Source organism: Streptomyces sp. NPDC090088, assembly GCF_044747345.1.
In the GTDB taxonomy this organism is placed as follows: Bacteria; Actinomycetota; Actinomycetes; order Streptomycetales; family Streptomycetaceae; genus Streptomyces.
Genome location: NZ_JBIVDZ010000002.1, coordinates 728,359 through 841,929 on the forward strand (window position 1 = coordinate 728,359; position 113,571 = coordinate 841,929).

General features: G+C 71.1%; 101 protein-coding genes (2 of these 101 cut by a window edge). 70 read left to right on the plus strand and 31 right to left on the minus strand.

Annotated elements, in window-relative coordinates:
- From ACIPSJ_RS12035 to ACIPSJ_RS12050, 4 genes are all read left to right on the plus strand, one after another.
- On the plus strand, window positions 1–363 hold the final stretch of the coding sequence (locus tag ACIPSJ_RS12035) for an IclR family transcriptional regulator (RefSeq protein WP_359226419.1). It extends 399 nt beyond the left edge of the window; the window shows 363 of its 762 coding nt (coding positions 400–762); the start codon falls outside the window, past its left edge; it ends in the stop codon at window positions 361–363.
- 12 nt (window positions 364–375) lie between these two features.
- Window positions 376–786, plus strand: a complete 411-nt coding sequence (locus ACIPSJ_RS12040; RefSeq protein WP_401345336.1) for a RidA family protein — start codon at window positions 376–378, stop codon at window positions 784–786.
- 104 nt (window positions 787–890) lie between these two features.
- Complete coding sequence (locus ACIPSJ_RS12045; RefSeq protein WP_401345338.1) at window positions 891–2,369, plus strand: GntP family permease; 1,479 nt, start codon at window positions 891–893, stop codon at window positions 2,367–2,369.
- Window positions 2,370–2,447: 78 nt separating this feature from the next.
- Entirely contained in the window at window positions 2,448–3,002 is a 555-nt protein-coding gene (locus tag ACIPSJ_RS12050) for a hypothetical protein (RefSeq protein WP_355716932.1), read from the plus strand.
- Between the two features lie 9 nt (window positions 3,003–3,011).
- Here ACIPSJ_RS12050 and ACIPSJ_RS12055 read toward each other — a convergent pair whose 3' ends face one another.
- On the minus strand, window positions 3,012–4,367 hold the full coding sequence (locus ACIPSJ_RS12055) for a M14 family metallopeptidase (protein WP_359226411.1): 1,356 nt from the start codon (window positions 4,365–4,367) through the stop codon (window positions 3,012–3,014).
- Between the two features lie 350 nt (window positions 4,368–4,717).
- Here ACIPSJ_RS12055 and ACIPSJ_RS12060 point away from each other — a divergent pair, with 350 nt between their 5' ends.
- The 3 genes from ACIPSJ_RS12060 (at window position 4,718) to ACIPSJ_RS12070 (ending at window position 8,643) form a co-directional block, all read left to right on the plus strand.
- Window positions 4,718–7,120 (plus strand): ATP-binding protein, encoded by a 2,403-nt coding sequence (locus tag ACIPSJ_RS12060; protein ID WP_401345341.1) that lies wholly within the window; start codon window positions 4,718–4,720, stop codon window positions 7,118–7,120.
- A gap of 15 nt (window positions 7,121–7,135) precedes the next feature.
- On the plus strand, window positions 7,136–8,056 hold the full coding sequence (locus ACIPSJ_RS12065; RefSeq protein ID WP_401345343.1) for an anti-sigma factor RsbA family regulatory protein: 921 nt from the start codon (window positions 7,136–7,138) through the stop codon (window positions 8,054–8,056).
- A gap of 104 nt (window positions 8,057–8,160) precedes the next feature.
- A complete protein-coding gene (locus ACIPSJ_RS12070; RefSeq protein ID WP_359226405.1) occupies window positions 8,161–8,643 on the plus strand; it encodes an ATP-binding protein in 483 nt (160 codons plus the stop codon).
- Window positions 8,644–8,713: 70 nt separating this feature from the next.
- Here ACIPSJ_RS12070 and ACIPSJ_RS12075 read toward each other — a convergent pair whose 3' ends face one another.
- Window positions 8,714–10,438 carry a glycosyl hydrolase family 18 protein gene (locus tag ACIPSJ_RS12075; RefSeq protein WP_359226403.1) on the minus strand — a complete coding sequence of 575 codons (1,725 nt, stop codon included), beginning with the start codon at window positions 10,436–10,438 and terminating at the stop codon, window positions 8,714–8,716.
- Window positions 10,439–10,712: 274 nt separating this feature from the next.
- Between ACIPSJ_RS12075 and ACIPSJ_RS12080 the strand changes: the two genes are divergently transcribed.
- The 14 genes from ACIPSJ_RS12080 to ACIPSJ_RS12145 all read left to right on the plus strand — a co-directional run bounded on the left by ACIPSJ_RS12080 (window position 10,713) and on the right by ACIPSJ_RS12145 (window position 21,940).
- Window positions 10,713–11,573, plus strand: coding sequence for a hypothetical protein (locus ACIPSJ_RS12080; RefSeq protein WP_359226401.1), 861 nt, complete (start codon window positions 10,713–10,715; stop codon window positions 11,571–11,573).
- A gap of 76 nt (window positions 11,574–11,649) precedes the next feature.
- A complete protein-coding gene (gene cpaB, locus ACIPSJ_RS12085) occupies window positions 11,650–12,351 on the plus strand; it encodes a Flp pilus assembly protein CpaB (protein ID WP_401345346.1) in 702 nt (233 codons plus the stop codon).
- A gap of 12 nt (window positions 12,352–12,363) precedes the next feature.
- Window positions 12,364–13,623 (plus strand): P-loop NTPase, encoded by a 1,260-nt coding sequence (locus ACIPSJ_RS12090; protein ID WP_355729607.1) that lies wholly within the window; start codon window positions 12,364–12,366, stop codon window positions 13,621–13,623.
- 257 nt (window positions 13,624–13,880) lie between these two features.
- A complete protein-coding gene (locus ACIPSJ_RS12095) occupies window positions 13,881–14,210 on the plus strand; it encodes a pilus assembly protein (protein WP_355726165.1) in 330 nt (109 codons plus the stop codon).
- Between the two features lies 1 nt (window position 14,211).
- Window positions 14,212–14,559, plus strand: coding sequence for a TadE/TadG family type IV pilus assembly protein (locus ACIPSJ_RS12100; RefSeq protein WP_401345349.1), 348 nt, complete (start codon window positions 14,212–14,214; stop codon window positions 14,557–14,559).
- A 31-nt stretch (window positions 14,560–14,590) separates the two neighbouring features.
- Window positions 14,591–15,928, plus strand: coding sequence for a CpaF family protein (locus ACIPSJ_RS12105; RefSeq protein ID WP_359226392.1), 1,338 nt, complete (start codon window positions 14,591–14,593; stop codon window positions 15,926–15,928).
- 7 nt (window positions 15,929–15,935) lie between these two features.
- Window positions 15,936–16,880 carry a type II secretion system F family protein gene (locus tag ACIPSJ_RS12110; RefSeq protein ID WP_401345351.1) on the plus strand — a complete coding sequence of 315 codons (945 nt, stop codon included), beginning with the start codon at window positions 15,936–15,938 and terminating at the stop codon, window positions 16,878–16,880.
- Window positions 16,881–16,928: 48 nt separating this feature from the next.
- Window positions 16,929–17,816: a DUF5936 domain-containing protein gene (locus ACIPSJ_RS12115; RefSeq protein ID WP_359226388.1), complete on the plus strand. Its 888-nt coding sequence runs from the start codon at window positions 16,929–16,931 to the stop codon at window positions 17,814–17,816.
- A 14-nt stretch (window positions 17,817–17,830) separates the two neighbouring features.
- The gene (locus ACIPSJ_RS12120; protein ID WP_401345354.1) at window positions 17,831–19,054 is read left to right on the plus strand and encodes a sensor histidine kinase; all 1,224 of its coding nucleotides are present in this window, start codon (window positions 17,831–17,833) and stop codon (window positions 19,052–19,054) included.
- Entirely contained in the window at window positions 19,051–19,812 is a 762-nt protein-coding gene (locus ACIPSJ_RS12125; protein ID WP_401345355.1) for a response regulator, read from the plus strand. The genes ACIPSJ_RS12120 and ACIPSJ_RS12125 overlap by 4 nt, the downstream gene beginning before the upstream one ends.
- 107 nt (window positions 19,813–19,919) lie before the next feature.
- Entirely contained in the window at window positions 19,920–20,105 is a 186-nt protein-coding gene (locus ACIPSJ_RS12130) for a hypothetical protein (protein ID WP_401345357.1), read from the plus strand.
- The gene (locus ACIPSJ_RS12135; protein WP_401345359.1) at window positions 20,105–20,686 is read left to right on the plus strand and encodes a pilus assembly protein TadG-related protein; all 582 of its coding nucleotides are present in this window, start codon (window positions 20,105–20,107) and stop codon (window positions 20,684–20,686) included. The genes ACIPSJ_RS12130 and ACIPSJ_RS12135 overlap by 1 nt, the downstream gene beginning before the upstream one ends.
- 35 nt (window positions 20,687–20,721) lie before the next feature.
- Entirely contained in the window at window positions 20,722–21,303 is a 582-nt protein-coding gene (locus ACIPSJ_RS12140) for a hypothetical protein (RefSeq protein WP_401345361.1), read from the plus strand.
- Between the two features lie 7 nt (window positions 21,304–21,310).
- Window positions 21,311–21,940 carry an OmpA family protein gene (locus ACIPSJ_RS12145; protein ID WP_359226378.1) on the plus strand — a complete coding sequence of 210 codons (630 nt, stop codon included), beginning with the start codon at window positions 21,311–21,313 and terminating at the stop codon, window positions 21,938–21,940.
- A gap of 13 nt (window positions 21,941–21,953) precedes the next feature.
- Here ACIPSJ_RS12145 and ACIPSJ_RS12150 read toward each other — a convergent pair whose 3' ends face one another.
- A complete protein-coding gene (locus tag ACIPSJ_RS12150) occupies window positions 21,954–22,319 on the minus strand; it encodes a DUF192 domain-containing protein (RefSeq protein WP_359226376.1) in 366 nt (121 codons plus the stop codon).
- A gap of 106 nt (window positions 22,320–22,425) precedes the next feature.
- On the opposite strand from ACIPSJ_RS12150, the gene ACIPSJ_RS12155 reads away from it, so the two are divergent.
- Together ACIPSJ_RS12155 and ACIPSJ_RS12160 are read left to right on the plus strand one after the other, a co-directional pair.
- The gene (locus ACIPSJ_RS12155) at window positions 22,426–23,304 is read left to right on the plus strand and encodes an LLM class flavin-dependent oxidoreductase (RefSeq protein WP_401345363.1); all 879 of its coding nucleotides are present in this window, start codon (window positions 22,426–22,428) and stop codon (window positions 23,302–23,304) included.
- Between the two features lie 166 nt (window positions 23,305–23,470).
- Window positions 23,471–23,926, plus strand: coding sequence for a GNAT family N-acetyltransferase (locus ACIPSJ_RS12160; RefSeq protein WP_401346231.1), 456 nt, complete (start codon window positions 23,471–23,473; stop codon window positions 23,924–23,926).
- A 15-nt stretch (window positions 23,927–23,941) separates the two neighbouring features.
- On the opposite strand, the gene ACIPSJ_RS12165 is transcribed toward ACIPSJ_RS12160, so the two are convergent.
- Complete coding sequence (locus tag ACIPSJ_RS12165) at window positions 23,942–24,451, minus strand: DinB family protein (RefSeq protein ID WP_401345365.1); 510 nt, start codon at window positions 24,449–24,451, stop codon at window positions 23,942–23,944.
- A 52-nt stretch (window positions 24,452–24,503) separates the two neighbouring features.
- Here ACIPSJ_RS12165 and ACIPSJ_RS12170 point away from each other — a divergent pair, with 52 nt between their 5' ends.
- The 8 genes from ACIPSJ_RS12170 (at window position 24,504) to ACIPSJ_RS12205 (ending at window position 33,237) form a co-directional block, all read left to right on the plus strand.
- Complete coding sequence (locus ACIPSJ_RS12170; protein ID WP_359226372.1) at window positions 24,504–25,298, plus strand: methyltransferase domain-containing protein; 795 nt, start codon at window positions 24,504–24,506, stop codon at window positions 25,296–25,298.
- Window positions 25,299–26,194: 896 nt separating this feature from the next.
- Window positions 26,195–26,968 carry an isoprenyl transferase gene (locus tag ACIPSJ_RS12175; protein WP_359226370.1) on the plus strand — a complete coding sequence of 258 codons (774 nt, stop codon included), beginning with the start codon at window positions 26,195–26,197 and terminating at the stop codon, window positions 26,966–26,968.
- Window positions 26,969–27,377: 409 nt separating this feature from the next.
- Window positions 27,378–28,703, plus strand: a complete 1,326-nt coding sequence (locus ACIPSJ_RS12180) for a PhoH family protein (protein ID WP_359226368.1) — start codon at window positions 27,378–27,380, stop codon at window positions 28,701–28,703.
- Between the two features lie 417 nt (window positions 28,704–29,120).
- Complete coding sequence (locus tag ACIPSJ_RS12185; RefSeq protein WP_365686947.1) at window positions 29,121–29,816, plus strand: transglycosylase SLT domain-containing protein; 696 nt, start codon at window positions 29,121–29,123, stop codon at window positions 29,814–29,816.
- Window positions 29,817–29,953: 137 nt separating this feature from the next.
- Window positions 29,954–31,294: an AI-2E family transporter gene (locus ACIPSJ_RS12190; RefSeq protein ID WP_401345368.1), complete on the plus strand. Its 1,341-nt coding sequence runs from the start codon at window positions 29,954–29,956 to the stop codon at window positions 31,292–31,294.
- 138 nt (window positions 31,295–31,432) lie between these two features.
- On the plus strand, window positions 31,433–32,338 hold the full coding sequence (locus ACIPSJ_RS12195; protein WP_401345370.1) for a MarR family transcriptional regulator: 906 nt from the start codon (window positions 31,433–31,435) through the stop codon (window positions 32,336–32,338).
- Window positions 32,339–32,417: 79 nt separating this feature from the next.
- Window positions 32,418–32,804, plus strand: a complete 387-nt coding sequence (locus tag ACIPSJ_RS12200) for a roadblock/LC7 domain-containing protein (RefSeq protein WP_355726110.1) — start codon at window positions 32,418–32,420, stop codon at window positions 32,802–32,804.
- A 4-nt stretch (window positions 32,805–32,808) separates the two neighbouring features.
- The gene (locus ACIPSJ_RS12205) at window positions 32,809–33,237 is read left to right on the plus strand and encodes a hypothetical protein (protein ID WP_355726107.1); all 429 of its coding nucleotides are present in this window, start codon (window positions 32,809–32,811) and stop codon (window positions 33,235–33,237) included.
- Window positions 33,238–33,306: 69 nt separating this feature from the next.
- Here the strand turns inward: ACIPSJ_RS12205 and ACIPSJ_RS12210 are convergent, their stop codons facing one another.
- From ACIPSJ_RS12210 to ACIPSJ_RS12220, 3 genes are read right to left on the minus strand one after another with little or no spacing between them, the layout of a single operon-like run.
- Window positions 33,307–35,652, minus strand: coding sequence for an FtsX-like permease family protein (locus tag ACIPSJ_RS12210; protein WP_401345373.1), 2,346 nt, complete (start codon window positions 35,650–35,652; stop codon window positions 33,307–33,309).
- Entirely contained in the window at window positions 35,649–36,338 is a 690-nt protein-coding gene (locus ACIPSJ_RS12215; protein ID WP_359227289.1) for an ABC transporter ATP-binding protein, read from the minus strand. Before ACIPSJ_RS12215 ends, ACIPSJ_RS12210 begins: the two co-directional genes overlap by 4 nt.
- The gene (locus ACIPSJ_RS12220) at window positions 36,335–36,859 is read right to left on the minus strand and encodes a PadR family transcriptional regulator (protein ID WP_359227291.1); all 525 of its coding nucleotides are present in this window, start codon (window positions 36,857–36,859) and stop codon (window positions 36,335–36,337) included. Before ACIPSJ_RS12220 ends, ACIPSJ_RS12215 begins: the two co-directional genes overlap by 4 nt.
- Before the next feature lie 191 nt (window positions 36,860–37,050).
- Here ACIPSJ_RS12220 and ACIPSJ_RS12225 point away from each other — a divergent pair, with 191 nt between their 5' ends.
- The 3 genes from ACIPSJ_RS12225 (at window position 37,051) to ACIPSJ_RS12235 (ending at window position 41,536) form a co-directional block, all read left to right on the plus strand.
- Window positions 37,051–37,989, plus strand: a complete 939-nt coding sequence (locus tag ACIPSJ_RS12225) for an NAD(P)-dependent oxidoreductase (RefSeq protein ID WP_359227293.1) — start codon at window positions 37,051–37,053, stop codon at window positions 37,987–37,989.
- Window positions 37,986–38,897, plus strand: a complete 912-nt coding sequence (locus ACIPSJ_RS12230) for an RNA polymerase sigma-70 factor (protein ID WP_359227295.1) — start codon at window positions 37,986–37,988, stop codon at window positions 38,895–38,897. Before ACIPSJ_RS12225 ends, ACIPSJ_RS12230 begins: the two co-directional genes overlap by 4 nt.
- Window positions 38,898–39,100: 203 nt before the next feature.
- Entirely contained in the window at window positions 39,101–41,536 is a 2,436-nt protein-coding gene (locus ACIPSJ_RS12235) for a transglycosylase domain-containing protein (RefSeq protein WP_401345376.1), read from the plus strand.
- Between the two features lie 117 nt (window positions 41,537–41,653).
- On the opposite strand, the gene ACIPSJ_RS12240 is transcribed toward ACIPSJ_RS12235, so the two are convergent.
- The 3 genes from ACIPSJ_RS12240 to ACIPSJ_RS12250 all read right to left on the minus strand — a co-directional run bounded on the left by ACIPSJ_RS12240 (window position 41,654) and on the right by ACIPSJ_RS12250 (window position 46,235).
- Window positions 41,654–43,747, minus strand: a complete 2,094-nt coding sequence (locus ACIPSJ_RS12240) for a SpoIIE family protein phosphatase (protein WP_359222902.1) — start codon at window positions 43,745–43,747, stop codon at window positions 41,654–41,656.
- 304 nt (window positions 43,748–44,051) lie between these two features.
- Window positions 44,052–44,765 carry a DUF402 domain-containing protein gene (locus ACIPSJ_RS12245; RefSeq protein WP_355726084.1) on the minus strand — a complete coding sequence of 238 codons (714 nt, stop codon included), beginning with the start codon at window positions 44,763–44,765 and terminating at the stop codon, window positions 44,052–44,054.
- An 84-nt stretch (window positions 44,766–44,849) separates the two neighbouring features.
- Window positions 44,850–46,235, minus strand: a complete 1,386-nt coding sequence (locus tag ACIPSJ_RS12250) for a class II fumarate hydratase (protein WP_359222899.1) — start codon at window positions 46,233–46,235, stop codon at window positions 44,850–44,852.
- A 186-nt stretch (window positions 46,236–46,421) separates the two neighbouring features.
- Between ACIPSJ_RS12250 and ACIPSJ_RS12255 the strand changes: the two genes are divergently transcribed.
- Complete coding sequence (locus tag ACIPSJ_RS12255; RefSeq protein ID WP_359222897.1) at window positions 46,422–46,790, plus strand: hypothetical protein; 369 nt, start codon at window positions 46,422–46,424, stop codon at window positions 46,788–46,790.
- A 249-nt stretch (window positions 46,791–47,039) separates the two neighbouring features.
- Here ACIPSJ_RS12255 and ACIPSJ_RS12260 read toward each other — a convergent pair whose 3' ends face one another.
- Complete coding sequence (locus ACIPSJ_RS12260) at window positions 47,040–48,707, minus strand: fumarate hydratase (protein ID WP_393794966.1); 1,668 nt, start codon at window positions 48,705–48,707, stop codon at window positions 47,040–47,042.
- A 191-nt stretch (window positions 48,708–48,898) separates the two neighbouring features.
- Between ACIPSJ_RS12260 and ACIPSJ_RS12265 the strand changes: the two genes are divergently transcribed.
- Together ACIPSJ_RS12265 and ACIPSJ_RS12270 are read left to right on the plus strand one after the other, a co-directional pair.
- Window positions 48,899–49,600, plus strand: a complete 702-nt coding sequence (locus ACIPSJ_RS12265; RefSeq protein WP_401345380.1) for a DUF1707 domain-containing protein — start codon at window positions 48,899–48,901, stop codon at window positions 49,598–49,600.
- A 152-nt stretch (window positions 49,601–49,752) separates the two neighbouring features.
- Window positions 49,753–50,136: a WhiB family transcriptional regulator gene (locus ACIPSJ_RS12270; RefSeq protein ID WP_359222892.1), complete on the plus strand. Its 384-nt coding sequence runs from the start codon at window positions 49,753–49,755 to the stop codon at window positions 50,134–50,136.
- 236 nt (window positions 50,137–50,372) lie between these two features.
- Here ACIPSJ_RS12270 and glpX read toward each other — a convergent pair whose 3' ends face one another.
- Window positions 50,373–51,410: a class II fructose-bisphosphatase gene (gene glpX / locus ACIPSJ_RS12275; RefSeq protein ID WP_355718223.1), complete on the minus strand. Its 1,038-nt coding sequence runs from the start codon at window positions 51,408–51,410 to the stop codon at window positions 50,373–50,375.
- 126 nt (window positions 51,411–51,536) lie between these two features.
- Here glpX and ACIPSJ_RS12280 point away from each other — a divergent pair, with 126 nt between their 5' ends.
- Complete coding sequence (locus ACIPSJ_RS12280; RefSeq protein ID WP_359222891.1) at window positions 51,537–52,061, plus strand: DUF4245 domain-containing protein; 525 nt, start codon at window positions 51,537–51,539, stop codon at window positions 52,059–52,061.
- A gap of 98 nt (window positions 52,062–52,159) precedes the next feature.
- Here the strand turns inward: ACIPSJ_RS12280 and ACIPSJ_RS12285 are convergent, their stop codons facing one another.
- The 3 genes from ACIPSJ_RS12285 to xseA form a co-directional block, all read right to left on the minus strand.
- Complete coding sequence (locus tag ACIPSJ_RS12285) at window positions 52,160–52,750, minus strand: malonic semialdehyde reductase (protein WP_359222889.1); 591 nt, start codon at window positions 52,748–52,750, stop codon at window positions 52,160–52,162.
- 141 nt (window positions 52,751–52,891) lie between these two features.
- Window positions 52,892–53,134 carry an exodeoxyribonuclease VII small subunit gene (locus ACIPSJ_RS12290; RefSeq protein WP_401345383.1) on the minus strand — a complete coding sequence of 81 codons (243 nt, stop codon included), beginning with the start codon at window positions 53,132–53,134 and terminating at the stop codon, window positions 52,892–52,894.
- 31 nt (window positions 53,135–53,165) lie between these two features.
- Window positions 53,166–54,374: an exodeoxyribonuclease VII large subunit gene (gene xseA, locus ACIPSJ_RS12295; RefSeq protein ID WP_401345385.1), complete on the minus strand. Its 1,209-nt coding sequence runs from the start codon at window positions 54,372–54,374 to the stop codon at window positions 53,166–53,168.
- A gap of 204 nt (window positions 54,375–54,578) precedes the next feature.
- Here xseA and ACIPSJ_RS12300 point away from each other — a divergent pair, with 204 nt between their 5' ends.
- Both ACIPSJ_RS12300 and ppgK read left to right on the plus strand, forming a co-directional pair.
- A complete protein-coding gene (locus ACIPSJ_RS12300) occupies window positions 54,579–55,592 on the plus strand; it encodes a 4-hydroxy-3-methylbut-2-enyl diphosphate reductase (RefSeq protein ID WP_355718209.1) in 1,014 nt (337 codons plus the stop codon).
- A gap of 99 nt (window positions 55,593–55,691) precedes the next feature.
- Window positions 55,692–56,441, plus strand: coding sequence for a polyphosphate--glucose phosphotransferase (ppgK, locus tag ACIPSJ_RS12305; RefSeq protein ID WP_359222883.1), 750 nt, complete (start codon window positions 55,692–55,694; stop codon window positions 56,439–56,441).
- Between the two features lie 31 nt (window positions 56,442–56,472).
- On the opposite strand, the gene ACIPSJ_RS12310 is transcribed toward ppgK, so the two are convergent.
- Window positions 56,473–57,012: a DUF6542 domain-containing protein gene (locus ACIPSJ_RS12310; protein WP_401345387.1), complete on the minus strand. Its 540-nt coding sequence runs from the start codon at window positions 57,010–57,012 to the stop codon at window positions 56,473–56,475.
- A gap of 198 nt (window positions 57,013–57,210) precedes the next feature.
- Here ACIPSJ_RS12310 and ychF point away from each other — a divergent pair, with 198 nt between their 5' ends.
- Window positions 57,211–58,299: a redox-regulated ATPase YchF gene (ychF, locus tag ACIPSJ_RS12315; protein WP_355718200.1), complete on the plus strand. Its 1,089-nt coding sequence runs from the start codon at window positions 57,211–57,213 to the stop codon at window positions 58,297–58,299.
- Window positions 58,300–58,393: 94 nt separating this feature from the next.
- Here the strand turns inward: ychF and ACIPSJ_RS12320 are convergent, their stop codons facing one another.
- On the minus strand, window positions 58,394–60,055 hold the full coding sequence (locus ACIPSJ_RS12320) for a hypothetical protein (RefSeq protein WP_401345390.1): 1,662 nt from the start codon (window positions 60,053–60,055) through the stop codon (window positions 58,394–58,396).
- A gap of 190 nt (window positions 60,056–60,245) precedes the next feature.
- Between ACIPSJ_RS12320 and ACIPSJ_RS12325 the strand changes: the two genes are divergently transcribed.
- Window positions 60,246–62,453: a DEAD/DEAH box helicase gene (locus tag ACIPSJ_RS12325; RefSeq protein ID WP_401345392.1), complete on the plus strand. Its 2,208-nt coding sequence runs from the start codon at window positions 60,246–60,248 to the stop codon at window positions 62,451–62,453.
- Window positions 62,454–62,505: 52 nt separating this feature from the next.
- Here ACIPSJ_RS12325 and ACIPSJ_RS12330 read toward each other — a convergent pair whose 3' ends face one another.
- Window positions 62,506–63,507, minus strand: a complete 1,002-nt coding sequence (locus ACIPSJ_RS12330) for a LacI family DNA-binding transcriptional regulator (protein WP_359222873.1) — start codon at window positions 63,505–63,507, stop codon at window positions 62,506–62,508.
- A gap of 249 nt (window positions 63,508–63,756) precedes the next feature.
- On the opposite strand from ACIPSJ_RS12330, the gene ACIPSJ_RS12335 reads away from it, so the two are divergent.
- The 8 genes from ACIPSJ_RS12335 to ACIPSJ_RS12370 all read left to right on the plus strand — a co-directional run bounded on the left by ACIPSJ_RS12335 (window position 63,757) and on the right by ACIPSJ_RS12370 (window position 76,014).
- Complete coding sequence (locus tag ACIPSJ_RS12335) at window positions 63,757–65,091, plus strand: ABC transporter substrate-binding protein (protein WP_401345394.1); 1,335 nt, start codon at window positions 63,757–63,759, stop codon at window positions 65,089–65,091.
- A 7-nt stretch (window positions 65,092–65,098) separates the two neighbouring features.
- On the plus strand, window positions 65,099–66,055 hold the full coding sequence (locus ACIPSJ_RS12340) for a sugar ABC transporter permease (RefSeq protein ID WP_359222869.1): 957 nt from the start codon (window positions 65,099–65,101) through the stop codon (window positions 66,053–66,055).
- Between the two features lie 47 nt (window positions 66,056–66,102).
- Window positions 66,103–66,909 carry a carbohydrate ABC transporter permease gene (locus ACIPSJ_RS12345; protein ID WP_401346233.1) on the plus strand — a complete coding sequence of 269 codons (807 nt, stop codon included), beginning with the start codon at window positions 66,103–66,105 and terminating at the stop codon, window positions 66,907–66,909.
- 33 nt (window positions 66,910–66,942) lie between these two features.
- On the plus strand, window positions 66,943–69,666 hold the full coding sequence (locus ACIPSJ_RS12350) for an alpha-mannosidase (protein ID WP_401345397.1): 2,724 nt from the start codon (window positions 66,943–66,945) through the stop codon (window positions 69,664–69,666).
- A 146-nt stretch (window positions 69,667–69,812) separates the two neighbouring features.
- A complete protein-coding gene (locus ACIPSJ_RS12355) occupies window positions 69,813–72,791 on the plus strand; it encodes a glycoside hydrolase family 2 TIM barrel-domain containing protein (protein ID WP_401345399.1) in 2,979 nt (992 codons plus the stop codon).
- Between the two features lie 74 nt (window positions 72,792–72,865).
- Window positions 72,866–73,573 carry a response regulator transcription factor gene (locus ACIPSJ_RS12360; protein ID WP_401345401.1) on the plus strand — a complete coding sequence of 236 codons (708 nt, stop codon included), beginning with the start codon at window positions 72,866–72,868 and terminating at the stop codon, window positions 73,571–73,573.
- 5 nt (window positions 73,574–73,578) lie between these two features.
- A complete protein-coding gene (locus ACIPSJ_RS12365) occupies window positions 73,579–75,117 on the plus strand; it encodes a sensor histidine kinase (protein WP_401345403.1) in 1,539 nt (512 codons plus the stop codon).
- Between the two features lie 45 nt (window positions 75,118–75,162).
- On the plus strand, window positions 75,163–76,014 hold the full coding sequence (locus ACIPSJ_RS12370; protein ID WP_401345404.1) for an oxidoreductase: 852 nt from the start codon (window positions 75,163–75,165) through the stop codon (window positions 76,012–76,014).
- 113 nt (window positions 76,015–76,127) lie between these two features.
- Here ACIPSJ_RS12370 and ACIPSJ_RS12375 read toward each other — a convergent pair whose 3' ends face one another.
- Window positions 76,128–78,008, minus strand: coding sequence for a tetratricopeptide repeat protein (locus ACIPSJ_RS12375; protein ID WP_401345405.1), 1,881 nt, complete (start codon window positions 78,006–78,008; stop codon window positions 76,128–76,130).
- 655 nt (window positions 78,009–78,663) lie between these two features.
- Here ACIPSJ_RS12375 and ACIPSJ_RS12380 point away from each other — a divergent pair.
- Window positions 78,664–78,936, plus strand: a complete 273-nt coding sequence (locus ACIPSJ_RS12380; protein ID WP_401345407.1) for a hypothetical protein — start codon at window positions 78,664–78,666, stop codon at window positions 78,934–78,936.
- A 25-nt stretch (window positions 78,937–78,961) separates the two neighbouring features.
- Here ACIPSJ_RS12380 and ACIPSJ_RS12385 read toward each other — a convergent pair whose 3' ends face one another.
- A complete protein-coding gene (locus ACIPSJ_RS12385) occupies window positions 78,962–80,134 on the minus strand; it encodes a serpin family protein (RefSeq protein WP_359222852.1) in 1,173 nt (390 codons plus the stop codon).
- A 198-nt stretch (window positions 80,135–80,332) separates the two neighbouring features.
- Between ACIPSJ_RS12385 and ACIPSJ_RS12390 the strand changes: the two genes are divergently transcribed.
- From ACIPSJ_RS12390 to ACIPSJ_RS12415, 6 genes are all read left to right on the plus strand, one after another.
- Complete coding sequence (locus ACIPSJ_RS12390) at window positions 80,333–81,571, plus strand: DUF4190 domain-containing protein (protein WP_401345410.1); 1,239 nt, start codon at window positions 80,333–80,335, stop codon at window positions 81,569–81,571.
- Between the two features lie 147 nt (window positions 81,572–81,718).
- On the plus strand, window positions 81,719–82,471 hold the full coding sequence (locus ACIPSJ_RS12395) for a GntR family transcriptional regulator (RefSeq protein WP_359222848.1): 753 nt from the start codon (window positions 81,719–81,721) through the stop codon (window positions 82,469–82,471).
- A gap of 302 nt (window positions 82,472–82,773) precedes the next feature.
- Window positions 82,774–82,977, plus strand: coding sequence for an SPOR domain-containing protein (locus ACIPSJ_RS12400; protein ID WP_359222846.1), 204 nt, complete (start codon window positions 82,774–82,776; stop codon window positions 82,975–82,977).
- Between the two features lie 21 nt (window positions 82,978–82,998).
- Complete coding sequence (locus ACIPSJ_RS12405) at window positions 82,999–83,403, plus strand: (deoxy)nucleoside triphosphate pyrophosphohydrolase (RefSeq protein WP_401345411.1); 405 nt, start codon at window positions 82,999–83,001, stop codon at window positions 83,401–83,403.
- A 192-nt stretch (window positions 83,404–83,595) separates the two neighbouring features.
- On the plus strand, window positions 83,596–84,039 hold the full coding sequence (locus ACIPSJ_RS12410) for an ATP-binding protein (protein WP_355723211.1): 444 nt from the start codon (window positions 83,596–83,598) through the stop codon (window positions 84,037–84,039).
- Window positions 84,040–84,298: 259 nt separating this feature from the next.
- Entirely contained in the window at window positions 84,299–86,887 is a 2,589-nt protein-coding gene (locus ACIPSJ_RS12415) for a SpoIIE family protein phosphatase (protein WP_359222842.1), read from the plus strand.
- Window positions 86,888–87,070: 183 nt separating this feature from the next.
- On the opposite strand, the gene ACIPSJ_RS12420 is transcribed toward ACIPSJ_RS12415, so the two are convergent.
- Window positions 87,071–88,555: a hypothetical protein gene (locus tag ACIPSJ_RS12420; RefSeq protein ID WP_401345413.1), complete on the minus strand. Its 1,485-nt coding sequence runs from the start codon at window positions 88,553–88,555 to the stop codon at window positions 87,071–87,073.
- An 82-nt stretch (window positions 88,556–88,637) separates the two neighbouring features.
- Between ACIPSJ_RS12420 and ACIPSJ_RS12425 the strand changes: the two genes are divergently transcribed.
- Complete coding sequence (locus tag ACIPSJ_RS12425) at window positions 88,638–89,855, plus strand: hypothetical protein (protein WP_401345414.1); 1,218 nt, start codon at window positions 88,638–88,640, stop codon at window positions 89,853–89,855.
- Window positions 89,852–90,841 carry a phosphotransferase gene (locus ACIPSJ_RS12430; protein WP_359222836.1) on the plus strand — a complete coding sequence of 330 codons (990 nt, stop codon included), beginning with the start codon at window positions 89,852–89,854 and terminating at the stop codon, window positions 90,839–90,841. Before ACIPSJ_RS12425 ends, ACIPSJ_RS12430 begins: the two co-directional genes overlap by 4 nt.
- Here the strand turns inward: ACIPSJ_RS12430 and ACIPSJ_RS12435 are convergent.
- From ACIPSJ_RS12435 to ACIPSJ_RS12450, 4 genes are read right to left on the minus strand one after another with little or no spacing between them, the layout of a single operon-like run.
- The gene (locus ACIPSJ_RS12435) at window positions 90,816–91,592 is read right to left on the minus strand and encodes a succinate dehydrogenase/fumarate reductase iron-sulfur subunit (RefSeq protein WP_401345417.1); all 777 of its coding nucleotides are present in this window, start codon (window positions 91,590–91,592) and stop codon (window positions 90,816–90,818) included. The genes ACIPSJ_RS12430 and ACIPSJ_RS12435 overlap by 26 nt on opposite strands.
- On the minus strand, window positions 91,589–93,520 hold the full coding sequence (locus tag ACIPSJ_RS12440; RefSeq protein WP_401345419.1) for a fumarate reductase/succinate dehydrogenase flavoprotein subunit: 1,932 nt from the start codon (window positions 93,518–93,520) through the stop codon (window positions 91,589–91,591). Before ACIPSJ_RS12440 ends, ACIPSJ_RS12435 begins: the two co-directional genes overlap by 4 nt.
- 15 nt (window positions 93,521–93,535) lie before the next feature.
- Window positions 93,536–94,357: a hypothetical protein gene (locus ACIPSJ_RS12445; RefSeq protein ID WP_359222830.1), complete on the minus strand. Its 822-nt coding sequence runs from the start codon at window positions 94,355–94,357 to the stop codon at window positions 93,536–93,538.
- Window positions 94,358–94,405: 48 nt separating this feature from the next.
- Window positions 94,406–94,696: a hypothetical protein gene (locus ACIPSJ_RS12450; protein WP_355724664.1), complete on the minus strand. Its 291-nt coding sequence runs from the start codon at window positions 94,694–94,696 to the stop codon at window positions 94,406–94,408.
- Window positions 94,697–95,024: 328 nt separating this feature from the next.
- Here ACIPSJ_RS12450 and ACIPSJ_RS12455 point away from each other — a divergent pair, with 328 nt between their 5' ends.
- The 8 genes from ACIPSJ_RS12455 to ACIPSJ_RS12490 all read left to right on the plus strand — a co-directional run bounded on the left by ACIPSJ_RS12455 (window position 95,025) and on the right by ACIPSJ_RS12490 (window position 106,710).
- On the plus strand, window positions 95,025–97,256 hold the full coding sequence (locus tag ACIPSJ_RS12455) for an ABC transporter family substrate-binding protein (RefSeq protein WP_401345421.1): 2,232 nt from the start codon (window positions 95,025–95,027) through the stop codon (window positions 97,254–97,256).
- A 241-nt stretch (window positions 97,257–97,497) separates the two neighbouring features.
- Window positions 97,498–99,405 (plus strand): translational GTPase TypA, encoded by a 1,908-nt coding sequence (typA, locus tag ACIPSJ_RS12460; protein WP_401345422.1) that lies wholly within the window; start codon window positions 97,498–97,500, stop codon window positions 99,403–99,405.
- 663 nt (window positions 99,406–100,068) lie between these two features.
- Entirely contained in the window at window positions 100,069–101,103 is a 1,035-nt protein-coding gene (locus tag ACIPSJ_RS12465) for an ABC transporter permease (RefSeq protein ID WP_398945587.1), read from the plus strand.
- Between the two features lie 87 nt (window positions 101,104–101,190).
- Window positions 101,191–102,993, plus strand: a complete 1,803-nt coding sequence (locus ACIPSJ_RS12470) for an ABC transporter substrate-binding protein (RefSeq protein ID WP_359222822.1) — start codon at window positions 101,191–101,193, stop codon at window positions 102,991–102,993.
- 102 nt (window positions 102,994–103,095) lie between these two features.
- Window positions 103,096–104,076 carry an ABC transporter permease gene (locus ACIPSJ_RS12475; protein ID WP_359222820.1) on the plus strand — a complete coding sequence of 327 codons (981 nt, stop codon included), beginning with the start codon at window positions 103,096–103,098 and terminating at the stop codon, window positions 104,074–104,076.
- A 22-nt stretch (window positions 104,077–104,098) separates the two neighbouring features.
- On the plus strand, window positions 104,099–105,160 hold the full coding sequence (locus ACIPSJ_RS12480; protein ID WP_359222818.1) for an ABC transporter ATP-binding protein: 1,062 nt from the start codon (window positions 104,099–104,101) through the stop codon (window positions 105,158–105,160).
- Between the two features lie 13 nt (window positions 105,161–105,173).
- Window positions 105,174–106,280 carry an ABC transporter ATP-binding protein gene (locus tag ACIPSJ_RS12485; protein ID WP_401345424.1) on the plus strand — a complete coding sequence of 369 codons (1,107 nt, stop codon included), beginning with the start codon at window positions 105,174–105,176 and terminating at the stop codon, window positions 106,278–106,280.
- 100 nt (window positions 106,281–106,380) lie between these two features.
- Window positions 106,381–106,710, plus strand: a complete 330-nt coding sequence (locus ACIPSJ_RS12490) for a hypothetical protein (protein WP_401345426.1) — start codon at window positions 106,381–106,383, stop codon at window positions 106,708–106,710.
- On the opposite strand, the gene ACIPSJ_RS12495 is transcribed toward ACIPSJ_RS12490, so the two are convergent.
- The 3 genes from ACIPSJ_RS12495 to ACIPSJ_RS12505 all read right to left on the minus strand — a co-directional run bounded on the left by ACIPSJ_RS12495 (window position 106,688) and on the right by ACIPSJ_RS12505 (window position 108,547).
- A complete protein-coding gene (locus ACIPSJ_RS12495; RefSeq protein WP_401345428.1) occupies window positions 106,688–107,428 on the minus strand; it encodes a class I SAM-dependent methyltransferase in 741 nt (246 codons plus the stop codon). The two genes, ACIPSJ_RS12490 and ACIPSJ_RS12495, sit on opposite strands and share 23 nt — an antisense overlap.
- Before the next feature lie 64 nt (window positions 107,429–107,492).
- A complete protein-coding gene (locus tag ACIPSJ_RS12500) occupies window positions 107,493–107,693 on the minus strand; it encodes a DUF397 domain-containing protein (RefSeq protein ID WP_401345429.1) in 201 nt (66 codons plus the stop codon).
- A gap of 2 nt (window positions 107,694–107,695) precedes the next feature.
- Window positions 107,696–108,547: a helix-turn-helix transcriptional regulator gene (locus tag ACIPSJ_RS12505; protein WP_359222808.1), complete on the minus strand. Its 852-nt coding sequence runs from the start codon at window positions 108,545–108,547 to the stop codon at window positions 107,696–107,698.
- Window positions 108,548–108,738: 191 nt separating this feature from the next.
- Here ACIPSJ_RS12505 and ACIPSJ_RS12510 point away from each other — a divergent pair, with 191 nt between their 5' ends.
- From ACIPSJ_RS12510 to ACIPSJ_RS12520, 3 genes are all read left to right on the plus strand, one after another.
- A complete protein-coding gene (locus tag ACIPSJ_RS12510) occupies window positions 108,739–109,146 on the plus strand; it encodes an ATP-binding protein (RefSeq protein ID WP_401345432.1) in 408 nt (135 codons plus the stop codon).
- Window positions 109,146–110,066, plus strand: coding sequence for a hypothetical protein (locus tag ACIPSJ_RS12515; protein ID WP_401345433.1), 921 nt, complete (start codon window positions 109,146–109,148; stop codon window positions 110,064–110,066). Before ACIPSJ_RS12510 ends, ACIPSJ_RS12515 begins: the two co-directional genes overlap by 1 nt.
- A 91-nt stretch (window positions 110,067–110,157) precedes the next feature.
- Window positions 110,158–110,415 (plus strand): hypothetical protein, encoded by a 258-nt coding sequence (locus ACIPSJ_RS12520; RefSeq protein ID WP_401345435.1) that lies wholly within the window; start codon window positions 110,158–110,160, stop codon window positions 110,413–110,415.
- Between the two features lie 118 nt (window positions 110,416–110,533).
- Here ACIPSJ_RS12520 and ACIPSJ_RS12525 read toward each other — a convergent pair whose 3' ends face one another.
- The 3 genes from ACIPSJ_RS12525 to ACIPSJ_RS12535 all read right to left on the minus strand — a co-directional run.
- Window positions 110,534–111,577 (minus strand): dipeptide ABC transporter ATP-binding protein, encoded by a 1,044-nt coding sequence (locus ACIPSJ_RS12525; protein ID WP_355724696.1) that lies wholly within the window; start codon window positions 111,575–111,577, stop codon window positions 110,534–110,536.
- Window positions 111,578–111,603: 26 nt separating this feature from the next.
- The gene (locus ACIPSJ_RS12530; RefSeq protein WP_401345437.1) at window positions 111,604–112,641 is read right to left on the minus strand and encodes an ABC transporter ATP-binding protein; all 1,038 of its coding nucleotides are present in this window, start codon (window positions 112,639–112,641) and stop codon (window positions 111,604–111,606) included.
- Window positions 112,642–112,702: 61 nt separating this feature from the next.
- Window positions 112,703–113,571: the 3' portion of an ABC transporter permease gene (locus ACIPSJ_RS12535; protein ID WP_401345439.1), read on the minus strand. The gene runs 112 nt beyond the window's last position; the window shows 869 of its 981 coding nt (coding positions 113–981); its start codon lies beyond the right edge, outside the window — the gene reads right to left on this strand; the stop codon is at window positions 112,703–112,705.

The window sequence follows — 113,571 nt, forward strand, 5'->3', positions numbered from 1 at the left end:
GTCGCCAAGCTGCTCCTCGCCGACCTGCCCGAGCCCGAGCGCCGGGCGCTCACCGACCAGCTCGACTACCCCATGTACACGGCCCGTTCGACCCCCAACGCGGAGGCCTTCCGCAAGGAACTGGCCCGGGTGCGCGAACAGGGCTGGGCCACCGACCTCGGCGGCCACGAGGAGTCCATCAACTGCGTGGCCGCACCGATCCGCGGGGCCGACGGGCGTGTCGTCGCCGCGATGTCGGTCTCCGCGCCCAACGTCGTCGTCACCGCCGACGAACTCCTCACCCTGCTCCCGCAGGTGCGCCGTACGGCGGACGCGATCAGCGGTGAGTACTCCGGCAGAACCCCGATCAAGGAAGCCCCCTAAGGAAGCCCCCTGATGACCGAGAAGATCGCGCTCACCCCCAAGACCCACACCACCCCGCCCGCGAAGTTCTCGCACGGAGTGCGGAAGGGCAACATCCTCCAGGTCGCCGGCCAGGTCGGTTTCCTGCCGGCCGAGGAGGGCAAGCCGCCGACCCCGGCCGGACCGACGCTGCGCGCGCAGACCCTCCAGACCCTCGCCAACGTCAAGGCGATCCTGGAGGAGGGCGGCGCCTCCTGGGACGACGTGATGATGATCCGCGTCTATCTGACGGACGTGGACCACTTCGCGGAGATGAACGGCATCTACAACACCTACTTCGAGGAGCAGGGCCTCACCGCCCCGCCCGCCGCCCGCACGACCGTCTACGTCGGTCTGCCCGCCGGCCTCCTCATCGAGATCGACGCCCTCGCCGTACTCGGCTGACGTCCCCGCACCATCCCCCGCACGACGGCACGGCACCCCGCACGGTGCCGTGCCGCGCTCCGCCCTGCCCGAAAGCACCATGTACTTACGCAGAGGACCCCCACATGTCCCTACCGCTCGCCGCCCCCACCACCCCCGCGACCCCACCCCACACCGGGGGCCTGCTCCTCCTCGTCGACGGCACCGCCGGTCTCCTCACCGTCGCCGCCCTCGGCATCGCGCTGCTCCTCTTCCTGATCATCAAGGCCCGGCTGCAGCCCTTCGTGGCCCTGCTCGCCGTCTCCATAGCCGTCGGCCTGCTGGCCGGACTCTCGGTCACCGAACTCTTCGGCACCGTCCAGCGCTCGGACGCGGTCTCCACCGTCGAGTCCGGCATGGGCGGCATCCTCGGCCATGTCGCGATCATCATCGGCCTCGGCACCATGCTCGGCGCGATCCTCGAAGTCAGCGGCGGCGCCGAGGTGCTGGCGACCCGGCTCCTGAACCTCTTCGGCGAGAAGCGCGCCCCGCTCGCCATGGGCCTCACGGGCCTCATCTTCGGCATCCCGGTCTTCTTCGACGTCGGCATCTTCGTGCTGGCCCCCCTCGTCTACGCGGCGGCCAAGCGCGGCGGCAAGTCGATCCTGCTCTACTGCCTGCCGCTCCTCGCCGGCCTCTCCATGACCCACGCCTTCCTGCCGCCGCACCCCGGCCCGGTGGCCGCCGCCGCGCTGCTGCACGTCCAGCTCGGCTGGGTCATCCTCATGGGTGTCGTCTGCGGCATCCCGGCGGTGCTGGCCGCCTGGGCGTACTCGGCGTGGATCGGCAGGCGGATCTTCGTCGCCGTACCGCAGGACATGGTCGAGGCGGCGGAGGAGGCCAGGCAGGCGGTGGTGGCCGAGCAGCGGGCGGCCGGGGTGGAGCCCCGGGAGCAGCCGGTCCCGCTCGGCACGGTCCTCGCCATCATCGGCACCCCGCTCGTCCTCATCCTCGCCGCGACCTTCTCCTCCATCGCCCTGGACCCCTCCACCGGCCGCTCGGTGATCGAGTTCTTCGGCACCCCGATGGTCGCCCTCACCCTCGCCCTGGTGCTCGCCTACTACCTGCTCGGCATCCGGCGCGGCTGGTCCCGCAAGTCCCTGGAGACGGTGTCCACCGCCTCCCTCAAGCCGGTCGGCAACATCCTGCTGGTGGTCGGCGCGGGCGGCATCTTCGGTGCCGTGCTGAAGGCCAGCGGGGTCGCCCAGGCCCTGTCCGACACCTTCAACGGCGTCGGCCTCCCGGTGATCGTCCTGTCGTACCTGATCTCGGTGGTCCTGCGGGTCGCCCAGGGCTCGGCGACCGTGGCGATCGTGACGACGGCCGGCATCGTCGCCCCGCTCCTCACCGAGGGCGACCACTCCCAGGCCTTCGTGGCCCTCGTCATCATGGCCATCTCGGCGGGGTCGATCTTCGCCTCGCACGTCAACGACGGCGGCTTCTGGATGGTCGCCAAGTACTTCGGCATCAGCGAGCGCGACACCCTCCGGACCTGGACCGTCCTGGAGACGGTCCTGTCGGTCGCGGGCTTCGCGGTGGCGGCCGTGCTCAGCGTCTTCGTGTAGGCGCGTTCGTGTAGGCGTCTCATAACGAAGTTGGGGCTGGCTGTGTCCGGCACAGGTTCTTCGACCATACTGCCCGCTGTGGAGCAGCGCATAGGAGCCAACAGCAAGCCCCTGGAAGGCGCCGGATTCGACCCGGCCTTCATCCCCGGGCTCACCTCGCCCGCGTCCGCCGAGCCGGAGGACGCGGCACCGGAGGACGCGGCGCCCGAGGCCGCCGAGGCGAAGGCCGCCGAGGCGGAGGAGGCCGGGGCGAAGGCCGTCGAGCCGGAGGCCGGGGACGCGGCGGACGACGACGAGGAGGAGCCCTCGGAAGGGCCCGCCTTCGAGGCCGCCGACCGCCGGGCGCGGATAGTGGCGGACGCCACCGGTGTGCGCCTCGCCCTCGACGAGGAGAAGTGCGAGTTCCGCTGGGAGGAGATCGGGGCGGTCGAGACCGAGGCCCCGCGCTTCGGCAAGCGGTTCACGATCACCGTCCACACCCCGGACCGCCGCTGGTACCCGATCGAGATCGAGGCGACGTCCCGGTCCCGCTTCAAGGAGTGGGAAGAGCAGCTGGACGCGGTCCTGGACGCGTACTTCGACGACGGTGCCGACGCGTCCAAGGACGACGACACCGACACCGACGCCGAGTAGAGGTACCGGTCAGCCGCAGTACTGGGCTTCCTTCCCGATCGTCCGGTACACACAGTCCGCGTTCTCCAGCAGCTGGAACACCGCGTCCCGGTTCCGGGAGGTCTCCCGCTCGATCACCTCGTCGGGCGGGTAGAACCCACCCCCGGAACTGGACGTCGGATACATCTCGAAGGTGTAGTCGAAGATCTTCTGACTGCCCCACAGATAGTCGTCGATCGACCCGTCCGTGATGTACAGATCGCTCGACTGCTCCGGCGTGTAGCCGTTGCTCGCCGCCATCTTCTGCCCCAGCGCCTTGAACGCGGCGGCGTCGTCCGCGGTCATCCCGGTCGCCGTGTCCGCCGTCGTGTACCCGTACGGCCACAGCACCAGTTCGCTGTACGTGTGGAAGTCGATCCCGGCCTTGATCTGCTGCTTCCCGCCGACGACCCGGCTGCGCACGAAGTCGGCGACCACCTTCACCTCGGGCGCCGACTCGGCGGACGCGCCCCGGTAGGTCTCGGACGACGTCGAGCCCGACGACCCGCCGCAGCAGCCCCACCTGTAGTTCCAGTTCCGGTTCAGGTCCGTACCGACGTACGACGAACCGGAGTTGGGCTGCCGGTTCTTGCGCCAGGACCGGTAGGAGCCGGTGGCGATGTCGTACTCGCCGCCGTCCGGGTTGAGGTCCGGCACGATCCAGATCTCGCGGCTGTTCACGATGTTCGTGACCCGGGAGTCGGAGCCGTAGCCGGCGCCCAGCTCCCGCAGCAGGTACAGCGCCATCTCCACCGTGAGGTGCTCGCGGGCGTGCTGGTGGAAGGTGAGCAGGACCTCGGGCTCGTTCTCGTCCGTCGCCACGTTGTCGCTGACCTTGATGGCGACGATGTCCCGGCCCTGGTACGACTTGCCGATCACCTGCTTGCTCATGATGCCCGGGTAGGCGGCGAGCCGCTGGTCGATCTCGGCGTTCGTCTCGGCGTAGTTGTGGTACTTCGAGTCGGCCGTCGGGAAGTCGAACAGCCGCAGCGCGTCGGCGGCGGACGACCGGTCCGGGGCCGCGCCCAGCGGGGTGACGTCGTAGCCGAGCCGCTTGAGGGCCTTGATCTGCGCGGCGCGGCCGGAGACGACCACCGTCTCCTCGTCGGCCTCGTCCACGGTGACCCCGGTCTGCTGGATGGCCGCGCGGGTCACCGGGGTGGTGTGCTGGTGGATCTCGTACTGCCGGACGTCGTCGGGCGAGGGCGCCGCCGGCCGCGCGCTGTCGGCGGTGGCGTGGGTCGCCGTGGCCGACAGCGGGGCAGCGAGGGCGAGGGCCAGCAGGGCGCCGAGCGCGGCGGTCCGTCTGCCGCCGCGGGTACCGGAGCCACGGATGCGAAGTCGCATGAAGTCTCCTAGAGGGGGAGGTGGGGGTGGTTCAGTGCGACGCTTGTGTGTCGTGCGGGTCTGCTCTGTCCTCTGTCGATCTGTGAACTTGCTGTGCGGGTGCCGCTCATCGTCTGGGAATGGCATGGACAGGTCAAGACGGTAAAATCAGCCGCTCCCGGCGGCAGCGTAAATCAGCCCCCCGGCACAGCCGTGCAGCCCGGCCGTGCGATCGGCCGCGCAGTGTACGCCGGACCCCGTCCGCGCAAGCAGCCCTCGCCGAAGTACACCCACCCGCGTGACGCCGGTGTGCGTTCCCCCGGTCCGCCGGGGGACGGTGGACGGACGGCCAAGAGGAGGGCTGGCTGATCATGGGCGGATCAGCGCCGCGCGGGGGCTGCCATCTGCCGGTCGAGACGACCAGCTTCGTCGACCGGCGCGCCGAACAGAACGCGGGCCGCGAGCTGTTGGCCAAGGCCCGCCTCGTCACGCTCACCGGACCCGGCGGCGTCGGCAAGACCCGGCTCGCCGCGCACATCGCCGGCCGGGTCGAACGCGCCTTCCCCGACGGCGTCCGCTACGTCGCCCTCGCCGGTCTGCACGACCCCGAACTGGTCCCGCTGGCCGCCGCCGACGCCCTCGGACTGCACGACCACTCCGACCGGCCCCCGCTGGACACACTGGTGGAGCGGCTCCGCGAGCGCCGGCTGCTGCTCGTCCTCGACAACTGCGAGCACCTCCTCGCCGCCTGCGCCGGCCTCGCCGTGGCCCTGCTGCGCGGCACCACCGGCGTCCGGGTCCTCGCCACCAGCCGGCACCGCCTGGGCCTCACCGAGGAACACCTCATGGAGGTACGGCCGCTGCCGGTCCCCGACCCGGACGGCGACCTGTCCGCCGCCGAGGCGCACCCGGCCCTCGCCCTCTTCGCCGACCGCGCCGCCGCCGTACTCCCCGGCTTCCGGCTCACCCCCGCCAACCGGGCCGCCGTGGCCCGCCTCTGCCGCCGCCTCGACGGACTCCCGCTCGCGATCGAACTGGCCGCCGTACGGATGCGCGTCCTCGGCCTCGACCAGCTCCTCGCCCGCCTCGACGACCGCTACCGCCTCCTCACCGCCGGCAGCCCGGCGGCCCTGCCCCGCCACCAGACGCTCCGCGCCGCCGTCGACTGGAGCCACGACCTCTGCACCGGCCAGGAACAGTCCGCCTGGGCCCACCTGTCCATCCTCCCCGGCACCTTCGACCTGGAGACGGCCGAGGCCGTCTGCGGGACGCCGCCCGCCGAAACGGGAGCCGACACCGGCGCCGGAGCCAGAACCACAGCGGCCGCCCCCACCTCCCTCACCACCGCGACCGCCCCCACCCCCCTCGACATCCTCGAAGTCGTCGCCGGACTCGTCGACAAGTCCGTGCTCGTTCGTGAGGAGGACGTGTCCGGCGCCGGGGTTCGTTACCGGCTGCTCGACACCCTGCGGCACTACGGTCTGGACCGGCTCCGGGAGCGGCCCGGTGCGGAGGCTGCCGTGCGGCTCAGGCATCTGGGGCGGGTCCAGGCGCACGCGTCCGCGTGCGAGGCGGCGTGGTTCGGGCCGGGGCAGCGGGAGATCGTGGCGCGGCTGCGGGCGGACCAGGACAATCTGCGGGCCGCACTCGACTTCTGTCTCGGGGCCGGCGGCGAGGCCCGCGCCGGGCTGCGGCTCGCGGGCACCCTCTGGTTCTACTGGCACGCGTGCGGCACCCCCCGCGAGGGCCGGTACTGGCTCGACCGCGCCCTGGACGCCAGCCCCGGGCCGACCCCCGAACGGGCCCGCGCCCTGTGGGTCTCCGCCCTGCTGGCCGGCAGTCCCGAGGACCTCACCCGGGGCCTGCGCCGGGCCCGCGAGGCCCGTGCGCTCGCCGAGCGGCTCGGCGACCCGGCGGAGGCCGCCCACGCCGACTACGTGATCGGCGTCGTCCAGCTCTTCGCCGACGACCTGCCCGCCGCCCGCGCCCACTACGAGACCACCGTCGCCCGCGGCCCCGTCCCCGGCCAGCACCTCAGCCTGCGCGGCCTGGACCTGGTCGAACTGGCCTGCGCCCACGCCTTTCTGGGCCGGGCCGACCGGGCCACCGCCGTCTGCGAGGAGGCCCTGCGGCTCTGCCAGGCGCACGGCGAGGACTGGGTCCGCTCCTATGTGCTGCGCATCCTCGCCCTCGCGCACGCCGTCCGCGCCGACTGGCGCGGCGCGGAGCCGCACGCCCGCGAGGCGCTGCGCCGCAAACGCGAGGTCCACGACGTCATCGGCATCGGGCTCACCCTCGACCTGCTCGCCCGGATCGCCGACGGCCTCGGCGCCGCCGAGCGCACCGCCGTCCTGCTCGGCGGCGCCGACCGGGTCTGGTCCGACATCGACCGCGACCGCTGGGGCTCCACCGCCCTCAACTCGGCCCGCCGCGACTGCGAGAGCCACGCCCGCGCGGCGCTGGGGACGGCGGCGTACGAGCGGGCGTACGGCCGGGGCGGGGCGCTCGGCCTCGCCGGGATCACCGGCTTCGCCCTCGGCGAGCAGCCGCGAATACCCGGCGGGCGGCCGGAGGCGCGGACAGCGCCCGTCCGGCTCACCCGACGGGAGACCGAGGTCGCCGAGCTCGTCGCCGAGGGGCTGGGCAACCAGCAGATCGCCGACCGCCTGGTCATCGCCCGCCGCACCGCCGAGGGCCATGTGGAACGCGTCCTCGGCAAGCTCGGCTTCAGCAACCGCAGCCAGATCGCCGCCTGGGTGACCGCCCGGCGCTGACGCACAGGAGACCCGATGAGTAGCAGTACGAGCGTGCATCCCGCCGCGGCCCAGGGGCAGTTCGACCACCGGATGGCCGTCTTCGGCTCGGACGACGCGTTCGTCGCCGCCGCCCTGCCGTTCCTCGCCGAGGGGCTCGCCGCCGCCGGCGAGCCGCCGCCCGTCGCCATCGCCGCCCCCGCCCGGCTGGCCGCCCTGCGGGACACGCTCGGCGGCGACGCCAAGGAGGTCGGCTTCATCGACCACACCGACTGGTACACCGGTACGGCCGCCAACGCGGTGGCCCAGGGCGCCGGTTACCTGGCCGCGCACGCCGGGCCCGGCGGCCGTATCCACCTCCTCATGGAGCCCGACTGGGCGGGCCGCGCGGGGCGTTCGGCGCGGGAGAGCGCCGAGTGGATCCGCTACGAGTCCCTCGCCAACCTGCTCTTCGCGCCCTTCGCCACCACGGCGCTGTGCGCCTACGACACCCGGACGGCGGGCCCGGCCGTCGTCGACGCGGCCCGCCGCACCCACCCGGGTACGGGGGTGTACGAACAGCCGCCCGTGCTGGTGCGCGAGCTGGACGCCGTACCGCTGGCGCCGGTCCCGCGGGCGGCCGAGCGGCTGCCGGCCCCGGAGGCGGTGGACGCCTGGTCGGCCGGGCTCGGACTGCCCGCGGCGGACGCCGCGTTGTTCGCCCGGGCGGTGGTGGAGGCGGCGGCCGCGCACGGGCCGGTGATCGAGATCCTCGCCTGGGGCGAGGCCCCGGCCTGCCTGGTCGAGCTGCGGCTGTGCCGGGCCGTGGACGATCCGCTCGCCGGGTTCGTGCCGCCGCCGGGCGGTGCACCGGAGCCGGGCCAGGGGCTGTGGTTCACGCGCCAGGTGTGCGCGTACGTCGATGTCCGGGACGGGGCGCCGGGGGACGGGGCGAAGATCCGCGTCCAGTACGCGTGAGCGAGATGTCGTACGCGCGTACCCCCGTATCGGCGCATACGCGGGTACCGGATCAGGTATTCCTCCCCGTGCGCGGGGAGGCGGGTACCGGCAGGCTGGAGGGCATGCTGCAGCCCTCCGGGAGCCGGCTGCCGGACGCCGGCCCCCCGTACGCCGAGTATCCGCAGCCCCCGACCAGGGCGGGCCATCTCAGCGTCGACTACGACCCCCGGCCCACGGCGGCGAGCGAGGCCCGGGTGGCGGTGCGGCGGCAGCTGGAGGAGTGGGGGCTGGCGGACCAGGGCGAGGTGGCCTACGTGGCGGAGCTCCTGGTCGGCGAACTGGCCGCGAACGCGCTGTGCCATGCGGCGAGCCGGTTCCGGCTCACCCTGTGGGCCTCGCACGGCGTGCTGCGCTGCGAGGTCGCCGACGAGGACCACCGCCCGCCGAGGCTGCTGGACGCGGGCCTCTCGGAGGGCGGCAGAGGGATGTACCTGGTGGATGCGCTTGCCCGGCGCTGGGGCTGCCACCAGGACGGGCCGGGCAAGACCGTGTGGTTCGAGCTCGGTACCTGCGGGTGCGACGGATGCGGTCGGCGACAGCCGTAGCACCCACAGCCCGGGTCCCGGCGGCCTGCCCAGCCACCGGGACCCACCCACGTGTGACGGCGCTACGGCGTCACGGCAGGGCGTGGACGTGGGCGCCCACCGAGGACGACCACGCGTTCCCGGCCGCCGCGTCCCAGTTCGTCGACCAGGTCATCGCGCCCCGCAGGTCGGGGTAGGCCGTCGACGGCTTGAACGAGCCGCAGTTGGTGAGCTTGGTCAGGCAGTCCAGGGCGTTGTTCACCACGGTCGGGGAGACATAGCCGCTGCCCGCCGCGCTGGTCGAGGCCGGTAGGCCGAGGCCCACCTGGGACGGGGCCAGGCCGCCCTGCAACTGGATGCAGGCCAGCGCGGTGAGGAAGTCCACCGAGCCCTGGCTGTACACCTTGCCGTCGCAGCCCAGCATCGAACCGCTGTTGTAGTACTGCATGTTGACGACCGTGAGGATGTCCTTGATGTTCAGGGCCGTCTGGAAGTACCCGTTGGACGTCGACTGCATGTCGATCGTCTGCGGCGCCATCGTGATGATCAGCGACGAGCCCGCCTTCGACGACAGCGAGCGCAGCGCCTGGCTCATGTAGGTGGCGTTGATGCCGTTCTCCAGGTCGATGTCGACGCCGTCGAAGCCGTACGTCTGCATCAGCGAATACACGGAGTTGGCGAAGTTCGTCGCGGACGCCGAGTCGCTCACCGAGATCGTGCCGTTCTGGCCGCCGATCGAGATGATGACCTTCTTGCCGGCCGCCTGCTTGGCCTTGATGTCGGCCTTGAACTGGTCGACCGTGTAGCCGCCCAGCCCGGCGGAGTCGAGGGTGAAGCTCACCGCGCCCGGGGTGCCGGTCGCGTCCGCGAAGGCGACGGCGATGATGTCGTACGAGGACGGCACGTCCGAGATCTTCTGCACGGTGGCGCCGTTGTTGAAGTTCTGCCAGTAGCCCGTCACCGCGTGCTTGGGCACGGAGCCGCCGCCACCGGTGCCGGTCGCGGTGGTCGTCGCCGTCACCGCCGTCGACTTCGCCGACTCGCCCGCCGAGTTGGTCGCGGTGACCTGGAAGGAGTACGACGTCGAGGCCGCGAGCCCGGTGACCGTGGCCGAGGCGCCGGTGACCGCCGAGACCTTGGTGCCGTTCTGGTAGACGTTGTAGCCGGTCGCGCCGGACACCGCGCCCCAGGAGAGCGAGGCGGAGGAGGACGTCGTACCGGAGACCGCGAGGCCGGCGGGGGTGGCCGGGACGGTCGGGGCCGGGTCGGTGCCGCCTCCGCCGTCGGGGCCGAAGACCGAGAAGTCGTCGGCGTAGTAGGCGGGCTGGCCGTACCAGCCGTGCGACCAGACCGTGACCGAGGTGGTCGAGGCGCCGGTGGTGAAGGTCGTCGACAGCTGGGTCCAGGCCGTGTTCGGGGTCCAGGTCGACACGTCCGTGGTGCCGGTGCCGGTGACGCCCAGGTAGGTGTAGGAGCCCTGCACCCACGCGCTGAGCGTGTAGGTGGAGTTGGCCTTCACCGCCACCGTCTGGCCGCACTGGGCGTAGTCCTGCCCGGCCGGGGTCGCCTTCAGCGCGGCGGCGCCGGAGTGGACGGGGGAGGAGACCGTCGTACCGCTGCCGTTGGAGCAGGTCCAGTTGGCGAGGGCCGACTCGAAGCCGGCGTTCTTCACGTTGTTGACGTCGGCGGCGGAGGCCGGGGCGGCGGCCAGGCCCGCCATCGCGAGGGCCGTGGCGAGGGCGGCCACGGCCGACCAGGTGCGGATGGCTCGCCGTCCGGCATACCGGGACGCGAGTCGGGGGATGAGTCTGGGCATGACAATCAAGGTGGTCCAGACCAATCGGGCTGTCAATAGGTCCAGACCAAATTCAAAGGGAGGGGCGGGGTGACGAACTGGCCTCGGTCATATGCTCAACCTGTACCGATTTGGCGCCACTTGTGTGGTCACGGATCCCAGACAGCTACACAAACGCTGTTCTCCGGTCACAGAGGCGTGGTTACAGTGCTGAGGTAGTCACGCAATGAAGTCGTCCCGGCTCATTGGGGTAACACCGGTGGGCCGCCGGGGTGTGAAGAGCGGGGAGCTGCCGGTGCCAACTGCCATTGCCGTGACCAGCGCCGACATGGCGCTGCCGGCGCAGGACGAGCGGACCGTGCCCGCGGTCGTCCTCCGCGACCTCGACCGGCGCCCCCTCGACCAGACCCTCGCCGAGTTCACCGCCCTCGTCGAACAGCACGGACATGTGATCGTGGTCTGCTCGGCCGCCGTGCCCGAGCCCGTGACCCGGCGCCTGTACACGCTCCGCTCCCTGCTGGAGAGCGACCGCATCGCCCTGTTCCGCCCCGACCTGCCGCCGCTCGGCATCGCCGTCCTGGCCCGGCAGTTGCGGCAGCTGGCCTCCTGCGACCTCAGCCCCGGCGTGCTCGCGTCGGCCGGCCGGCTGCTCACCCACTACATCCACGCCGGCGCGGTCCTCGGCTCGGTCGCCAAACTGGACCGCGTCCCGGTCACCCTCAAGGCGCACGCCAAGTCCTGGATGCCCGGCACCCAGTTCGGCGTGATCGCCCACCCCGAGCCGCAACTGGTCCGGATCGGCCCCGAGGCCGTGCTGAACGGCCCCGAGTTCAGCACCTGGATGCTGGTCGCCAAGGGACAGCTGCAGTCGGACTGGGTCGCCGGGCTCGCCAAGGCCTGGGGCGCGTACGGACTGCGCGAGACCCCGCTGCCCGCCGAGTCCGCCGACTGGTGGGGCACCGGCCGGATGATCGAGTTCACCAGCTACCTCGCCGACCTGTCGGTTCTCTACCAACTGGTCACCTCGGTCCGGCAGACCAGCTGCCACTGGTGCGGCATCGACGTCATCGGCGACCGCTGCGTCTTCTGCTCCGCCACCCCGCCCGACTACGACCCGCCGGGGCCCCGCGCACTGGAACAGCGCACGCCCGCCTGACCCCCCGGGTCACCCCGCACCACCCTCCGCTCGGCTCCCTCACTGCCCCCACTTCCCCGATGAGGTCGCACGGTCCATGAACTCCCGTCAGCGCCGCGGCGTGATACTCCTGATCCTGTCGGTGATCTGCGCGCTCGCCGCGTTCGCCGGTGTGCTCTCGGTCATCGACAACGCGAAGTCCGAGGTCGGTCCCAAGGTCACCGCGTACGAACTCCGCTCCGACGTCACGCCGTACACCACGCTGAGCCCGAGCCAGTTCAAGAGGATCGCGCTGCCCAAGCGGTGGCTGTCCGCCAACGCGGTCACCAGCCTCAGCCAGATTCACGACAAGATCGCGGTCACCACCCTGAAGAAGGGCTCGCTGCTCCAGACCGACATGATCGTCGACCAGCCCGAGCTGAAGCCGGGCGAGCAGGAGGTCGCGATCATGATCGACGCGGCCACCGGGGTGGCCGGCAAGATCTACCCGGGCTCGCGGGTGAACGTCTACGCCACCTTCGAGGGCAAGCAGCAGAGCGACCCCGACCAGTCGAAGATCATCGTGACCGACGCCCGGGTCCTGGACGTCGGCAAACTCACCTCGCTGGAACCGGACAACAAGAACCAGCAGCCCACCGACGCCGTCCCCATCACCTTCGCGCTGTCCACGCTCGACGCCCAGCGCCTCACCTACGCGGAGTCCTTCGCCCAGCGGGTCCGGCTCGCCCTGGTCGCCCCCGGCACCACGACCACCGTGCCGGACAAGGACCGTACGTACGAACTCGCGACGGACAAGTGAGAGGCGCCCCGCATGCCCATCAGGATCCTCCCCGCCGTCGGTGACGCGGACGCCGTCCGCACCCTGGTCTCCCTGCTCAGCCAGCTCCCGGACACCGAACCGCTGGCCCCCGTCGTCGACTCCACCCAGCTCGTCGACACCCTGGCCCGGGCCGCCGCCGAGTCCGTCGACGAACTCCCCGAGGTCGTCGTCGTCCACGAACGCATCGGCCCGGTCCCGGCCCTGGAACTGATCCGCGAGGTCGCCCTGCGCTTCCCCGCCGTCGGCGTCGTCCTCGTCACCACCGACACCAGCCCCGGCCTGTTCGCCGCCGCGATGGACTCCGGCGCCCGCGGGCTGGTGGGCCTGCCGCTGAGCTACGAGGAACTCGCCGGCCGCGTCCAGGCCGTCGCCCAGTGGTCCACGGGCGTACGACGCCATCTCGGCCACGGCGCCGACGTGTTCGCCGGCGTCGGCGGCACGGTCGTGACGGTGAGCGGCGCGAAGGGCGGGGTCGGCGCCTCCCTCGTCGCCATCCAGATCGCCCTCGCCGCGCAGGCCTCCGGCCACCCCACCGCCCTCGTCGACCTCGACCTCCAGACCGGCGACGTCGCCTCCTACCTGGACGTCCAGTTCCGCCGCTCGGTCGCCGACCTCGCCGCCGTGGGCGACATCTCCCCACGTGTCATGGCCGAGGCCGTCTTCCGCCACGACTCCGGGCTCGCCCTGCTCCTCGCGCCCGCCGAGGGCGAACGCGGCGAGGAGGTCACCGACCGCGCCGCCCGCCAGATCCTCAGCGCCCTGCGCTCCCGCTACGAGATGGTCGTCGTCGACTGCGGCGCCCAGCTCGGCGGCGCGGGCGCGGCGGCCGTCGAGACCGCCGACATGGCACTCCTCGTGACCACACCGGACGTCGTCGCCGTCCGCGCCGCCAAGCGCACGGTCCGGATGTGGGACCGGCTGCAGATCCGCAAGGCCGAGGAGACGACCGTCGTCGTCAACCGGCACACGAGGAACACGGAGATCCAGCCCGCCCTGATCCAGCGCATCACCGGCACCGCCCTGGCGGCCACCGCCGTCCCCGCCAACTTCAAAGAACTCCAGGGCGCGGTGGACGCGGGCCGGATGCACGAACTGGACGCACGGAGCACGGTCAAGCAGGCGTTGTGGGCGCTGGCGGGGGAGCTGGGGCTCGTACGCACGGGAGAGACCGCACCACCACGCCGGGCCACGCGGGCGCGTGCCGCCGAGCGGGGCGCGGTGGGATTCAGACGGCGGAAGGAACTTCCGTGAGGGGTAGTGGGTCGGGGTCGGGGTCGGTGGGTCGTCGGTCGTCTGCGGCCCGGTGGGGGTTGCTCGCGCAGTTCCCCGCGCCCCTAAAAGCAGGGCGCCAGGGTGAGCGCCCCTTCAGGGGCGCGGGGCTGTATCGGATGTGCGGCTGCCGCCGCGCGGGCGCGACAAGCCCCCACACACCCGCACCCGACCGACGACCCACCGCCCCCACCCGGCCCGCCCGCGACCGCGGCCAGGTCTCCATCGAACTCCTCGGCATGACCCCGATCATCATCCTCACCCTCGTCCTCTGCTGGCAGGCCGTCCTCACGGGATACGCCTTCACCCTCGCGGGGAACGCCGCCGACGAAGGCGTACGCGCCGGCACGGCCGTCCCCCGGGCGGAGCGGTACGCGGCCTGTCAGCGCGCCGCGCTGGAGGACCTGTCCAGCGCCTGGCGGGAGGGAGCCACGGTGGACCGGTGCGGCGGCACCGGCACGGTGACCGCGGACGTCTCCCTGCGCGTCCCGGTCCTCTTCCCCGGCACGATCGACTTCCCGGTCACGGTCCACGGCCACGCCGGCACCGTGGAGGAGGTGAAGCGCTGACATGCCCCGCCTTCTTCGGCGCCCCCGCGACCGCGGCCAAGTCGCCATCGAGTACCTCGGCTTCATCCCCGCCCTCCTCCTCGTCGCCCTGGCCGGCATCCAGCTCGGCGCCGTCGCCTACGCCGCCGAGCAGGCCGGCACGGCGGCCCGGGCGGGCGCCCGCGCCGCCTCGCTGCAGGAGGACGTCGGCGCCGCCTGCGCGAGCGCCGTCAGCGGCGGGATCGACGTCAGCTGCGCCTCCTCCGGCGGCGGCGACTCGGTCACCGTGACCGCCACGGTCCACATCCCCAAGATCGTCTGGGAGCTCGGCAACGCCACCAAGTCCGCCACGATGCCCGTCGACCACTGAACGTCGAGCACTGAACGAGGAGCACGGCACCATGAGCCTGCGGGCACGCATCAACTCCCCCGAGGAGAACGGCAGCCGGGGCGAGGACGGCCACCTGGTCTCCTCGTACCGGGCCAAGCTCCTGGAGGAGATCGACCTCGCGGAGATGAGCGCGCTGGCCGCCGCCGAGCGCCGGGCCCGGCTCGAACGCGTCCTCGGCCACATCATCAGCCGTGAGGGCCCGGTCCTGTCGACCGCCGAACGCTCCCAGCTGATCCGCCGGGTCGTCGACGAGGCGCTGGGACTCGGCATCCTGGAGCCGCTCCTCGAAGACGCCTCGATCACGGAGATCATGGTGAACGGCCCCGACGCGATCTTCGTCGAACGCGGCGGCCGGGTCGAGCAGTTGCCGCTCCGCTTCGTCTCGGCCGACCAGCTGATGCAGACCATCGAGCGGATCGTCTCCACGGTCAACCGCCGCGTGGACGAGTCCAACCCGATGGTCGACGCCCGCCTCCCCTCCGGCGAACGCGTCAACGTCATCATCCCGCCGCTCTCGCTCACCGGCCCGATCCTCACCATCCGCCGCTTCCCGCGCTCCTTCACCCTCCAGGAGCTGATCGGCTTCGGCTCGCTCGACGAGCACATGGTGTTCCTGCTGGCGGGCCTGGTGCAGGCGAAGTTCAACATCATCGTCTCGGGCGCCACCGGCACCGGGAAGACGACCCTGCTGAACGCCCTGTCCGGCCTGATCCCGGCCCACGAGCGCATCATCACCATCGAGGACTCCGCCGAACTCCAGCTCCAGCAGTCCCACGTGGTCCGCCTGGAGTCCCGCCCGTCGAACGTCGAGGGCAAGGGCCAGGTCACCATCCGCGACCTGGTCCGCAACTCGCTGCGGATGCGGCCCGACCGGATCGTGGTCGGCGAGGTCCGCGGCGGCGAGTCCCTGGACATGCTGCAGGCCATGTCGACGGGCCACGACGGCTCCCTCGCCACCGTCCACGCCAACAGCGCGGAGGACGCGCTCACCCGGCTCCAGACCCTGGCCTCCATGTCGGACGTGGAGGTCCCCTTCGTCGCCCTGCACGACCAGATCAACAGCGCGGTCGAGGTCATCGTCCAGCTCACCCGGTTCGCCGACGGCGCCCGCCGGATCACCGAGATCGCGATGCTGGACAGCCACGGCAGCGAGCCGTACCGGCTGGCGACGGTCGCCCGCTTCGACGCCCGGCCGATGACCCACGACGGCCATGTCCACGGCGCCTTCCAGTACTTCCCGCTCCCGCGCCGCACCGCCGACCGCCTCTACATGGCGAGCCAGCCGATCCCGCAGGCGTTCGGCGTGGCCCAGCACTTCGACCAGCTCACCACCCGAGAAGCCCGGTAGGCGGCCCATGTCCCTCCACGACCTCGTCTCCCTCACCACCGGCATCACCCTGCTGGCGGGCCTGCTGGCCGTGGTGGGCATGCACACCTACGCCTCCGGCCGGGCCCAGCGCGCCGCCCTGGTGGACCGGCTCTCCTACACGGGCGAGTCCCCGTTCACCGGCCGCCGGCGCCGCTTCCGCAACCTGGACCGCCGGCTGCGCGGCACCGGGATCGGCCGCCGCCTCGAACTCCGGCTCGCGGCCACGGGTTTGGACGTCACCCCGGGCGAGTTCTTCGTCTACATGCTGGCCGCGGTGGTCGCCCTCTGGCTGATCGGCCAGGCCGCGCTCGCCCCCTTCTTCGGCCCCATCGCCGGCCTCGTCGGGGTCTTCGCCGCCGTCCAGTTCCTCAACTGGCAGCGGCAGAAACGCATCGAGCGGTTCATCGGCCAGCTCCCCGAACTGGCCCGCATCCTCGCCAACGCCACCCACGCCGGCCTCGCCCTGCGCACCGCGATCGGCATGGCGGCGGAGGAGCTGGAGGCTCCGGCCGGCGAGGAACTGGCCAAGGTCGCCGACCAGTTGGCGATCGGCCACTCCATGGACGACGCGCTGGGCGAGCTGGCCGACCGGCTCCCGTCCCGCGAGCTGGTCGTCCTGGTCACGACCCTGGTCCTCTCCAACCGGGCCGGCGGTCAGGTGGTCAGCGCGCTGCGCAACCTCACCGAGACCCTGGAGGAGCGCAAGGAGACCCGCCGCGAGATCCGTACCCAGCTCTCCCAGGTGACGATGACGTCGTACGCCGTCCCGGCCCTGGGCATCGGCGCCCTGTTCCTGATGAACGGCGTCAAGGACGGCACCCTGGACCGGATGACGGGCACCACGCTCGGTCAGGGGGCCGTGCTGATCGCCTTCGGGCTGTATGCGGTCGGGTTCGTTCTCATCCGCCGTCTGAGCCGGATCGACGTGTAGGTGGAATGTGATATGGCACTGGACGGTATGTGATGGGTGATATGTGACATGGCACTGATCCTGGCCCTCCTCATGGCCCTCGGCGTCTGGGGCGCCTTCGCCGGCGTCCGCATGTACCGCGCGGACGCGAAGCTCCCCGCCGACCTGGCGATCGCCCTGGAGGTCGGCGCCACCCGCACCGGCGCCGCCAACTCCCTCATCGACCGCATGGGCATGCGCTACGCCCCCGCCGTCCTGCGCCTGATGGGCCCGCGCCTGGTGACCCGGTACCGTCGCAAGATCGACCTGGCGGGCAACCCCGGCGGCCTGACCATCGACCGCTACGCGGCCCGCCGCGCGGTCTACGGCGCGCTCGGCACCGTGGGCTGCCTGGTCTTCCTCCTCCGCGGCCAGTACCTGATGGCCCTGATCCTGCTGCTCTTCGGGGCGTTCTGGACGGAGGTCGGCATCTGGTCGGCGATCCGGATCCGCAGGGACGTCATCGAACGCACCCTGCCGGACTTCCTGGACGTCCTCGCCGTGGTGGTCGGCGCGGGCCTCGGCTTCCGCCAGGCCCTGGACCGGGTGGCCACCCACTACGAGGGCCCCTGGGCCGACGAACTCCGCATCACGCTCCGCCAGATGGACCTGGGCATGAGCCGCCGCCAGGCCTTCGCGGAGCTGCGGAGGCGGAACGACTCGGAACAGGTCGCGATGTTCGTGACGGCGTTGCAGCAGGGCGAGGAACTGGGCGCGCCGATCGTCGACACCCTCGTCGCCCTCGCCAAGGACATGCGCCGCACGGACGCCCAGAACGCGCGCCGCAAGGCGGCCCGGGCGGTCCCCAGGGCCACGCTGATGATCACCACGTTCATGGTCCCGGCGACGATGCTGCTGCTGGCCGCGGGCCTGCTGCTGGGCTCGGGGGTCGACTTCGGGTCGATCACGGGGAAGTAGGCGGGGCGACGGCCATGGCGACCAGGCAGGACGGCGGCGGGAAAGTCGGGACGCGGGTCGAGCTGCGGGCCCTGCAGGCCATGTGCCGCCAGGTCTTCGGCTTCCGCCTGGCGATGATCGCCGTGGCGACCCCCGCGGCCCTCCTCAACGCCACCCCCGGCCTGGGCGCCCGCCTGGTCGGCTCGGCGGTGGTCGTCACCTTCATGATCTCCTACGTCCTCTTCCGCGACTGGCAGCGCTTCGGCCCCCTCCTGCTCCGCCACCCCGCCCTCCTGGCCGCCGACACCCTCTTCGGCTCGTTCCTCCTGATCTCGGCGGGCCCCGACACCACCCTCGCGTACGTCAGCGTCTGCACCCCGCTGCTCGCCGGCCTCCTCTACAGCTGGCGCGGAGCGGCGGTCTTCGCCTCGCTCCAGTCCCTGATCCTGCTCCTCGTCCAGGGGGCCCTGAAGCAGCACGCGAGCGTGGCCGAGTCCCTCCTCCTGCCCGGCCTCTGTGTGATCACGGGGGCGATGGGCTCGACCCTGCGCACGCTGATGCTCCGCTTCGGCACCGCCACCGAGGCCCTGGCCGAGACCCGCTCCCGGCTCGCCGCGACGGAGGCGGTCAGCGCCGAACGCGCCCGCCTGGCCCGCGAGATGCACGACTCCCTGACCAAGACGCTCTACGGCGTCGCGCTGGTCGCCGACGGCCTCGCGGAGTCGGCGTCCGCGTCCCAGGACCGCCTGGACCCGGCCCTCATCCGCCGGCAGGCGGAACTGGTGGCGGACGCGGCGCGCAAGGCGGCGGCGGAGTCCCGCGACCTCCTGACGGACCTGCGCGACGGAACCGACGACGCACCCCCGGACGTACTCGCCGAACTGCGCACCCTGACCGGCGACTTCACCGCCCGCACGACCCTCCCCGCCACCTACGACGGCCCCGCCGCCCCCGTCCCCCTGCCCTCCGCCACCACCCGCCAGCTGCTCAGCGTGGCGGCGGAGGCGCTGGAGAACGCGCACCGGCACGCGCGGGCGACGAGGGTCGACGTACGGGCCGAGGCCACCCCCACCCACCTGGTGGTCACGATCCACGACGACGGCCGGGGGCTTCCCCCGGACACCACCCTCGAAGGCCTGCGCCGCACCGGCCACTTCGGCCTGCTCGGCATGACGGAACGCGCGGCATCGGTGGGGGCCCGCATCCGGCTCACCACCGACAAGGGCACGGAGGTCCGAGTGGAGGTGCCCCTGACATGACGGAGCCCAGGTACCACCCCTTCGACGGAGACGGCGAGCCCCCGCCCCCACCACCCCTGCGGGTCCTGGTGGCCGACGACAACCCGGTGATCCGCGCGGGCCTGACGGCGGTCCTCTCCGCCTCTGACGACCTCACGGTGGTGGCGGAGGCCGACGACGGCCGCGCCGCCTACGAGGCCGCCCTGCGCCACCGCCCCGACGTCATCCTCCTCGACGTCCGCATGCCGGGCGTCGACGGCATGGCGGCCCTGCCCCATCTGGTGCGCCTGGCCCCGGTCATGATGCTCACCTACAGCCACGAGACGGAGATCGTGCAGGAGGCCGTCCGGCTGGGCGCCGGGGGCTACCTGGTCCACGGCGAGTTCACCACCCAGCAACTGGCGCAGGCGGTACGGGACGTGGGCGGGGGGCGCCCGCACTTCACGCCGACGGCGACGAACGCGTTGCTGGCGCATATCAGAGACAACGCAACTGCACACGCGAAACCCGAAATCCGTTTCCTGTCCGCGCAAATCTCTTCACAAAACCTTTCGCAACTGCAATCCTCTGTGGGAGGGTCAGCACAGTCCCGGTTTCAACTGAGCGGCAGAGAGGCGGAGATCATGGACCTCATCGCGTCCGGCATGAACAACCAGCAGATCGCCGCCGTCTGCTTCATCAGCGAGAAGACGGTCAAGAACCACATCAACCGCATCTTCGCCAAGCTCCACACCACCACCCGCGCCCAGGCGACGGCCAAGTGGCTGGGGGTGGCCTGAGATGAGCCGGATGAACTGGGTCCGGATTTGGGTCCTGGGACCCTCCGCCATTGGGTATGTTCCGCCCTACGTTGCGAGGATCGGAACCGAACCCGGAGGGGAGCACCATGAGCGACCTGATGCTGAGGATGCTTGTCGCGATGCAGCGCCGCGCCGACGACCGGGGGCAGACCGCGGTCGAGTACCTGGGGATCATCGCGGTGGTGGTGGCCATTGTGCTGGCGGTTACGGGGACGAGCATCGGGAATGCGGTCCTGACGGCCATCCTGGCGCAAATCGGCAAAATCGTGTGATGCGTCACCGCCGTTACGGCGACTCAGGGCAGGCCTTCCCCATCTACATCACGGTTGTGGGGGGCCTGCTCTTTCTCGCGTTCGCCTACCTCGCGGTCGGCCAGGCCGCGGTGAACCGGAACGGTGCCCAGACGGCCGCCGACGCGGCGGCGCTCGCCGCGGCCATGAACACCCGTGACGAGCTTGCGGACCAGTGGGTGAAGGACGTACTCGACCCGACCAAGTGGCAGGACATCTTCGACGGCAACGTGGACGTCGCGGACTCCTGTTGGCGGGCTGCTCAACTGGCGGCCCGCAACGACGCGACGGCTCAGTGCACGCCGGAACCGCCCCTGAGCTACAAGGTCGATGCCCAGACGAACAAGACCGTCGGCGACTCCGTCGTGCCGGGCACCGAGAACATGAAGTCGACGGCACACGCCACGGCCGTGATCGAGACGCTCTGCTCGTTCACGCCCACCGGCGATGACAGCGTCCTGCCCGAACTCATCTGCAGGGACCGGACCTGGACCCTGGACCCGGACGATCTCACGGACCTCCCGGGCCCCGAGGACCTCTTCGACGTCCACCTGGCCGACTGACAAGCGAATCGACGAGTGAAGAAGGAAGCGGAGCGATGAGCATTCGGTTCACTGCGACGGCTCGCAGGGGGATGGTCGCCCTGGCCGTCGCCGTCGGCCTGGCTCTCGGCGTGGCCGGATGCGGCGGCGGAGGTGACAGCGGGGGCGACAAGAAGCCCAGCGCATCGGCCTCACAGAGCGACGGATCACAGCCGACCGCACAGGAGGGGCAGTCCCAACCACCCCTTGCCGAGCTCTCGGGTCCCTCCGGACTCGTCATTCAGGTCACCTCCGCCATCCGGGATTCGGGCGGCTTCCTCACGGTCAACGCGAACCTGAAGAACGACGGCTCGCAAATGGTCATCGTCCCTGTGGCACTCCGGGGCGACGAGACGGAGATCGTCAGACACGACACGTCGTTCGGCGGCGCCACGCTCGTGGACTCCAAGGGCAAGAAGCGGTACTACGTGCTGCGGGACACGGACGGCCGCCCGCTCACCACGACCGGTCTCACCCAGATCCAGGCCGGCCAGACCATCCCCGTCTTCATGCAGTTCCCGGCGCCCCCCACCAGCACCACCGAAGTCACCCTCCAACTCCCCACCTTCTCCAGCGGCACGATCAAGATCTCCGGGTGAGGGCGAAGTGACCACACCACGCCTGCCCCTGACGCTGAGCGCGGCCACGATCCTCGTGGTCACGCAGCTCTACGGCGCGACGGCCGCGAACGCCGACGGCGGCGACCCGAGCGTCCCGCCGGGCACCGAGCCCTCCGCCACCGCCCCCGTGAAGATCGACCCCACCGACCCCGACCTCAAGCTCCCCGAGGGCGCCACCCTCGCCGAGCCCAAGGTGCTGGACATCAAGTCGGTCGTGGAGGACCAGAGCGGTGACGAGCGGCGGGAGGACACCAACGCGGACGTGACCTTCGCCCTCCAGGCCGAGGTGCTGTTCAGCAAGGACAGCGCGAAGCTGAGCGCGGCGGCGACGGCGCGGATCGACGCGATCGCGGACGAGATCAGGAAGCAGAACGCGACCCAGGTCCGGGTCTTCGGCTTCACGGACAACCTGGGCTCCTCGGCCCACGGAGACGTCCTCTCCCGCCAGCGCGCCAACGCCGTACAGGGCGTCCTCGACCAGGACCTGAACGACCCGAACATCACCTTCGACGTCCGCGGCTACGGCGAGCAGTACCCGATCGCCGACAACTCCACGGAGGAGGGACGGAAGAAGAACCGGAGGGTCGAGGTCACGTTCCCCCGGACGGGGAGCTGAGCGCGCCGCCCGGCTATGCCGTCTCCTCCACCGTCACCCGCGTCCCCGCCCGGACACCCCACCCGGCCATCGCCCCGGCCTCCGCCTCCAGTACGTGACGGGACCGCAGCCGGGGCAGTCCGAGACGCCCCGGCGGCATGGTGCGTACGGCGATGACGGTCAGGCGGCGGTCGAGGTAGGCGACATCGATCGCCATCCGCATCCGGAAGGTGTGGATCCCGTTGGCGGGGGAGAGCAGGATCGCCCCGTCAAGGGAATCCCGCCCCAACAGCCCCTTCGTACGGGCCCGGTAGGACGTGGCGATCTCCAGCGGAACAACGGTCGCGCCCTCGTCCCCGTGCACGACCAGCCGTCCCCGCCCGTCTCTCCACCGTGCCATCGCGGCGTCACCTCCGCGGCGACGGTATCTCCGGCGGGCCCGGCTCCGGGCCGCCGGGGGCGCAATTCGGTTGTGACGGGCCCGGGCCCCGGGTAGGACCTTGGGCATGACTTCACTCGGTGCTGTGTTCCGTCCCCAACTGCCCCCCGAGCGGCTGCGTGATGTGGTCCGGCTCGCCGACGAGGTGGGGCTGGAGGAGCTGTGGCTGTGGGAGGACTGCTTCCGGGAGGGCGGGATCTCCACGGCCGCCGCTGCGCTCGCCTGGAGCGAGCGGGTGCGTGTCGGGGTCGGGCTGCTGCCCGTGCCGTTGCGGAACGTGGCCATCACCGCCATGGAGGCGGCGGCGCTGCACCGGATGTTCCCGGGGCGTGCCGTCCTCGGCGTCGGGCACGGTGTGCAGGACTGGATGGGCCAGGTCGGCGCCCGCGCCGAGTCCCCGCTGACCCTGCTGCGTGAGCATCTCGACGCGTTGCGCGCGCTGCTGCGCGGGGAGCGGCTCACCGTCGCCGGGCGGTACGTCCGGCTCGACGACGTCGCCCTCGACTGGCCGCCGGCCGGTCCGGTCCCGGTGTTCGCGGGCGGTGAGGGCCCCCGCACCCTGCGTCTCACCGGTGAGGCCGCCGACGGCACCATCATGACGGCGGCCACCTCGCCCGACGGAGTCCGCCGGGCGCGCGGGCTCATCGAGGAGGGCCGGGCGGCGGCGGGGCGGGACGCGGGCGAGCCGCACCAGGTGGTCGTCTATCTCCTCACCGCCACCGGCCCGGACGCCGCCGCCCGGCTCCGGGCCGAACTCGTCGCCGAGGGGCTGGAGTCCGTCCCCGACCTCGGGGTCGCCGGAGACGCGGACGCCGTCGCCAAGGCCGTGCAGCGGCTCGCGGAGGCGGGCGCCGACAGCGTCGTCCTCCAGCCGACGGCGGACGAGCCCGACCCCGAGGGCTTCGTACGGTTCACCGCGGAGGAGGTCCGGCCGCTCGTGGCATGAGGCCGGAGGCGTTGTCAGTGGCGGCTGCCACACTCGCCGCATGACGACCGACAAGAGGACCGACAAGACGACCGACAAGAGGACCGACAAGAGGACCGACAAGACGACCGGCAAGAAGACCGACGAGGCAACCGACAGGACGTACAGCGACGTCCGGCTGCGGCCCGTGCTGGACGACGATCTCGAACTCTTCCTCGCCTACGAGCACGACGCGGAGGCCGTCCGGCGGTCGAGGTTCACGCCCCGGCCGCGGGAGGCCTTCCTCAAACACTGGCGGGAGCGGGTGCTCGGGGACCCGACCGGCCGGGTGCGGACCGTCCTCGTGGACGGGGAGGTCGCGGGGAACATCGTCGCCTGGTGGGACGGGGAGCGCCGGTTCACCGGGTACTGGCTGGGACGGGCCTACTGGGGGAGCGGCGTCGGCAGCCGCGCCTTCACCCTCTTCCTCCAGGAGGAGACCGTACGGCCCCTGTACGCCGACCCCTCCGCGGAGAACACGGCCTCCGTACGGCTGCTGGAGAAGAACGGCTTCGTCCCGTACGGCGACCCGGAGCACTCCGTGGACGAGGAGGGGTTCGTCCTGCTCGTGCTGGGCGGTGGCGGCTCCCCGGACGCCTCCTGACGCTCCTCGACCTCGTCAGGCCGTGTCCGTGACCCGGGGGTGGTCGCCCGTCGCCCCGTCGATCAGCTCCCGCACGATGTCCATGTGCCCCGCGTGCCGGGCCGTCTCCTCGGCCATGTGGACCAGGACCCAGCGGAGGGAGACGGTGATGTCGCGCCAGGACGGCCGGCCGAGGGTCTCCAGCGGGCGTCCGGCGATCACGCGGTCGGCGGCGGTGCGGGCCCGGCCGTAGAAGTCGACGATCTGCCGGGTGGTCTCCCCGGGGCCGACCGTCAGGTCCTCGGTGTAGGGGTCGAACCACAGTGGCTCGGCCTCCTCCCCGAAGGCCTCCACGAACCAGCCGTACTCCACCGAGGCCAGGTGCTTCACCAGCCCGAGCAGGTTGGTGCCGGACGGGGTCATCGGGCGGCGCAGCTGTTCGTCGTCGAGGCCCTGAAGTTTCCACAGCACCGCGTCCCGGTGCCGGTTGAGGCTCGCGTGCAGGGTTTCCTTCTCACCGGCGGTGTACATCTCATGGGTCGTCATGGCGGGGGAAATTATCAGCGGCCACTGACAGCCGGCTGGGAGCATGCCGACCATGACAGAGCAGCAGCGCTCCTTCGAGGACCTCGTCGCCGAGGGCACCGCCGTGCCGACCGCGGGCTGGGACTTCTCCTGGTTCGAGGGCCGGGCCACCGAGGCGCGTCCCTCCTGGGGCTATGCCCGGGCGGCCGGTGAGCGGCTCGGCCGGGCCACCGCCGCGCTGGACATCGAGACCGGCGGCGGCGAGGTGTTCGACTTCGCCCTCGCTGCGGCGGCCCCGCACCGGCCGGCGCTGCTCGCCGCCACCGAGGCCTGGCCGCCGAACGTGGCCAAGGCGAGCGCCCTGCTGAGCCCCCGCGGTGTCGTGGTCGTCGCCTCGTCCGAGGGTGCCCCGCTGCCCTTCGCCGACGAGACCTTCGACCTGGTCCTCAGCCGGCACCCGGTGCGGGCCGACTGGACCGGGATCGCGCGTGTGCTGCGCCCCGGCGGCACCTACTTCGCCCAGCACGTCGGGCCCGCCAGCGCCTTCGAGCTCGTCGAGTTCTTCCTCGGCCCGCAGCCGGAGGACGTCCGCGCCGGCCGCGACCCCGGCCGCGAGCGCGCGGAGGCGGAGGCGGCCGGACTGGAGATCGTCGGCCTGCGGGCCGAGCGGCTGCGGATGGAGTTCCACGACATCGCCGCCGTCGTCCACTTCCTGCGCAAGGTGGTGTGGATGGTGCCCGGTTTCACGGCCGAGGCGTACGAGCCCGAACTCCGCGCCCTGCACCGGCGGATCGAGAAGGAGGGCCCCTTCGTCGCGTACAGCGCCCGGCACCTCTTCGAGGCCCGCAGACCGGCGCTCCGGGCCTGATGCACCGGCCTTGGAATGCCAGGCGGCGAAGAATGGCCAAGAACCGCCGTTCGGCTCCCCGGACGTGCCCCTCGCCCCCAGCCACCCCAAACGATCAACACCGGTCATGTCGTGATGCTCTGGTCCAATAGGGTCAACCCGTGCCGTAGCTCATGGATCTACGCATAAGTGAACGCGAGACCCGTCCGTTCATGTCCCATTTCCACGGCGTTCCCACATCGTTACCGCCATCGCTTCGCATGAACCCGCTGGTTCACGTAAGTTCAGACCAAGGTAATTCGCGTGAGCAAAGCTGCGCGGTCGGCACCGCGCGGTGGAGGGGGCTGCGCGGTGCCGTGTTCCCTCGCGGGCCCGCGTCAAGCCATCGTTCGCAGCCGGGGTAGCCCGTCGGAGGGACGGACGGACAACCCGCCGAGGCATCCCCAAGACGGCCCAAACCCTCTTGATCTCCCCGTATGCGGCCACTTTTCCTGGGATTCCGTTGCGAATCGGCCATGCGAGGCCCCTGAATCCAGCGCTTCTGGCCCATCGGGGCGTCGCCGGGCGACTCCGGAGAGTAGTTGTGGCACGCCGATGCACGCAGCATCACTTACAAAGGGTTATGGTGGAAACCCCCCCTCGGGCCGGTCCGTCTCCCCCCCACGGACCGGCCCGTTTTTTTCTGCCCCGCTACTTTTCAAGCGCCCGTCAGGACGGCGCCCCGTCAGGGGCGCGGGGCTGTGACGATGTGCGGCTGGCGCCGCGTGGGCGCGACCAGCCACCCCCCACCCGCGGCCGCGCGACAACCGCACCGACCTCCCCCCTGGGCGCCCTCCCCACCGAACCCCCCTCAACTCCCAGCGGGGTAGGCTTCGGCGGGCGGACCCCCGCATCCGAATCACGAGGGGCGGACTCAAGTGACCCTGCGCGACAAGCTGCGCGGCCTGCTCGTCAGGCTCTACGCACGCCGGGTGGAAGGCCACCTGGACCACGCTCAGGTGCCCAAGCACATCGGCGTCATCATGGACGGCAACCGCCGCTGGGCGAAGGCCGCCGGCTCCAGCACGGTCCACGGCCACCGCGTCGGCGCCGACAAGATCGAGGAGTTCCTCGGCTGGTGCTCGGAGACGGACGTCGAGGTCGTCACCCTCTGGCTGCTGTCCACGGACAACTTCGACCGCGCCAAGGAAGAACTGGTCCCCCTCCTCGGCATCATCGAGGACGTCGTCCGCACCCTCGCCGCCGACGGCCGCTGGCGCGTCCACCACGTCGGCACCCGCGACCTGCTGCCCTCCCCGATGCAGACGGCGCTCAAGGAGGCCGAGGAGGCCACCGCCCACGTCGACGGAATACTGGTCAACGTCGCCATCGGCTACGGCGGCCGCCAGGAGATCGCCGACGCCGTCCGCTCGATGATCCTCGACGCCCACGACAAGGGTGTCGCGATGGAGGACCTCGCCGACTCCGTCACCGTCGACGCGATCGGCCGTCACCTCTACACCGGCGCCCAGCCCGACCCGGACCTGGTGATCCGCACCAGCGGCGAGCAGCGGCTGTCCGGATTCATGCTCTGGCAGACCGCCCACGCCGAGTACTACTTCTGCGAGGTCTTCTGGCCCGCGTTCCGCAAGGTCGACTTCCTGCGCGCCCTGCGTGACTACGCGGCCCGGCACCGCCGCTACGGCGGGTGACGTCGTCGTGACGGCGGACGTCAACACGGCACAAGCCACCCGCCACCGCCGCCACGCTGGATAACCCCGTCATTACGGTGGATGACCCCACCACGCCCATGAGGCGTAAATCACCCGTTTCGGGGCGCGAGTAACGTGGAGTTCACCTGCGCGTCGTTGCAGTCCGTGGCATGGCGGCGCATGTTCGAGGGCATAAGCCAAGCAGGTCGATGTCCGAACCACGGGCATCGGATCTCAGTGGGCGGCTCGGGGCCGTCCACCCGGGAGGCCCTTTGCACCAGCCCGACCGTGCGGTCACGGCACGGAAGAAGCAGCGGGGGGCCGGTTTTCGGCCCGTGCAGGGCGGCCGTCAACCGGTCCAGCTCCTCTTCGTCGCTCCCCGACCTCATCCGAGGGGGTACGTCCTTCCGTGGTGACCAGCACAACGCGCCGCAAGTCCGACCGGCGCACCTATGTTCTCGACACCAGCGTCCTGCTGGCCGACCCGAACGCCATGGCCCGCTTCGACGAGCACGAGGTCGTGCTCCCGATCGTCGTGGTCACGGAACTGGAGGCCAAGCGGCACCATCCCGAACTCGGCTACTTCGCCCGGCAGGCCCTGCGCCTGCTCGACGACTACCGGGTCCGGCACGGCCGCCTCGATGCCCCCATTCCCATCGGCGAGCTGGGCGGCAGCATCCGTGTCGAGCTCAATCACTCGGACCCCAGCGTGCTGCCGAGCGGCTACCGCCTGGGGGACAACGACTCCCGCATCCTCGCGGTCGCCCGCAATCTGCAGGCCGAGGGGTATGACGTCACGGTCGTCTCGAAGGACCTGCCGCTCAGGATCAAGGCCTCGTCCGTCGGCCTCCTCGCCGAGGAGTACCGCGCCGAACTCGCCATCACGGACACCTCCGGCTGGACCGGAATGTCCGAACTGACCCTGTCCGGCGAGCAGGTGGACATCCTCTTCGAGGAAGGCCATGTGTACGCGCCGGAGGCCGCGGATCTCCCCGTGCACACCGGTCTGACCATCCAGTCGGAGCGCGGCAAGGCGCTCGGCAGGGTGACGGCCGAGGGCAACATCCGTGTGGTGCGCGGCGATCGCGAGGCGTTCGGCATCAAGGGGCGCAGCGCCGAGCAGCGGATCGCGCTCGACCTGCTCCTCGACCCGGACGTCGGCATCGTCTCGATGGGCGGCCGGGCCGGCACCGGCAAGTCGGCGCTCGCGCTGTGCGCGGGTCTGGAGGCGGTCCTGGAGCGCCGCCAGCACCAGAAGGTGATGGTCTTCCGCCCGCTGTACGCGGTCGGCGGCCAGGAACTCGGCTATCTGCCGGGCTCCGAGGCGGAGAAGATGAGCCCCTGGGCGCAGGCGGTCTTCGACACGCTCTCCGCGGTCACCAGCCGCGAGGTGATCGAGGAGGTCACCGCCCGCGGGATGCTGGAGGTGCTGCCGCTCACCCACATCCGCGGCCGCTCCCTCCACGACGCCTTCGTGATCGTCGACGAGGCCCAGTCGCTGGAACGGAACGTCCTGCTGACCGTTCTGTCCCGGATCGGCGCGAATTCACGGGTGGTTCTGACCCACGACGTGGCGCAGCGGGACAACCTGCGGGTGGGGCGGTACGACGGTGTGGTAGCCGTCGTCGAGAAGCTGAAGGGGCATCCGCTCTTCGCGCATGTCACCCTGACCCGGTCCGAGAGGTCCCAGATCGCCGCGCTTGTGACCGAAATGCTGGAGGACGGACACATCTGATCCCTGTGTCCAACTTGGGTTGATTACCCGTCGGTTGGCGCCGTCCGGCAAAGGCCTTGAGCCTAGTCGGGCGGCGCCTTCGCGCGTGCTGCTTTCCTGAAATCCCCTGGGGGAAACGGGATGTGAGCTTTCACACGCAACTCAGAATTGCCACCCGGCGTCGGGTTACGGCAGAGTCTCACTCCTGTCAGGCCCCGCATACGACACACCTGTACCCCCAGCGGTACGGAAACACAGCAGCATCACAGCTAATTCCATAGCGACGTCGTATGCCGCCCGAGCACCACGCGGCGCTTCCCCCGGGAAGCTGCCCACCGGGCCCGTGTCTCCCGTGACCCAGTAGTGAGGAGGCCAGCGCCAGGGGCAAGATTGCGTCCGCCAGGGTCACCGAAGCGGGCGATGCTGGAAGGAAACCGTGTGAGCCGGATTTCGGTCCGGGGATTCGCAGTGGCCTCGGCCACCGCGGTCACCGCTGTCGGAAGCGTCGTCGGTGTTGCCTCGGGCAGCGTGGCGCAGCCGAACAACGACGCAGAGGCGACAGCAGCCGACACCACGCTCCTCGCGGACCTCCCCGCGGGTCAGCAGGCGACGGTCCAGACCGCGTCCCTGACGCAGCAGGCCGACGCCGTGGCCATCCAGGCCGACGCGACCGCCAAGAAGGACGCCGAGCAGTCCGCCCGTGTGGCGGCCGCCAAGAGCGCCGAGGCCAAGAAGGCCGCGGCCGAGAAGGCGGCCAAGGAAGCCAAGGAGCGCGCCGAGGCGAAGGAGGCGGCCAGCCGCTCCTCCGTGTCCGCGTCCAGCTTCCCGGTCCAGAGCTCCTACACCGTGGCGCAGATCCAGGCGATGGCGCAGCAGATGGTGGCCAGCGGCCAGTTCCAGTGCTTCAGCAACATCGTGGACCACGAGTCCAGCTGGAACTACCGGGCGGTCAACGCCTCCTCCGGCGCCTACGGCCTCTTCCAGGCCCTGCCCGGCTCCAAGATGTCGTCCGTCGGCTCCGACTGGCAGACGAACCCGGCCACGCAGATCAAGTGGGGCCTGAACTACATGAACTCCCGCTACGGCAGCCCGTGCGAGGCCTGGACCTTCTGGCAGGCGAACCACTGGTACTAGAGCCCACTCGGCTTCTCAACCTTTGACAGCCCCTCCCCGTCCTAGGGGGAGGGGCTGTCGCCCTGTACGGTCGGACCGAACGACTCCAGGGGGGAGTGGTGAGGAGTACCCGGGGACGCGGGGGAAGAGGGCGGATCATGTCGCGAGTGCCTCAGTGGCTCGGCCGGCTCGGTGCCGGACTGACCGAGATGGGCGAGCGATTGGACGAACGCCAGGCCGAGGTGGAGCGCGAGCAGACCGAGCCCGAGCCGCCCGCTCCGGCGGTGCCCGCGCCGGCGCCCGCACCGGAGACTCCCGCCCCCGCTCCCACCCCCGCCCCTGCCGCCGTCGCCGCGCCCGTCCGGAAGCCCGTACCGCGTCCCGACCCCGTGACGGCCATCCCCTGGGGGGTGCGGGTCGCCGCCGAGGCCGGCTGGCGGCTGCTGGTCCTGGCCGGCACCGTCTGGATCCTGATGCGGGTCATCAGCGCCGTCCAACTCGTCGTCTTCGCCTTCGTCATCGCGCTGCTGATCACCGCCCTGCTGCAGCCCACGGTCGCCTGGCTCAGCCGCTCCGGGATGCCCCGCGGCCCGGCCACCGCGCTCACCGCCATCTCCGGGTTCGTGGTGATCGGCCTGCTGGGCTGGTTCGTGACCTGGCAGGTCATGGAGAACATCGACACGCTCTCCGACCAGGTCCAGAACGGCATCGACGACCTGCGCGACTGGCTGCTCAAGGGGCCTTTCCACGTCACCGACAAGCAGATCAACCAGATCGCCAAGAACCTCCGCGAGGCGATCGGCGCCAACACCGACGAGATCACCTCGTTCGGCCTGGAGGGCGTCCAGGTGGTCGTGGAGGCCCTGACCGGCATCCTGCTGGTCTTCTTCTCCACGCTCTTCCTGCTGTACGACGGCGCGCGCATCTGGCAGTGGTTCCTGAAGCTGGTGCCGAGCGCGGCCCGGGAGGGCGTGGCCGGCGCCGGTCCGCGCGCCTGGCGCACGCTGACGTCCTACGTGCGGGGCACGGTGCTCGTCGCCCTCATCGACGCCATCTGCATCGGCCTCGGCATCTATTTCCTGGACGTGCCCATGGCCGTCCCGCTGGCCGTCTTCATCTTCCTGTTCTCGTTCATCCCGCTGGTCGGCGCGGTGGCCTCCGGCGCCCTCGCGGTGGTCGTCGCGCTCGTCACCCAGGGCGTGTTCACCGCCGTCATGACCCTGGTCGTGGTCCTCGCGGTGCAGCAGATCGAGGGCCACATCCTCCAGCCGTTCATCCTCGGCCGCGCGGTCCGCGTCCACCCCCTCGCCGTGGTCCTCACGGTCGCGGCCGGCGGCATGGTCGCGGGCATCGGCGGCGCGGTGGTGGCCGTACCGCTGGTTGCGGTGATGAACACGGTGGTCAGCTATCTGCACCAGTACTCGCGCGAGCGGTACGTGGACGAGGCCGTGGAGCCGGAGAACCTGGAGCCGGAGGACGCCCCCAGTTCGATCAAATGAGTGTCGAACAAAGTGATTTGAGCGGCCGAACATTCCAACTTCCGTCAGCTCGGGACAGCTGGGAAATCCCCGGCTGAAATATGCCATCGAACTGATACACATACCTCCTCGGTGCGAAAGCGCGAAAAGAGGGGGGCGATGTCGGAGGTTCGGGACCCCCTCGGCAGGGCCGGTTACGGCCGGCTCGCGCACGCCCTGATCGCGTGCGGGCGCGAGGGGTTCAGCGGCGAACTGCGGGTGCCGGGCAGCCCGGGCGGCGCCTTCCATCTGCGCGGCGGGCTGGTGGTCGCGGCCGACAGCCCCGGCTCTCCCGGCCCCGAGGCGCTGCTGCTGCGCTCCGACCGCATCGACGGCGAGCAGTGGGCCGAGCTGGTGCGGGCGTCCGGCGGGGCGCGCTGGCCGGTGGCCGGCCTGATCGCACGCGGCTACGCGGGAGCGGCCCAGCTCAGGGTGGTGTGCGTGATGGCGCTGCAGGACGCGGCCTTCGCCATCGTGGCCGGCCGGGTGGACGGCTGCGAGGCGGTCCTCGACACCGAGCCGTACGCCCCCGTCGCCGTCGGCGAGGCCCCCGCCCGGCTGTTGCAGGAGGCGAACCGCAAGCTGGCCGCACTGGCCGCGCTGCCCCACCCGGTGCGCCCCGACCGGGAACGCCCACGGCCCGCCGGCATCGCGGCCGACCGTCCCCGCACCCCGTTGCAGGAGGAGCTGCTGAGCCACGCCGACGGCCGCCGCACCGCCCGTGACCTGGCCTTCCGTACCGGACGCGGGGTCTACACCGTCACCGTGGAGGTCGCCCGGATGCTCGGCGAGGGGCTGCTGGAATGTGCCGCGCCGACCGCCCCCGTCCGGATGCCGGTGACGGCCCCCGTCGTACGGCACCGGGAACCGCCGCCTCCGCCGCCGCCCCCGGAGCCGATCCCGGTCCCCGCCGAACTGCCCCGCCGTGAGCCGGGCGCCAGCGGCATCACCGAAGTCCTCGGCCCGCAGAAGAGCGGGGCGAGCTGGAAAGGGTTCTTCCGGCTGCGGCACGGAACGGCCAAATGAAAACGGAACGGCGGAATGAAAAAGGACGCGTCGACCGCCGCAGCGGTCGAATTCAGTCAGGAACGAGGGAGTTGAGCACATGAATCATGAAGCCCTGGCGCAGGAAATGCGCGGGCTGCGCGAACGGGTCACCGGAATCACCGACACGGCCCTGGCGGCCGCCGACGGAATGCTGATAGCCGCCGACACCGCCGATTCCATCGACCCGGAGGGCCTCGCCGCCCTCGCGGCCGCCGGCCTCGGCCTCGCGCGCCGCACCGCCGAGGCCACCGCGCGCGGTGTGCTGCGGCAGACGGTGACCTACGGCAGCCACGGCTGCGTGGCGTTCTACGCGGTGGGCGACACCGCCCTGATGGTCGTGCTCGGCGACGAGGGGATGGACCTGGAGCGCCTGCACCGGGCGACCCATCCGGCCCTCGACCGCATCGGCTCGATCCTCACCGCGAAGGCAGCAGAGGGAGTGTGAAGGGATGGCGACGAAGCGTATGGCCACGGGGTTCTCCGACCAGGTGATGAGCCTGGTCAAGTCACTGCGGAACGAGGCGCCGGAGTGCGTCGCGTCCGGGGTGGTCGACATGTCCACCGGGATGCTGCTCTCGTACGAGACGATCGACAACCATCCGCCCGAGGTCCTGGACCTGCTGGCGGGCGCCACCCTGGACCTCTTCCAGGGGCGCACGGTCGTGATGATCGAGGACGTCTTCAAGGAGCGCCGCGGCATCAGCGCCGACAACCACTTCTTCCAGGAGATCCTGGTCAACAGCGACAACCTCACCCACCTGTTCATCCGCATGAACGAACAGCAGGACGTGGTGGCCGTGATCGTCTGCCGCAAGTCCGTGAACGTCGGCATGCTGCTCGCCCAGGCCCGGAGGGTGGTGCGGGAGCACAGCCTGTGACCGCACGGCACGTGGGCCCCTCCCGGCGGGGGAGGGGCCCACGTGCCCTGCGGTGGGGACCGGCCGGTGCTACTCGGTGCGCAGGCCGTCCGGGCGCATCAGGCGCAGCAGCGCCGGCAGGCTGAGCAGGGTCACGGCGAGCACGATCGCCGCGCCGATGCCGGTCATCGCCAGCACGCTCGCCCAGTCCACCCGCAGCGGCACCGCCGTCATCTTCATCAGCACCCCGCCGAGCGTGAGCCCGACCGCCGTCGCGAGCAGCAGGCCCAGCGCGATCGGGATCGCCGCCTGCCACAGCACGGACAGCGTGAGGGTACGGCGCCGGGTGCCGAAGGCGATCAGCGCCGACAGCAGCCGCTTGCGCTCCCGCAACTGCTCCAGCTGGGAGACCAGCAGGCTCGCCCCGATGAGGGCCAGGACGGCGGCGGCGCCGACGAACAGGCCGGTGCGGATGGCGCCGTACTTCTCGTCCTGGGTGGTCGCCGTCCACGTCCAGGCGTAGGCGAGCGGGGCGATGCCCATGGCGACGGTGCGCACCTGCTCCTCCGCGTCCGGCACGGCCGGATCCAGTCGCAGGTACACGCTGCCGCGCAGGTTCGGCAGTGCCTTCGCGGGCAGTGCGGACGGGGTGACCAGGATCCCGCTGAGGCCGGTGTTCAGCGAGTCCTTGCGGGTGGCGACCTTCGGGAGCTTCGCCGGCACGGTCCAGGCGGCCTCGGCGCCGGGGGTGTCGTCGGTGTAGGACGGGTCGACCACCCCCGCGCGGCCCGGGGTGAGCAGCTTGCGCGCCGCCGGTTCGCCGGACCAGTCGGCGGACAGGAAGGCGTCCCCCTCGCGGCAGGAGGGCAGGGTCGCCACCTCGCGCAGAGCCGCGCAGTCACCGACGACGACCTGGATGGTGTTGTCCGGGTCGAGGCGCTTGTCGCCGTACTCGGTCTGGGACAGCGCCGCCACCGACTTCACCCCCTTGGCCCGCTCGAGTCGGGCCCCCGCGGCGGCCACCTGGACGCCGACCGGCAGGTCCACCTGCATCTGGGCGCGGTTCGGGTCCTGCCCGGTGTCCTTGGTGTAGTCGGACTGGACGCCGGCGAACAGCATCTGGAGGGCGATCGCGCCGGCCACCGCGACCGCGACACCGTTGACCATCCGGGCGGCCGTACCGCTGCTCAACTGGAGCCTGCGCACGGCCAGCTGCCAGGAGACGGCGCCGTCGCCGAGCCGGGCCACGGTGCGCTCCACCACCCAGGGCAGCAGCGCGGTGATGCCGACCAGCAGGGCCAGGACACCACCGATGACCAGGTACTGGTTGAAGTCCCCGTTGTCGCCGCCCTGTCCGATCATCGGGACGAGCATCGCGAGGCCGCCGACCGGCAGCAGCAGCCGCCACCACAGCCGGCGCCGGGTGGGCCGTGCCGTGCGGACCACGCCGAGCGGTTCGATGACGACCCGGCGCAGCGCGAACAGGGTGACCAGGACCGCGGCCGTGGGCACCGCGAGGGCGACCAGGACGGCCAGGACGGGCGTCGGGTTGAGGTAGTCCGGGTAGACGCTGACGTCGAACAGCTCGATCGTGGCCGCCGCCTGACTGCCCACCAGGAAGAACCCGGTGCCGAGCACCAGGCCGAGCACGGAGCCCGCCAGTGCCTCCCCGGCGGCGATCCGGCGGACCATCCGGCCGTCGCAGCCCACCAGCCGCAGTGCCGCGAGCCGCTGGTCGCGCCGCTCACCGCCGAACCGTACGGCGGTGGCGATGAAGATGCCGACCGGGGCCAGCAGCACCACGAAGACCAGCAGCACGAGCAGCAGCAGAATCGGGTCGAGCCCTTCGGACGACTGGCCGGGGGCGTCGTTCCCGAACTGCTTGATGCGGCCCACCTCAGGGTTGTGCCCGATCTGCCGGTCCAGCCCCTTCGCGCCCATGTAGTAGGCGAGTTCGGTCGGTCCGATCAGCCCCCGCTCCCCGATCGTACCGACCACCTTCGCGGGCAGCCGTTCGCGCAGCAGCCCGTTGCCGGGCGCCTTCAACAGCTTGTCCAGGGCGGGGGAGACGTACATCTCGCCGACCGCCGGGACCCGGTCGATGCCCACCGGCACCGGCGCGTGCGGCCCGTCCGGGGCGACCAGCCGGGCCCGGATGTCCGCGCCGTACCACGAGGTGTTCACATGGGCGACGACGATCGTGTCGTCCGCCGCCGGGATCTTCGCCGGGGTGATCGAGAAGTCCCGCCGCACGTCGTCCTTCGCGTGCCGGGCGTCCAGGATGTCGGGCACCGCCGCGGTCAGCAGCAGCAGCGCCACCCCGAGGCCCACTCCGACCGCGGTCAGCACCGCCCGGATCCAGCCCTCGCGCCCGCCCGTGAAGGCGAACCGCGCCCCCATGGCCAGGTCCCCGGCCCAGCGCCGCCCCCCGCTCATACGGTCCGCTCCATGTCCCGGGACTTCCCGTCCCGTACGACGATCTCGCGGTCGGAGTAGGCGGCCACCCGTGCCTCGTGCGTGACGAGCACGACGGCCGCGTTGGTGGAGCGGGCGGCGTCGGTCAGCAGCTCCATCACGCGCTCGCCGTTGAGGGAGTCCAGCGCGCCGGTCGGCTCGTCCGCGAACAGCACCCGCGGCGAGGTCACCAACGACCGTGCCACCGCGACGCGTTGCCCCTGGCCGCCGGAGACCTCGCCGGGCCGCTTCTTCGCGAGGTCGTCGACCTCCAGCCGCTGCATCCAGCCCAGCGCGGTCTTCTCGGCCTCCTTGCGGGAGGTGCCGTTCAGCCGCAGCGGCAGCGCCACGTTCTCCACGCAGGTCAGTTCCGGCACCAGCTGCCCGAACTGGAAGACGAACCCGAACTCGGAGCGTCTGAGCGCGCTGCGCTCGGCGTCGTTCATGGTCGCCATCTCCCGCCCGCCGTACATGATCGACCCGGCGTCGGGCGGCACGATCCCGGCGAGGCAGTGCAGCAGGGTCGACTTCCCGGACCCGGACGGGCCCATCACGGCGACGACCTCGCCGGGATGTATGGAGAACCCGGCGCCGTCCAGGGCGACGGTGGGGCCGTAGGCCTTGCGCAGGCCCTCGGCGGCGAGCAGCGAACCGGCGGGGGCGTTCACCTGGCCACCTCCGCGCGGAGCTTGTCGAGCCGGGCCGCGGTCAGCTCCAGCCACCGCAGGTCCGCCTCCAGGTGGAACAGCGCGTGGTCGCAGACGAGCTGGTCCGCGAGATCGCCGTGGCGCTTGCGGTCGGTGAGGATCCGCATGCTGCGCAGGTGCTCGGAGCGCTGGCTGTCGAGGATGTCGCCGGCGTTCCGATGGGTCAGCAGCGCGAGCACGACCTTGGTGTACAGGGTCGACTGGAGGTACTCCTCCGGCTTCTCCGGAGTCGCCAGCCACTTCTCGACGTCGGTGACGCCGGCGTCGGTGATGGCGTACCGCTTGCGCTCGGGCCCGCCGCCCGCCTCGATGCCGTCGACTTCCACGAGCCCGTTCTTCAGCAGCCGGGACATCGTCGAGTAGACCTGGCCGTAGTGGAGCGGCCGGTCGTGACCGAACTTCTCGTCGAAGGCCCGCTTCAGGTCGTAACCGTGGCGCGGGCCGGACTCCAGGAGCCCCAAAAGGGTGTGACCGATGGACATGCCAGCACTCTACACACGGTGTATACGCGGTATGTATACGCGCCGTGTGCAGTTCATGGCCGGGCGTGTGTCCCCGCAGGTGGGGCCCGATTGTCACGGTTCCGCGACAGCGGGGACCCGCGCGATGTCACAGGAGCGTGGGCCTGCCTCGTCATCTCCTTCGTGAGTAGGTTTCCCGGATCCGGAAGGTGATGACCGTGCGGGTGTTCGTGGCAGGTGGCAGCGGGGTTCTGGGACGGCGGCTGGTGCCCCGGTTGGTGGCGCGGGGGCACCGGGTGACGGCCACGACGACCGGCGCGGCCAAGCTGGGGCTGCTGAGGGAACTGGGCGCGGACGGGGTCGTCATGGACGGCCTGGACGCGCTGTCGGTCGGGGCGGCGGTGGCCGAGGCCCGCCCGGACGTGATCGTGCACCAGCTGACCGCGATCTCCGCGGCGCACGCCGGCAAGCCCGACATCAAGCACCCCGACCGCTGGTTCGCCCTCACCAACCGGCTGCGCACCGAGGGCACCGACCATCTGCTGGCCGCCGCCGAGGCGACCGGCGTCCCCCATGTCGTCGCCCAGAGCCACGCCAGCTGGAACGGCATCCGCGAGGGCGGCTGGGTGAAGACGGAGGAGGACCCGCTGGACCTGATGGAGGGAACGCCCGCGCACGGCGGCATGCTGGCCCTGCGTCACCTGGAGGAGGCGGTGCTGCGGGCCGGCGGCGCGGCCCTGCGCTACGGCGCCTTCTACGGCCCGGACGCCATCGACGACCAGGTGACCCTGGTCCGCAGGCGCCAGTACCCCCTGGTCGGCCGGGCCACCGGCCACAGCAGCTGGATCCACCTCGACGACGCGGCCGACGCCACCGTGCTGGCCGTCGAGCAGAAGGCGCGGGGCCTGTTCAACATCGTCGACGACGAACCGGCGGCGGCCGCCGACTGGCTGCCGTATCTCGCCGAGTGCGCCGGGGCGAAGCGGCCGTACCGGGTGCCGGTCTGGCTGGCCCGGCTGCTGGCCGGCGAACAGGCGGTGGTGATCATGACCCAGGGGCGCGGCTTCTCCAACGCCAAGGCCCGGCGGGAGCTCGGCTGGGAGCCGCGGTACCCGTCCTGGCGGCAGGGGTTCAAGGAGGAGCTGGCATGAGCCCGGAGGAGGAGTTCGAGGAACTGCGTCCGCTGCTGTTCGCGATCTCGTACCGCATCCTGGGCAGCGTCGGCGAGGCCGAGGACGCCGTCCAGGACACCTGGCTGCGCTGGACGGCCGCCGCGACACGGCCCGCCTCGACCCGGGCCTATCTCTCCGCCGTGGTCACCCGGATCTCGATCGACGTCCTGCGCTCGGCCCGGGTACGGCGCGAGGAGTACGTCGGCGCGTGGTTCCCCGAGCCGCTGCTGACCGACCCCTACCAGGACCCGGAGCGCTCCGCCCAGCTGGCCGACTCGGTCTCGATGGCGGCCCTGCTCCTCCTGGAACGGCTCTCCCCGCTGGAGCGGGCGGTCTTCGTCCTGCGCGAGGTGTTCGGCTTCTCCTTCGCCGAGGTCGCCACGGCCGTGGAGCGCACGGAGGCGGCCTGCCGGCAGCTCGCCGTCCGCGCCCGCCGCCACATGGAGGCCGGCCGCCCCCGCTTCGAGGCCGACCGCAAGGAGCGCGAGGAGCTCGCCGGACGCTTCTTCGACGCGTTCCGCGAAGGAGACGTGGAAGGCCTGCGGGCGCTGCTGGCGGCCGACGTCCGGGTGACCGGCGACGCGGGCGGCAAGGCGCCGCTGTGGGGCGAGGCCCCGCTCGTCGGCGCGGCCCGGGTGGCCGAGGTGATGGAGGTGATCCTGCGCCGGTTCCGCGCGGCGGGCGCCGTACTGGAGCCGCACGAGGTGAACGGGCGGCCGGGCGCGGTCCTCCGCGACCGCGCGGGCAGGGTCGTCAGCGTCATGGCCCTCGACATCGCCGACGGCCGCGTCCAGGCCATCCGCTCGGTCCTCAACCCGGACAAGCTGGGGCATGTGGGGCCGGTGGCGGATGCCTGGGCGCTGTCCAGGGAGGCGGGACCGCACTGACGGGGATCCCGAGGCAACCCTGCGCCCGCTCTGCTCGTCGGTTCCGTTGGACGGGGTGCTGATTGTCACGTCCGTAAAAGGACGGATCGTGCGCTCTTTGTCATAGACAGCGGTGTTAGTTTGCTGGACTGACCTGAGCCACGTACTTGTGTGACACCCGTACACACGTGTGACAGCCGAGACGAAGCGGAGCAGACGGACCCATGGGACGAGCGGAAGAGAGAAAAGCGCGACAGCGCGGCGGCCGCCGCGCCGCGCCGCCCCGGGGCCGCCCGTCGCAGCAGCCCGAGCCCGAGACGCCGGCGACGGCGGGCACCACCACCGCGGTGGTCGAGTCGCCGGAGGCCGAGGGCGGCACCCGCGCGGAGCGCCGCCGGGCCGCCGCCAAGAAGCCCGGCAAGGACGGGAAGAGCGCCAAGGTCGGCAAGGACGGCAAGCCGGTCCGGGGCCGGATACGCCGGCTGTTCACCTGGAAGAAGATGCTCGGCGCGTTCTTCGCCTGCTGTCTGCTCGGCATCGGCGCGTTCATCCTGCTGTACGTGATGGTGGGCGTCCCCGAGGGCAACGCGCTCGCCCAGACCCAGAGCAACGTCTACAAGTACAGCGACGGCTCGGTCCTCGCCCGCAAGGGCACCGTCAACCGCGAGATCGTGGACCTCTCCAAGGTCCCGAAGGAGGTCCAGCACACCTTCGTCGCGGCGGAGAACAAGACCTTCTACAACGACAACGGCATCGACCTGAAGGGCATGGCCCGCGGCCTCTACAACACCGTGCGCGGCCGCGGCACCCAGGGCGGTTCGACGATCACCCAGCAGTACGTCAAGAACTACTACCTCGACCAGGACCAGACCGTCACGCGCAAGCTGAAGGAACTGGTCATCTCGCTGAAGGTGGACCGCGAGAAGTCCAAGGACGACATCCTCGCCGGCTACATCAACACCAGCTACTACGGCCGGGGCGCCTACGGCATCCAGGCCGCCGCCCAGGCCTACTACCGCGTCGACGCCCAGGACCTCAACGTCCAGCAGGGCGCCTATCTGGCCGCGCTGCTGCAGGCGCCGAGCCAGTACGACTGGGCGGTGGCCGGGCCCATCGGCAAGAAGCTGGTGAAGCAGCGCTGGAACTACGTCCTGGACAACATGGTCGGCCAGGGCTGGCTCGACAAGTCCAAGCGGGACGGCCTGCAGTTCCCGATCCCCAAGGCCCCGAAGGCCGCCTCCGGTCTGGAGGGCCAGAAGGGCTACCTGGTCGAACTGGCCAACACGCAGCTGGAGAACCAGCTGATGAAGGCCCAGAACATCACCAGGTCCGAGGCGGAGGCCCTGGTCGTCGACCAGGGCTGGACGATCACCCTGAACATCGACCCGAAGAAGCAGACCAAGCTGGAGGCGGCCGTCAAGAGCCAGCTCACCAGCAAGCTCGACGGCAAGAAGCGCAAGGTCGACAAGAACGTCCAGGCCGGCGCCGTCTCCGTCGACCCCAAGACCGGCAAGATCGTCGCCCTGTACGGCGGTGTCGACTACTACAAGCACTACACGAACAACGCGACCCGCGCCGACTACCAGCCGGCCTCCACCTTCAAGCCGATCATCCTCGCCGCCGCGGTCGACCAGAACGCCGAGACGCAGGACGGCAAGGCGATCAACGCCAACACGATCTACGACGGCACCAGCGGCCGCGCGGTCAAGGGCAGCGACATCGCCTTCGCACCGCCGAACGAGGACGACGCCGACTACGGCAACATCACCGTGCAGACGGCGATGAACAAGTCCGTCAACTCGGTGTTCGCGCAGATGGGCGTGGACGTCGGCATGAAGAACGTGCTGAAGACCGCCGACGACCTCGGCCTGGACACCACCGACCTCCAGGCGGTGCCCGCGATGACCCTGGGCTCCATGGGCGCGAGCCCGCTGGAGATGGCCGCGGTGTACGCCACCCTCGACAACCACGGGGCGAAGGTGACCCCGTCGATCCTCGCGTCGGCCGAGAAGACCGGCAAGAAGGTCGACCTGCCGAACCCGATCGGCGGCCAGGTCATCAGCCGCACCACGGCCGACCAGGTGACCTCGGTGCTCACCGGTGTGGTCGACGACGGTACGGCCAAGGTCTCGGTGGCCCAGAACCCGCTGCGCAAGGGCCAGCAGGTGGCCGGCAAGACGGGTACGTCCGACAGCAACAAGTCGGCCTGGTTCACCGGCTACACGCCCGACCTGGTCACCTCGGTCGGCCTGTTCGGCGAGGACGCCAAGACCCACAACCAGGTCTCGCTGACCGGCGCCACGGGTCTGATCCCCGGAACCGGCCGGATCAACGGTGGCGGCTACCCGGCACAGATCTGGGCGGCGTACACCTTCGGCGTCACGAAGAAGCAGAAGTTCGACCTGAACACCACGCTGGGCGCGGCGGTCAAGCCGACGGCGACCCCGACGTACAGCTCGACTCCGTCGGAAACCCCGTCCGAGACCCCCAGCCAGACCCCGACCAAGTCCGCGACCCCGTCCCAGACCCCGTCGCAGACCCCGAGCCAGACCCCGACCAAGTCCGCGGCCCCGACCACCACCGCCCCCTCCACCCCGGAGGAGACCCCGACGGGCGGCATCACGGACAACCCGCTGGACCCGGCGGCGGACGGCCAGTAGCCCGGAGCGTCGTGGTCGCGCGCGCAGTTCCCCGCGCCACTTCAGGGGCGCGGGGAACTGCGCGACCAGCCACAGCCGGTCCGCAGTTCCCCGACGACCTCAAGCCCGCCTGGGGCGCTACCTGTTCAGCTCGAACCAGACGACCTTCCCGGTGCTGAGCCGGGTCGCTCCCCACCGTCTGGCCAGTCTGTTGACGAGGTACAGGCCCCGGCCGCCCTCGTCCGTCGCCCGTGCCTGCCGCAGCCGCGGCAACTGGGGCACGTCGTCGCCCACCTCGCACCGCAGCACATCGGTCCGCAGCAGCCGCAGCGTCACCGGCCGCGAGGCGTACCGCACCGCGTTGGTGACGACCTCACTGACCAGGAGCTCGACGGAGTCGGAGAGTTCCTCCAGCCCCCAGCGGGCCAGCGCCCGCCGCGCGAGCCGCCGGGCCCGGCCCGGCGCCGCGTCCTCCGGCTCCAGGAACCAGTACGCGACGTCGCTCGGCGCGATCCCGTCGAACCGGGCCGCGAGCAGCGCGATGTCGTCGTCCCGGTCACCCGGCCCGAGCATGTCGAGCACCTCGTCGCACAGCGCCTCGAGCGGCGGCGGATGATCCGGCCCGGTCAGCTGGGCCGTCGCGGCCAGCTTCTCCCGCAGCTGCTCTATGCCGGTCCACACGTCCCGCAGCCGGGACTCCACCAGACCGTCGGTGTACAGCAGCAGCGTCGCCCCGGCCGGCGCGTCCAGCTCCACCGCCTCGAAGTCGACCCCGCCGACCCCGATCGGCGCCCCGGCCGGCACCCGCAGCACCTCGGCGCGCCCGCCCAGATGCAGCAGCACCGGCGGCGGATGCCCGGCGTTGGCGATGGTGATGCGGTGCGAGACCGGGTCGTAGACGGCGTACAGGCAGGTCGCCATCCGGTCGGAACCGAGCCGCTGGGCCTGCTCGTCGAGGTGGTGCAGCACCTCCTGCGGCGGCAGGTCGAGCCCGGCGAGCGTCTGGGCCGTCGTCCGCAGCTGCCCCATGATGGCCGCCGACGTCATCGAGTGGCCCATCACATCGCCCACGACCAGCGCCACCCGGCTGCCCGGCAGCGGGATCGCGTCGTACCAGTCACCACCGACCCGCGCGGTCTCCGCGGCCGGCAGATAGCGCGAGGCCAGCCGCACGCCCGTGGCGCTCGGCAGGTTCTCCGGCAGCATGGTGCGCTGCAGCTCGTCGGCGATGTAGGCCTCCCGGCCGTACAGCACCGCCTTGTCGATGCCCAGCGCGCTGTGCGTGGCCAGCTGGGCGGCGACCAGCAGGTCGTCCGTCTCGAACGCGAGCCGCTCCGGACGGCGCAGGAACAGCGCCGCGCCGATCACCCGGCGGCGGCCGCGCAGCGGCGCGAGGATCGCGTGCTGGGCGCCCGGTACGAGCGCCTCGTTGCCCTCGCCGAGGAGTTCGGGGAGGGCGGCGCGCGCGGCGGGCGAGTCGGCGAAGACCGGCCGTACGCCCCGCAGCACCTCGTTCAGCGCGCCGCCCGGCCGTACCTCGCACAGCTCCGCGGTGAGCGCGGCCAGGCCGATGTCGGCCGGGTCCGGCTCCGGCACCGGCAGCTGCGGGAAGCCGCCCTCGGTGTCCCGCTCCTCCGGGATCCGGTCGGTGCGGCGCAGCCGCAGCACCACCGGACCGACCGGCCGCTCGTCGCCGACCGGCAGCGGGTCGCGCAGATAGACCAGGATCGCGTCCGAGAAGGTCGGCACGGTCGCCCGGCACAGCCCCATCACGATCTCGTCGAGATCGATGCCCCGGGCGATCCGCCGGGTCGCGGCGCCCACGAACCGCAGCCGGTCGCCGTCCCGCCGCATCGGCATCGGCCGGCCGGGCGGCACCCCGCGTCCGCTGCGGCGCTCCTGGGAGCCCACCGCCCGCTCCGGCTCGGCGCCGGGCTGCGGGGGGATGCCCTCCGGGGTGGGGCGCGGCCGGTGTGGGTCGGGCTCAGCGCTGGTGGGCTGGGCGTGCTCGGGGCCGTTGACGGAGTGCTCCTTGGACGTACTGGTACCGGGACCGGAGGGCGTCTCGCCCGCGCGGGCCTGCGCCGGTAAGGCGGCGGCGCCGAGCGGCGGGGACTGCGCCTGGGTCTGTCCCTGTGGTGGTGGCTGCGAGGAACGCAGGAGCGCCCCGCGGGCCTGAGCGGGGTCGGCGCCCGGCTGTGGGCGCTCGTAGGAGGTGGGGTGCTCCGTCACGCGAGTCGAATCCGTCCGTCCGGGGCTGCGCGCCGCGCGCGCAGATGGTCCCGCCGAAGTCCCGATACCCGGATTAGGTGCCCCAGGAACGGAATTCCGGCGTGGCTGGAGGCTGTTCCTGTGCCACCGGCGAACGATCTGCGGCCCGCGCCCCGTTCGCCCGTGCTGCCCTCGTACCCCTCGCTCACGTCCTGCCGCCCCTCGGTGACGTTCGGTCAAGCCCGGCGCATGATCCGGGAGTTGTGCTCGCGCTTCCTTGCGGAGGACGATCCTACGGTTGTGGACCGGGGGCGCATCAAGGGTCTCATGAGGACACGTGCGCGGGCGTACGGTCCCAGTCCTCCGGCAGTGACGGTACCGCCCAGGACGGGTCCGGGCGCCAGTGCTGCCAGCCGTCCGAGAAAGGCGGCTCCCAGGCCCGTACGGCGGAGACCGCGGCCAGGCCCGCCGCCCTCACTGTATCGGCCGTCTGAGCGTCCATCAGGCCGTCGCGCTGGGCCTGCGCGAACTCGTCCTCGTCGAGCCAGCGCCAACTGCGGTCCGGATGCACGGAGATGTCCAGGAAGTGGTCCTCCGAGTCCACTCCGCCGCCCCAACGGACCAGCGGCTGCTCAAGATTGACGTACCAGTTCTTGAACCGCCAGCCCGGCTCCCAGAACAGCCACACCGACCAGGGCTGACCGGGCCGGGCCAGCTTCAGCACGCCCGTGCCGTGCCAGTGGCCGCGGGTGACGGACCGGGGCTTGGTGTAGCGGGACTCCAGCGGCTCCTCGCCGACCGACGAGCCGTCGGCGAGCACGGGCCGGACGCACTCGGTGCCGGGGGCCAGCCAGACGGCGAGCAGCTCCTCGTCGTCCCGGACGACGGTGACGGGGCGCGCGATGTGGAAGCCGGGCCCGGCGTTCTCCCGGTACCGCCACAGGATCCGGCTACCGGGTGTCCAGAAACCGGTCCCGTTGCCGGTCGCACCGCCCGTTTCCCCGCGCGTCACGCGTCTCACCGCTCCACCGTCTGCCATGCACAGATATTAGGTGCCACAGGCATACGACGCTGCGGCGGACGTCACGGTTCTGGCCGGGCGGCGCGAAACGTTCGTACCCGGTTACGGCCGCGTCATCCGCAGGACATCCAGCGCCTCGTCCAGCTGCCGAACGGTCAGGTCGCCCCGCTCGACGTACCCGCCGTCGAGGACGACCTCGCGGATCGTCCTACGTTCCGCCAGCGCCTTCTTGGCCACCTTGGCGGCCTCCTCGTACCCGATGTACTTGTTGAGCGGCGTGACCACGGACGGCGAGGACTCGGCGTACTCCCGGGCCCGCTCCCGGTTCGCGGTGATCCCGTCCACGGTCCGGTCGGCCAGCAGCCGCGACACGTTGGCGAGCAGCCGGACGGACTCCAGCACGTTCTTGCCGATGACCGGAAGCATCACGTTGAGCTCGAAGTTGCCGGCCGCCCCGGCCACCGCGATGGTCTGGTCGTTCCCGATCACCTGCGCGGCCACCATCAACACCGCCTCGGGGATGACCGGGTTGACCTTGCCCGGCATGATCGAGGACCCCGGCTGCAGATCCGGCAGGGCGATCTCGGCGAGCCCGGTGCGCGGCCCCGAGGCCATCCAGCGCAGGTCGTTGGCGATCTTCGTCAGGCCGACCGCGACGGTCCGCAGCTGCCCGCTGGTCTCCACGATCCCGTCCCGGGCGCCCTGTGCCTCGAAGTGGTCGCGGGCCTCGGTGAACGGCAGCCCGGTGGCCCGCGCGACCTCCTCGATCACGGCGGCGGAGAAGCCGGGCGGGGTGTTGATCCCGGTCCCGACGGCGGTGCCGCCCAGCGGCAGCTCGGCGAGCCGGGGCAGCGAGGCCCGCAGCCGCTCGACCCCGTACCGCACCTGCGCGGCGTACCCGCCGAACTCCTGTCCCAGGGTCACCGGCGTCGCGTCCATCAGATGGGTCCGCCCGGACTTCACCACGTCGGCGAACTCCTCGGACTTCCTGGTGAGCGCGTCCGCGAGGTGTTCGAGGGCCGGGATCAGGTCCCGGGTCACGGCGGCGGTGGCGGCGATGTGGATCGACGACGGGAACACGTCGTTGGACGACTGCGAGGCGTTGACGTGGTCGTTCGGGTGGACGTCCCGCCCGAGCCGCTCGGTCGCGAGCGTCGCCAGGACCTCGTTGGTGTTCATGTTCGAGGAGGTCCCGGAGCCCGTCTGGAAGACGTCCACGGGGAACTGGTCGTCCCAGCGCCCCTCCGCCACCTCGGCCGCCGCCTCCTCGATCGCCCGGGCCAGGTCCTTGTCGACCACCCCCAGCTCGGCGTTCACCTTGGCCGCCGCCCCCTTGATCCGGGCCAGCGCCTCGATGTGCGCGCGCTCGATCCGCTGCCCGGAGACCGGGAAGTTCTCGACGGCCCGCTGCGTCTGGGCCCGCCACTTGGCGTGGGCGGGGACCCGGACCTCGCCCATGGAGTCGTGTTCGATGCGGTAGTCGCTCATGCCCTTGTCAGCGATCGGGACGCGGCGGTTGTTCCGGACCGTGGGCCCATTGGCACCACCGGCTTCACCGGGTCGGGGGACCGGGCCCCCGCCCGCCGGGCGGTACATCACAAACAAATGTGACGATCAGCCCAAAGGTGGCCCGGCGACTCCCGCCGCCACCACGGCTGGCAGGAGGACCGATCGATGCACTTCACTCCCAAGGGTCTGCTCGGCGCCATCGCGGCGGTGTCCATAGGCGCGGCGACCCTGCTGGGTGCGGGAGCCGGCACCGCCGGCGCCGCGGGCCGAACGGTCCACTGCGACCGCGCCGAACGCCCCGTCTGGAGCGGCGACCCCAGCCGCAACATGACCGGCCACGGCTGCAGCCTGCCCTCCGGCGAGCGCCGCTGGTACCGCGTCGACATCGACGACCTCGTCGAGGCCCACCACACGACGGACTACCTCGCCGGCCCGGTCGACCACACCGAGAAGCTCCACGACCGCACCATCCGCTGCATGGGCTACACCGCCGACGGCGACACGGTGAACTGGTTCGGCTGCATCCCGCACTGAGGCGAGACCCCACCCCCGGCCCTGGCACCACCCAGCCCATCCGGCGTCCGAGGGCGAGGGCCGGTCCGCATCCCTCCCAGCCCGTCCGGCGTTTGAGGACGAGGGCCGCTCCGTATCCCTCCCAGCCCGTCCGGCGTTTGAGGACGAGGCCGTTCAGGCCGAAGCGGGGGGTGAGGGGGGCGCGGCCCCCTGGGATGGGACGGGTAGGGGCGGCGGGGGCGGGATCCGCTCCCCGCCGCACCCGAGGTGTTACGCCAGCCCGGGACCCCGGACCGGAATCGTCGTGAACGTCGGCGCGGGCGCCGGGTCCTGGAAGAAGTCGTTCCCCTTGTCGTCGACGACGACGAACGCCGGGAAGTCCTCGACCTCGATCTTCCAGACCGCCTCCATGCCGAGCTCCTCGTACTCGACGACCTCGACCTTCTTGATGCAGTCCTGGGCGAGCCGCGCGGCCGGGCCGCCGATGGAACCCAGGTAGAAGCCGCCGTGCGCACCGCACGCGTCGGTGACCTGCTTGCTGCGGTTGCCCTTGGCGAGCATCACCTTGGACCCGCCGGCGGCCTGGAACTGCTCGACGTAGGAGTCCATGCGGCCGGCCGTGGTCGGGCCGAAGGAACCGGACGCGTAGCCCTCGGGGGTCTTGGCCGGACCGGCGTAGTACACCGGGTGGTCCTTCAGGTACTGCGGCATCTCCTCGCCCGCGTCGAGCCGCTCCTTGATCTTGGCGTGCGCGATGTCACGGGCCACGACCAGCGGACCGGTGAGGGAGAGCCGGGTCTTCACCGGGTACTTGGTCAGCTCGGCGAGGATGTCGTCCATCGGCTGGTTGAGGTCGATCCGCACCACGTCCTCGTCGGACAGGTGCTCGTCGGTGGTCTCGGGCAGGAACCGCGCCGGGTCCCGCTCCAGCTGCTCCAGGAAGACGCCCTCGGCGGTGATCTTCGCGACGGCCTGCCGGTCGGCGGAGCAGGAGACCGCGATGGCGACCGGGCAGGACGCCCCGTGCCGCGGCAGCCGCACCACGCGCACGTCGTGGCAGAAGTACTTGCCGCCGAACTGCGCGCCGATCCCGATCCTCTGCGTCAGCTCGAAGACCTTCTGCTCCAGGTCCTTGTCCCGGAAGCCGTGCCCGAGCTCCGAGCCCTCGGCCGGGATCTCGTCCAGGTAGTGCGCGGAGGCGTACTTGGCGGTCTTCAGCGCGTACTCGGCGCTCGTGCCGCCGACGACGATCGCCAGGTGGTACGGCGGGCAGGCCGCCGTACCGAGGGAACGGATCTTCTCCTCCAGGAACTTCATCATGGAGGCCTCGTTGAGGACCGCCTTGGTCTCCTGGTAGAGGAAGGACTTGTTGGCGGAGCCGCCGCCCTTCGCCATGAAGAGGAACTTGTAGGCGCCGCCGTCGGTGGCGTACAGCTCGACCTGGGCCGGCAGGTTCGACCCGGTGTTCTTCTCCTCCCACATGGTGAGCGGAGCCATCTGCGAGTAGCGCAGGTTGAGGTTCAGGTACGCGTCGTAGATGCCGCGGCTCAGCGCCGCCTCGTCGCCGCCCTCGGTCAGCACGTTCTGCCCGCGCTTGCCCATCACGATCGCCGTGCCGGTGTCCTGGCACATCGGCAGCACACCCGCCGCCGCGATGTTCGCGTTCTTCAGCAGGTCGAGCGCGACGAACTTGTCGTTGCCCGACGCCTCCGGGTCGTCGATGATCCGGCGCAGCTGGGCGAGGTGGGCGGGCCGCAGGTAGTGCTGGATGTCGTGGATCGCCTCCTCGGCGAGCTTGCGCAGCGCCTCCGGCTCCACCTTGAGGAACGTCCGCCCGTCCGGTCCCTCGACGGTGGACACACCCTCCGAGGTCACCAGCCGGTACGGGGTGGTGTCCTCGCCCTGGGGGAGCAGATCGGTATACGCGAACTCAGGCATCTCAGCCCATTCCTCACTCTGACGGACGGCCGCCCGCCGACGCTGGCGGGCGCTCACCAGCGTAGAACCTGCCGCCGGCGGAGAGCCTGTGAGGTAAGGCTCAGTTCGAGGACCGTGCGAAACGGCACGGGTTTTCCACAGGTCGCGACGAGGGGTAGTCGCGATCTATCGCGTTTCGGTACGCTGCTGCCGTGGACCTTCAGAAGCAGACCCTTCAGGAGCGTGCCGGAGCGCCGGTGGCCGAGCTGCGCGCCTCGGACGCCGACCGTGACCGCATCGCCGACATCCTGCGCGAGGCCCTCGCCGAGGGGCGCCTGACCGCCGACGAGCACGCCGAGCGCGTGGAGGGGGTGCTGGGCGCCAAGACGGTGGGCGAGCTGGAGGTCTTCATACGGGACCTGCCCGCGGCCCACGCCCGCCCGGCTGCCCCGGCCTACACCCCGGTCCCGCCCCGGCCGACGCCCGGCGCCATCCCCGTCGAGGCGGACAGCAACGTGGTGGCGGTCTTCAGCAGCGCCCGCCGCCGCGGCCGCTGGCGGGCGGGCCGCCGGCTGCACGCGTACGCCGTCTTCGGCTCGATCGAGCTCGACCTCACCGAGGCGATCTTCGAGTACCAGCAGGTCGTCATCAAGGCCGTCTCGGTCTTCGGCGACGTCCAGATCCGCGTCCCGGAGAACGTGTCGCTGCGCGGCACCGGCGGCGGGGTGCTCGGCAACTTCGAGGCGGACACCCTGGACTCGGTCGACCCCGACGCCCCAGTCGTCTACATCGACGGCTGGGCCGTCCTCGGCAACGTGGAGGCGCGGCCGAAGCGCGGGAAGTTCATCGAGGACATCCTGGAGCGGGTGCACGACAAGGTCGACAGGAAGTTGCGCAAACACCTGGACCGTTGACGGTCGCGAATCTCTCCGCGGCGAGCGGCGCCCGGGGGTGTGAACGGGCCGCCGCACCACGGCCGTTGGGGACGCTGTGCATAGGCCCGCGCACAGCGGGTAGGCCTTGCTGCATCGTCTCTCGCTCGCGAAGCCGTCGTCAGGAGTAGACCGTGCTGCAACCGCCGCATTCGTCCCTGCAGGTCGCTGCCGTTCCGGCCCAGCGGGTGCCGGTGCGGGACAGGGACCAAGACGCCCCCTGGCACACCGAGGCGGTGTGCCGGCGCGACGAGGCTGGCCTGTTCTTCGCACCCTCCAAGGAGCCCACCGCCGCCCGGCTGTCCCGGGAGGAGGCGGCCAAGCGGGTCTGTGCCCGCTGCCCGGTGATGGTCGAGTGCCGCGAACACGCGCTGCTCCAGCCCGAGCCCTACGGCGTCTGGGGCGGCCTCACCGCCGCCGAACGCCGCGTGGTCCTCGCTCGCCGCAGGCGCCGCGACATGGAGCTGAAGAAGGCGGCACGAGCGACGACGGCGAACCGCATACCCCAAGCAGGCTGACGAAAAGGCGCCCTCTCCGCACAGAGGGCGCCTTTCGACTTGCCTCGGGGACAGCGCGTCCCATAGGGGCGTGGGGCTGTGCCGATCTGCGGCTGCCGCCGCGTGGGCGCGACCAGCGGCACCTCGCAGCCCCCTCAGGCGCAACCCCCTAGGGGCGCGGGGAACGGCGCGACCAGCCACCACGCACCCGCAGTCGCCGACATACCCGCAGTCCCACCCCCGAAGGCGCCGCAGCCCTACTTCGCCTTGTCGAAATCGATCGTGCTGTACGCCCGCAGCTTGCGCAGCCGATGCTCGGAGTCGATCCGCCGCACCGTCCCCGACTTCGACCGCATCACGATCGACTCGGTGAGCGCGGTCTCCGACCGGTACCGCACACCGCGCAGCAGCTCCCCGTCGGTGATCCCGGTCGCGACGAAGAACACGTTCTCCCCGGTCACCAGGTCCTCCGTGGTCAGCACCCGGTCCAGATCGTGCCCGGCGTCGATCGCCCGCTGCCGCTCCGCGTCGTCCTTGGGCCACAGCTTGCCCTGGATGGTCCCGCCCAGGCACTTCACCGCGCACGCCGAGATGATGCCCTCGGGCGTGCCGCCGATACCGAGCAGCATGTCGACGCCGGTGCCCTCGCGGAGCGCGTAGATCGAGCCGGCGACGTCACCGTCGGAGATCAGCTTGATGCGGGCCCCGGCCTCCCGGATCTCCTTGATGATCCCTTCGTGCCGCGGCCGGTCCAGGACGACCACGGTCACGCCTTCCGGCGAGGACCGCTTCGCCTTGGCGACCCGGCGGATGTTGACGGAGATGGGCGCGTTGATGTCGACGAAGTCCGCCGCCTCCGGGCCCGTGACCAGCTTGTCCATGTAGAACACGGCGGACGGGTCGAACATGGCCCCGCGCTCGGTCGCGGCCAGCACGGAGATCGCGTTGGGCATGCCCTTCGCGGTCAGCGTCGTCCCGTCGATCGGGTCGACGGCGATGTCGACCTCGGGACCGGTTCCGTCACCGACGTGCTCCCCGTTGAAGAGCATCGGCGCTTCGTCCTTCTCGCCCTCGCCGATGACGACCACGCCGTTCATCGACACGGTGGAGACGAGGGTCCGCATGGCGCGCACGGCGGCACCGTCGGCGCCGTTCTTGTCGCCGCGGCCCACCCAGCGACCCGCCGCCATCGCGGCGGCCTCGGTCACCCGGACGAGCTCCAGGGCGAGGTTGCGGTCGGGGGCCTCGGAGGGGACATCGAGTTCGGACGGCAGGTGATGATGATTCTCGGTCATCGGAGCGCACCTTTCTGATACGACGACGGCCGGATGAGGGTTTCCCGTCGACTCTATCGTCAGGCTGACAAAATGAGCAGGGGACCCCACGGATGAGCGCAAGGGGCACCTGCGACGATAGGGGGCGTGGCAGGCACGAACGGCAAGCAGAAGACGGTCCGGGACATGATTCTCTCCCTGGCCCTGATCGGTCTCGCGGCGGGCTTCATCTACCTGCTCGTCCCGCACGACGATCACGCTCCCGACATCCAGCGCGTCGACTACCGGGTCGAGCTGCTGACGGCACGGCGCGCGGCGAGCTATCCGGTCGCCGCGCCGGAGGGCCTGTCCGCCGGCTGGAAGGCGACCTCGGTCCGTTTCCAGGGCGAGGACGGCGACCGCTGGCACCTCGGCTACCAGACCCCCGACGGTCAGTACGTCCAGATCGAGCAGTCCACTCAGAAGCCCGCGGACTTCATCACCGACGCCAGCCAGGGCGCGACGGCCACGAAGAGGACCGAGAAGATCGGCGACCGCACCTGGACGCACTACACCGGCGGCCGCTACGACGCCCTGGTGCTGGACGGCAGCCACGGTTCCACCACGGTGGTGGCCGGCACCGCCTCCTTCACCCAGCTGACGAAGATGGCCGCGGCGCTGAAGATGTCCTGACGCCCCTGTCCTGACGCTCCTGTCCCGATGTCCCTGACCTGACGCGAGAGGCCCCCGGCGCCGTTGCCGGGGGCCTCTCGCGTCAGGTGCGGCGCGACTCAGACGGTCGTGATCACGTCGTCGTACGACAGTCGCGGGGAGCGCGGGAACCAGGCGTCCGGGCCCGGCTTGCCGATGTTGACGACCATCAGCGGGGTGTGGTCGTCGTCCAGGAACTCCTTCTGGACGCCCGCGAGGTCGAGGCCGGTCATCGGGCCGGCGGCGAGACCGGCGGCGCGGACGCCGATGATGAAGTAGGCGGCCTGCAGGGTGGCGTTCAGGGCGGCGCTGCCCTCGCGCGCCGAGCGCTCGCCGAAGAAGAGGTCCTTGGCCTGCGGGAAGTGCGGGAAGAGCGCCGGCAGCTCCTCGTGGAACTCGTTGTCCGCGGAGAGGATCGCGACCAGCGGGGCGGTGGCGGTCTTCTTCTGGTTGCCCTCGGCCATGTGCTGCACCAGGCGCTCACGGGCCTCGGGGGAGCGGACCAGGGTGACGCGCAGCGGCGACTGGTTCATGGAGGTCGGGCCGAACTTGACCAGGTCGTAGATCGCCTGGACCTGCTCGTCGGTCACCGGCTCGTCGGTGAAGGTGTTCGCGGTGCGCGCCTCGCGGAACAGCAGGTCCTGGGCGGTGGGGTCAAGAACGAGAGACATTGCGGAACTTCCTCGGGGGGTGACGTCCGATCCGTACCGGACCGCGGTCCGGATAGGCTGACGGCATCACCGTACGCGAGGAAGGTTCAAGCTTCAACAAAAAGCGGGGCGTGGTGATCCGCTTCACATTCGCCCGCCCGTTCACTCTCCTTCTTCGGCCTCTTCCTCCTCCTCCGCCTCCTCCTCGGTCAGCGCCGCGTCCAGCCGGGCCCGCGCACCCTCCAGCCAGCGCCGGCACACCTTCGCCAGCTCCTCGCCCCGCTCCCACAGCGCGAGGGACTCCTCCAGGCTCGTCCCGCCGGCCTCCAGCCGCCGTACGGTCTCGATCAGCTCGTCCCGCGCCTGCTCGTAGGAGAGGCCGGCCTCTTCCGTCCTGCTGCTCATCAACACACCTTTCCCGTCTGCTCGCGCGGTGTCAGCCGTCGACCCGCACCGTGAACTCACCCTCGGCGACCCGCGCCCGCAGGGCCTCGCCCGGCCCCGCGTCCGCCGGGTCCCGCACCACCTGGCCGTCGTCCTTCTGCAGCACGGCGTACCCGCGCTTCAGCGTGGCCGCGGGGGAGAGGGCCACCACACGCGCGTGCGTGTGCGTCAGCTCGGAGTCGGCGCGGTCGAGCAGATGCCCGACGGCGCGCCGCGAACGGTCGACCAGCGAGGCGATGTGATCGGCCCGCTCGTCGACCATCCGGTGCGGGTCCTCCATGGCCGGACGCGCGAGCGCGTGCGCCAGCCCCCGCTCCTCCCGCGCCACCAGCCCGTCGACACACCGCCGGGCCCGGTCCCGCAGCATCCGCACCCGCTCCAGCTCCTCCCCGACGTCCGGGACGACCTTCTTGGCGGCGTCGGTGGGGGTGGAGGCCCGCAGGTCGGCGACGTAGTCGAGCAGCGGGTTGTCCGGCTCGTGCCCGATGGCGGACACCACGGGCGTACGGCACTCGGCGACCGTCCGCACCAGCTGCTCGTCCGAGAACGGCAGCAGATCCTCCACGCTGCCGCCCCCGCGCGCGACGATGATCACATCCACCTCCTCGATCGCGTCGAGCTCCTTCACGGCCTGCACGACCTGCGGCACCGCGTGCACGCCCTGCACCGGCACGTTCCGCACCTCGAACCGCACCGCCGGCCACCGGTGCCGGGCGTTCTCCAGCACGTCCCGCTCGGCGGCCGAGGCCCGCCCGCACACCAGCCCGATCAGCTGCGGCAGGAACGGCAACGGCTTCTTCCGCCCGGCCGCGAACAGCCCCTCCGCGGCCAGCGCCTTCTTGAGCATCTCCAGCCGCGCCAGCAGCTCCCCGACCCCCACAGGCCGTATCTCCACCGCCCGCAACGACAGCTGCCCGCGCGGCGCGTACCACTCCGGCTTCGCGTGTACGACGACCCGGGCGCCCTCCCCGACCACATCGGCCACGGTGTCGAACACCTGCCGGAAACAGGTGACGCCGATCGAGATGTCGTACGACGGATCCCGCAGGGTCAGGAACACCACCCCGGCCCCCGGCCGCCGTGACAGCTGGGTGATCTGACCCTCGACCCAGACGGCCCCGAGCCGGTCGATCCACCCGCCGATCAGCCGGGAGATCTCACCGACGGGGACAGGGGTCTCCGCGGACGTGTTCAAAGCCATGCGGCGAGCGTAACGGCGCCGACTGACACCGCCCGCTCTCCCACCCGGGCCGGCTGCCCGCGCCCAGGTCGGTCGCCCGGCAACCCCCGCCGCGCCACCGGCACCATCCCGCGGCCGTATGTCTCCCGCTCGTCCGCTCGTTCGTCAGTCTCCCCGGGATCGTCACCAGGACGCGATCTTCGGCCCCCCGAACGCGGCCTTACGATGGGTGCCATGACTGCTTCGCCTGGCCGCCGTGTCCTGCTCGCCGCCCCCCGTGGCTACTGCGCGGGTGTGGACCGCGCCGTGATCGCCGTCGAGAAGGCCCTGGAGCAGTACGGGGCCCCGATCTATGTCCGGCACGAGATCGTCCACAACAAGTACGTCGTGCAGACCCTGGAGAAGAAGGGCGCGATCTTCGTCGAGCGGACCGAGGAGGTCCCGCCGGGGAACATCGTGATGTTCTCCGCGCACGGCGTCGCCCCCGTCGTCCACGAGGAGGCCGAGCGCGGCCGCCTCGCCACCATCGACGCCACCTGCCCGCTGGTCACCAAGGTCCACAAGGAAGCCGTCCGCTTCGCCAACGAGGACTACGACATCCTCCTGATCGGGCACGAGGGCCACGAGGAGGTCATCGGCACCTCCGGCGAGGCCCCCGACCACATCCAGCTGGTCGACGGCCCCGCCGACGTCGCCAAGGTCGAGGTCCGCGACGAGTCCAAGGTCGTCTGGCTCTCCCAGACCACGTTGAGCGTGGACGAGACGATGGAGACGGTCGACGCCCTCAAGGAGAAGTTCCCGCAGCTCATCTCGCCGCCCAGCGACGACATCTGCTACGCCACGCAGAACCGTCAGCTCGCCGTGAAGCAGATGGGCGCCGAGGCCGAACTCGTCATCGTGGTCGGCTCCCGCAACTCCTCCAACTCCAAGCGGCTGGTCGAGGTCGCCAAGCTGGCCGGCTCCCGCGACGCGTACCTGGTGGACTTCGCCAGCGAGATCGACGAGGCCTGGCTGGCGGGCGTCACCACGGTCGGCGTCACCTCCGGTGCCTCCGTCCCGGAGGTCCTGGTCGAGGAGGTCCTGGAGTGGCTCGCCGAGCGCGGCTACGGGGACGTCGAGATCGTCAAGGCCGCCGAGGAGTCCATCACCTTCTCGCTGCCCAAGGAACTCCGCCGTGACCTGCGCGAAGAGGCGGCCACCCTGGTCGCCGAGCGCGGCGGCAGCGGCGCCGGGGCGTGAGGGCCGGTCGTACGACGGCGTGACCGCGGGTCGTACGACTGTGTGACCGCGGGCCCGTCCGGCGTCGTGACTGTCAGTCGTACGACGTAACGTGGAGCCATGCAGATCTTCGGTGTGGACATCGGTGGTTCCGGGATCAAGGGCGCTCCCGTGGACCTGGACAAGGGCGACCTGGCCCAGGAGCGGTGCAAGGTGCTCACCCCGCATCCGGCGACGCCCGACGGCGTCGCCGACGGGGTCAAGCAGGTCGTCGACCACTTCGGGTGGAGCGGCCCGGTCGGGCTCACCTTCCCGGGGGTGATCAGCGACGGCACGCACATCCGTACGGCGGCGAACGTCGACAAGAGCTGGATCGACACCGACGCGCGCACGCTGTTCAGCGAGCGGCTCGGCGGCCTCCCGGTGACCGTGGTCAACGACGCGGACGCGGCCGGCGTGGCCGAGGTGGAGTTCGGCGCCGGCCGGGGCCGCAAGGGTGTCGTCCTCCTCCTCACCTTCGGCACCGGCATCGGCAGCGCCCTCTTCGTCGACGGCGAGCTGGTCCCCAACACCGAACTGGGCCACCTGGAACTGGACGGCCACGACGCGGAGAAGAAGGCCTCCAGCAAGGCCAAGGAGGACGAGGAGCTGAGCTGGGAGCACTGGGCCCACCGGGTCAACAAGTACCTGGCCCACGTCGAGATGCTGTTCACCCCGAACCTGTTCATCATCGGCGGCGGGGTGAGCCGCAAGGCCGACAAGTTCCTGCCGTACATCAAGGGCATCAAGGCCGAGATCGTGCCGGCGCAGCTGCAGAACAACGCGGGGATCGTCGGCGCGGCGATGCGCGCGGCGCACCACGCCTCCTAGCGCGCCCGGCCCGTCCCTCCGGACCGCCGGCTCAGGCCCTGAGCCGGCGTCGGCGTCGGATCAGCCGGATCCGGCGGACGATGACGATCACCCCGGCGATCAGCGTTCCGCCGTAGAGCCAGCCGGCCTGTGTGGACAGGGCCGTCACCAGGCCCATCAGGCCGCCGAGGAAGCCCCCGCCGCCGTCGGAGACGGTGAGCAGGCCGGCGGCGAAGGCGATCGGGACGACGACGGGGGCGGTCAGCAGATCGCCCCCGCGCACCCACAGCGCGGTCAGCGCGCACACCGGCAGGAACAGCACGCCGTACACGGTCAGGGACGCGCCGAACAGCAGGTCGTCCAGGAAGCCGAGCAGGACCATCGCGGCCAGGCAGAACAGGCCGCAGCCGAGCCCGGTGAGCCGTGGGTTCGGCAGCCTCTTCGGAGCGTCCGCCGGCGCCGTGCGGGGCCTTCCCCCGGCGGGCCGGCGCTCGGCCGTCGCCGGCCGCCGTCTGGCCTGCGGTGGCAGCGGCGCCCGGGGGGCGCCACGGCGTGGGCCGTGCTGTCGGGGTCGGGTCCTGTGATGCTCCACCGGACCAACTTAGGTCGGTTAATGTGCCCAGTCGCGACCCGGACACGCCGAAACCAAGCCGAAGAGCAGAGCCTGTCCAGGTGTTCGACGCGACCGCCGGCCCGGGGCCCCGAACCCCGTAAACTGGTGGATCGGCCGGCCCGCCGGCACTGGCAGCCCCCCCGGCTCACTCACCCACTCACTACGGGAAGTCGCAACGTGTCGCTCACGATCGGAATCGTCGGCCTGCCCAACGTCGGCAAGTCGACCCTGTTCAACGCCCTGACCAAGAACGACGTGCTGGCGGCCAACTACCCGTTCGCCACGATCGAGCCCAACGTCGGTGTGGTCGGCGTCCCCGACGCCCGTCTGACCAAGCTGGCCGAGATCTTCGCCTCGCAGCGGATCCTCCCGGCCACGGTCGACTTCGTCGACATCGCGGGCATCGTCCGCGGCGCCTCCGAGGGTGAGGGCCTGGGCAACAAGTTCCTCGCGAACATCCGTGAGTCCGACGCGATCTGCCAGGTCATCCGTGCCTTCAAGGACGAGAACGTCGTGCACGTCGACGGCAAGGTCTCGCCGAAGGACGACATCGAGACGATCAACACCGAGCTGATCCTCGCCGACCTCCAGACCATCGAGAAGGTCCTGCCGCGCCTCCAGAAGGAGTCGCGGATCAAGAAGGACGTGGCGCCCAAGGTCAAGGCGGTCGAGGAGGCCAAGGAGATCCTGGAGAAGGGCGACACCCTGTTCTCCCAGGGCATCCTCCAGGGCTCGGAGCGCGCCGAGCTCCTCCACGACCTGCACCTGCTCACCACCAAGCCCTTCCTCTACGTCTTCAACGTCGACGAGGACGAGCTGACCGACGACACCTTCAAGGCCGAGCAGCGCGCCCTGGTCGCCCCCGCCGAGGCGATCTTCCTCAACGCCAAGCTGGAGCAGGACCTCGCCGAGCTCGACGAGGCGGACGCCCTCGAACTCCTGGAGTCCGTCGGCGCCGAGGAGCCCGGCCTCGCCACCCTCGCCCGCGTCGGCTTCGACACCCTCGGCCTGCAGACCTACCTCACGGCCGGCCCCAAGGAATCCCGCGCCTGGACCATCAAGAAGGGCGCCACCGCCCCCGAGGCCGCCGGCGTCATCCACACCGACTTCCAGAAGGGCTTCATCAAGGCCGAGGTCATCTCCTTCGCCGACCTCGTCGAAACCGGCTCCGTCACCGAGGCCCGCGCCAAGGGCAAGGCCCGCATGGAGGGCAAGGACTACGTCATGCAGGACGGCGACGTGGTGGAGTTCCGCTTCAACGTGTAGCCACCGCCTGCCTGAGCAGGCCGGAAGGGCCGGACGCAGCTGCGTCCGGCCCTTCCGGCCGGGCAAGCACCATCGTGACCGGCTGTGATGCGAATCAGCGGACGTCGACGTAGTCGGTGACCCGGTTGCTTCGGAGGTAGTGGTCGCCGGTCTCGCGGCTGACGGCGAGGGCCCAGGTGCCGTCCTGCTGGGCGGTCACGCTGCCGATGAGGTGGCCGTGTTTGTCGCTGCCCAGCTCGCAGACGTAGTGGTAGGTGCTGGAGCCGCGGGGCTTGAAGTAGAGGGTGGGGGCGCCGCCGGAGAGCGGCTTCCAGGTGGTGCCCTTCTTGTACTGGAGGGTGCCGCCGAAGGTGACCGGGTGGCCCTTGCGGACCGGGTCGGGGGAGACGTGGAAGCCGGTGACGCGGGTCGCGTAGCGGTAGAGGTGGACGGGCTTGCTGGTGCTGGTCGCCAGGTCGGGGTTGCCGTCGAAGCGGGCCCGCCAGTAGGCGTCGGTGTCCGGCGCGGTGAGGGTGCGGGCGAACGTCTCGTCCATCTGCGGCTTGTTGTGGCGGACCGTGAAGGGAACGGTCGCGGCGTTCTTCCAGCCGGTCCTGCCGTCCTGGGAGTACTGCAGGGTGACGGTGGGCCTGGCGGGCCACTTCGCGCGCGCGTCCTCGAAGAGGACGTAGCCGGAGGCCTTCAGCGTCCCGTCGTCGTTGAGGAAGGCGCTCATGCCGGTCTCGGTGGTGTAGGCGACATGCAGGCTGAACGGCTCGGTGGCGAGCTGCTGGAAGGGCAGGCCGTCGGCTCCGGCGAAGAGTTCGGCGTCCGGGGCCGGGCTCAGCGAGGAGACGTGCAGCGTGTAGGAGCCGTGGCTGTCGGTGGTGGTCTCGCCGGCCACGACCCCGTCGCCCAGCAGTGTGATCGCGGTGTGCGGCAGCGGCTGCCAGCCGGCGGTGGTCTGGATCTCCGCGCGGCCGGTGACGGTCCCGGTGGTGCCTTGCTTCAGGTCCAGGGCGTGGGTGCTGGCCGTGAACCGGACCGGTGCCTGCGTGGTGTGCAGGTTCTGCGGTGACGTCGGCACGTCGACGGCCCCCGGGTAGGCGCCGGAGGCCTGCGGCGCGGCGGAGAACCGGACGTACGGTGCGGTGGGCACGAAGGCGGTGGTGAAGCGGCCGTCGGCGCCGGCGGTCGCGGTCAGCCGGCCGTGACCGGTGTCGACGGCGACGGTCATGCCGTCGGTGGCGGCGGGGGCGTCCGGGTCCCGGGGGTCCTTGGCCACCACGGTGCCGCCGACGGTGACCTCCTGGTGGAGGTAGTCCGGCACGCTCGGGGTCGCGGTCAGATCGGGGATCGTGACGGTGGTCCGGTACTCCAGGGGGTACGGGGAGACGGCACCGGCGACGGTGGCCCCGGAGGCGTCCTGGAGGTCGACGGTCACCCGGTAGTCACCGAGGTCCGCCAGGTGGACCGGCGCCCGCCAGGTGCCGGACCGGGCGTCCTGCCCCAGGTACTGGGTGAAGTCCTCGGTCGATCCGGCCTCCGGCGCCCCGGCCGGCGCGTCCACCGCGGTGAAGTGGGCCGTGATGCGGGTGATCGGGCTGTCGGAGTGCGCCGTCACGAAGAGCATGCCCGGCTGGCTGTACCAGCCGTCGGCGACGGTCAGCACGGGGCCGCCGGCGGTGCCGTCCGCGTGGGCCGGGGCGAGCCCCGTGAACAGCGAGGCGGACAGCGCGGTCGCGGTGGCCGCCGTCAGGAAGATGCTGCGTCTCATGGTGCTCCCCCGGAGGATCGGTCGGCCGAGCACGGGAACGCGCGGACGGGCAATGCGCGGACGGGGAACGGCAGTTCCCTGTGGTGTTCCTGTGTCGGTCGTGTGATCGGGAACTGTAGCGGTGCGCGAGGTGGAGGCCGAGAGGCGGGTGCCCCGTACAACCGGTGGGGCCGGCGGGGGCGGTGGGAGGATGGGCGAACGGCGAGAGGCGGGGGGCGGGCGCGTGGGGCGGGACGAGCGGGACGTGGTCGCGAGGGGCGCGCGGCTGGCCGAGGCGGCCCGGAACGTGGTCGGCGACCACGGCAGGGCCGTCGAGGCGGTACGGGCGGTGCTGACACCGATTCACGACGCGGCGGTACGACGGGAACTCGACGCCATTCCGGTCGCGCGGCTGCAGGACGTCACCGGAGGCCGGCTGCGGCTGGGCGGCGTCGAACAGAGCGGGCTGCGCACGGTGGGCAGCGTGCTCGACGCCGGTCCCTACCGGCTGCGGCAGATCCCCGGTGTCGGACAGCGCACCGTCGACCAGGTGCTCGCCGCGGCCCGCAGGCTCTCCGAGGCCGCGCACGAGACCGTGGCCGTCCATATCGACGTGGACCATCCGGAGCCGGACACCACCGCGCTCGTCACGGCACTGCGCACGCTCGTGGAGGCCGGCCCGGACGCCCGGCGCGCCGTCGACCGGGCGGGTGCCCTGGCGCGGCGGCTGGACCCGCTGCTGGCCGACGCCCGGCCCGCCGCCGGACGGCTGCGGATGCTGCTGGCGGGCCGGGAGAAGAAGGCCCGCGCGCTGGCGGCGGTGACCGCGATCCGGGCGCTGGCGGACGAGGCGGAACGGGCCCGGCTGCCCGAGCTGTTCGCCCAGGCCTCGGTGGACCTGCTGCGCGGCCCAGCCTCCGGCCTCGCCGCCTGGGCCGACTTCGAACTGCGCTCCGCCGAGTACTACAGCCTGCTCGCGGAGATCTCCGGACGGGCGCCCGACGCGGCCGCCGCCGAGGGCTTCCTGCCGGACGAGGTCGCCGAACGGGTACGGACCCAGCACCTCGACGACACCCACCGGCGGGTCTCCCTGCGCGGCTACCAGGCGTTCGGCGCACGGTTCGCGCTCGCCCAGCGCAAGGTGATCCTCGGCGACGAGATGGGGCTCGGGAAGACCATCCAGGCCATCGCCGTCCTGGCCCACCTGGCCGCCGAGGGGCAGAGCCACTTCATGGTGGTGTGCCCGGCGAGCGTCCTGGTGAACTGGACCCGGGAGGTCGAGGCCCGCAGCGCCCTGCGCGTGCTGCTGCTCCACGGCCCCGACCGGCACGACGCCTTCGCCGACTGGAAGGGCCGCGGCGGGGTCGCCGTGACCACCTTCGACGCCCTGCGCGGATTCCCCGTACCGGGCGGCGGCGAGGTCGGCCTGTTCGTGGTCGACGAGGCGCACTCGGTGAAGAACCCGAAGGCCAAACGGTCCCAGGCGGTCGCCGAGTGGGCGGAGCGCTGCGCGCGCACCCTCTTCATGACCGGCACCCCGATGGAGAACCGGGTCGCCGAGTTCCGCAGCCTGGTCGGGATGCTCGACGGCGTGGTCGCGGACGCGCTGGGCGAGGGGGACGCGCTGGCCGGCTCGGTCGCCTTCCGCAGGGCGGTCGCCCCCGTCTACTTGCGGCGCAACCAGGACGACGTGCTCACCGAACTCCCCAGCCTCCAGCACACCGACGAGTGGGAGGAGCTGAGCACCTCGGACGAGGAGGCGTACCGGGAGGCCGTGCGCGCCGGCAACTTCATGGCGATGCGCCGGGCCGCCTATCTGCGTCCGGAGAAGTCCGCCAAGCTGGAGCGGCTCCGGGAGATCGTCCGGGAGGCCGGCGAGAACGGGCAGAAGACCGTGGTCTTCTCCTACTTCAAGGACGTCCTGGGCGTGGTCCGGGAGGAACTCGCCGACGGCACCGCGCTCTTCGGCCCGCTCACCGGCGCGGTCCCGGCCGCACGGCGGCAGCAGATCGTCGACGACTTCGCCGCCGCTCCCGGCCCCGCGGTGCTCCTGGCGCAGATCCAGGCGGCGGGCGTCGGCCTCAACATGCAGGCCGCCTCCGTCGTCGTCATCTGCGAGCCCCAGATCAAACCCACCATCGAGCACCAGGCGGTGGCCCGGGCCCATCGCATGGGCCAGGTCAGACCGGTCCGGGTGCACCGGCTGCTGGCCACCGGGGGAGTGGACGAGCGCCTGGTGCGGATGCTGGAGAAGAAGACCCGCCTCTTCGACGCCTACGCCCGCCGCAGCGCCGTCGCCGAGGCCACCCCGGACGCGGTCGACGTCTCGGACACCGACCTGGCCCGCCGGATCGTCGAGGAGGAACAGGCCCGCCTGGGCATGACGGACGGGAACCCCGTCGAGAGAGCGGAGGTGTGAGAGGTCGCACGACGGCAAGACGTACGACGGCAAGACCTACGACCGCACTCCCCTACGCCGACTCCCGCAACCGCAGCTGCGCCCCCACCGTCAGTTCGTCCGGGGGCAGCGGGCCGGTCCCGGTGAGCAGGCGCGCCGCCTGTTCGACGGCGAGCGCGCCGAGCCCGCGGGTGTCCAGGGCGACGGTGGTCAGCGGCGGCTCGACGAGGGCGCCCAGCCGCAGACCGTCGAAGCCGATCACGGCGAGGTCCCGGGGCACCTCGCGGCCCAGCCGGCGGGCGGCCCGCAGGGCCCCGATGGCGATGATGTCGTTGAAGATGAAGACCGCGGTGAGGTCCGGGTGCCGGGCGAGGAGTTCCTGCAGCGCCTGCTCCCCGCCCTCGACGCTCTGGTCCGCGCGGGCCACCGCCCCGGAGTCCAGTCCGCACGCGGACATCGCGCCGTCGAACCACTCGTGCCGCACGCTCGGCTCGGACCGCTCCGCGTGGTCCAGCATGCCGATGTTGCGGTGGCCCGCCCCGGTGAGGTGCCGTATCGCCGCGTGGACGCCCGCCTCGCCGTCGATCCGGATCGAGCTGAACCGTTCGGTGCGGTGCTTGCGGTCGATGAGGACGACGGGCAGTCCCCGGGTCAGCCGGGCGATCTCGTCCTCGGGCAGGCTGAGGTAGCCCACCACGGCGTCCACCTGGGAGGCGATCACCTCCAGGGTGCCCCGCTCCTCCTCGACGCGGTCGCCGGTGTCGTACACGACCACGTGCCAGCCGCGGCCCCGGGCCGCCTCCAGCGCGGCGGCGGCGACCTCGGTGAAGAACGGGTTGAGCAGATCGGGGATCACCAGTCCGACGCTGAACGTGTCCTGCCGGACCAGCCCCCGGGCGAACCGGCTCGGCCGGTACCCCAGTTCGAGGGCCGCGTCGAGGACGCGCTGCTTGGTGGAGACGCCGATCTCGCCCTTGTCGTTGAGCGCCCGTGACACGGTCTGCCGGGACACCCCGGCGGCCTCTGCCACATCGTCGATCGTCACCCTGCGGGGTCCGGTCCCCGACGACGCCATCACTCACCTCCGCGTAATTGCCGACGCGCCCGCGTCGCAGGGACACCGAGTATGCCCCCCGCCCGCCGTCCTGAGCCTTGACACTCGGCCGGACCGGAGCCCACACTCCCAATCACTTCCCGTTACCGCTCCCGTGAGCGCTCACGGTACCGCTCTCGGCCCCTTGTTCCAACCAGAAGGCATCCGCCTCCAGGTGTCAACGTCGACCCGCCTGACAACGTTTGCCAGGCGATCTCTGGAACGGAAGATATGAGCAGCACAGTCACGAGAACCCGCCTCGCCGTCGCCGCCGCCACGGCCGGCATCGTCGTACTCGCCGGATGCTCCTCGTCCGATTCGTCGGACAAGGCGTCGGCCGCCTCCTGCGCGCCCGGCAAGGGCAAGGTCACCCTCCAGTACTGGAACACCGTCAACGGCATGGACAAGGTCGTCGACCTCTGGAACCGGAAGCACCCCGACATCCAGGTCGAGACGAAGAACATCTCCAACGACCAGTACGGCGCCATCGGCAACGCGCTGAAGGCCGGCAAGGCGCCGGACCTCGCCCAGGTCGGCTACGACGAGCTGCCCACCCTGCGCTCCCAGGACGCCTTCGTGGACGCCTCGGCCTGCAAGGCGGCCACTGCCGCCGAGTCGAAGTTCGTCCCGTGGACCTGGTCGCAGTCCAGCTTCGGCGGCACCGGGGTGTTCGCCCTTCCGCAGGACACCGGTCCGATGGCCATGTACGTGCGCACGGACCTCTTCAAGAAGTACGGCGTCGCGATCCCGACGACCTGGGACGAGTACGAGAGCGCCGCCCAGAAGCTGCACAAGGCGGACCCGAAGCTCACGATCACCTTCTTCGACCCGAACAACGCCGAGTGGTTCAACGGGCTCCTGTGGCAGAACAACGCGAACATGTACGGCTACTCCGGTGACCAGTGGCACGTCACCGTGGAGTCGGACAAGAGCAGGGAAGTCGCCGGCTACTGGCAGAAGCTGATCGACGACAAGCTCGTGCGCACCGACCTCGCCAACGGGTCGACACAGATGTTCGCCGCCTACCAGGACAACCAGATCGCCACCCAGATCGGGGCCGCCTGGGGCTACAGCGGACTCCGCGACAACCTGCCCAAGCAGGCCGGCAAGTGGTCGATCGTCCCGATGCCGACCTGGGGCGCCGACGGCACGTCCGGCGACTGGGGCGGCTCGACCGTCGCGTTCATGAAGGGCGCCAAGCACCTGTACGAGTCGGTCGAGTTCAACACCTGGCTCAACACCGACCCCGAGGCCCTCGCGATGGAGAACCAGCTGGGCGGCCTGTACCCGGCGGCGAACGACGGGCTGAAGCTCCCGGCGCTGTCCAAGGGCGTGCCGTACTACAACAACGAGAAGATCTTCGACGTCTTCGCCGCGTCCTCCAAGAAGATCGACACCGACTTCGCCTGGGGGCCCACCCAGAAGACGGTGAACCTGGCGCTCCAGGACGCGATGGCCAAGGCGGCGGCCGGTGACGGCACGCTCACCGACGCCCTCGCGACCGCCCAGGCCGCCGCGCTGAAGTCGATGAAGGACCAGGCGATCCCGGCGACGGCGGGCAAGTGACCGCTCGATGACCGACATCGCCACCCGTCCCACCGACGTGGTGCCCGCACCGCCCCGGGGCCGCCGCCGTCCGCGCCTGGACGCCGGCGGCCCCCGGGCCGGCACCGTCGTCGCGTTCCTGACGCCCTTCTTCCTGCCGTTCGTGCTGTTCTACCTGGTGCCCGTCGGCTACGCGCTCTGGCAGAGCTTCCGCGTGGTGCGCCGCTCCGGCGGCCAGTACGGCACCTCGTACACGACGTTCGGCGGCTTCGCGCAGTACACGCAGGTGTTCCAGAACGACGAGTTCTGGTCCAGCATCGGCCGCATCGGCCTGTTCGGCATCGTGCAGGTGCCCGTCATGCTGTTCGCCGCGCTGGTCATGGCGCTGCTCCTGGACACCCCCCTGCTGAGGCTCAAGGGCTTCTTCCGGATCACCGCGTTCATGCCGTACGCGGTGCCCGGCGTCATCGCCGCGATCATGTGGTCGTATCTGTACTCGCCGCAGCTCAGCCCGGTCGTCGACCTGCTGAACGGCATCGGTCTGCACCCCGACTTCCTGGGCCCGGGCGCCGTGCTGTGGTCGGCGGCGAACGTCTCCACCTGGCTGTGGACCGGCTACAACATGCTGATCATGTTCTCGGCGCTGCAGTCCATCCCGCAGGAGCTCTACGAGGCCGCGCGGATCGACGGAGCCGGCAACTGGACCATCGCCTGGCGCATCAAGGTCCCGATCATCGCCCCGTCCATCGTCATGACCACCGTGTTCTCGATCATCGGGACGCTCCAGCTGTACTCCGAGCCGGCGGTGCTGCGGCAGATCTCCTCGAACATCTCCAGCACGTTCACCCCGAACATGCTGGCGTACACCGTGGCCGTCGGGAACAACTACCAGCAGGCCGCCGCCATCTCGGTGGTCATCGCGGTCATCACCTTCGTCCTGAGCTTCGGCTTCATGCGACTGACCTCGAAGAGGGCGGGCCTGTGAGCAACCGACCCCGCGTCCGGGAGAACGGCATGAGCCGGACGGCCGTCATGGCCCTGATGTTCGTGCTGGCGCTCTACTTCCTGCTGCCGCTGTACTTCCTGATCGTCGCCGCCACCAAGCCGCAGGGCGACCTCGCCGCCACCAACGGCCTGGTGTTCTCGCACTTCCAGCTCTTCGACAACCTGCGCACCCTGTTCACCTTCGACGACGGCATCTTCGTGCGGTGGATCCTCAACACCGTCGTCTACGCGGTGCTGGGCGCGGCCGTGGGCACCCTGATCTCGGCGCTGTGCGGCTACGCGCTCGCCAAGTTCCGCTTCCGCGGCCGGGAGTTCCTGTTCTCGGTCGTCCTCGGCGGGGTGCTGGTCCCCTCCACCGCGCTGGCGCTGCCGCTGTTCCTGCTGTTCTCGCAGGTCGGACTCGTCAACACCTATCTCGCGGTGTTCCTGCCCAGCATCGTCAGCCCGTTCGGTGTCTATCTCGCGCGGATCTTCGCGAACGCCGCCGTGCCGCAGGAACTCATCGAGTCCGCGCGGCTCGACGGCGCCGGCGAGTTCCGCACGTTCTTCTCGGTGTCGTTCAAGCTGATGTCGCCGGCGCTGGTGACCATCTTCCTGTTCCAGTTCGTCGGCATCTGGAACAACTTCTTCCTCCCGATGGTGATGCTCCAGAAGGAGTCGCTGTTCCCGATCACCCTCGGCCTGTTCACCTGGAACGGGCAGACCGCCCGCTCCCCGCTGCTCCAGGAGTCCGTGATCACCGGCTCACTGGTGTCGATCGTGCCCGTGATCGTCGTCTTCGTGCTCCTGCAGCGGTTCTGGCGCACCGGCCTCGCCGCCGGCTCCCTCAAGTGACCCCCCCCACGCGCGCGGAAGGTGCTCCCCACCATGACCGACCCGGCAGTCTTCGTGCCCCACTTCCACTGGGACCGGGAGTGGTACGAGCCGTTCCAGGTGTTCCGGCACCGGCTCGTCAGTGCCCTGGACACCGTGCTGGAGACGGCCGAGTCGGACCCGGACTTCCGGTTCACCGTCGACGGGCAGATGGCCGCGGTCGAGGACTACCTGGAGATGCGGCCGGAGCATCGTGAGCGGGTCGCCGCACTCGTCCGGGAGGGGCGGCTCGCGATCGGCCCCTGGCTGATCCTGCTCGACGAGTTCCTGTGCACCGGCGAGACCATCGTCCGCAACCTGCGGATGGGGTGGGCGGCCGCGGAGCGGCTCGGCGGCGCCATGCCGATCGGCTATCTGCCGGACATGTTCGGCCACATCGCGCAGATGCCGCAGATCCTGGCCCGGGCCGGCATCGAGCACGCGGCGCTGTGGCGCGGGGTGCCCGGCTCGGTCGACGGCCACGCCTTCCGCTGGCGCGCCCCCGACGGCTCCGAGGTCCGCACCGAGTTCCTCTTCGACGGTTACGACAACGGCCTCGACGTGCTGCTGGCGCCGGACCGGATCCGGCAGGCGCTCGCCGAGTACGCCGCGATGACCGCCGGGCGGTGGGGCAACGACCCGCTCCTCGCCATGTCCGGCACCGACCACAACGCGCCCGACCCGCGGCTCGCGCAGTGGCTGCGGCAGGCGTCCACCGAGGAGCGGCCGATCACCGTCGCCACGCTCGACGAGTACCTCCGCAAGCACGTCCGGGACGAGGCGACCGCCGTCGTCACCGGTGAACTCCGCAGCCATGTCCGGGGCAACATCCTGCCCGGTGTGCTGTCCGTGCGGCTCGGGCTCAAGCAGCGGATGGCCGTGGCGGAGCGGACCGTGGACCACGCCGAGCGGATGAACGCCCTGTGGTCGCAGCGCGACGAGTCCGCCTTCCTCGACCTCGCCTGGCACAAGATCATCGAGTCGACCGCGCACGACTCGGTGGTCGGCTCCGGCACCGACGAGACCTGCGACCAGGTCGCCGCCCGCCTCGCCGAGGCCGCGCAGACCGCCCGCGCCGTCCGGGACGCGGCCCTCGCCGAGCCCGCCGCCCGGGTGCCGGGCGACGGCTACCTGGTCGCCAACCCGCTGCCCTCCACTCGTACCGCACTGGTCGAGGTGGACGTGGTGGCCGCCCCGGAGGGGAGCGCGCTCGTCGCGAGGACCGCCGACGGCTCGGCGCATCCCGTGCAACCGGTCGCGCAGGCCCCGACCGTCCTCAGCGACGAGCGGCTCGACGCCTCGCAGCTGGAACGCGTGCTCCGCCGGATCCACCGCCGTGAGCTGTTCGGCCTGCTGATCGATAGCTACGAACTCACCCCGAACGCGCTGGTCTTCCATCTCGCCGAGGTGCCGGACGGCCCCTTCGACCTGATGACCCTGCGCGGCGAGGTGGCCGCGGCCGCCGCCGCCCACCCGGGGGAGTGGCGGGTGCGGACCCTGGCCCAGCCCCGGGCCACCGCGCTGGTGGCGCTGCCGGTCCCCGCCGCCGGTCTCGCCGCCTTCCGGGTCGGGCCGGGCGAGGGACCCGCCGCCCCCGCCCCGCGGCCGGTGACGGCGACCGCGGACACCCTCGCCAACGGCCTGGTCGGGGTCGCCGTCGCCGCCGACGGCACCCTGGACGTGACCGGCGCCGACGGCACCGTCCTGACCGGGGTCGGCCGGCTCGTCGACGGCGGCGACCGCGGCGACAGCTACAACTACGCACCCCCGGCCCACGACGTCCTGGTGTCCGAGCCGGCCCGGGTCGCCGTCGAACTCCTCGAAGCCGGCCCGCTGCGCGCCAGGCTGCTGGTCACCCGGGTCTACGACTGGCCGGAGGCGCTCTTCGCCGAGGACCGCGACCGGCGCGCCGCCCGTACCGTGCCCACCCCCGTGGAGACGCTGGTGGAAGTGCGCACGGGCGAGCCCTTCGTCCGGGTCTCCACCGCGTTCCTCAACCGCTCCGCCGACCACCGGCTGCGTCTGCACGTGCCGCTGCCCCGGCCGGTGACCACCTCCGCGTCGGCCGGGCAGTTCGCCGTCACCGAGCGCGGACTCACCGCCGAGGGCGGCTGGGGCGAGTACCCGCTCCCGACCTTCCCCGCGAGCACCTTCGTCTCGGCCGGCCCGGCCACCGTGCTGCTCGACCACTCCGCCGAGTACGAACTCGTCGACGACGGCCGCGAACTCGCCGTCACCCTGCTGCGCGCCATCGGCTCGATCAGCGTCAACATCCACCCCCTGCGCGACGAACCCGCGGCGAGCGAGATCCCCGCCCCGGGCGCCCAGGACCTCGGCATACGCATCGAGAACCGGTTCGCCGTGCTGCCCCGGGCATCCGGCTGGCAGGGCGCCGACGCGGTCGCGCTCGCCGAGGAGTTCCGCGGCGACGTCCTGGTCACCCGCGGCACCGCGCCGTCCGGCGGCCGGCTGCCCCCGGACACGGCCGGGCTGCGGGTCGACGGCCGGGACGTCCAGGTGTCGAGCATCCGCCGGGTCACCGACGTCCCGCACGGGCCCGGCATCGAAATCCGGCTGGCCGCGCTGAGCGACACCGCGCGGGCCGTCCGGGTGACCGGCGCCTTCACCGCGGCCACCACGGTCGACCTGCTCGGCCGGCCGCTCGCCGCCGAGCCGGTCCGCGACGGACTCGACCTCCTCCTCGGCCCCTGGGAGATCCGCACCGTCGTACTCCGCTGAGCGCTCCGCCGATTGGGCCGCGATCCGCCGTCTGCGGCGCCGTCGTGGCTGGTCGCGCAGTTCCTCCCCCAGCCTTCGGCCGGGGGTACCCCCAGCGCCCCTTCGGGGGCGCTGCCACCCCCCGTCTCCAAGAAAGTTGTGACGTCTTGACCTCCGACTCCACCGCGTACGTATCGGACCCCGCCCCCTGGCACGGCGCCCTGCGCCCGGCCCGTTCGTGGCTGCACTCCGACGCCCCCTCCCGCTCGCTGAACGGGCTCTGGCGCTTCCGGCTGTCGCCCACGGCGGCGGTGGCGGAGGACTTTCCGTCCGAGGACTTCGACGACCACGGCTGGGACAGCATCCCGGTGCCCGCCCACTGGGTGCTGGAGGGCGACGGCGCCTACGGCCGGCCCGCCTACACGAACATCCAGTTCCCGTTCCCGATCGACCCGCCGCACGTCCCCGACGAGAACCCCACCGGCGACTACCGCCGCCACTTCGACGTCCCCGACGGCTGGGCGGACGCCGAACGGGTCGTGCTGCGCTTCGACGGGGTCGAGTCGCTGTTCAAGGTGTGGGTGAACGGCGTCGAGATCGGCAGCGCCGGCGGCAGCAGGCTGGCCCACGAGTTCGACGTGACCTCCGCCGTCCGCCCCGGTGACAACGTCGTCGCCGTACGCGTCCACCAGTGGTCGGCGGCCAGCTACCTGGAGGACCAGGACCAGTGGTGGCTGCCCGGCATCTTCCGGGACGTCACCCTGCTGGCCCGCCCGGCCGGCGGCATCGAGGACGTCTGGCTGCGGACGGCCTACGACGACGGACGCGGCCGGATCGAGGCCGAGGTCACCGCCGACGCGACCGCGTTCCCCGTCACCCTGCGCATCCCCGAACTGGGCGTCGAGCAGGTGTGGGCGACGGCGGCCGACGTGGCGCCCGTCGACCTCGCGCGCGTCGAGCCGTGGTCGGCCGAACTGCCCCGCCTGTACGACGTCACCGTGTCCTCGGCCGCCGAGACCGTCACCCTGCGGGCCGGCTTCCGCACGGTCGAGATCCGGGGCGACCGGTTCCTCGTCAACGGCCGCAAGGTCGTCTTCCACGGGATGAACCGGCACGAGGCCCACCCCGAGCGCGGCCGGGTCTTCGACGAGGCGCACGCCCGCGCGGACCTGGCCCGGATGAAGCGGTTCAACGTGAACGCCATCCGCACCAGCCACTACCCGCCGCACCCCCGGCTGCTCGACCTCGCCGACGAACTCGGCTTCTGGGTCGTCCTGGAGTGCGACCTGGAGACCCACGGCTTCGACAAGGTCGGCTGGACCGGCAACCCGACCGACGACCCGGCCTGGCGCGCGGCCTGCCTGGACCGCGTCGAGCGCACCGTCGAACGGGACAAGAACCACCCCAGCGTCGTGATCTGGTCGCTCGGCAACGAGGCCGGGACCGGCGCCAACCTCGCCGCCATGTCCGCCTGGGTGCACGCCCGCGACCCCGAGCGTCCCGTGCACTACGAGGGCGACTACACCGGCGACTACACCGACGTCTACTCCCGCATGTACTCCACCGTGCCCGAGACCGAGCAGATCGGCATCGACGGCTCCACCTTCCCGCTGCTGGGCTGCACCCCCGCCCAGGGCGCCCGGCAGCGCACCAAGCCGTTCCTGCTCTGCGAGTACGCCCACGCGATGGGCAACGGCCCCGGCGCCCTCGACCAGTACGAGGAACTCGTCCACCGCCACCCCCGGCTGCACGGCGGCTTCGTCTGGGAGTGGCGCGACCACGGCATCTCGGCCACCGCCCCGGACGGGACGCCGTACTACGCCTACGGCGGTGACTTCGGGGAGGTCGTGCACGACGGCAACTTCGTGATGGACGGCATGGTGCTCAGCGACGACGTGCCGACGCCCGGCCTGCACGAGTTCAAGGCGGTCGTCCAGCCGATCCGGTTCGCCTTCGACGGCGGCAAACTCGCCCTCACCAACCTGCGGCACTCGGCCGACACCTCCGACCTGCGCTTCCGCTGGCGCGTCGAGCACGACGGAACGCCCGTGGACGCGGGGGAGTGGGAGGTCCCGGCCGTGGCGGCGGGCGGGTCGGCGCGGGTGGCGCTGCCGCCGGTCGCCGTGGCGGCCGACACCGAGACCTGGCTGACGGTCGAGGCCGTCCTGGCGACGGAGACGGCCTGGGCCCCCGCCGGGCACGAGATCGCCACCGCCCAGCTGGACTGCTCGACACCCCGTCCCGTCCCCGCCGTACGGCCGCGGACCGGCTGGCGGCCCGCCGAGGGCACGCTGACGCTCGGCATCGCCGAGTTCACCGGCGGCTCCCTCACCCGCCTCGCCGGGCGCCCCGTGACCGGCCCGCGGCTGGAACTGTTCCGGGCGCCCACCGACAACGACGAGGGCACGGCCGACCGGCTGGAGGGCAGCGACGCCAGCCTCGCCGACGTGTCCAGCGCCGAGCTGTGGCGGCGCGACGGCCTCGACCGGCTGACCGCGCGGCGCGTCACCGTGGAGCAGGCCGCGGACGCCCTGCGCACCGTCGACCGGGTCGCGGCCGCGGACTCCGCCCTGTCGGTCATGGTGGAGTCGGTCTGGACGCTGGACGACGGCGAGCTGGAACTGCGCGTGGAGATCCAGCCCGCGAGCGGCTGGCGGACGGTGTGGCCGCGGATCGGGGTGCGCTTCGAACTGCCCGACGCCACGGCCCCCGTGGACGGCGCGGAGTGGTTCGGCCTCGGCCCGCTGGAGTCCTACCCCGACAGCCTGCGCGCGGCCCGCACCGGCCGCTTCTCGGCCGGCGTGCGGGACCTCTCCGTCGACTACGCGCGCCCCCAGGAGACCGGCCACCGCTCCCAGGTGCGCCGGCTCACGCTGACCAGCGACGGCACCGCGGCCCTGCGCGTCGAGGCCCTCCCCGACACCCGCGGCCGGCGCCCCGGCTTCACCCTCGCCCGGCACACCCCGCAGCAGATCGACCGCGCCGCCCACCCCTTCGAACTCCCGGAGTCCACCACCAGCCACCTGATCGTCGACGCGGCCCAGCACGGCCTCGGCTCCCGCGCCTGCGGACCGGACGTCTGGCCCGAGTTCGCCCTGCGTCCCGAGGCCCGGACCCTCAGGCTCCGCTTCACCGGCGGCGCCTGAGCAACAGCACCCGACAGGTCTTTCACAGTCCGCACCCACGCGTCTCACGGCCGGGAGGTGGACGGTCACCGGCCATGACGTTATCCACCGGTACCCCACGGATCCTGGTCGTGGACGACGAGGAAGACCTGACCGACCTGCTGGCCACGGTGCTGCGCGCCGAGGGCTGGCAGACCGACCGGGCGCTGGACGGCACGGCGGCGGTGCGGGCGGCCCGCGGTTTCCGGCCCGACGCGGTGGTCCTGGACCGCGGGCTGCCCGACCTGGAGGGCCTGGAGGTGCTGCGGCGCCTGCGGGCCTACCGGCCGGACCTGCCCGTGCTGTTCCTGACCGCCCGGGAGAGCGTCGAGGACCGGGTCGCGGGCCTGCGCGCGGGCGCCGACGACTACGTGCCCAAGCCGTTCGACCTGGACGAGGTGGTGCTGCGGCTGCGCGCCCTGCTGCGCCGCTGCGACGCGGGACGGCCGGGCGCCTCGCTGCTCGTCGTCGGCGACCTGACCCTCGACGAGGAGACCCGGCAGGTGCACCGGGCCGGCACCCCGGTCCGGCTCACCGGCCGGGAGTTCGAGCTGCTGCGCTACCTCATGCGCCACACCGGCCGCGTCCTCGGCCGCGAGGAACTCCTCGACAACGTCTGGGCCACCGACGAGGACCGGCACCTGAGCATCGTCGAGAGCTACGTCAGCTACCTGCGCCGCAAGATCGAGCGCGACCTGCCCGTCCTCATCCACACCGTGCGCGGCGTCGGCTACCTGATGAAGCCCGCCGAAGCGCGGCGGTGAGCGCGATGCGGACGACACCCGCGCCGAGCGCCCCGAGACCCGGCCGCCGCCGGTCGCGCAGCCTGCGCTTCCGGATGATCCTCTCCAGCAGCCTGCTGCTGGCCGCGCTCTCCGTGGTGATCATCACCATCACCGGACTGGCCATGCGCACCTACCTGATGACCGGCCTGGACCAGCGCCTGGACGCCCTCGCCGAGCACTCGGCGGCCGCCCGCGGTCAGATCGGCGCCCCGACCAGCGGCCTGCCCTACCTCAGGGCGTTCGGGGTCCCGGCCGGCACCATCGGGGTCTCCGTCAGCGGCCGCCGGGGCGCCGTCCGGCACGCGGCGGTCGTCGACGACGCCGGGCAGCTGACCGCCCCGACCGCCGCGCAGCGCCGCATCCTCGCCACCGTCGAGGCGGACGGCCACCACCGCACCCTGGACCTGCCGGGGCGCGGCGGCTACCGGGCCAAGGCCGTGCGTGCCGACTCCCGGGACACCGAGATCACCATCGTCACCGCCGTACCGGTGCGCCCGGTGAACCAGATGCTCGGCCGGCTGCTGGCCGTCGAGTCCGCGGTCGCGGCCGCCGCCCTCGCCGTCGCCGCGCTGATCGCGGCCACCGTGATCGGCCGTCAGCTACGGCCCCTGCAGCGCGTCGCCGCCACCGCCACCCGGATCTCCCGCGAGCCGCTCGGACACGGCGAGGTCCGCTCCCTGGAGCGCGTCCCGGAGGCCGACTGCGCCACCGAGACCGGCCGGCTCGCCGAGGCCGTCAACCGGCTGCTCGGCCATGTCGAGAACGCCCTCGCCGACCGCTACGCCACCGAACTGCGCATGCGCGACTTCCTCGCCGACGCCGGCCACGAACTGCGCACCCCGCTCGCCTCCGTCGCCGGCCACCTCCAACTGGTGCGCCGCGCCCCGAGGACGGCGGCCCCGCAGGCCGACTACGCGCTGGGCCGCATGGAGTCCGGCATCGGCCGGATGCGCACCCTCGTCGAGGACCTGCTGCTCCTCGCCCGGCTGGACACCGGCCGCCCGCTGGCCCGTGAGGAGGTCGGCCTCGGCCCGCTGCTCGCCGAGGCCGTCGCCGACGCCCGCGCGGCCGGACCCGACCACCGCTGGGAGTTCCTGATGCCCGGCGAGCTGGTCCTCGTCGAGGGCGACCCGGACCGCCTCCACCAGGTCGTCGCCAACCTCCTCGCCAACGCCCGCACCCACACCCCGCCCGGCACCAGGGTCACCGTCACCGTCCGCACCGACGCCGGCCAGGCGGTGGTCCGCGTCGCCGACGACGGCCCCGGCATCCCGCCCGACCTCCTGCCCCGCGTCTTCGAACGCTTCGCCCGCGGCGACGCCTCCCGCTCCCGCGCCACCGGCAGCAGCGGCCTCGGCCTCGCCATCGTCACCGCCGTCTCCACCGCCCACGGCGGCCGCGCGGAGGTCACCAGCGAACCCGGCCGCACGGTCTTCACGGTCCGGCTGCCGCTGTGCCCTTCCTACGCCGTTGAGGTGAACCCGCTCCGGAAACCCGTTGGACGTGAACTCCCTTCTGCATGAGGCTGGTTGGCTGGCCGAATCGCCGAAGACACAAGGAAACGACGTATGAGCAGAGTCTGGCTGATCACCGGCGCGAGCAGCGGCTTCGGCCGGGCGCTCACCGAGGCCGCGCTCGCCGACGGCGACACCGTCGTCGGCGCGGCACGGCACCCCGAGGCACTGGCGGACCTGGCCGCCGCCCACCCCGGCCGGGTGGACCCGGTACGCCTGGACGTCACGGACACGGCGTCGATCGAGCCCGCCGTACAGGACGTGATCGCCCGGCACGGCCGCATCGACGTCCTGGTCAACAATGCGGGCCGCACCCATGTCGGGGCCTTCGAGGAGACCACCGATGCTGAACTGCGCGCCCTGTTCGACGTGCACGTGTTCGGCCCGGCCGCGCTCGTCCGGGCCGTCCTGCCGCACCTGCGCAGCCAGCGCTCGGGCGCGATCGTGCAGATGAGCAGCATGGGCGGCCAGATGTCCTTCGCCGGCTTCTCCGCCTACAGCGGCACGAAGTTCGCACTCGAAGGACTGTCCGAGGGGCTCGCCGACGAGGTGCGGGAGTTCGGGATCAAGGTGCTGATCGTCGAGCCGGGCGCCTTCCGCACCTCCCTCTTCGACACCACCCGGGCCGGCGCCAGCGACGACAGCGGGGTCTACACCAAGGTCGCCGAGACCCGCACCGGCGTCTCGGGCGGCCACGGCAGCCAGCCCGGCGACCCGGACAAGGCCGCCGCCCTGATCCTGGCCGCCCTGGCCGCCGAGGAGACCCCGCTCCACCTCCCCCTGGGCGACGACGCGGTGACCGCCGTACTGACCCAACTGGATGTCGTACGACGGGACATCGCCGCGTGGGAGAAGCGGACCCGGGCGACGGACTTCGACCAGGGCGGGGGCTTCGCCAAGCGCTGACACCTGGCGAGGCCGGAGACACAGTCGTATTCACCGAGGTCGTCGACGGGACGGCACACGAGTCTCGCCCTGCGGCGGCTTGACCGGTCGGATCGCTGATCGAGATGAGCCGGCTACCACGCAGGGGTGGGGGTGCCGTCAGGATCGAGTCCGTAGGGCCAGCGCCTGAAGAACTGGCGTTGCTGGGAGGCACAGTTGGCTGCCAGCACATAGAGGTGTTCGGCACCATCCTGGTCGTGGAAGCGATCTCGGAGCTTGCCGAGCAGGGTGAGAGCTGTGTCGTCACCAGCGCGTAGGGCCCTGTCGTACAGGCTGCGTGCCGCCGCTTCGTCATGGGGGTCGCTGGTCAGGACGAGGGCACCGAGGGCGCCGGCTTCGGCGGCGCGCCGAATGAGCGCGGCGGCGCCTTCCTGGTCACCGAGACGGCGGTACATCTCCGCGAGGTGGATCAGGTTATCGGCCTCCCCGGCGTCGATTACCTCCTGATAGCAGGCCTCGGCCGCCTCGTGCTCCCCGGACTCCTTGTGGATCCTCGCGAGGAAGATCAGGTCGCTGGTGACGCCGGCGTTGATCGCCTGCCGGTACAGCGGGATGGCGGCCGAAAGGTTGCCCGCGTTCGCATGAAGCCGGGCCCGCGATGCCAGGCCGCCGACGATGCCCTGCTCAAAGGCGCGCTGGTAGAGACGCTCGGCCTCCTTCAGGTCATCGGCTCGCTCGTACATTCCCCCGAGGCAGGCATATCCGGCCGCGTCGCCGGCGGTGATGGCCTGCCGGTAGAGGACTTCGGCGCCTGCTGGGTCATGGGCGTTCTCCCGCAGCGAGCCGAGCCGCAGGAGCGCGCTGGTGTCACCGGCCACGACGGCCTCGTGGTACAGCCGTTCGGCCACGTGCGTGTCGGCGGACCCGTCTGCCAGATGGCTGAGGGCCGGGGTGGAACCCGCTTCGGCGGCCCGCCAGTACAGGCGGTGCGCCCACTGCAGGCGATGACGCAACCGGGCGGCGAAGCCGAGTCGGAAGAGATCGTCTCCTTGGTCGAAGTGTGCCAGGGCGGCCTCCCAGAACGCGGCGGGCGGGCACACCGCGCGGCGGGTGCGTCGTCCGTGCTGCTGTAGATAGTCGGCAAGCCCCACCACGCCCGGCAGCGCTCCCATGCCGGTCGGCCCGGGCATGTCCGGCAGGGACACGGCGACCCGCTTGATCAGGGTGCGGCTGTGGTCGAAGGCGTCGGTGAACCAGTCGTTGTCGGCTTGGGCCCGTTCGGCGTCCGTGAGGTAGCCGGGCGCCGCCGCTTGGAGGAAGTGCAGTGGCAGCGGGCTTTCGACGCCCAGACGGCGGGCGTCCATGGCGGCCGCCACCAAGGCTCGGCCATGGCGGCCATGCCTGCCCGAGGGCTGCTCGAAGTGCCGTACGAGATCAGGCCCGGCGGCCAGGTTCTGCGTCACTGTGCTGCCGAGTTCCACGACTGTGGACAACGAGCGGTCGCGCACGCTCAGGTGCCGCACGCTGTGGAAGTCGTCGGCGAACGTGTCGGGAACATCGATCGATCTGGCCTGCGCGAGCAGCCTTCGTACCAGGTGGTGGGGGTCCAAGGAGTTCGTGGCCGGCGCGGCGGTCAGCGCCTGGTGGTGGACCGGCCACAGGGTGGCGATGACGATGAGGGGGCCTTCGGCGTCGAGTCTGCGCAACAGGGCGGCGGCGATGTCCTCTCCGAGGGGGCCGGCCAGGTGGATCTGGGCCTCGTCCAGCCACAGCACGGTGCCGGGTGCCGGTGCGCCGGTGTCAAGGAGTGTGGCAAGTCCGGAGGAGTCGGCGGGAAAGACCAGCTCGAAGGTGTCGGGGACGACAGCACGTACCGCCTCAAGCGCGGTGCGTGTCTTGCCCGTACAGGATTCACCCACCACTTTCACCAGCAAGGGGGCCGCGTCGGCGTCGACCGCGGCACGCAGATGCTCCCGCAGGCGCGCATCGTGAGTCCGCGGCACATAGTGCGGCAAGGCGGTGTTCGACTGTTGTGCCGGAGATGGCAGGGTGCACGCCCAGCCTCTGTGCGCTCCAATTCCTCACTGGACGGGACCGGTCCGCCTGCCGTGACTGCTGCCCTGCCGTCGGCCGCACATGGTGCTGCCTCAGCGCCGCCTCCCGCCAGACCTGCCATTGTTCGGGATTCAGAAGCCCTTGGTGGGAGATCCCCAACTCTTCGGGCGCCCGCCCCTCCCGTGTCAGGCGCCTGCGAACGGCCTGGATGAGTACCCGTACGAGATGAGTCAATTCGGGTTCCTCGGGCACGTGCTTGCCGTTGACCCAGTCGCTGATCCGCCTGTCGTTGATGTCGACACCAGGACGTCGCCGCTGGTTGGCTTCCTTGGCAGCCTCCGGCTGGGTCATTTTCGCGAGTCTGATCAGCTCTCGCAGGCGCGATCCCAGAAGTTCCCTCGCGCTCGATCCGTTCGCTACGACATTTTCCGACACGCCGAGCCCCCCCTGCTGCCCGGGCCTCCACCGGATCCGGACCGGAATCCGAAGCTAGCTCTTCCAACTGGAACGATGCGGTGCTTCCAGCAAGAGTCACTCGTTGCATCCCGCCGTCCTGTGGACCACTGATGCTCCGCACAGAGAGTGCGCACCACACTCCAACGCATCGGAGCTCCCATGACACTCCAAGCCTTCGTCGGCGCACTGGGCGGCATCGTCGTGCTGTGCGCGGCGGCCTCCCGTGTGCCCGCGGCCGTGGCCGACCTGCTGCGTGCCTGCATCCCGGCCCTGCACGCCGCGCGGCAACTGAAGGAAGCCTGGCATAGCGTCGATGCGGTCGGGACTCGCCAGTTCCTGCTGCCGCACCCCACGCGGCATGACGCGGACGAGGACATCGACCCGGACGACGCCGGGGCCGAGCCGTCCGCGCGCACCACGAAACCCTCGTGACATCCTGCGCCGCCCAAGACGCCCTCTAGCCCACCGGCGTCGGATCCGTCACCCAGCCCGCCGCGAGGACCAGCCGTGCCTCCCGGTGCACGGCGAGAAAGCCGAACGGACGGTCCACGGTGAGCCGCACGACCGTGGACTCGTGCGTGTACCGCGGCGGCCCGCCGCCCGGCGCCGCGACCACGGCCGTCACCGCGGCGGCCCGGAAGCCCAGTGGCCCGAACTCCGCGACGGCGGACTGCCCGGCCGCCCCGATGGCGAGGGGCGCGGGGCTGATGCCGGGGAAGTGGCCCTCGCGGGCGTCCGCGGCGGTGGACAGGCCGAACAGGGCGTGGAGCTGGAGCAGATCGTGGTCGGCGCGGACGGTGAAGCCCGGGGTCGTCACATCGAGTCGGACCGGATCGGGGGTGACGGACGGCTGCCGCTCCACGACCACGCCCGGTCCGGCGGGCCCGTACGGGAGATGGCCGCCGGTCGTGACCGGGAGGGCGCGTTCCAGGACGGCGATGCCCGTGTGCAGCACCTGTCCGGGCGCCATCCCCTCCGCGCCGAGCAGGAGATGGACGTCGATGCCGTTGTCGCCCGGCACCTTCACCGTGGTGACGTGCCCGTCCGGCCCGGCGGCCACCCCGATCCGGTCCGGACGGACGCTGCTGCGGTGCAGACCGGCCAGCGTACGGCCCTGCCAGGGCCCGGAGCCGGGCCGCAGCACCGTCTCCCGGAACGGGTGTCGCCAGTCCGTGCGCAGCGCCAGCGCGGTCGCCAGCACCATCCGCGCGCCCTCGGCCGGCTTGACCGGCATCCGCTCGACCAGCCCGCCGGTGCGCTTCGCAGCCCAGCCGTCCAGCGCCTCCTGGGAGGCCGCCGCATCGGGGCCGAGCACCCCGTGCGCGTCGGCGGGCAGCCCCGCCGCCCACGGCTCGCGCACCTCCAGGGCCCGGTCGGTCCACAGCCCGAGGGCCGACGCGACGCCCGACATCGCGTCGAGCCCGGCGAGTAACTCCCGTGCACCGGCGACCGCTTGGTCCGCCTGCATCCCCACGGCCCGGGTCAGTTCGTCCCGGGCGGGTCCGCCGGCGCCGTCGGCGAGAAAGGCCAGCAGCGGCCAGACACCGGCGGCCGAGAAGACCGTGCCCTGTCTGGTCTGCCGCGCCCAGCGCGCGGAGAGCGCGTTGACGGCGCTGACGGTGTCGTTCATTCGTCGTCCTCCCAGGAGTGCTCGGGGAAGGGCGGAGAGCCGAAGGGACGGCCGAAGGCCAGGGCGCCCGGCGGGGCGGCCGCCTTCCCCACCCTCATTCCGCCCCCGTTCACGGCGCGCTTACGATGCGCGCAGTCGTACGTCAGTCCAGCCGTCCGTTTCCGCGCGGCCCGACGCCCCCTCAGGAGCAAGGTACCGGTGTCCATACCTCCGCCCCCCGGCCCCCACCAGCCACAAGGGCCGTATCAGCCGCCTCAGTCGGGCCTGCCGCAGTACCCGCAGTACCCACAGGCGCCGTACGGGCAGCAGCCGCCCCCCTACGGGCAGCAGCCGCCGTACCCGGGGCCGTACCAGGGCTGGGGGCAGGGGTACAGCCCCTACGCGGTCCCGGCGCCCGTCAACGGACTCGCCATCGCCTCCCTGGTGCTCGGGCTGCTGTGCTGCCTGCCCGGAGTGGGGCTGGTCCTCGGGCTGGTCGCGCTCGGCCAGATCCGCCGGCGGGGCGAGCGGGGCAGGGCGATGGCGGTCACCGGGTCGGTGTTCTCCGGGCTCGGGCTGGCCCTGTGGGTGCTGGTGCTGGCCACCGGCGGCGCGGCCGACTTCTGGGAGGGCGTCAAGGAGGGCGCGAGCGACAGCTCCAGCCTCTCCCTGTCCACCGGCGAGTGCTTCGACACCCCCGACGGCACCCTCACCGGCGACCTTGTCTCCGATGTCACCGTCGTGGACTGCGCGAAGGCGCACGACGGCGAGGTCTTCGCCACCTACCGCCTCAAGGGCTCGTCCTACCCGGGCGACGACAAGGTCGGCGACTCCGCCAGTGACCGCTGCTACGGCCTGGAGGACGGGTACGCGATGGACGGCTGGGCGATCCCCGGCGACGTCGACGTGTACTACTTCACGCCCAGCGAGGACAGTTGGGAGTTCGGCGACCGGGAGGTCGCCTGCGTCTTCGGCAACACCACCGAGGGCAGGACCCTGTCCGGCTCGCTGCGCAACGACGAGAGCGTGCTCGACGCCGACCAGGTCGCCTACCTCGACGCCGCGCACGTCCTCAACACGGCGCTCGACACCGTCCCCGACGCGGAGTACGTCGAGGACGACCTGCCCGGCTACCGCGACTGGGCGGACCGGGTGACCACGGCGCTCGACAGGCAGACCGCGATGCTGCGCGCCCACACCTGGGACCAGGCCGCCGAGCGCCCGGTGGACGACCTGGTCGCGGACCTCGGCAAGGCCCGCGCGGAATGGGCGAAGGCCGCGAAGTCCACGGACGTGGACACCTATTACGGCCACTACGACAAGGGCTCGGCGCTGCTCGACCCGAAGCGGTCGGTCACCGCGCGCAAGGCTCTGGGCCTCGCCACGACCCCGCCCAAGTACAACGGCGGAGGCGACGGCTCCGGCAGCGGAGGAAGTGGCTCCGGCATGGAGGTGTGAGCGCGGCTATAACGGGGAGAAAGTGCCTGCGTAAAGCCTTCCCCGGCCGCATGTCATCACATCGAGTGATTCTCTGGCCTTTGCTTGCACGGCACAACCCACGGTTGCCAGGCTGTAGCTGTCTGTACAACCTGATGGGAGCGGCCAGTGACTTTCGGTGAGCAGCCGGCGTATCTGCGTGTCGCGGGTGATCTCCGTAAGAAGATCGTCGACGGTTCGCTGCCGCCTCACACCCGGCTCCCCTCCCAGGCCCGCATCCGCGAGGAGTACGGCGTCTCCGACACCGTCGCCCTGGAGGCCCGCAAGGTGCTGATGGCGGAGGGGCTGGTCGAGGGCCGCTCCGGCTCCGGGACCTATGTGCGCGAGCGGCCGGTGCCCCGGCGGGTGGCCCGCTCCGGGTTCCGGCCGGCCGGCGGCGCCACCCCGTTCCGCCAGGAGCAGTCCGACGCCGCCGCGCGGGGCACCTGGGAGTCGAGCAGCGAGCAGGCCGAGGCCGGCGCCGCGATCGCCGACCGGCTCGGCCTGCACCTCGGCGACCGTGTGATGCGCACCCGGTACCTGTTCCGGGACGGGGGCGAACCCATGATGCTCTCCACCTCCTGGGAGCCCCTCGCCGTCACCGGCCGCACCCCCGTGATGCTGCCCGAGGAGGGCCCGCTCGGCGGGATGGGCGTGGTGGAGCGGATGCGCGCCATCGACGTCATCGTGGACAACGTCACCGAGGAGGTCGGCGCCCGCCCCGGCCTCGCCGAGGAGCTGCTCACCCTGGGCGGCGTCCCCGGCCATGTCGTCCTGGTGATCCAGCGGACGTACTACGCCTCCGGCCGCCCGGTGGAGACCGCCGACGTCGTCATTCCGGCCGACCGCTACCGCGCGTCGTACCACCTGCCCGTGAAGTAGCGCACACCCTTGCGATAGTTGACACCTTCACCACCGACGTAGGGACCCGTGCCCCGCCGTCGCGATCCGGCCGTTCTCCCAGGTGGCCCCGGCTCTTCCCGGCATGCCCGCGACCCGAAGAGGGAGGCGTGCGAGCGGCGCATTCGTCATCGTGCGCCCCCACCGTTCTGGCTGGTTGCGTACCTCTTTGTGAAAAGGCGTATTCGCTGCGTAAAGGTTAGGCGTACGCTCGGGCATATGCGGAGTGCGGTTTCCTTAGCGGGGCGGGGATGGGCGGGAGCCGGGAGAATCGGAGGGGCGCGATGACGGAAGGCACGGTCTCTCTCCCCTGGCTTGTCATACGGCAGGACGACAACGGCAATCGCTACCGGGTCGGCCGGTACGCGACCCGGGCCGAGGCGCAGAAGATCGCCGACAGTCTCGACGACCGCGGACACAAGCAGCTCTACTGGGTCGAGCGCATCGGCCACACCAACGGCAACGGGGACGGCGCCGGCCGTAACTGACCCTCCCGTAGGCTCCGGCCCATGAGCGAACGGATCGTGGTGGTCGGAGCCGCCCTGCTCGACGCCGGCCGCCTCCTCGCGGCCCGCCGCAGCGCGCCCCCGGACCTGGCCGGCCGCTGGGAGCTGCCCGGCGGCAAGGTGGAGCCCGGCGAGACCCCCGAACACGCCCTGGTACGCGAACTCCGCGAGGAGTTGGGCGTGGAGGCGGAGACGCTGGCGCGGGTGGAGGGGGAGTGGCCCCTGCGGGACCCCTACGTCCTCCATGTCTGGACGGTCGCCCTCCACCCCGACTCCGCCGCCCCCGAGCCCCTCCAGGACCACGACGAACTCCGCTGGCTGACACCGGACGAACTCTGGACCGTCGACTGGCTGGACCAGGACGTCCCGGCGGTACAGAAGATCGCCGCCGGCTGGAGCGCCGCTTAGGGGCGCGGGGCTGTGTTGAATGTGCGGCTACCGCCGCGTGGGCGCGACCAGCCCCCACGATCCGCACTCGCCCGACAACCGCACCCGCCGAGTTCCTGGGCGTACAAGCCCCCCTCCTACGCCGTTCGCACCACAGTGCGCCCTTCGGTGCGGTACTCCATCCCGGATATCGGGTATGTGCCCATTAACCCCATGAAACCGGACATGGGTGGGCACGCTGCACGGGAAGTGATCGGTGTGATCGACACCGAAGGTGACACCGCCGAGTGGACCTTTCCCGCGGAACCGGGCGCCGTGCGCACCGCCCGTACCGCGGTCCGAGACCAACTGCGCGGCTGGGGCCTCGACACCCTCGCCGACATAACCGCCCTGCTCGTCAGCGAGCTGGTCACCAACGCGCTGCGGCACGCCACCGGCCCCATCGGCGTCCGCCTCGTCCGCCCCGCCGACCTCGCCGACACCCTGCGCGTCGAGGTGTCCGACCCGCTGCCCGACCCGCCGCGCGAACGCGCCGCCAGTCCCGACGACGAGAGCGGCCGCGGCCTGCAGTTGGTCGCCGGCTCCTCGCGCAGCTGGGGCACCCGGCCCGGCGACACCGGAAAGACGGTCTGGTTCGAGCTGGCCGTACCCGGGTGAACGGGGTGAACGGGGTGTACACGCCGCACCCCGCCGTCCACTCGCGGGAGTGGCCGGGGAACGGGTGCCGGAGTGCGTGATTCGACGGCGTGTTCCCTGGTTAGAAGACTGGGAGTGTTGTCACGGTCCGGTCCGGAAATCGTCGGGACCGTGCTGTGATCGTGAACACCGTGTCAGGCGGCACCGTAGTGCTGGATACTGCGGGCAGCCGCATCCGGTGACCGGTGCCGGGCGCGGTGAGCTGGAGGGGACGGTTCGCGTGAGCGAGATACCAGCTAAGGCCACGGAGTCCGAGGACCCGTCGGACGGCGTGAGGGCGGGGACCGAGGAGGTCGTCGCGGCCCCTGGCGACGCCATGTGGCAGAGCAGTCCGCCCGGCTCGATCTACGACTACATCAAGGTCGCCTCGTTCTCCATCGGCGCCGGCGGCCTGGTCGACCAGTGGAGCCTCCGTGCCGAGCAGGTCTTCGGCATCCCCGCCGCGCGCGCCGTCGGCATGGACCCCATCGAGGCGTTCGTCGACCCCGACCTGCGCGCGCAGGGCCAGCGGAAGATGGCCGAGATCCTGGACGGCCGGGAGTGGACCGGCGTGGTGCCGTTCCGGATGCCCGACGGCCCGGACGGCGAGCGCGGCGAGGAGGGCCTCGCCGAGGTCTACGTCATGCCGACCCGCACCGCCGAGGGCGAGCACGCCGCCGTCTGCATCGTGGTCGACGTCCGTACCCTGCGCAGCATCGAGACCGACCTCGCGGCCTCGCAGTCGATATTCGGTCAATCTCCTTTCGGCTTCCTGCTGATCGACCCCGACCTGCGGATCCGCCGCGCCAACGTGCGGTTCTCCTCCATCTTCGGCGGCACCCCCGACGACCACCGCGGCAAGGGCGTCCACGACTACCTGCCGCGCTCCGAGGCCGAGCGGGTCGCCGCCACCCTGCGCCGGGTCCTGGAGACCGGCAACTCCATCACGGACATGCACGTCACGGGCTTCGTGCCGGGCTCCGAGGAACGCCGGCACTGGTCCATCAACCTCTACCGGGTGCACAGCGGCACCGGCCGCCCGATCGGCATCGCCTGGCTCGGCCTGGACATCACCGCCCGCCGGGCCGCCGCCCGCGAGGCCGCCGCCGCCCGGCGGAATCTCGCCCTCCTCAACGAGGCCGGTGCCCGCATCGGCAACTCCCTCGACCTGGAGACCACCGCCCGCGAACTCCTCGACGTGGTCGTGCCCGGCTTCTGCGACCTCGCGACGGTCGACCTCTACCAGGGTCTGCTGGCCGGCGACGAGACCCCGCCGGGGCTCGCCGACGGCAGCGCCGAACTGCGCCGGGTGGCCTTCGCCAGCGCGGTCTCCGACGAGCCCTTCGTGGGCGGCGGCGCCCCGGTCGCCGTCGGCGCCGTCCACCACTACCCCTTCAACTCCCCGTGCGCGGACGCCCTGCGCACCGCCCGCCCGCAGCACGTGCCGGCGGAGGAGGGCGGGCTCGTCCAGTCCACCCTCGCCGTCCCGATGGTCGCCCACGACACGATCGTCGGCCTCGCCCAGTTCGCCCGTACCAAGGGCAGCGAGCCGTTCGGCGACCGCGACCGGGACCTGGCCGTGGAGCTGGCGGCCCGCGCCGCCGTCTGCATCGACAACGCGCGCCTGTACCGCCGTGAGCACGAACGCGCGTTGATACTGCAGCGGTCCCTGCTCCCGCCCGGCGACCCCGAGGCCTCGGGCCTGGACATCGCCTGCCGCTACCTGCCCGGCAACGCGGCGACCGAGGTCGGCGGCGACTGGTTCGACGTCATCGAACTCCCCGGCCACCGCACGGCGCTGGTCGTCGGCGACGTGATGGGCCGCGGCCTGCGCGCGGCCGTCGCCATGGGCGAACTCCGTACGGCGGTCCGCACCCTGGCGCTGCTGGACCTGGAACCGGCGGAGGTCCTCTCCGCGCTGGACGAGATCGCCCGCGGCCTCGGCACCCCCGGCGGGGTCCAGCAGGCCACCCGCACGGCCCGCCAGCCCCGCGACGCCGACCTCTCCGAGGTCTACCTCGCGACCTGCGTGTACGCCGTCTACGACTCCGTCACCAGGCGCTGTACGTTCGCCAACGCCGGCCATCTGCCCCCCGTACTGGTCGAACCGGGCGAGGACGCCCTGATGCTCGACGTGCCCCCCGGCATGCCGCTCGGCGTCGGCGGCGAGCCCTTCGAGGAGGTCGAGGTCGAACTCCCCGAGGGTGCCCTCCTCGCGCTCTACACCGACGGCCTGGTCGAATCCCGCGACCACCCCCTCGACGAGGGCCTCCAGGCGTTCGTCGGCGCCCTCACCGACCCCTCCCGACCGCTGGAGGACGTCTGCGACCACGTCCTCAACACCCTCGACACGCACCACGGCGAGGACGACATCGCGTTGCTGATGGCACGTGTCCAGGGGCTGCCGGCCGAGTCGGTCGGCGACTGGACGCTGCCGCGCGAGCCGCGCAGCGTGGGCCGCGCCCGTGAGTACGCGCGCGGCCAGCTCCTCACCTGGGACCTGGAGCCGCTGGTCGACACCGCCGAGCTCCTGGTCAGCGAACTGGTCACCAACGCCCTGCGGTACGGCGAGGGCGAGATAAGGCTCCGCCTCCTCCTCGACCGCACCCTGGTCTGCGAGGTCTGGGACTCCGGCCTCGTCCAGCCCAGGCGTCGCAGGGCGCGGGACACCGATGAGGGCGGCCGGGGGCTGCAGCTGGTCGGGTTGCTGAGCGCGGCGTGGGGCTCGCGCCGGACGCCGCGCGGCAAGACGGTCTGGTTCGAACTGCCCCTGCCGGACGGCGAGACGGGCCTGACGGACCCTGCGGAGGCGCTGCTCAGTCTGTTCTGAGGAGTTAGTGGGGCAGTGGGGCAGCTGCGGGCCGGTGGGGGCTGGTCGCGCAGTTCCCCGCGCCCCTAAAAGCAAAAGAAGGGCGCTGCGGCAAGCGCCCCTTCAGGGGCGCGGGGAACTGCGCGACCAGCCCGAACTCAACCGCACCCGCCCTGAGACATCGGCTCCCCACCCCCTGTCGCGCTACCCCAGCCTCCCCCGCGTATCCGGCCCCCCGAACGCCACCACCGGCCCCCCGTCGGCCTCCTCCCCCAACTGCACACCCCCGAGCACCGCCCCCGCCACCCCGCTCCCCTGAGCGGCGGCGCCCTCCCCGGCGAACGGGTTCCCGTGCACCCGCACATCCCGCTCCGCCAGCTCCCGCGCCTTCCGGGCCAGCCGGTCCGCGTCCGCCGCCCCCGCGCCCCGCGCAGCGGCCAGCAGGGCGCGTGCCTCCGTGCCCACCGCCGCCCGGTGCGTGCCCACGAAGTCGTCGGCGGAGCCGGTCGTACTCCGCGCCACCAGCTCCGCGCCCGCCGCGATCACCCCGGACCGCCCGCCCCCGGTCCCCTCCACCGCCCGCACGACCCGGCGCAGGGCGTCCAGCGGGTCGTACGGCCCGCCCGTCAGCTCGTCCCGTACGGCGGCCAGCACCCCGTCCGCGTGGGTCAGCCGCGGCGGGAAGCCCGTCGCCCGCACGGCCGCCAGTTCCGCCTCCGCGCCGGTGAGGGCGGCCGGCAACAGCCCGGCCGCCGTGCGGAGTTCCTCCGTGAGCCGTGCCACCCCGCCCAGCAGCACCCCGGCCTGCGCCACGGCACCCTCCGCGGCGCGCAGCCCCCGCCGGAATCCGTCACCGTCGCCCGAATCGTCGTCCTGGCGGGCCCGGTTGAGCCGGGAGGTCGCGAACACCAGCCGGTCCTTGGCCTGTTCGACGTATCCGACGACGGAGGCGACCGCGGACGCCCCGTACCGCCGCTCCGCCTCCGCGAGTGCCCGCTCCACCCCGCCCGTCCGCCCCGCCAGCTCCCGGAACCGGCCCTCGGCCACCGCCAGCGCGTCCCCCGCGCCCCACTCGGCGTCGAACCCCTCCGCCTCCCCGTCCAGTCGCCGCCCCGCCTCCGCGCACCGCCCGACCACCCCCACCAGCGCCTGCCGCCGGCCGGCGGGATCCTCCGGGGTCCCCTCCTCGTACCGCCGCCATATCGCGAACGCGGCCGACAGCTCGGTCTCGGCCGCCCGCAGGGCCCGCAGGACCGGCTCGGCCGCGGTCACGTACCCGAGCGCCTCCCGGCTGGTGCGGACGCAGTCGTCGGCGAGGACCAGGGACGCGCGGGCCTGCCGTTCGACGTCGACGGGGGACGGCGCCGGCGGTGCGGGGGAGACGAGCCCCGGTGTGGTCCGCGAGCGGGACCGGCGTATCCGCCGTACGTAGCCGTAGCCGCCGAGCGCCCCGGCCGCCGCCACGGCGACGAGGGGCAGCACGTAGTCGGTGGCGGAGGCCCCGTCCGCCTCGGCCGTGGCGACCGTCCCGCCGCGGGCCGCGGGAACCGGATCTTGAGCGGTGTTCGTCATCACCGGCAACACCAGCCAGACCACCCCGGCCGCCCCGCCCAGCACCGCGTGCCCCACCCGCACACCTATGTGCCCGGTGGCATGCCTCGGCCGACCCCGGAACAAGGATGACGTCACATTTCGGAGCGTATGGGCAGCAAGTCCGGTTCGCGACCCGGGCGAGGGCAGGCGGGGGACGACCAGAGCAGGGGGACCGAGCATGGAACGGAGCACGGAGAAGGAGAACAGCCCCGCACCCACCACCGAAGAGACGAAGCCGGACGAGCCGAATTGGCCGGAGAAGCCGGAGGGGCCGGAAACCCCGGAGGGGCCGGAAAAGCTGGACGGGCCGGACGGGCCGGACGGGCCGGAGGGGACGGACGGGCGGGAGGAGCCGGAGGAGTCGGAGGGGTCAGGGGAGCCGGGCAGGCCGACGAAACCCTGGGTCCGGCGGGTTCGGCGTGTCGCCCTCGTCGCCGTGCTGCTCCTCCTCGTCCCCCTGCTCACCGCCGAAACCGCCCTCCGCGTCAACTTCACCGGCGATCCGAAGGCCGGCACCCGCACCCGGGACAAGGACGCCCTCTGGCTCGGTCACGCCTGGGTCGACGGCCGTAGGACCGACGCCGACGTCACCGCCCTCGCCGCCCGCCTTGCGGACACCGGCATTCGCGACCTCTACGTCCATGCCGGACCACTGGAACACAACGGCACGCTGCCCAAATCGGCCTATCCCAAGGCGCGTTGGCTGATAACAGCCGTGCATCGAAAACTCCCCGGCGTCCGGGTGCAGGCCTGGCTCGGGGACGAGATCGCGCCCGAGAAGCCGGACGCCATGCATCTGGAGCGGAGCGCGACCCGGGCCGCCGTCGTCGCCTCCGCCCGGCAGGTGGTCGCCGCCGGGTTCGACGGGGTGCACTTCGACCTGGAGCCCCTGCACTCCGGCGACCGGAACTACCTCGCCCTGCTGGACGCCCTGCGCCCCGCGACCCCGCTGCTGTCCGTGGCCGCCCACCAGATCGACCCGCTCCCGGCCTTTCACTCCTTCTGGGGTACCGTCACCGGCCACCCCAAGTGGTGGTCGCAGGAGTATTTCGGGCAAGTCGCCCGCCGGGTGGACCAGATCGCGGTGATGTCGTACGACACGATGCAGCCGCTGGAGAGCCTGTACGGCGGGTACGTCGCCCAGCAGACCGGCCTGGCGATCGAGGTCACCCCGGCCGGGACCGACCTGCTGATGGGGCTGCCCTTCTTCCACGAGAACCGGTTCGGGCACTGGGCGCACGCGGAGACCGTGCCGGCGGCCGTGCGCGGGGTTCGGCTGGGACTGTCACGGACGGACGCGGATCGCGCTAACTTCGGCGTCGCGCTGTACGTCGACTTCGCCGCCACCGAGGATGACTGGACCTCTTATCGGAAGGACTGGGTTCGTACGCCATGACAACCGCTCGTGCCCACCTCACCCGTGACGACCTCGCGCCGCTCGCCCGCGAGGCCCTCGGCCGTGCCCCCGCCGCCGTCACCCGGCTGCGCGGCGGCTCCAAGAAAGGCGTCTACCGGCTCGCCCTGGACAACGGAAGGAGCGCGATCGCGTACGTCTGGTCGCCGGAGGAGGACTACTGGGGCCCCGCCGACGCCGACATCCGCGACCCCTTCGCGCACGCCTCCGGGCTCGGGCTCTTCCTGTCCGCCCACGACCTGCTGACCGAGCTCGGCGTACGCACCCCGCGGCTGCTCTTCGCCGACGAGGACGCCGAGCACCTGCCCGCGTACGCGGCGGTCGTCGAGGACGTCCGGGGCGGCAGCCTGGAGTTGCTGCTGCGCAGCGACCCCGGCGCGGCCCGGGTGCCGCTGGCCCGGCTCGCGGGCACGCTCGGCGTGCTCCGGGAGTGCGTCTCGGCCGGGTACGGCAAGGCCGCCCTGGTCGAGGAGGGCAGCAAGCCGATCGGCAACTCCTGCGAGCAGGTCGTCGCGGACCGCGCGGTCCACGACATCGCGGAGGTGGCCGCACGCGACCCCCGGGTGCGCGCGGTCCGCGACGCGCTGGCCGAGCGGGTGCACCAGCTCTACGACCGGATCGAGCCGCGCGAGCACGCCTCCCTCGTGCACGGCGAACTCGGCCCGGACCACGTCCTGGTGACCGAGGACGGCGATCCCGCGCTCATCGACATCGAGGGCCTGATGTACTTCGACGCCGAATGGGAGCACGTCTTCCTCCAGCTCCGCTTCGGGCCCGCCTACGACCTGCTGCGCACCGCCGACCTCGACGAGGACCGGATGGAGCTGTACCGGCTCGCGATGCACCTGAACCTCGTCGCCGGGCCGCTGCGGCTGCTCGACGGCGACTTCCCGGAGCGCGAGACGATGCGGGAGATCGCCGAGTCCAACCTCCGGCGGGTGCTCAGCCTCCTGCCGGGCGCCTCCTGATCTTCGAGCCGAGCCACACCAGCGGGTCGTACTTGCGGTCCACGGCCCGCTCCTTCAGGGGGATCAGCGCGTTGTCGGTGATGTGGATGCCCTCAGGGCACACCTCCGTGCAGCACTTGGTGATGTTGCAGTAGCCGAGGCCGTGTTCGTCCTGGGCCGTGCGCTTGCGGTCCAGGCCGGAGGCGTCCGCCGCGTCCAGCGGGTGCATGTCCAGCTCGGCGACCCGCATGAGGAAACGCGGCCCGGCGAAGGCCGTCTTGTTCTCCTCGTGGTCGCGCACGACGTGACAGGTGTCCTGGCACAGGAAGCACTCGATGCACTTGCGGAACTCCTGCGAGCGGTCCACGTCCTCCTGGAACATCCGGTACTCGCCGGGGGCGACCCCGGCGGGCGGCACGAACGCCGGGACCTCCCTGGCCTTCTGGTAGTTGAAGCCGACGTCCGTGACCAGGTCGCGGATGACCGGGAAGGCGCGCAGCGGGGTGACCGTGATGGTCTCGTCCGGCTCGAAGACGGACATCCGGGTCATGCACATCAGGCGCGGGCGGCCGTTGATCTCCGCCGAGCACGAACCGCACTTGCCCGCCTTGCAGTTCCAGCGGACGGCCAGGTCGGCGGCCTGGGTGGCCTGGATGCGGTGGATGATGTCGAGGACCACCTCGCCGTCGTTCACCTCGACCTTGAAGTCCTCCAGGCCGCCGCCCTCGACGTCGCCCCGCCACACCCGGAAGTGGGCCGTGTAGCCGCTCATTCGTACAGCTCCTCTTCGGCGAGGTACTTGACCAGCTCCTCCTTCTCGAAGAGGGCGAGCAGGTCGGCTCGGATGGGGTCGGTGTTCTCACGGGTGAGGTCGATCTGGCCGCGCTCCGGGTCGGTGGCGGCGAGCCCGCCGGTGGGGTCCGCGAGCCGGCAGAGCAGGTTGACGGGGCGCCAGCGGCGGTCCATCGCCGGGTGGTCCTCGCGGGTGTGCCCGCCGCGCGACTCGGTGCGCTCAAGGGCCGCACGCGCCACGCACTCACTCACCAGCAGCATGTTCCTGAGGTCCAGGGCGAGGTGCCAGCCGGGGTTGAACTGGCGGTGCCCCTCCACCCCGGCCCGGCGCGCCCGTACCCGCAGCTCGGCGAGCTTCTCCAGGGCCTGCTCCATCTCGCCCTCCCGGCGGATGATGCCGACCAGGTCGTTCATGGACTGCTGGAGCGCCTGGTGGAGGGTGTACGGGTTCTCCGGCGGGCCGGAGTCCGGTTCCTGGCCCTCGGCGGAGAAGGGCCGCAGCGCCTCGGCGGCTGCCGCGTCGATCTGCTCGTCGTCCACGGCCGGCCGCTCGTCGAGGTCCGCCGCGTGATCGGCCGCGTGCCAGCCCGCCCGGCGCCCGAACACCAGCAGGTCGGAGAGCGAGTTGCCGCCGAGCCGGTTGGAGCCGTGCATCCCGCCGGCCACCTCACCGGCCGCGAACAGCCCCGGTACGCCGCGGGCGGCGGCGGTGTCGGAGTCCACCGCGACCCCGCCCATCACGTAGTGGCAGGTCGGCCCGACCTCCATCGCCTCCGCCGTGATGTCGACGTCCGCCAGCTCCTTGAACTGGTGGTACATGGACGGCAGGCGGCGCCGGATCACCTCGGCCGGCATCCGTGTCGACACGTCCAGGAAGACCCCGCCGTGCGGGGAGCCGCGGCCCGCCTTCACCTCGGAGTTGATCGCGCGGGCGACCTCGTCGCGGGGGAGCAGTTCCGGGGGACGCCGGTTGTGGTCCGGGTCCTCGTACCAGCGGTCGCCCTCCTCCTCGGACTCGGCGTACTTCTCCTTGAAGACGTCCGGGACGTAGTCGAACATGAACCGCTTGCCCTCGGAGTTGCGCAGCACCCCGCCGTCGCCGCGCACCGACTCGGTGACCAGGATCCCCTTCACCGACGGCGGCCAGACCATGCCGGTCGGGTGGAACTGCACGAACTCCATGTTGAGCAGCGGCGCCCCGGCCAGCAGGGCGAGCGCGTGCCCGTCCCCGGTGTACTCCCAGGAGTTCGACGTCACCTTGAAGGACTTGCCGATGCCCCCGGTCGCGATCACCACGGAGGGCGCTTCGAGGACGAAGAAACGGCCGGTCTCCCGCTCGTACGCGAAGACCCCGGAGACCCGTGTGCCGTCCTTCAGGATCCGGGTGACCGTGCACTCCTGGAAGACCTTCAGCCGCGACTCGTAGTCACCGGTCTCGCGATGGTCCTCCTGCTGGAGGGAGACGATCTTCTGCTGGAGGGTGCGGATCAGTTCGAGCCCCGTGCGGTCGCCGACATGGGCGAGGCGCGGGTACTCGTGGCCGCCGAAGTTGCGCTGGGAGATCTTCCCGTCCTTCGTGCGGTCGAAGAGGGCGCCCCAGGTCTCCAGCTCCCAGACCCGGTCCGGGGCCTCCTTGGCGTGCAGCTCGGCCATCCGCCACTGGTTGAGGAACTTGCCGCCGCGCAGGGTGTCGCGGAAGTGGACCTGCCAGTTGTCGTGCTCGTTGACGTTGGCCATGGCCGCCGCGATGCCGCCCTCGGCCATCACCGTGTGCGCCTTGCCGAACAGCGACTTGCAGATCACCGCCGTACGCGCGCCCCGCTCGCGCGCCTCGATCGCGGCGCGCAGTCCGGCCCCGCCGGCGCCGACGACCACGACGTCCCACTGCTGCCGCTCCACCGCTGCCATCAGAAGCCCCAGTCCCTAAAAGAATCGCGGATCGTCGAAGACACCGGACGCGAGCAGATAGACGTAGAAGTCGGCGAGCGCCACGCTCACCAACGACGCCCAGGCGAGCTGCATGTGCCGGTTGTTGAGCCGACCGACGAACTGCCACGCCTTGTAGCGCACGGGGTGTTTGGAGAAGTGCTTGAGCTTGCCGCCGACGATGTGCCGGCAGGAGTGGCAGGACAGGGTGTACGCCCAGATCAGCACGATGTTGACCAGGAAGACCAGGGTGCCGAGGCCCATGTGGCCCCAGTGCTCGTCGGTGTCCCGGAAGGACAGCACCGTGTCGTAGGTCAGCACGCAGGCGACCAGCAGTGCGAAGTAGAAGAAGTACCGGTGGACGTTCTGCAGGATCAGCGGGAAGCGGGTCTCACCGGTGTACTTCGCGTGCGGCTCGGCCACCGCGCAGGCCGGCGGGGACGCCCAGAAGCTGCGGTAGTACGCCTTGCGGTAGTAGTAGCAGGTCAGGCGGAAGCCCAGCGGGAAGATCAGGATGATGATCGCCGGGGAGATCGCCCACCAGCTGCCGAAGAGGTCGGCGTTCGGGCCGGACGGCATGGTCTTGCAGTTCTCGGCCAGACACGGCGAGTAGAACGGCGAGACGTACGGCGCCGAGTAGTAGTGCGCGTTCGAGAAGGCCCGCCACGTCGAGTAGACGACGAACGCGAACAGACCGGCCGCGGTGACGGCGGGTGCCAGCCACCAGCGGTCGGTCCGCAGGTGCGGGGCGGAGATCGCGGCGCGGGTACGGGCACGTACGCCGCCGCTGTTCGGATGTGGTTCCGTACCAGTGGCCAACGGATGACTCCGGTCGGGTCGGGGATCGGGGGCCTGCGGGCGGCGCTCCTACGGCGCGTGCCGGTCGCGGGCGCCGAGACCCTCGTCGTCCGTGTCCGTCCACAGGTTGATGTCGTACGGATCGTCGGAGATGGTGACGAGCTCGGGGCGCTTGCCGGGGACGCCGGAATTGGCCGTCTCCCGCAGCAGTGCCACGCTCTCGCGCAGGTGATCGGCGTCGGCGCGGACGCGGCGCATCTCCAGTCCGCCGCTCCCGAGCTGCTGCTCCAGGCGGCCGACGGACCGGTTCAGGTCCTCAAGGCAGCGCTGGACTGACGTCAGGTCGTCGTGCACGGACATGACGTGACCTCACTTCCGGACCCCGTGGTCCTGGGTGGCAACGTTCATGCGCCTGCGAGTGTTGCGCGTCACACCTGCTGATGTGAAGCCATGTGCAGCGATTGGCGGATTGCGCGCCTCCGACGCACGCCCGCACGCGCTCTGTTTGCGCCGGGATTGCGCCGCACGGGTGGGGTTTGGCAGCCCCCGCCGCCGTGTCGTCCCCGGCCGACGGACCCCGTCCATTTCAGTGGGGTCCGTACTTCTGCGTACATGTGATCAACTCCAAAATACCCCCAAATGTGAACAAACCGCACCCGTGTCACGGGGCCTTCCGGAGGTAGCAGAGATGTCTCATCACGGCGTCGGGTCGCGCCCCGTAGGGGCGCGGGACCGTATCGAATGTGCGGCTACCGCCGCGCGGGCGCGACCAGCCACAACGGCGCCGCAGACGAAAACCGGCCCCTCCCGGCACCGCCAGCGCAGCGCCCTCGCGTTTCTCGCGGCCGGCGCCCTCGCCGTGCCCCTCCTCGCCGGCTGCAGCTCCGACGACGAGCAGAGCAAGCCGCTGGCCGTCCAGGACATCGCCGCGGTCGGCCGTGACGTGGTCGCCGAGGGCGGCACCCTGAAGATGGCCGTGGACGCCGTACCGGAGACCCTGAACACCTTCCAGGCCGACGCCGACGCGGGCACCACCCGTATCGCCCAGGCCGTCCTGCCGTCGATGTTCACCATCGACGCCGAGGGCCGCCCGGTCCGTGACCCGGACTACCTGGAGTCCGCGAAGGTCATCGAGACCGAGCCGCGCCAGGTCGTCCTGTACAAGCTGAACCAGCAGGCCGTCTGGAGCGACGGCCGGGAGATCGGCGCCGCCGACTTCGCCGCCCAGTGGCGCGCCCTGTCCGGCAAGGACTCCGCCTACTGGACCGCCCGCAACGCCGGCTACGACCGCATCGGCAAGATCGAGCGCGGCGCCAACGACCTGGAGGTCCGGGTCACCTTCGACCGGCCCTACGCGGACTGGAAGTCGCTGTTCTCCCCGCTGTACCCGAAGGAGGTCATGGGCACCCCGGACGCCTTCAACGACGGCGCCCGCCGGAAGCTCGCGGTCACCGCCGGCCCCTTCCAGGTCGCGAGGATCGACACCGCCAAGAAGGACGTGGCCCTCACCCGCAACCCGCGCTGGTGGGGCCGCCCGGCCAAGCTCGACGAGATCGACCTGCACGCCGTCCCCCGCGAGAAGCGGGCGTCCGCGCTCGCCGACGGCACGGTCGACGTGGCCGACATCGACGCCTCCGAGGCCGAGCGGATCATCATCGCCGGCCGCGAGAAGGGCACCTCGATGCCCCTGCAGGGCGCCGGGAAGACCTCCGCCAAGAAGCTGAGGTCCTGGGCGCTCACCCTCGGCATGGACGAGGAGAAGCTGCCCGACGGGCCGAAGAAGCTCGGCAGGACCATCGCCAAGTGGCTGGAGACGCAGCACGAGCTCCGCGACTTCGACGTCCGCAAGTCGCTGGAGCCCGCCTACACCCAGCTCGCCCTCAACGGCTCCGCGGGCCCCCTCGCCGACGAGCGGGTCCGGCGGGCCGTCGCCCGCGCCCTCGACCGCACCGCCCTCGCCAAGCTGGTGCTCACCCCGCTGGGGCTGCCCGCCGTCCCGGTCGGCAGCCATGTCGCCCTCTCCGGGCAGCCCGCCTACGCTGACAGCAGCGGGGCGCTCGGCGGCCTCGACACCCACGAGGCGCAGGCGCTGCTCGCCGACGCCGGGTGGGTGGCCGGCGGGCCGATCAAGGCCGCGGGCAAGGCGGCCGGCGCGGAGACCGAGAAGAAGGGCGCCAAGGGCGACCAGTCCGACGGCGGGCACGACGGGCAGTTCATCGTCGGCGAGGACGACCAGGACCCCGACGGCAAGGACACCCGCGACCACCAGAAGGACCACGCCCACGGGCAGCCCGGGGCGTACGCGCCGAAGGGCACGGCCGCGCCCAAGGGCGTGCAGGCCGCGTCCGCGCCGCTGGCCAAGGACGGCAAGGCGCTGAGCCTCCGGTTCGTGGTGCCCTCCGGGCCGGGGTCGGAGACGCTGCAGTCGGTCGCCGGGCGGATCCGGCAGATGCTGGCGGCGGTCGGGATCCAGGCCGAGATCACCAAGGTCTCCGACGACAGCTACTTCAAGGACCACATCGCCTCCGGCCAGTACGACCTCGCGCTGTACTCGTGGCCGTCGTCCGCGTTCCCGGCGACGGACGCGCGGCCGATCTACGCGAAGCCGGTGCCGGCGGCCGACGGGTCGCTGAACGTCGAGCAGAACTACACGCGGGTCGGCACCGACCAGGTGGACCAGCTCTTCGACCAGGCGCTGGGGACGCTGGACGAGGACGAGGCGGACGGGCTGCTGCGGAAGGCGGACTCGCGGATCTGGGCCTCGGCGGGGTCGCTGCCGCTGTACCAGCGGCCGCAGATCGTGGGCGCCCGGAAGGGGCTGGTGAACGTGGGGGCCTTCGGGTTCCAGACGCCGGTCTACCAGGACATGGGTTACCTGAAGAAGGGCGCGAAGGTGTCGGCGAGCCCGAGCAAGGGGTAGGTCCGAGCAAGGGGTGGGGGAAGCGGATTCGGTGTCGGGTGTGGGTGGATTGTGGCTGGTCGCGCCCACGCGGCGGAGCCGCATATGAATCCGCCCGCGCCCCTTGCGGGGCGGCCCGGCGAGCCTCAGTTACAAACGGCACGTAACATGGGGTGAGGCCGTGGCGTGTCAAGCCCGGCAGGCCCGCGTCACACGGACGTACGTACAGGGCCTTCTCAATACCCCGGGAGTACGCCGCACCATGGCCACGCGCCACGACATCCGCAACGTCGCCATCGTCGCCCACGTCGACCACGGCAAGACGACCCTCGTCGACGCCATGCTGAAGCAGGCCGGTGCCTTCGCGGCGCACGCCGCCGAGTCGCTCGACGACCGAATGATGGACTCGAACGACCTGGAGCGTGAGAAGGGCATCACGATCCTGGCCAAGAACACGGCCGTGAAGTACCACCCGAAGGATGGCGGCGACGTCATCACCATCAACATCATCGACACCCCGGGCCACGCCGACTTCGGCGGCGAGGTCGAGCGCGGTCTGTCGATGGTGGACGCGGTGGTCCTGCTCGTCGACGCCTCCGAGGGCCCGCTGCCGCAGACCCGCTTCGTGCTGCGCAAGGCCCTCCAGCAGCGCCTGCCCGTCATCCTCTGCATCAACAAGACGGACCGCCCGGACTCCCGGATCGACGAGGTCGTCAACGAGACCTACGACCTCTTCCTGGACCTGGACGCCGACGAGGACCAGATCGAGTTCCCGATCGTCTACGCCTGCGCGCGTGACGGCGTGGCCTCGCTGACCAAGCCGGAGGACGGCACCGTCCCGGCCGACAGCGACAACCTGGAGCCGTTCTTCTCCACCATCCTGTCGCACGTCCCGGCCCCCGAGTACGACGAGGCGGCCCCGCTCCAGGCGCACGTCACCAACCTGGACGCCGACAACTTCCTCGGCCGTATCGCGCTGCTCCGCGTCGAGCAGGGCGAGCTGCGCAAGGGCCAGACCGTCACGTGGATCAAGCGCGACGGCACGATGTCCAACGTGCGCATCACCGAGCTGCTGATGACCGAGGCGCTCACCCGCAAGCCGGCCGAGGTGGCGGGCCCGGGCGACATCTGCGCGGTCGCCGGTATCGCGGACATCATGATCGGCGAGACCCTCGCCGACACCGAGAACCCGATCCCGCTGCCGCTGATCACGGTCGACGAGCCGGCGATCTCGATGACCATCGGTACGAACACCTCGCCGCTGGTCGGCCGGGGCGGCACCGGCAAGGGCGCCGACAACAAGGCCGCCGTCAAGGACCGCAAGGTCACCGCCCGCCAGGTCAAGGACCGCCTCGACCGCGAGCTGATCGGTAACGTCTCGCTGCGCGTGCTCGACACCGAGCGTCCGGACGCCTGGGAGGTCCAGGGCCGTGGTGAGCTGGCGCTCGCCATCCTGGTCGAGCAGATGCGCCGCGAGGGCTTCGAGCTGACCATCGGCAAGCCGCAGGTCGTCACCAAGCAGGTCGACGGCAAGACGTACGAGCCGGTCGAGCGCATGACGATCGACGTGCCCGAGGAGCACATGGGCGCGGTCACGCAGCTCATGGGCGTCCGCAAGGGCCGGATGGACAACATGTCCAACCACGGCTCGGGCTGGGTCCGCATGGAGTTCGTGGTGCCCTCCCGCGGTCTCATCGGCTTCCGCACCGAGTTCCTGACGCAGACCCGCGGTACGGGTATCGGGCACTCCATCCACGAGGGCCACGAGCCCTGGTTCGGTGCCCTCCAGACCCGTAACAACGGCTCGCTCGTCGCCGACCGTTCCGGTGCCGTCACCGCGTTCGCGATGACGAACCTCCAGGAGCGCGGTGTGCTGTTCACCGACCCCGGCACCGAGGTGTACGAGGGCATGATCGTCGGCGAGAACTCCCGCTCCGACGACATGGACGTGAACATCACCAAGGAGAAGAAGCTCACGAACATGCGGTCGTCCTCGGCCGACTCGTTCGAGGCGATCGTCCCGCCGCGCAAGCTCTCCCTGGAGCAGTCGCTGGAGTTCTGCCGTGACGACGAGTGCGTCGAGGTGACCCCGGAGGCCGTTCGCATCCGCAAGGTGAACCTGGACGCCCGCGAGCGGGCCCGCGCCGCCAGCCGCGCCAAGCACGGCTGATCGCAGGACGCCTGAGCCCGGGTGCCCCCATGATGGGGGTGCCCGGGCTTTTTGCAACCCGTTTTCCGATGGACGGCAGGCGGGCGATCTTCAGCCATTGTCCGAAATGCGGAGATCCGCGCCCGATAGCCATGTAACAAGTCCGTTTCGCGGCCTTCTCCCGTCGAACGCTTTGTCCATTTTTCGGAAGAACTAGGCGCCAGCTGTGACTGAATTGAGATTTAAAGACAGTGGTCGGCACCTGGCTCATGGCAGATAGTTAGCCGCGTAGCGCTCGGGTCAATGGGTCTCGCGCTGTGGGGACAGCGCCCGACTCACGAGCACCAGGGGGTGTCTGACCCTCCGTCAGGGGTGTCGGAGGGTGAGGACGGAACCTCCTGTTGGTGAACACGTGAAGTCATGAGGAGAAGTCCCATGTGCAGTGTCACAGGCACCAGGTGGATTCCGTCACCCGTCGTGTCCGGTCACCCTTGTTCGTCCGGTGGTTGGTCCTGAAGAAGCGGTCGGCCCTCTAGCGCCGCCGTACGCCTACGCGCGTCCGGCTGCGGGCTTCTCCCGTACCCCGGGTGCGCCCTGACGCTTCATCAGAACATGCCTCCGCGGCCGCGCCGACCCCGGCCGGCCGCCGGTTCGGCACATCCACACCTGTGAATTGGACGAACTGTGACAAGTCCTACGGACATTGAGGGTGGCGGGAGGCCGGCCGCCGTCGACGGCGGTCCGCGGCCCGACGCGAAGACCGAGGTCAAACAGCTGGAAGGCCGGTCTCCGGGCCAGCTGATGTGGATGCGCTTCAAGCGCGACCGCAGCGGCGTCATCTCCGCCTACGTCGTGGGCTTCTTCTTCCTGATCGCCGTGCTCGCACCGCTGATCTCGAAGCTGTACGGCAAGAACCCGTACACCGTCTACGCGGACGAACGCCCCGAACTCTTCGACAGCGCGGGCGTGCCGGTCCAGCCCAACGGCGGTATCAGCAGCCAGTTCTGGTTCGGCCTCGAACCGGGCAACGGCTACGACGTGTTCACCAAGCTGATCTACGGCATCCGGACCTCGCTGATGATCTCCGTGGCGGTGACGCTCGCGACGGTGCTGACGGGCATCCTGCTGGGCATCGCGGCCGGCTATCTCGGCGGCAGGACCGACTACTGGATCGGGCGGGTCATCGACTTCCTGCTCGCCTTCCCCGCACAGCTGTTCTTCATCGCCAGCATGCCCGTCGTGGTCTCGCTCTTCGTGAGCCCGCGCGACGAGACCCCCACCTATGTGCGGGTGGTCGCCCTGATCCTGGTGCAGTGGTTCCTCGGCTGGATGGGGCTCGGCCGCATCCTGCGCGGCACCTCGCTCGCGCTGCGGGAACGGGAGTTCATCGAGGCGGCCAAGGTCACCGGGGCATCGCCCTGGCGGATCATCAGCAAGGAGATCCTGCCGAACCTCGTCACCCCGATCCTCGTGCAGTCGACGTACATGCTCCCGGGGTTCGTGACGGCGGAGGCCGGACTGTCCTACCTCGGGGTGGGCATCGTCGAACCCACCCCGGACTGGGGCCAGATGTTCGCCAAGGCCTCCACCGAGCTGGTCCTGCAGAACGACATCACCTACATGTTCTTCCCCGGCGTCTCGATGATCATCTTCATCGTGGCCTTCAACCTGCTCGGGGACTCGGTCCGTGACGCGTTCGACCCCAAGACGGCGCGCTGACCGATTGTTCGTGGGCGTCCTCGCCCGGATACCGCACGGCAATTCCCTTTGTGCACCGGTGACACGGAGATAGGTGGAAATTCAGTGATGAGTAGGGGCGGACGCCACGCTTACACAGTGGTCTCAGCGCTCGCGGCCGGAGCTCTCGTGCTCACCGGTTGCAGCAAGGGCGGCAGTGATGCGAGCGACAACAGCAAGAAGGACCAGGACAACGCCAAGGCACAGCAGGCGGCCATCAAGTTCGGCGGCACGGCGGACTCCACGGGACCCGCGAAGCAGGTGCCCGGCGCCAAGAGCGGCGGCAAGATGGAGGTGCTCCAGCGTGACAGCTACGCGCACCTCGACCCGGCCCAGATCTACGTCTCCGACGAGGGCTCCCTGGCGAACCTGATCCACAGAGGGCTGACGGGCTACAAGTCGACCGACGACAAGGGCGTGGGCCACGAGGTCGTGGGCGACCTCGCGACCGACTCCGGCACCACCACCGACGGCGGCAAGACCTGGAAGTACACCCTCAAGGACGGCATCAAGTTCGCCGACGGCACGCCGATCACCTCGGCGGACTTCCGGCAGACCTACGAGCGGCTCTTCGCGCCGTTCATCAACCAGGGCCCGACCTACCTCCAGCAGTGGCTGGCCGACACCACCGGCGCCGACTACCGCAAGCTGCTGCCGGACGGCCCGTACAAGGGCAAGCACCTGCCGGACAGCGTCCTGGAGACGCCGGACGCCAAGACCATCGTCTTCCACTTCAAGACCGCCCACCCCGACCTGCCGTACGCCCTCGCCATGGCGGGCTACGCGGTGGTGTCCAAGAAGGGCGACACCCAGGCGAAGTACGACAAGAGCCCGGTCACGAGCGGCCCGTACAAGATCCAGTCGTTCAAGTCCGGCAAGTCGATGGTCCTGGTCAAGAACACCAACTGGGACCCGAAGACCGACCCGATCCGCAACCAGTACGTGGACGAGTTCGACTTCACCTTCAACCAGCAGTTCGAGACGTCCACGAAGGCCCTCCTCGCGGACAGCGGCGCCGACCAGACCGGCGTCAGCTTCAACAACCAGGTCGACGCGGGCAACCTGTCCAAGGTCCTCAGCGACACGACCCTCAAGGCCCGTACGGTCGCCGGCTACCAGCCGTACGTGGGCCAGATGAACATCAACATGAACCACATCAAGGACAAGAAGATCCGTGAGGCCATCGCGTACGCGCTGCCCATCACGCCGTTCATCCGCGCCTACGGCGGCAACGACGCCATGGAGGTGGCCGGCGGCTTCATCTCCCCGACCGTCACCGGCTACGACGCCAAGTTCGACCCGTTCGGCAAGAAGGCCAAGCCGGCCGGCGACCCGGACAAGGCCAAGAAGCTCCTCACGGAGGCCGGCAAGGTCGGCATGAAGCTGACCTTCGGCTACATCAACACCCCTGAGGGCCAGCAGTACTCCACCGCCATGGCGGCCGGTCTGGAGAAGGCCGGCTTCAACGTCCAGCGCCAGGAGATCCCGGCCGAGACGTACTACGACCAGATCGGCAAGGTCGACAACAACTACGACATCTACCACACCGCCTGGGGCGCCGACTGGCCGTCCGCCTCGACCGTGATCCCGCCGCTGTACGACGGCCGCGCGATCGCCGACGGCTCGCCGAACTACTCGCACGTCAACGACCCCAAGGTCGACAGCGACATCGACGCCGCCAACGCGCTCACCGACCCGGCCAAGTCGGCCGCGGCCTGGGAGAAGATCGACAAGTACCTGCTCACCGACGTCGTGAACGCCGTTCCGACCGCGTACTACAAGCAGGTCCAGATCGCCGGCTCCAAGGTCGGCGGGCTCGTGTACGACAACGTGATCGGCGGCATCGACCCGCGTCGCCTCTACATCAAGTAACCACCGCCGTCGGTCCGGTACCCGGTACGTCCGTCCGCCCCGCGCGGGTGACGGCGTACCGGGTACCGCCCGGCCAGCCGACGCGAGAGAGCTGCCCCTGTCATGCTGCGTTTCCTCGTCCGCCGGACCCTCGGTGCGATCGTCATCCTCTTCCTGCTGAGCATCGTCACGTTCCTGCTGTTCTTCGGGATGCCCCGGGACCCGGCGCTGCTGATGTGCGGCAAGACGTGCAACCCGACGTCGCTCGCGAACATCCACCATGTGCTCGGCCTCGACAAGTCGATCCCCGAGCAGTACGGGATCTTCCTGCACAACCTGGTACTGGGCAGCAACCAGTTCGACCAGGGCCCCTGCCCCGCCCCGTGCTTCGGGTACTCGTACCACACCAACGACCCGGTCTGGCAGACGCTCATGGACCGGCTGCCCACCACGGTCTCGCTCACCCTGGGCGGTGCGGTCTGCTTCCTGATCATCGGGCTCGGCACCGGCCTCACGGCCGCCTGGAAGCGCGGCACACTGATCGACAAGACCGCCACCGCCGGCGCGATGGTGCTCAGTTCGATGCAGATCTACTTCCTCGGCCCGCTCGCGCTGGCCGTCCTCGTCTACCAGACCCACTGGTTCGACAAACCGGCGTACAACAACTTCACCGCCGACCCCGTCACCTGGTTCGCCGGGCTGATCATCCCCTGGGTGGTGCTCTCCACGATCTTCGCCGCGCAGTACACCCGTATGGCGCGCTCGGCGATGATCGAACAACTCCAGGAGGAGCACGTCCGCACGGCCCGCGCGAAGGGCATGTCCCGGCGGTACGTCTTCTTCCGCTACGCCTGGCGCGGCTCGCTGATCCCGATCGTCACCATCTTCGGCATCGACCTGGGCTCCCTGCTCGGCGGCGCCATCATCACCGAGTACACCTTCGGTCTGCCGGGCCTCGGCCAGCTCGCCGTGCAGTCGGTGTTCTTCAGCGACCTGCCGCTGCTGCTCGGCGTGATGCTGTTCTCGGCCGCCATGATCCTGCTCTTCAACATCATCGTCGACGCGGCCTACGCGTTCATCGACCCGCGCGTCCGGCTGGCCTAGGCCGGACAAGAGGAGAACCGTCGTGACCACTCTGACCAAGGGCGCCGGCACCCCCGTACCGGCCGACGCGGGCAGCTTCCTCTCGGTGCGGGATCTGCACGTCAGCTTCAAGACCGAGGACGGCGTGGTACGGGCCGTGGACGGCCTCTCCTTCGACGTGGAGCGGGGCCGCACCCTCGGGATCGTCGGCGAGTCGGGCTCCGGGAAGTCGGTCACCAACCTGACCGTCCTCGGCCTGCACAACCCGCAGTTCACCACGGTCGAGGGCGAGATCCTGCTGGACGGGCAGGAGTTGATCACCGCCCGCGAGTCCGAGATGGAGAAGCTGCGCGGCAACAAGGTCGCCATGATCTTCCAGGACCCGCTCACCGCGCTGTCGCCGTACTACACCGTCGGCCGGCAGATCGCCGAACCGTTCATGAAGCACCGGGGCGCCTCCAAGCGGGCGGCCTGGGAGCGGGCGGTCGACATGCTCGCCAAGGTCGGCATCCCCAACCCGAAACAGCGGGCCAAGGACTATCCGCACCAGTTCTCCGGCGGTATGCGCCAGCGCGCGATGATCGCCATGGCCCTGGTCTGCGACCCCGACCTGCTGATCGCCGACGAGCCGACCACCGCCCTGGACGTGACCGTGCAGGCGCAGATTCTCGACCTGCTCAAGGACCTGCAACAGGAGTTCGGATCGGGCATCATCTTCATCACCCACGATCTGGGGGTGATCGCCGACATGGCCGACGACATCATGGTGATGTACGCGGGCAGCGCGGTGGAGCGCGGCTCGATGGACGAGGTCCTGCGCGCGCCCCAGCACCCGTACACCTGGGGCCTGCTGAACTCGATGCCCCGCCTGGACTCCGACCTCTCCACCCCGCTGAGCCCCATCCCCGGCTCCCCGCCGTCGCTGCTGAGTCCGCCGAGCGGCTGCCGTTTCCACCCCCGCTGCACCTTCCAGGACCGGGTCGGCGGCGCCCGCTGCGTCACCGAACGCCCGCTGCTCGCCCCCGACCGCGCCTCGGCCTGCCACCTCACCGCGGACCAGAAGCACACCATCTTCCTCGAAGAGATCAAGCCCCGTCTGGGCTAGGAGACGACACGTCATGACCCAGGACACGGTCCTTCCCGCCCCCCGCGAGGCCACCGCCGGAGAACCCCTGCTGGAGGTCTCCGGCCTCACCAAGTACTTCCCGGTCAAGGGTGGCTTCCCGGTCCGGCGCACGGTCGGGCACGTCCAGGCCGTCGACGGCATCGACCTGACCGTGCGGGTCGGGGAGAGCTTCGGCCTGGTCGGCGAGTCGGGCTGCGGCAAGTCGACGACCGGCCGGCTGATCACCCGCCTGCTGGAGCCGACCAGCGGCTCGATCTCCTACCGGGGCCAGGACATCAGCCACGCCTCGCGCCGCCAACTGGCCCCGATCCGCTCCGAGATCCAGATGATCTTCCAGGACCCGTACTCGTCGCTGAACCCGCGCCAGACGGTCGGCAAGATCATCTCCGGCCCGATGGAGATCAACGACATCGAACCGGACGGCGGCCGCGAGAAGCGAGTCCGCGAGTTGCTGGAGATCGTCGGCCTCAACCCGGAGCACTTCAACCGCTTCCCGCACGAGTTCTCCGGCGGCCAGCGCCAGCGCATCGGCGTCGCCCGGGCCCTGGCCCTCGAACCGAAGCTGATCGTCGCCGACGAGCCCGTCTCGGCCCTGGACGTCTCCATCCAGGCCCAGGTGGTCAACCTCCTCCAGGAGGTACAGCGGGAACTGGGCATCGCGTTCCTCTTCATCGCCCACGACCTGGCGGTGGTACGACACTTCTCGCAGCGCGTCGCGGTGATGTACCTCGGCAAGATCATCGAGGTGGGCGACCGGGAGGCCATCTACAACCGCCCCCGCCACCCCTACACCCATGCCCTGCTCTCCGCCGTACCCGAGGTCAACCTCACGGCCGAGCCCGACGCGGCCGGCCGCGAACGTATCCGCCTCGCCGGCGACGTCCCGTCCCCGATCTCCCCGCCCTCCGGCTGCCGCTTCCGCACCCGCTGCTGGAAGGCCCAGGACAAGTGCGCCACGGAGGAACCCCCACTGGTCCGCATCTCCGGCAACCACGAGGGCCACCTCACCGCCTGCCACTTCCCGGAGGAGCCCACGACCGAGGCCCGCGACGAGGACATCGTGCTGGACCCGGCACTGGCGGCGCTGGAGGAGGACTAGCCCTCCTGGACGGGTTCCGTCCGAGCGCACGGATAAGCTGAACAGTGAACCACCGGATCAACACCATGGGCGAGGCACGCCGGGCCCGGAAGAGAACACCATGACACTCCCGTCCCGGAGGACGGCCGCCGTTCTCGCCCTGGCCTATCTGGCGGCGGTGTTCGGCCTCGACTACCTGAGCACCGAACACGGCCTGGACGCCGCGACCGCGGCCGTCACCGTCCTCACCTTTCCTTCGGGTGTCCTGACGACGGTCCTGTTCCTCCTGGGCGCGGTGACCCTCGGCCTCGACGACCAGACCCCCGGCCCGGACACCTACGCCCCGTCCGTCCACGCCGTCGCGGGCATCGTCCAGGTGGCCCTGGTCTGGCTGGTCCTGCGGCGGCTGAACTCCGGCCGGCCCGCCCTCAGCGGGGGCACGCGACGGTGATGATCTCGGGGCTCCCGGAGGTCACCGGCCCACGCCCCCAGTCGCCGTACTGCTCGACGACCTCCAACCCGGCGCCGGCGAGGTAGCCGGAGAGGCTGTCGGCGCCGAGGAAGCGCAGGGTGGAACGGGACACCCGGGGCTGGGACCAGGGTCCGCCCTCATAGGTCTCCGTGAAGGTCACCCGGTCCCCGCCCGGCGTCCCCTCGACCTCGTGCCAGACCCGCACCGGCCGCCCGTCCGGGTCGGTGACCCGGTGCACACGGTCGGGTGTCCAGCCGTCCCAGGCCCGCGCGGCCGGGTTCCGGGTCTCGAACACGAACCGTCCGGTGGGGGACAGCGCGGCGCGCACGGCGGCCAGCGCGGCCCGCAACTCCTCGTCGCCGAGCAGTTCCTGGAAGGCGTGGCCGGTCATCACGACGAGGTCGAAGCCGTGGCCGTTCCACAGCCGGGAGCGCAGATCGCCGAGAACCCATTCCACGGCGGGTTCCCCGCGCCGCGCCTGCACGAGCATCGCGGCGGCCGGATCGAGCCCCATGAGCCGCCCACCGTGCCCCTCGGCCCGGGCCCGGCCCAGCAACCGCCCCGTTCCGCAGCCGACGTCGAGCACGGACCCGGCCGACATCACCAGATCCAGGTAGAAGTCGTCACCCGGCCCCCACGGGTTCAGGCTGTCGTAGAGCGCGGCGAGCGAAAGATCCGCGAACGAATGATCGACCACCGCGGCAGTGTGGCACATGATGTTGAACGAGGGGCCGAGAAACGGCTTTCTTCTTGACTTTCTATCAACTTCCTGTGCGGCTGGGGTCTTTCAGTGCCGCGAGGAAGGGGGCGAAGGCGGAGGTGGGGAAGGTGAGGGTGGCGCCGGTGGGGTCTTTGGAGTCCCGTATGGATATGCGGGTGGGTCTGTGGGCGACTTCGACACATGCGTCCCCCTGGCCGCCCCCGGAGAAGGACGACTTCCGCCAGGTGCCGGGGTTCGCCATGCTTACAGCTCCTTCGCCAGCCTGTGGATGAAGTCACGCGACCGACTGCGGTCGAGTGACACCGCCTCCACCCTACGGAAGAGCGTTCGATATCGGTTGAGTTGGGCCTCTGCGTCGATGAACACGGGGCCGTTCGGTCCGTCCCGTACCACGGTGTCCAGTTGGGGCACGGGGCCACCCGCGTACACCATGGCGCTTCCGGCTCCGCCGAAGTCGTCCAGATCGAACGGGATGACGCGCACGGTGACGTGCTCGGCTTCGGATGCTTCGAGGATGCGAGTGAGCTGGGCCTGCGCCGTGTGCCGGTCACCGACTCTGATGCGGAGCGCCGCCTCATGGATCAGGGCCTCGTACGGCACGGGTTCCGTACGTTCGATGATGACCCGACGCTCCATCCGGTGTTCCACCCAGCGCTCCACGCTGCTGTCCGGAGCCTCCGGATTCACGTAGCCGAAGAGGGACCGGGCGTACTCTGCGGTCTGGAGCAGGCCTGGGGCGTGCAGGAACTCCACGTCCCAGCGGTAGTGGGCGTGATGCTCCAGCTCGGGCAGATCCATGAACGGCGTCGGCAGCTTTCCCCGGTACTCCTCCCACCAGCCGCGTGTGCGGTCGGTGGCCATGGCGATCAGGCCATCGATCAACTCATCGTCCGAACAGGAGTAGTTGGCGGCGAGTAGGCGGAGCCGCTTCTCACTGACCCCTGCGAGCCCGGACTCGATCTGACTGATCTGCGGTGCGGTCACGCCCAGCCGCGCCGCGGCCTCTCGCGAGGTGAGGCCTGCTGTGGCCCGCAGCCTGCGCAACTCGGTCGCCAGACGCAGCTGACGTGCTGTCGGCTCGGTCCTCTTCGCCACCGGCTGGCCCTCCCGACGCGTCTGGCAGCGTGACTCGTTCGTGGTCAGATTACGCGACCCGCTTGCAGGATCTAAATGTTGCCCCCTACCTTCAGTGATGTAGTGAGCACGCTGCGGAAGTGCACCGCGTCGTCATGCGGCGAGGCCACCGTGCGTGAAACCTCCTTCCATCACCCCGGAGTTGATGACGCATGCCCGAAACCTGGGACTACACGCTCTCCGTCCCCAACGACCTCAGAGCGGTCACCGTCTGCCGCCGTACTCTGCGCCTGATCCTGACGATGCACGGCCTGATCGGTCTCGCCGACACGGCGGAACTGCTGGCGGCGGAGCTGGTGTCGAACGCCGTACGGCATACGAAGGGGCCGGCGGCGCTGAGGGTCCGGCGCTCCCCGAAGGGGGTGGTGTGGATCGGGGCGTGGGATGCGGATCCCGTGCCTCCGGAGCCGCCTGGGTCGTTGGGGGAGGTGTTGGGCCTCGAAGAGGCGGGGCGGGGGCTGGGGCTGGTGGTGGCGTGTGCCGACTGCTGGGGCTGGCAGCCGTCCGCTCGGTTCGGGGAACGGGGCAAGTACGTGTGGTGTGAGTTGGGGGTGGCGTGATGGTGGGGACGACGCACGAGTCGTTGCACCGGATCTTCCAGAAGGACCCGGGGCTGCTGACCAAGGCCTTGCAGAAGGTGCTGGGTGTCGAGTTTCCCGAGCCTCGTGAGATCGCGGCGATGAACGTGGACCTGACGGAGATCGAGCCGGTCGAGCGTCGGGTGGACACGTTGCTGCGGGCGGAGACGGAGGAGAAGACGTATCTCCTGGTCGTCGAGTCGCAGGGAAAGACGGACGACCGGAAACGGGGGAGCTGGCCGTACTACCTCGCGTACCTGCACGAGAAGTACCGGTGCGAGCCGGTGCTGATCGTGATCACGCAGAGCAGCGCGACGGCGAAGTGGGCGTCACGCCCCATCCAGCTGGGCTTCCCGGGGTGGGAGTCGCTGATCGTGCGTCCGTTGGTGTTGGGGCCGGACAACGTGCCGGTGATCGAGGACGAAGGGGAGGCGGTGGCGGATCCATCCCTTGCGGTGCTGTCGGCCATGACGCACGGCAAGGGGAGGAACGCGGCGGCCATACTGGAATCGGTGGCAGCCGCCCTGAAGACCCTTGACAGTGACAGTGCCGCGGCCTTCGCGCAGTTCGTCGACTCGTGCCTGGCTGATTCCCGGGCGAAGCAGATGTGGAGGGACCTGATGACGGACATCCAGTACTTCTGGCGGCATCCGCTGGCGGAGCAGGTGCGGGAGGAAGGGCGCGAGGAAGGGCGCGAGGAAGGGCGCCACGAAGGGCGCCAGGAAGGGCGGGCCGAGGCCAAGGCCGAGACGGTGCTCCAGATCTTGGAGTGGCGCGGGATTCCGGTGAGCTCGTCCGTCCGCGAGCGGGTGATGGCCTGCACGGATCTGGACCGGCTTCAGGCCTGGGCTCAGCGCGCCATGCACGTAGCGGATTCTGCGGAGTTGCTCGCTGGAGAGTGAGTCTTTCCAGGCAGCCGCCGGAGGCGTTGGCTCGGGTCGGGGTCGGCTGCCAGGCACTCGGTCTCGGACGAAGGAGACGAGTAGGGACCTGATGACGGACATCCAGTACTTCTGGCGGCATCCTCTGGCGGAGCAGGTGCGCGAGGAAGGGCGCGAGGAAGGGCGGGAGGAAGGGCGGGCCGAGGCCAAGGCCGAGACCGTTCTCCAGATTTTGGAGTGGCGCGGGATTCCGGTGAGCCTGTCCGTTCGCGAGCGGGTGACGGCCTGTACGGAGCTGGGCCGGCTGGAGGTCTGGGCCCGGCGTGCGCTCCAGGTCGCCGATGCCGCGGAGCTGTTCGTCGGGGAATGAAGAAAGGCCCGCACCGGGGAAGGTGCGGGCCGATCTCCCCTGGAGCGGACGTTCAGGGCTCGGGTCAATGGGCCGGTGAAAGTCCGTTCCGCAGGCGGCGGCTGACGAAAGGGGTGTGTCAGGCCGCTGCCTCGGGGTCTTTGGCGAGGCGCGGGGCGGGAACCGTGTCCTGCACCTCCGGGTAGTGGCAGGCGGTCAGGTGACCGGCCTTGTTGCCGTCGGCCTGGACCAGCGGCGGGGCCTCCGTCGCGCACTTCTCCGTGGCCTTCCAGCAACGGGTGCGGAAGCGGCAGCCGGACGGCGGGTTGATCGGGGACGGCACGTCTCCGACCAGGCGGATACGCTCGCGCGGCTCCGCCTCCACCGTCGCCTCGGGTACGGCGGACAGCAGGGCGCGGGTGTAGGGGTGGCGCGGGTTGTCGTACAGGTCTTCGCGATCGGCGATCTCGACGATCTTACCGAGGTACATGACCGCGACGCGCTGTGAGAAGTGCCGCACGATCGCGAGGTCATGGGCGATGAAGACGAACGCGATGCCCAGTTCCTTCTGGACCTTCTGGAGAAGGTTGACCACCTGGGCCTGGATGGAGACGTCCAGGGCCGAGACCGGCTCGTCGGCGACGATCAGCTTCGGTTCGAGGGCCAGGGCCCGGGCGACGCCGATGCGCTGGCGCTGGCCGCCGGAGAACTCGTGCGGGAAGCGGTTGAAGTGCTCCGGGTTGAGGCCGACGATTTCGAGGAGCTCGCGGACGCGGTTCTCGCGGCCGCCCGGCGGGTTGATGCCGTTGATCTCCATCGGACCGGAGATGATCTTGCCGACGGTGTGCCGGGGGTTCAGCGAGGCGTACGGGTCCTGGAAGATCATCTGGATCTCGGAGCGGACCGGCGCCAGTTCCCGGCGGCTCGCGTGGGTGATGTCCTGGCCCCGGTAGCTGACCTTGCCGGCGGTCGGCTCCAGCAGGCGGGTGATCAGCCGGCCGGTCGTCGACTTGCCGCAGCCGGACTCGCCGACCAGGCCCAGGCTCTCGCCCTCGGAGACCTGGAAGTCCAGCCCGTCCACGGCCTGGACCGCGCCGACCGTGCGCCGGATCGGGAAGCCGCCCTTGATCGGGAAGTGTTTGGTCAGCCCGGAGACGTCCAGGAGGGGAGTGGTGTTGCTCATGGTGGTGAAATCCCGTCTCTTGTACGTCAGTGGCCCTTGGCCGCGGCCAGGTCGGCGAGGTACTCGGTGCGCTGCTCCTGGGTCAGGTGGCAGGCGCTGCCCCGGCCGTCCGCGATCTGCAGGACCGGGCTCTCCGTGGCGCACCGGTTGCCGCCGACCTTCTCGACGAAGGCGCAGCGCGGGTGGAAGCGGCAGCCGGAGGGCGGATTGAGCAGCGAGGGCGGGGAACCCGGGATCGGGTTCAGCGGGACGTCCACCGGGCCGTCCAGACTCGGCATGGAGCCCAGCAGACCCCAGGTGTAGGGGTGCTGCGGGCTGCGCAGCACCTCCTCCTTCGTGCCGCGCTCCACGCACCGGCCGCCGTACATGACCAGCACCTCGTCGGCGATGTCCGCGATCACGCCCAGGTCGTGGGTGATGAAGATGATCGCGGTGCCGAACTCCTGCTGGAGGTCCTTGAGGAGGTCCATGATCTGGGCCTGGACCGTCACGTCGAGCGCGGTGGTCGGCTCGTCGGCGATCAGCAGCTCGGGGTCGCAGACCAGGGCCATGGCGATCATCGCGCGCTGGCGCATACCGCCGGAGAACTCGTGCGGGTAGTTGTCCACCCGGCTCTCCGGCTGCGGGATCCCGACCCGCCGGAGCATCTCGATCGCCCGCTCCCGGGCCTCCTTCTTGGAGGCGCCCTTGTGCTTGCGGTACACCTCGCCGATCTGCGCACCGATGGTGTGGTACGGCGACAGCGAGGCCAGGGCGTCCTGGAAGATCATCGCCATCTTGTTCCCGCGGAGCTTCTCCAGCGTCTTCTCCGGAGCGCCGTTCAGCTCCTGGCCGTCCAGCTCGATGGAGCCGTCGACCGTGGTGCTGTCCGGGTGGTGCAGTCCCAGGATGGTCAGGTTGGTGACCGACTTGCCGGACCCCGACTCGCCCACGATGCCGAGCGTCTTGCCGCGCATGAGGTCGAAGGAGAGGCCGTCGACGGCCTTGACGACGCCGTCCTCGGTCGAGAAGTGCACCTTCAGATCCTTGACGGACAGGAAGGGCTGCTGATCGGTGCTCGTCACGGGGACGCTCCAGAGGGGGTGATGCGGGGGGTCGCGAGGGGTAGCGAGGGGCGGTGCGGGGTCAGGCGAGCCGGATCCGCGGGTCGATCAGCGCGTAGACCGCGTCGACGACGATGTTGGCGATGACCACGAAGGACGCCGTGATCACCATGACGCCGAGCAGCATGGGCAGGTCGTTCGTCGTCACGGACTTCACCGACAGCATGCCGATGCCCTGCAGGCTGAAGGTCTTCTCGGTGATCATCGCGCCGCCGAGCAGGACACCCATGTCGATGCCGAAGATGGTGACGATCGGGCCCATGGCACCGCGCCAGGCGAAGCGGAAGAAGACGTTGCGCGCGGACATGCCCTTGGCGCGGGCCGTGCGTACGTAGTCCTCCGAGAGCGTCTCGACCAGTTGGGAGCGCGTCATACGGGTGTAGTTGGCGGTCCAGATGAGCGCCAGCACCAGCCACGGCAGCAGCAGGCCGTTGAACCACGAGATCGGGTTGCTGGTGAAGTTCGTGTACGACGGCTGGTCCAGGATGTGGAACTGGTACACGAAGAAGTACAGGGCCAGCGTGCCCACGAAGTAGATCTGCATCGACGAGGCGATGAGCGAGGCGCTGCTCGCGATCTTGTCGGTGGCCTTGCCCTGCCTCACGGCGGCGAGCATGCCGGCGCCGATACCGAAGATGAGGAAGACCACGGACGAGCCGATGGCCAGCGAGAACGTCGTCGGGAACCGGTCGAGGATCGTCGAGAGGACGGGCTCGCGGTTCACGAACGAGTAGCCCAGGCAGGGCGCGTTGCAGTGGCCGAAGGAGGAGTAGTCCCGTCCCACGAAGATGGCCGAGAGCCAGTGCCAGTACTGGACCGGCAGCGGCTCGTCGATCCCCATGTTGTGGCGGATCAGCTGAAGCGTCTCCGGAGTGCAGAGCTTGCCGCAGG

Excerpts from the sequence above, each read along its gene's own strand:
- ACIPSJ_RS12195 (WP_401345370.1), top strand. The coding sequence starts at position 31,433 with ATGTCGGAGGTTCGGGACCCCCTCGGCAGGGCCGGTTACGGCCGGCTC.
- ACIPSJ_RS12120 (WP_401345354.1), top strand. The coding sequence starts at position 17,831 with ATGGCGACCAGGCAGGACGGCGGCGGGAAAGTCGGGACGCGGGTCGAG.
- ACIPSJ_RS12095 (WP_355726165.1), top strand. The coding sequence starts at position 13,881 with ATGACCCCGATCATCATCCTCACCCTCGTCCTCTGCTGGCAGGCCGTC.
- ACIPSJ_RS12245 (WP_355726084.1), bottom strand. The coding sequence starts at position 44,765 with ATGGCAGACGGTGGAGCGGTGAGACGCGTGACGCGCGGGGAAACGGGC.
- ACIPSJ_RS12405 (WP_401345411.1), top strand. The coding sequence starts at position 82,999 with ATGAGCGAACGGATCGTGGTGGTCGGAGCCGCCCTGCTCGACGCCGGC.
- ACIPSJ_RS12205 (WP_355726107.1), top strand. The coding sequence starts at position 32,809 with ATGGCGACGAAGCGTATGGCCACGGGGTTCTCCGACCAGGTGATGAGC.
- ACIPSJ_RS12450 (WP_355724664.1), bottom strand. The coding sequence starts at position 94,696 with ATGTCCGTGCACGACGACCTGACGTCAGTCCAGCGCTGCCTTGAGGAC.
- ACIPSJ_RS12475 (WP_359222820.1), top strand. The coding sequence starts at position 103,096 with ATGCTGCGTTTCCTCGTCCGCCGGACCCTCGGTGCGATCGTCATCCTC.
- ACIPSJ_RS12385 (WP_359222852.1), bottom strand. The coding sequence starts at position 80,134 with ATGAACGACACCGTCAGCGCCGTCAACGCGCTCTCCGCGCGCTGGGCG.
- ACIPSJ_RS12125 (WP_401345355.1), top strand. The coding sequence starts at position 19,051 with ATGACGGAGCCCAGGTACCACCCCTTCGACGGAGACGGCGAGCCCCCG.
- ACIPSJ_RS12360 (WP_401345401.1), top strand. The coding sequence starts at position 72,866 with ATGACGTTATCCACCGGTACCCCACGGATCCTGGTCGTGGACGACGAG.
- cpaB (WP_401345346.1), top strand. The coding sequence starts at position 11,650 with ATGAACTCCCGTCAGCGCCGCGGCGTGATACTCCTGATCCTGTCGGTG.
- ACIPSJ_RS12150 (WP_359226376.1), bottom strand. The coding sequence starts at position 22,319 with ATGGCACGGTGGAGAGACGGGCGGGGACGGCTGGTCGTGCACGGGGAC.
- ACIPSJ_RS12490 (WP_401345426.1), top strand. The coding sequence starts at position 106,381 with ATGACACTCCCGTCCCGGAGGACGGCCGCCGTTCTCGCCCTGGCCTAT.
- ACIPSJ_RS12425 (WP_401345414.1), top strand. The coding sequence starts at position 88,638 with ATGGAACGGAGCACGGAGAAGGAGAACAGCCCCGCACCCACCACCGAA.
- ACIPSJ_RS12510 (WP_401345432.1), top strand. The coding sequence starts at position 108,739 with ATGCCCGAAACCTGGGACTACACGCTCTCCGTCCCCAACGACCTCAGA.
- ACIPSJ_RS12130 (WP_401345357.1), top strand. The coding sequence starts at position 19,920 with ATGAGCGACCTGATGCTGAGGATGCTTGTCGCGATGCAGCGCCGCGCC.
- ACIPSJ_RS12200 (WP_355726110.1), top strand. The coding sequence starts at position 32,418 with ATGAATCATGAAGCCCTGGCGCAGGAAATGCGCGGGCTGCGCGAACGG.
- ACIPSJ_RS12525 (WP_355724696.1), bottom strand. The coding sequence starts at position 111,577 with ATGAGCAACACCACTCCCCTCCTGGACGTCTCCGGGCTGACCAAACAC.
- ACIPSJ_RS12335 (WP_401345394.1), top strand. The coding sequence starts at position 63,757 with ATGAGCAGCACAGTCACGAGAACCCGCCTCGCCGTCGCCGCCGCCACG.
- ACIPSJ_RS12515 (WP_401345433.1), top strand. The coding sequence starts at position 109,146 with ATGGTGGGGACGACGCACGAGTCGTTGCACCGGATCTTCCAGAAGGAC.
- ACIPSJ_RS12075 (WP_359226403.1), bottom strand. The coding sequence starts at position 10,438 with ATGCCCAGACTCATCCCCCGACTCGCGTCCCGGTATGCCGGACGGCGA.
- ACIPSJ_RS12330 (WP_359222873.1), bottom strand. The coding sequence starts at position 63,507 with ATGGCGTCGTCGGGGACCGGACCCCGCAGGGTGACGATCGACGATGTG.
- ACIPSJ_RS12340 (WP_359222869.1), top strand. The coding sequence starts at position 65,099 with ATGACCGACATCGCCACCCGTCCCACCGACGTGGTGCCCGCACCGCCC.
- ACIPSJ_RS12155 (WP_401345363.1), top strand. The coding sequence starts at position 22,426 with ATGACTTCACTCGGTGCTGTGTTCCGTCCCCAACTGCCCCCCGAGCGG.
- ACIPSJ_RS12210 (WP_401345373.1), bottom strand. The coding sequence starts at position 35,652 with ATGAGCGGGGGGCGGCGCTGGGCCGGGGACCTGGCCATGGGGGCGCGG.
- ACIPSJ_RS12070 (WP_359226405.1), top strand. The coding sequence starts at position 8,161 with ATGCTGCAGCCCTCCGGGAGCCGGCTGCCGGACGCCGGCCCCCCGTAC.
- ACIPSJ_RS12110 (WP_401345351.1), top strand. The coding sequence starts at position 15,936 with ATGTCCCTCCACGACCTCGTCTCCCTCACCACCGGCATCACCCTGCTG.
- ACIPSJ_RS12235 (WP_401345376.1), top strand. The coding sequence starts at position 39,101 with ATGGGACGAGCGGAAGAGAGAAAAGCGCGACAGCGCGGCGGCCGCCGC.
- ACIPSJ_RS12220 (WP_359227291.1), bottom strand. The coding sequence starts at position 36,859 with ATGTCCATCGGTCACACCCTTTTGGGGCTCCTGGAGTCCGGCCCGCGC.
- ACIPSJ_RS12040 (WP_401345336.1), top strand. The coding sequence starts at position 376 with ATGACCGAGAAGATCGCGCTCACCCCCAAGACCCACACCACCCCGCCC.
- ACIPSJ_RS12105 (WP_359226392.1), top strand. The coding sequence starts at position 14,591 with ATGAGCCTGCGGGCACGCATCAACTCCCCCGAGGAGAACGGCAGCCGG.
- ACIPSJ_RS12165 (WP_401345365.1), bottom strand. The coding sequence starts at position 24,451 with ATGACGACCCATGAGATGTACACCGCCGGTGAGAAGGAAACCCTGCAC.
- ACIPSJ_RS12260 (WP_393794966.1), bottom strand. The coding sequence starts at position 48,707 with ATGCCTGAGTTCGCGTATACCGATCTGCTCCCCCAGGGCGAGGACACC.
- ACIPSJ_RS12410 (WP_355723211.1), top strand. The coding sequence starts at position 83,596 with ATGAAACCGGACATGGGTGGGCACGCTGCACGGGAAGTGATCGGTGTG.
- ACIPSJ_RS12285 (WP_359222889.1), bottom strand. The coding sequence starts at position 52,750 with ATGTCTCTCGTTCTTGACCCCACCGCCCAGGACCTGCTGTTCCGCGAG.
- ACIPSJ_RS12470 (WP_359222822.1), top strand. The coding sequence starts at position 101,191 with ATGAGTAGGGGCGGACGCCACGCTTACACAGTGGTCTCAGCGCTCGCG.
- ACIPSJ_RS12440 (WP_401345419.1), bottom strand. The coding sequence starts at position 93,520 with ATGGCAGCGGTGGAGCGGCAGCAGTGGGACGTCGTGGTCGTCGGCGCC.
- glpX (WP_355718223.1), bottom strand. The coding sequence starts at position 51,410 with ATGACCGAGAATCATCATCACCTGCCGTCCGAACTCGATGTCCCCTCC.
- ACIPSJ_RS12090 (WP_355729607.1), top strand. The coding sequence starts at position 12,364 with ATGCCCATCAGGATCCTCCCCGCCGTCGGTGACGCGGACGCCGTCCGC.
- ACIPSJ_RS12065 (WP_401345343.1), top strand. The coding sequence starts at position 7,136 with ATGAGTAGCAGTACGAGCGTGCATCCCGCCGCGGCCCAGGGGCAGTTC.
- ACIPSJ_RS12140 (WP_401345361.1), top strand. The coding sequence starts at position 20,722 with ATGAGCATTCGGTTCACTGCGACGGCTCGCAGGGGGATGGTCGCCCTG.
- ACIPSJ_RS12060 (WP_401345341.1), top strand. The coding sequence starts at position 4,718 with ATGGGCGGATCAGCGCCGCGCGGGGGCTGCCATCTGCCGGTCGAGACG.
- ACIPSJ_RS12045 (WP_401345338.1), top strand. The coding sequence starts at position 891 with ATGTCCCTACCGCTCGCCGCCCCCACCACCCCCGCGACCCCACCCCAC.
- ACIPSJ_RS12455 (WP_401345421.1), top strand. The coding sequence starts at position 95,025 with ATGTCTCATCACGGCGTCGGGTCGCGCCCCGTAGGGGCGCGGGACCGT.
- ACIPSJ_RS12230 (WP_359227295.1), top strand. The coding sequence starts at position 37,986 with ATGAGCCCGGAGGAGGAGTTCGAGGAACTGCGTCCGCTGCTGTTCGCG.
- ACIPSJ_RS12115 (WP_359226388.1), top strand. The coding sequence starts at position 16,929 with ATGGCACTGATCCTGGCCCTCCTCATGGCCCTCGGCGTCTGGGGCGCC.
- ACIPSJ_RS12100 (WP_401345349.1), top strand. The coding sequence starts at position 14,212 with ATGCCCCGCCTTCTTCGGCGCCCCCGCGACCGCGGCCAAGTCGCCATC.
- ACIPSJ_RS12500 (WP_401345429.1), bottom strand. The coding sequence starts at position 107,693 with ATGGCGAACCCCGGCACCTGGCGGAAGTCGTCCTTCTCCGGGGGCGGC.
- ACIPSJ_RS12290 (WP_401345383.1), bottom strand. The coding sequence starts at position 53,134 with ATGAGCAGCAGGACGGAAGAGGCCGGCCTCTCCTACGAGCAGGCGCGG.
- ACIPSJ_RS12225 (WP_359227293.1), top strand. The coding sequence starts at position 37,051 with ATGACCGTGCGGGTGTTCGTGGCAGGTGGCAGCGGGGTTCTGGGACGG.
- ACIPSJ_RS12055 (WP_359226411.1), bottom strand. The coding sequence starts at position 4,367 with ATGCGACTTCGCATCCGTGGCTCCGGTACCCGCGGCGGCAGACGGACC.
- ACIPSJ_RS12365 (WP_401345403.1), top strand. The coding sequence starts at position 73,579 with ATGCGGACGACACCCGCGCCGAGCGCCCCGAGACCCGGCCGCCGCCGG.
- ACIPSJ_RS12345 (WP_401346233.1), top strand. The coding sequence starts at position 66,103 with ATGGCCCTGATGTTCGTGCTGGCGCTCTACTTCCTGCTGCCGCTGTAC.
- ACIPSJ_RS12250 (WP_359222899.1), bottom strand. The coding sequence starts at position 46,235 with ATGAGCGACTACCGCATCGAACACGACTCCATGGGCGAGGTCCGGGTC.
- ACIPSJ_RS12485 (WP_401345424.1), top strand. The coding sequence starts at position 105,174 with ATGACCCAGGACACGGTCCTTCCCGCCCCCCGCGAGGCCACCGCCGGA.
- ACIPSJ_RS12300 (WP_355718209.1), top strand. The coding sequence starts at position 54,579 with ATGGGTGCCATGACTGCTTCGCCTGGCCGCCGTGTCCTGCTCGCCGCC.
- typA (WP_401345422.1), top strand. The coding sequence starts at position 97,498 with ATGGCCACGCGCCACGACATCCGCAACGTCGCCATCGTCGCCCACGTC.
- ACIPSJ_RS12325 (WP_401345392.1), top strand. The coding sequence starts at position 60,246 with ATGGGCGAACGGCGAGAGGCGGGGGGCGGGCGCGTGGGGCGGGACGAG.
- xseA (WP_401345385.1), bottom strand. The coding sequence starts at position 54,374 with ATGGCTTTGAACACGTCCGCGGAGACCCCTGTCCCCGTCGGTGAGATC.
- ACIPSJ_RS12170 (WP_359226372.1), top strand. The coding sequence starts at position 24,504 with ATGACAGAGCAGCAGCGCTCCTTCGAGGACCTCGTCGCCGAGGGCACC.
- ACIPSJ_RS12380 (WP_401345407.1), top strand. The coding sequence starts at position 78,664 with ATGACACTCCAAGCCTTCGTCGGCGCACTGGGCGGCATCGTCGTGCTG.
- ACIPSJ_RS12320 (WP_401345390.1), bottom strand. The coding sequence starts at position 60,055 with ATGAGACGCAGCATCTTCCTGACGGCGGCCACCGCGACCGCGCTGTCC.
- ppgK (WP_359222883.1), top strand. The coding sequence starts at position 55,692 with ATGCAGATCTTCGGTGTGGACATCGGTGGTTCCGGGATCAAGGGCGCT.
- ACIPSJ_RS12435 (WP_401345417.1), bottom strand. The coding sequence starts at position 91,592 with ATGAGCGGCTACACGGCCCACTTCCGGGTGTGGCGGGGCGACGTCGAG.
- ACIPSJ_RS12255 (WP_359222897.1), top strand. The coding sequence starts at position 46,422 with ATGCACTTCACTCCCAAGGGTCTGCTCGGCGCCATCGCGGCGGTGTCC.
- ACIPSJ_RS12135 (WP_401345359.1), top strand. The coding sequence starts at position 20,105 with ATGCGTCACCGCCGTTACGGCGACTCAGGGCAGGCCTTCCCCATCTAC.
- ACIPSJ_RS12430 (WP_359222836.1), top strand. The coding sequence starts at position 89,852 with ATGACAACCGCTCGTGCCCACCTCACCCGTGACGACCTCGCGCCGCTC.
- ACIPSJ_RS12400 (WP_359222846.1), top strand. The coding sequence starts at position 82,774 with ATGACGGAAGGCACGGTCTCTCTCCCCTGGCTTGTCATACGGCAGGAC.
- ACIPSJ_RS12190 (WP_401345368.1), top strand. The coding sequence starts at position 29,954 with ATGTCGCGAGTGCCTCAGTGGCTCGGCCGGCTCGGTGCCGGACTGACC.
- ACIPSJ_RS12350 (WP_401345397.1), top strand. The coding sequence starts at position 66,943 with ATGACCGACCCGGCAGTCTTCGTGCCCCACTTCCACTGGGACCGGGAG.
- ACIPSJ_RS12520 (WP_401345435.1), top strand. The coding sequence starts at position 110,158 with ATGACGGACATCCAGTACTTCTGGCGGCATCCTCTGGCGGAGCAGGTG.
- ACIPSJ_RS12370 (WP_401345404.1), top strand. The coding sequence starts at position 75,163 with ATGAGCAGAGTCTGGCTGATCACCGGCGCGAGCAGCGGCTTCGGCCGG.